The sequence below is a fragment of the Shinella granuli genome (genome assembly GCF_004341885.1).
Lineage (GTDB): Bacteria > Pseudomonadota > Alphaproteobacteria > Rhizobiales > Rhizobiaceae > Shinella > Shinella granuli.
Genome location: NZ_SLVX01000002.1, coordinates 222115 through 333546, shown reverse-complemented (window position 1 = coordinate 333546; position 111432 = coordinate 222115). Strand labels below are relative to the sequence as shown.

Annotated in this window: 113 protein-coding genes (1 of these 113 only partly in view); 57 read left to right on the top strand and 56 right to left on the bottom strand. The window is 66.2% G+C overall.

From position 1 onward, the window contains the following. A protein-coding gene (locus EV665_RS04800) for a molybdopterin-containing oxidoreductase family protein (RefSeq protein WP_162852973.1) crosses the window boundary here: on the bottom strand, positions 1–811 show its 5' end (the start). The gene continues 1370 nt to the left of window position 1, outside the view; only the first 811 of its 2181 coding nucleotides appear in the window; it begins with the start codon at positions 809–811; its stop codon lies beyond the left edge, outside the window. A gap of 45 nt (positions 812–856) precedes the next feature. Here EV665_RS04800 and EV665_RS04795 point away from each other — a divergent pair, with 45 nt between their 5' ends. The 3 genes from EV665_RS04795 (at position 857) to EV665_RS04785 (ending at position 3228) form a co-directional block, all read left to right on the top strand. Beyond that, entirely contained in the window at positions 857–1717 is an 861-nt protein-coding gene (locus EV665_RS04795) for a 23S rRNA (adenine(2030)-N(6))-methyltransferase RlmJ (RefSeq protein WP_133033270.1), read from the top strand. Positions 1718–1794: 77 nt separating this feature from the next. Beyond that, positions 1795–2523 (top strand): ribonuclease T2 family protein, encoded by a 729-nt coding sequence (locus EV665_RS04790; RefSeq protein WP_133033269.1) that lies wholly within the window; start codon positions 1795–1797, stop codon positions 2521–2523. A 111-nt stretch (positions 2524–2634) separates the two neighbouring features. Further along, positions 2635–3228 carry a glutathione S-transferase gene (locus tag EV665_RS04785; protein WP_245507648.1) on the top strand — a complete coding sequence of 198 codons (594 nt, stop codon included), beginning with the start codon at positions 2635–2637 and terminating at the stop codon, positions 3226–3228. A 225-nt stretch (positions 3229–3453) separates the two neighbouring features. Here EV665_RS04785 and EV665_RS04780 read toward each other — a convergent pair whose 3' ends face one another. Further along, positions 3454–4095, bottom strand: coding sequence for an outer membrane protein (locus EV665_RS04780; RefSeq protein ID WP_064329684.1), 642 nt, complete (start codon positions 4093–4095; stop codon positions 3454–3456). A gap of 358 nt (positions 4096–4453) precedes the next feature. Here EV665_RS04780 and EV665_RS04775 point away from each other — a divergent pair, with 358 nt between their 5' ends. From EV665_RS04775 to EV665_RS04750, 6 genes are all read left to right on the top strand, one after another. After that, entirely contained in the window at positions 4454–5218 is a 765-nt protein-coding gene (locus tag EV665_RS04775) for an SDR family oxidoreductase (protein WP_133033267.1), read from the top strand. Continuing rightward, positions 5215–7269 (top strand): excinuclease ABC subunit UvrC, encoded by a 2055-nt coding sequence (gene uvrC, locus EV665_RS04770; protein ID WP_064329682.1) that lies wholly within the window; start codon positions 5215–5217, stop codon positions 7267–7269. Before EV665_RS04775 ends, uvrC begins: the two co-directional genes overlap by 4 nt. Before the next feature lie 67 nt (positions 7270–7336). Continuing rightward, positions 7337–7804, top strand: coding sequence for a hypothetical protein (locus tag EV665_RS04765; RefSeq protein ID WP_133033266.1), 468 nt, complete (start codon positions 7337–7339; stop codon positions 7802–7804). Positions 7805–7959: 155 nt separating this feature from the next. Continuing rightward, positions 7960–8544, top strand: coding sequence for a CDP-diacylglycerol--glycerol-3-phosphate 3-phosphatidyltransferase (gene pgsA, locus EV665_RS04760; RefSeq protein ID WP_064329680.1), 585 nt, complete (start codon positions 7960–7962; stop codon positions 8542–8544). Between the two features lies 1 nt (position 8545). After that, positions 8546–8800, top strand: coding sequence for a molybdopterin converting factor subunit 1 (moaD, locus tag EV665_RS04755; RefSeq protein ID WP_064329679.1), 255 nt, complete (start codon positions 8546–8548; stop codon positions 8798–8800). 3 nt (positions 8801–8803) lie between these two features. Next, positions 8804–9268, top strand: coding sequence for a molybdenum cofactor biosynthesis protein MoaE (locus EV665_RS04750; protein ID WP_133033265.1), 465 nt, complete (start codon positions 8804–8806; stop codon positions 9266–9268). A 188-nt stretch (positions 9269–9456) separates the two neighbouring features. Here EV665_RS04750 and EV665_RS04745 read toward each other — a convergent pair whose 3' ends face one another. After that, entirely contained in the window at positions 9457–10353 is an 897-nt protein-coding gene (locus tag EV665_RS04745) for a branched-chain amino acid ABC transporter permease (RefSeq protein ID WP_133033264.1), read from the bottom strand. Between the two features lie 118 nt (positions 10354–10471). On the opposite strand from EV665_RS04745, the gene EV665_RS04740 reads away from it, so the two are divergent. Genes EV665_RS04740 through EV665_RS04730 form a run of 3 tightly spaced genes read left to right on the top strand, consistent with a single transcriptional unit; the run spans position 10472 to position 12997 of the window. Then, the gene (locus EV665_RS04740; protein WP_133033263.1) at positions 10472–11026 is read left to right on the top strand and encodes a CGNR zinc finger domain-containing protein; all 555 of its coding nucleotides are present in this window, start codon (positions 10472–10474) and stop codon (positions 11024–11026) included. Further along, positions 11023–11529 carry a hypothetical protein gene (locus EV665_RS04735; RefSeq protein ID WP_064329675.1) on the top strand — a complete coding sequence of 169 codons (507 nt, stop codon included), beginning with the start codon at positions 11023–11025 and terminating at the stop codon, positions 11527–11529. The genes EV665_RS04740 and EV665_RS04735 overlap by 4 nt, the downstream gene beginning before the upstream one ends. A 58-nt stretch (positions 11530–11587) precedes the next feature. Next, entirely contained in the window at positions 11588–12997 is a 1410-nt protein-coding gene (locus tag EV665_RS04730) for a hypothetical protein (protein ID WP_133033262.1), read from the top strand. Between the two features lie 71 nt (positions 12998–13068). Here EV665_RS04730 and ndk read toward each other — a convergent pair whose 3' ends face one another. Further along, complete coding sequence (ndk, locus tag EV665_RS04725; protein ID WP_064329673.1) at positions 13069–13491, bottom strand: nucleoside-diphosphate kinase; 423 nt, start codon at positions 13489–13491, stop codon at positions 13069–13071. Between the two features lie 105 nt (positions 13492–13596). Beyond that, positions 13597–14286, bottom strand: coding sequence for a glutathione S-transferase family protein (locus tag EV665_RS04720; protein WP_064329672.1), 690 nt, complete (start codon positions 14284–14286; stop codon positions 13597–13599). A gap of 134 nt (positions 14287–14420) precedes the next feature. Between EV665_RS04720 and EV665_RS04715 the strand changes: the two genes are divergently transcribed. The 5 genes from EV665_RS04715 to EV665_RS04695 all read left to right on the top strand — a co-directional run bounded on the left by EV665_RS04715 (position 14421) and on the right by EV665_RS04695 (position 19590). After that, positions 14421–14930 (top strand): DinB family protein, encoded by a 510-nt coding sequence (locus EV665_RS04715; protein WP_133033261.1) that lies wholly within the window; start codon positions 14421–14423, stop codon positions 14928–14930. Between the two features lie 198 nt (positions 14931–15128). Next, positions 15129–15413, top strand: coding sequence for a hypothetical protein (locus EV665_RS04710; RefSeq protein ID WP_064329670.1), 285 nt, complete (start codon positions 15129–15131; stop codon positions 15411–15413). Between the two features lie 192 nt (positions 15414–15605). Then, positions 15606–16685, top strand: coding sequence for a GGDEF domain-containing protein (locus EV665_RS04705; RefSeq protein ID WP_133033260.1), 1080 nt, complete (start codon positions 15606–15608; stop codon positions 16683–16685). Between the two features lie 103 nt (positions 16686–16788). Then, entirely contained in the window at positions 16789–18675 is a 1887-nt protein-coding gene (locus EV665_RS04700; protein ID WP_133033259.1) for an ABC-F family ATP-binding cassette domain-containing protein, read from the top strand. A gap of 87 nt (positions 18676–18762) precedes the next feature. Then, positions 18763–19590, top strand: coding sequence for a polysaccharide deacetylase family protein (locus tag EV665_RS04695; RefSeq protein ID WP_133033258.1), 828 nt, complete (start codon positions 18763–18765; stop codon positions 19588–19590). A 6-nt stretch (positions 19591–19596) separates the two neighbouring features. Here the strand turns inward: EV665_RS04695 and EV665_RS04690 are convergent, their stop codons facing one another. Beyond that, a complete protein-coding gene (locus EV665_RS04690; RefSeq protein WP_133033257.1) occupies positions 19597–20442 on the bottom strand; it encodes a GNAT family N-acetyltransferase in 846 nt (281 codons plus the stop codon). 249 nt (positions 20443–20691) lie between these two features. Between EV665_RS04690 and EV665_RS04685 the strand changes: the two genes are divergently transcribed. Beyond that, a complete protein-coding gene (locus tag EV665_RS04685) occupies positions 20692–21798 on the top strand; it encodes a TRAP transporter substrate-binding protein (protein ID WP_133033256.1) in 1107 nt (368 codons plus the stop codon). 116 nt (positions 21799–21914) lie between these two features. Here EV665_RS04685 and EV665_RS04680 read toward each other — a convergent pair whose 3' ends face one another. Further along, positions 21915–23690, bottom strand: coding sequence for a TRAP transporter large permease (locus tag EV665_RS04680; protein WP_064329664.1), 1776 nt, complete (start codon positions 23688–23690; stop codon positions 21915–21917). Continuing rightward, positions 23687–24262 (bottom strand): TRAP transporter small permease subunit, encoded by a 576-nt coding sequence (locus EV665_RS04675; RefSeq protein WP_133033255.1) that lies wholly within the window; start codon positions 24260–24262, stop codon positions 23687–23689. Before EV665_RS04675 ends, EV665_RS04680 begins: the two co-directional genes overlap by 4 nt. 247 nt (positions 24263–24509) lie before the next feature. On the opposite strand from EV665_RS04675, the gene EV665_RS04670 reads away from it, so the two are divergent. Then, a complete protein-coding gene (locus EV665_RS04670; protein ID WP_133033254.1) occupies positions 24510–25436 on the top strand; it encodes a Gfo/Idh/MocA family protein in 927 nt (308 codons plus the stop codon). A gap of 173 nt (positions 25437–25609) precedes the next feature. Here the strand turns inward: EV665_RS04670 and EV665_RS04665 are convergent, their stop codons facing one another. After that, on the bottom strand, positions 25610–26059 hold the full coding sequence (locus EV665_RS04665; RefSeq protein ID WP_064329661.1) for a DNA polymerase III subunit chi: 450 nt from the start codon (positions 26057–26059) through the stop codon (positions 25610–25612). A gap of 7 nt (positions 26060–26066) precedes the next feature. After that, positions 26067–27557: a leucyl aminopeptidase gene (locus EV665_RS04660; protein ID WP_133033253.1), complete on the bottom strand. Its 1491-nt coding sequence runs from the start codon at positions 27555–27557 to the stop codon at positions 26067–26069. A 268-nt stretch (positions 27558–27825) separates the two neighbouring features. On the opposite strand from EV665_RS04660, the gene lptF reads away from it, so the two are divergent. The 6 genes from lptF to rsmA all read left to right on the top strand — a co-directional run bounded on the left by lptF (position 27826) and on the right by rsmA (position 35450). After that, positions 27826–29010: an LPS export ABC transporter permease LptF gene (lptF, locus tag EV665_RS04655; RefSeq protein WP_064329659.1), complete on the top strand. Its 1185-nt coding sequence runs from the start codon at positions 27826–27828 to the stop codon at positions 29008–29010. Continuing rightward, positions 29007–30089 (top strand): LPS export ABC transporter permease LptG, encoded by a 1083-nt coding sequence (gene lptG, locus EV665_RS04650; protein ID WP_064329658.1) that lies wholly within the window; start codon positions 29007–29009, stop codon positions 30087–30089. The genes lptF and lptG overlap by 4 nt, the downstream gene beginning before the upstream one ends. Then, positions 30089–32425, top strand: a complete 2337-nt coding sequence (locus EV665_RS04645) for an LPS-assembly protein LptD (protein WP_064329657.1) — start codon at positions 30089–30091, stop codon at positions 32423–32425. Before lptG ends, EV665_RS04645 begins: the two co-directional genes overlap by 1 nt. 145 nt (positions 32426–32570) lie before the next feature. Continuing rightward, a complete protein-coding gene (locus EV665_RS04640) occupies positions 32571–33509 on the top strand; it encodes a SurA N-terminal domain-containing protein (RefSeq protein WP_133033252.1) in 939 nt (312 codons plus the stop codon). A 79-nt stretch (positions 33510–33588) separates the two neighbouring features. Beyond that, positions 33589–34623 (top strand): 4-hydroxythreonine-4-phosphate dehydrogenase PdxA, encoded by a 1035-nt coding sequence (gene pdxA, locus EV665_RS04635; RefSeq protein WP_133033251.1) that lies wholly within the window; start codon positions 33589–33591, stop codon positions 34621–34623. Beyond that, positions 34623–35450, top strand: a complete 828-nt coding sequence (gene rsmA / locus EV665_RS04630) for a 16S rRNA (adenine(1518)-N(6)/adenine(1519)-N(6))-dimethyltransferase RsmA (RefSeq protein ID WP_133033250.1) — start codon at positions 34623–34625, stop codon at positions 35448–35450. The genes pdxA and rsmA overlap by 1 nt, the downstream gene beginning before the upstream one ends. A gap of 182 nt (positions 35451–35632) precedes the next feature. Here the strand turns inward: rsmA and gmk are convergent, their stop codons facing one another. The 7 genes from gmk to fabD form a co-directional block, all read right to left on the bottom strand. Beyond that, positions 35633–36292 carry a guanylate kinase gene (gene gmk / locus EV665_RS04625; protein ID WP_064329653.1) on the bottom strand — a complete coding sequence of 220 codons (660 nt, stop codon included), beginning with the start codon at positions 36290–36292 and terminating at the stop codon, positions 35633–35635. Between the two features lie 3 nt (positions 36293–36295). After that, a complete protein-coding gene (locus EV665_RS04620; protein ID WP_133033249.1) occupies positions 36296–37183 on the bottom strand; it encodes a YicC/YloC family endoribonuclease in 888 nt (295 codons plus the stop codon). A 238-nt stretch (positions 37184–37421) separates the two neighbouring features. Beyond that, a complete protein-coding gene (mltG, locus tag EV665_RS04615) occupies positions 37422–38603 on the bottom strand; it encodes an endolytic transglycosylase MltG (RefSeq protein WP_064329651.1) in 1182 nt (393 codons plus the stop codon). Between the two features lie 233 nt (positions 38604–38836). Next, entirely contained in the window at positions 38837–40096 is a 1260-nt protein-coding gene (fabF, locus tag EV665_RS04610) for a beta-ketoacyl-ACP synthase II (protein WP_133033248.1), read from the bottom strand. Positions 40097–40204: 108 nt separating this feature from the next. Next, positions 40205–40441, bottom strand: coding sequence for an acyl carrier protein (locus EV665_RS04605; protein ID WP_003531676.1), 237 nt, complete (start codon positions 40439–40441; stop codon positions 40205–40207). A 295-nt stretch (positions 40442–40736) separates the two neighbouring features. Continuing rightward, positions 40737–41474, bottom strand: coding sequence for a 3-oxoacyl-[acyl-carrier-protein] reductase (gene fabG / locus EV665_RS04600; RefSeq protein WP_064329649.1), 738 nt, complete (start codon positions 41472–41474; stop codon positions 40737–40739). Between the two features lie 121 nt (positions 41475–41595). Continuing rightward, on the bottom strand, positions 41596–42537 hold the full coding sequence (gene fabD, locus EV665_RS04595) for an ACP S-malonyltransferase (RefSeq protein WP_133033247.1): 942 nt from the start codon (positions 42535–42537) through the stop codon (positions 41596–41598). Positions 42538–42732: 195 nt separating this feature from the next. Here fabD and EV665_RS04590 point away from each other — a divergent pair, with 195 nt between their 5' ends. Beyond that, the gene (locus EV665_RS04590; RefSeq protein ID WP_133033246.1) at positions 42733–43776 is read left to right on the top strand and encodes an aldo/keto reductase; all 1044 of its coding nucleotides are present in this window, start codon (positions 42733–42735) and stop codon (positions 43774–43776) included. A 252-nt stretch (positions 43777–44028) separates the two neighbouring features. On the opposite strand, the gene EV665_RS04585 is transcribed toward EV665_RS04590, so the two are convergent. Then, positions 44029–44382 (bottom strand): hypothetical protein, encoded by a 354-nt coding sequence (locus EV665_RS04585; protein WP_133033245.1) that lies wholly within the window; start codon positions 44380–44382, stop codon positions 44029–44031. A gap of 380 nt (positions 44383–44762) precedes the next feature. Between EV665_RS04585 and rpsF the strand changes: the two genes are divergently transcribed. The 6 genes from rpsF to EV665_RS04555 all read left to right on the top strand — a co-directional run bounded on the left by rpsF (position 44763) and on the right by EV665_RS04555 (position 50562). Then, entirely contained in the window at positions 44763–45215 is a 453-nt protein-coding gene (gene rpsF / locus EV665_RS04580; protein WP_023515802.1) for a 30S ribosomal protein S6, read from the top strand. A gap of 24 nt (positions 45216–45239) precedes the next feature. Then, positions 45240–45488 carry a 30S ribosomal protein S18 gene (gene rpsR, locus EV665_RS04575; protein ID WP_023515801.1) on the top strand — a complete coding sequence of 83 codons (249 nt, stop codon included), beginning with the start codon at positions 45240–45242 and terminating at the stop codon, positions 45486–45488. A 212-nt stretch (positions 45489–45700) separates the two neighbouring features. Continuing rightward, on the top strand, positions 45701–46675 hold the full coding sequence (locus EV665_RS04570) for a YybS family protein (protein WP_064329645.1): 975 nt from the start codon (positions 45701–45703) through the stop codon (positions 46673–46675). Positions 46676–46697: 22 nt separating this feature from the next. Next, positions 46698–47273: a 50S ribosomal protein L9 gene (gene rplI, locus EV665_RS04565; protein WP_064329644.1), complete on the top strand. Its 576-nt coding sequence runs from the start codon at positions 46698–46700 to the stop codon at positions 47271–47273. 315 nt (positions 47274–47588) lie between these two features. Further along, positions 47589–48875 carry a cyclopropane fatty acid synthase gene (locus tag EV665_RS04560; protein WP_064329643.1) on the top strand — a complete coding sequence of 429 codons (1287 nt, stop codon included), beginning with the start codon at positions 47589–47591 and terminating at the stop codon, positions 48873–48875. Between the two features lie 187 nt (positions 48876–49062). After that, entirely contained in the window at positions 49063–50562 is a 1500-nt protein-coding gene (locus EV665_RS04555) for a replicative DNA helicase (protein ID WP_064329642.1), read from the top strand. Between the two features lie 16 nt (positions 50563–50578). Here the strand turns inward: EV665_RS04555 and EV665_RS04550 are convergent, their stop codons facing one another. After that, the gene (locus tag EV665_RS04550; RefSeq protein WP_133033244.1) at positions 50579–51166 is read right to left on the bottom strand and encodes a hypothetical protein; all 588 of its coding nucleotides are present in this window, start codon (positions 51164–51166) and stop codon (positions 50579–50581) included. A gap of 116 nt (positions 51167–51282) precedes the next feature. Between EV665_RS04550 and alr the strand changes: the two genes are divergently transcribed. The 5 genes from alr (at position 51283) to EV665_RS04525 (ending at position 57103) form a co-directional block, all read left to right on the top strand. Then, positions 51283–52452: an alanine racemase gene (gene alr, locus EV665_RS04545; RefSeq protein WP_133033243.1), complete on the top strand. Its 1170-nt coding sequence runs from the start codon at positions 51283–51285 to the stop codon at positions 52450–52452. Between the two features lie 58 nt (positions 52453–52510). After that, on the top strand, positions 52511–53914 hold the full coding sequence (radA, locus tag EV665_RS04540; protein ID WP_133033242.1) for a DNA repair protein RadA: 1404 nt from the start codon (positions 52511–52513) through the stop codon (positions 53912–53914). Positions 53915–54057: 143 nt separating this feature from the next. Continuing rightward, on the top strand, positions 54058–54666 hold the full coding sequence (locus EV665_RS04535; RefSeq protein WP_133033241.1) for a CvpA family protein: 609 nt from the start codon (positions 54058–54060) through the stop codon (positions 54664–54666). A gap of 191 nt (positions 54667–54857) precedes the next feature. Beyond that, positions 54858–56351 carry an amidophosphoribosyltransferase gene (purF, locus tag EV665_RS04530; protein ID WP_133033240.1) on the top strand — a complete coding sequence of 498 codons (1494 nt, stop codon included), beginning with the start codon at positions 54858–54860 and terminating at the stop codon, positions 56349–56351. A gap of 11 nt (positions 56352–56362) precedes the next feature. Beyond that, entirely contained in the window at positions 56363–57103 is a 741-nt protein-coding gene (locus EV665_RS04525; protein WP_133033239.1) for an SDR family NAD(P)-dependent oxidoreductase, read from the top strand. 187 nt (positions 57104–57290) lie between these two features. Here the strand turns inward: EV665_RS04525 and EV665_RS04520 are convergent, their stop codons facing one another. The 5 genes from EV665_RS04520 to EV665_RS04500 all read right to left on the bottom strand — a co-directional run bounded on the left by EV665_RS04520 (position 57291) and on the right by EV665_RS04500 (position 62275). Then, a complete protein-coding gene (locus EV665_RS04520) occupies positions 57291–58328 on the bottom strand; it encodes an HlyD family secretion protein (RefSeq protein WP_133033238.1) in 1038 nt (345 codons plus the stop codon). A 5-nt stretch (positions 58329–58333) separates the two neighbouring features. Continuing rightward, complete coding sequence (locus tag EV665_RS04515) at positions 58334–59908, bottom strand: MFS transporter (protein WP_133033430.1); 1575 nt, start codon at positions 59906–59908, stop codon at positions 58334–58336. Positions 59909–60027: 119 nt separating this feature from the next. After that, positions 60028–60483, bottom strand: a complete 456-nt coding sequence (locus EV665_RS04510) for a MarR family winged helix-turn-helix transcriptional regulator (protein ID WP_064329632.1) — start codon at positions 60481–60483, stop codon at positions 60028–60030. 134 nt (positions 60484–60617) lie between these two features. Continuing rightward, positions 60618–61469: a CDP-diacylglycerol--serine O-phosphatidyltransferase gene (gene pssA / locus EV665_RS04505; protein ID WP_064329631.1), complete on the bottom strand. Its 852-nt coding sequence runs from the start codon at positions 61467–61469 to the stop codon at positions 60618–60620. A gap of 107 nt (positions 61470–61576) precedes the next feature. After that, on the bottom strand, positions 61577–62275 hold the full coding sequence (locus EV665_RS04500) for a phosphatidylserine decarboxylase (RefSeq protein WP_133033237.1): 699 nt from the start codon (positions 62273–62275) through the stop codon (positions 61577–61579). Positions 62276–62546: 271 nt separating this feature from the next. Here EV665_RS04500 and EV665_RS04495 point away from each other — a divergent pair, with 271 nt between their 5' ends. After that, on the top strand, positions 62547–63194 hold the full coding sequence (locus tag EV665_RS04495; protein ID WP_133033236.1) for a VOC family protein: 648 nt from the start codon (positions 62547–62549) through the stop codon (positions 63192–63194). Here EV665_RS04495 and EV665_RS04490 read toward each other — a convergent pair whose 3' ends face one another. Both EV665_RS04490 and EV665_RS04485 read right to left on the bottom strand, forming a co-directional pair. Further along, the gene (locus EV665_RS04490; RefSeq protein WP_064329628.1) at positions 63195–65090 is read right to left on the bottom strand and encodes an ABCB family ABC transporter ATP-binding protein/permease; all 1896 of its coding nucleotides are present in this window, start codon (positions 65088–65090) and stop codon (positions 63195–63197) included. A gap of 189 nt (positions 65091–65279) precedes the next feature. After that, positions 65280–67679, bottom strand: coding sequence for a LysM peptidoglycan-binding domain-containing protein (locus EV665_RS04485; RefSeq protein ID WP_245507643.1), 2400 nt, complete (start codon positions 67677–67679; stop codon positions 65280–65282). A 159-nt stretch (positions 67680–67838) separates the two neighbouring features. Between EV665_RS04485 and EV665_RS04480 the strand changes: the two genes are divergently transcribed. Then, a complete protein-coding gene (locus EV665_RS04480; protein ID WP_133033235.1) occupies positions 67839–68459 on the top strand; it encodes an LOG family protein in 621 nt (206 codons plus the stop codon). 37 nt (positions 68460–68496) lie between these two features. On the opposite strand, the gene EV665_RS04475 is transcribed toward EV665_RS04480, so the two are convergent. The 10 genes from EV665_RS04475 to cysS form a co-directional block, all read right to left on the bottom strand. After that, positions 68497–69030, bottom strand: a complete 534-nt coding sequence (locus EV665_RS04475) for a GNAT family N-acetyltransferase (protein ID WP_133033234.1) — start codon at positions 69028–69030, stop codon at positions 68497–68499. Positions 69031–69033: 3 nt separating this feature from the next. Next, entirely contained in the window at positions 69034–69978 is a 945-nt protein-coding gene (gene rarD, locus EV665_RS04470) for an EamA family transporter RarD (RefSeq protein ID WP_133033233.1), read from the bottom strand. A gap of 102 nt (positions 69979–70080) precedes the next feature. Then, on the bottom strand, positions 70081–71697 hold the full coding sequence (gene cimA / locus EV665_RS04465; RefSeq protein ID WP_133033232.1) for a citramalate synthase: 1617 nt from the start codon (positions 71695–71697) through the stop codon (positions 70081–70083). 107 nt (positions 71698–71804) lie between these two features. Beyond that, positions 71805–72764: a prolyl aminopeptidase gene (gene pip, locus EV665_RS04460; RefSeq protein ID WP_133033231.1), complete on the bottom strand. Its 960-nt coding sequence runs from the start codon at positions 72762–72764 to the stop codon at positions 71805–71807. Further along, positions 72761–73243 (bottom strand): GFA family protein, encoded by a 483-nt coding sequence (locus tag EV665_RS04455; protein ID WP_064329622.1) that lies wholly within the window; start codon positions 73241–73243, stop codon positions 72761–72763. Before EV665_RS04455 ends, pip begins: the two co-directional genes overlap by 4 nt. A 126-nt stretch (positions 73244–73369) precedes the next feature. Next, positions 73370–73867 carry a GFA family protein gene (locus EV665_RS04450; RefSeq protein ID WP_064329621.1) on the bottom strand — a complete coding sequence of 166 codons (498 nt, stop codon included), beginning with the start codon at positions 73865–73867 and terminating at the stop codon, positions 73370–73372. After that, complete coding sequence (locus EV665_RS04445) at positions 73864–74346, bottom strand: GFA family protein (protein WP_133033230.1); 483 nt, start codon at positions 74344–74346, stop codon at positions 73864–73866. Before EV665_RS04445 ends, EV665_RS04450 begins: the two co-directional genes overlap by 4 nt. Continuing rightward, complete coding sequence (locus EV665_RS04440; protein ID WP_133033229.1) at positions 74343–74759, bottom strand: type II toxin-antitoxin system VapC family toxin; 417 nt, start codon at positions 74757–74759, stop codon at positions 74343–74345. The genes EV665_RS04445 and EV665_RS04440 overlap by 4 nt, the downstream gene beginning before the upstream one ends. After that, entirely contained in the window at positions 74756–75028 is a 273-nt protein-coding gene (locus EV665_RS04435) for an antitoxin (protein ID WP_064329618.1), read from the bottom strand. Before EV665_RS04435 ends, EV665_RS04440 begins: the two co-directional genes overlap by 4 nt. A gap of 63 nt (positions 75029–75091) precedes the next feature. Next, positions 75092–76618 (bottom strand): cysteine--tRNA ligase, encoded by a 1527-nt coding sequence (gene cysS / locus EV665_RS04430; RefSeq protein ID WP_380686235.1) that lies wholly within the window; start codon positions 76616–76618, stop codon positions 75092–75094. Between the two features lie 303 nt (positions 76619–76921). On the opposite strand from cysS, the gene EV665_RS33060 reads away from it, so the two are divergent. Both EV665_RS33060 and EV665_RS04425 read left to right on the top strand, forming a co-directional pair. Further along, positions 76922–77047, top strand: a complete 126-nt coding sequence (locus tag EV665_RS33060) for a hypothetical protein (RefSeq protein WP_256388507.1) — start codon at positions 76922–76924, stop codon at positions 77045–77047. A gap of 176 nt (positions 77048–77223) precedes the next feature. Then, positions 77224–77403, top strand: a complete 180-nt coding sequence (locus tag EV665_RS04425; protein ID WP_064329616.1) for a hypothetical protein — start codon at positions 77224–77226, stop codon at positions 77401–77403. A 31-nt stretch (positions 77404–77434) separates the two neighbouring features. Here EV665_RS04425 and EV665_RS04420 read toward each other — a convergent pair whose 3' ends face one another. Then, positions 77435–78214 carry an SOS response-associated peptidase gene (locus tag EV665_RS04420; RefSeq protein ID WP_064329615.1) on the bottom strand — a complete coding sequence of 260 codons (780 nt, stop codon included), beginning with the start codon at positions 78212–78214 and terminating at the stop codon, positions 77435–77437. 60 nt (positions 78215–78274) lie between these two features. Here EV665_RS04420 and EV665_RS04415 point away from each other — a divergent pair, with 60 nt between their 5' ends. The 9 genes from EV665_RS04415 to EV665_RS04375 all read left to right on the top strand — a co-directional run bounded on the left by EV665_RS04415 (position 78275) and on the right by EV665_RS04375 (position 84318). Then, on the top strand, positions 78275–78709 hold the full coding sequence (locus EV665_RS04415) for an NUDIX hydrolase (protein ID WP_133033228.1): 435 nt from the start codon (positions 78275–78277) through the stop codon (positions 78707–78709). Further along, positions 78706–79125, top strand: coding sequence for a TIGR02301 family protein (locus EV665_RS04410; protein WP_133033227.1), 420 nt, complete (start codon positions 78706–78708; stop codon positions 79123–79125). The genes EV665_RS04415 and EV665_RS04410 overlap by 4 nt, the downstream gene beginning before the upstream one ends. Positions 79126–79217: 92 nt before the next feature. Next, positions 79218–79487 (top strand): hypothetical protein, encoded by a 270-nt coding sequence (locus tag EV665_RS04405; RefSeq protein ID WP_133033226.1) that lies wholly within the window; start codon positions 79218–79220, stop codon positions 79485–79487. A gap of 16 nt (positions 79488–79503) precedes the next feature. Beyond that, complete coding sequence (locus EV665_RS04400) at positions 79504–80286, top strand: hypothetical protein (protein ID WP_133033225.1); 783 nt, start codon at positions 79504–79506, stop codon at positions 80284–80286. A 164-nt stretch (positions 80287–80450) separates the two neighbouring features. Beyond that, a complete protein-coding gene (gene ygfZ, locus EV665_RS04395; protein WP_133033224.1) occupies positions 80451–81296 on the top strand; it encodes a CAF17-like 4Fe-4S cluster assembly/insertion protein YgfZ in 846 nt (281 codons plus the stop codon). Then, entirely contained in the window at positions 81293–81922 is a 630-nt protein-coding gene (locus EV665_RS04390) for a YfbR-like 5'-deoxynucleotidase (RefSeq protein WP_133033223.1), read from the top strand. The genes ygfZ and EV665_RS04390 overlap by 4 nt, the downstream gene beginning before the upstream one ends. A 4-nt stretch (positions 81923–81926) precedes the next feature. Beyond that, positions 81927–82460, top strand: a complete 534-nt coding sequence (locus tag EV665_RS04385) for a tyrosine phosphatase family protein (RefSeq protein WP_133033222.1) — start codon at positions 81927–81929, stop codon at positions 82458–82460. Further along, positions 82457–83431: an NUDIX hydrolase gene (locus EV665_RS04380; RefSeq protein ID WP_064329607.1), complete on the top strand. Its 975-nt coding sequence runs from the start codon at positions 82457–82459 to the stop codon at positions 83429–83431. The genes EV665_RS04385 and EV665_RS04380 overlap by 4 nt, the downstream gene beginning before the upstream one ends. A 56-nt stretch (positions 83432–83487) precedes the next feature. Further along, a complete protein-coding gene (locus EV665_RS04375; RefSeq protein ID WP_064329606.1) occupies positions 83488–84318 on the top strand; it encodes a mechanosensitive ion channel family protein in 831 nt (276 codons plus the stop codon). Between the two features lie 3 nt (positions 84319–84321). On the opposite strand, the gene EV665_RS04370 is transcribed toward EV665_RS04375, so the two are convergent. From EV665_RS04370 to EV665_RS04340, 7 genes are all read right to left on the bottom strand, one after another. Beyond that, positions 84322–84837: a superoxide dismutase family protein gene (locus EV665_RS04370; RefSeq protein ID WP_133033221.1), complete on the bottom strand. Its 516-nt coding sequence runs from the start codon at positions 84835–84837 to the stop codon at positions 84322–84324. A gap of 69 nt (positions 84838–84906) precedes the next feature. Next, on the bottom strand, positions 84907–85812 hold the full coding sequence (nadC, locus tag EV665_RS04365; protein WP_133033220.1) for a carboxylating nicotinate-nucleotide diphosphorylase: 906 nt from the start codon (positions 85810–85812) through the stop codon (positions 84907–84909). Beyond that, a complete protein-coding gene (locus EV665_RS04360; protein WP_064329603.1) occupies positions 85809–86180 on the bottom strand; it encodes a type II toxin-antitoxin system RelE/ParE family toxin in 372 nt (123 codons plus the stop codon). Before EV665_RS04360 ends, nadC begins: the two co-directional genes overlap by 4 nt. Continuing rightward, on the bottom strand, positions 86177–86434 hold the full coding sequence (locus EV665_RS04355) for a type II toxin-antitoxin system ParD family antitoxin (protein ID WP_206362200.1): 258 nt from the start codon (positions 86432–86434) through the stop codon (positions 86177–86179). Before EV665_RS04355 ends, EV665_RS04360 begins: the two co-directional genes overlap by 4 nt. A 60-nt stretch (positions 86435–86494) precedes the next feature. Next, positions 86495–88093 carry an L-aspartate oxidase gene (locus EV665_RS04350; protein ID WP_133033219.1) on the bottom strand — a complete coding sequence of 533 codons (1599 nt, stop codon included), beginning with the start codon at positions 88091–88093 and terminating at the stop codon, positions 86495–86497. Between the two features lie 220 nt (positions 88094–88313). Next, the gene (nadA, locus tag EV665_RS04345) at positions 88314–89393 is read right to left on the bottom strand and encodes a quinolinate synthase NadA (protein WP_133033218.1); all 1080 of its coding nucleotides are present in this window, start codon (positions 89391–89393) and stop codon (positions 88314–88316) included. Between the two features lie 170 nt (positions 89394–89563). After that, complete coding sequence (locus EV665_RS04340; protein WP_133033217.1) at positions 89564–90799, bottom strand: MFS transporter; 1236 nt, start codon at positions 90797–90799, stop codon at positions 89564–89566. A gap of 301 nt (positions 90800–91100) precedes the next feature. On the opposite strand from EV665_RS04340, the gene EV665_RS04335 reads away from it, so the two are divergent. Further along, on the top strand, positions 91101–92093 hold the full coding sequence (locus EV665_RS04335) for a magnesium transporter CorA family protein (protein WP_064329599.1): 993 nt from the start codon (positions 91101–91103) through the stop codon (positions 92091–92093). On the opposite strand, the gene EV665_RS04330 is transcribed toward EV665_RS04335, so the two are convergent. The 3 genes from EV665_RS04330 to EV665_RS04320 all read right to left on the bottom strand — a co-directional run bounded on the left by EV665_RS04330 (position 92090) and on the right by EV665_RS04320 (position 96554). Beyond that, positions 92090–92935, bottom strand: coding sequence for an MOSC domain-containing protein (locus tag EV665_RS04330; RefSeq protein ID WP_133033216.1), 846 nt, complete (start codon positions 92933–92935; stop codon positions 92090–92092). The two genes, EV665_RS04335 and EV665_RS04330, sit on opposite strands and share 4 nt — an antisense overlap. A 79-nt stretch (positions 92936–93014) precedes the next feature. After that, positions 93015–93668, bottom strand: coding sequence for an HD domain-containing protein (locus tag EV665_RS04325; RefSeq protein WP_133033215.1), 654 nt, complete (start codon positions 93666–93668; stop codon positions 93015–93017). 36 nt (positions 93669–93704) lie between these two features. Then, positions 93705–96554: a DUF2339 domain-containing protein gene (locus tag EV665_RS04320; RefSeq protein ID WP_133033214.1), complete on the bottom strand. Its 2850-nt coding sequence runs from the start codon at positions 96552–96554 to the stop codon at positions 93705–93707. A 162-nt stretch (positions 96555–96716) separates the two neighbouring features. Between EV665_RS04320 and EV665_RS04315 the strand changes: the two genes are divergently transcribed. After that, positions 96717–97238 carry an alkaline phosphatase PhoX gene (locus EV665_RS04315; RefSeq protein WP_133033213.1) on the top strand — a complete coding sequence of 174 codons (522 nt, stop codon included), beginning with the start codon at positions 96717–96719 and terminating at the stop codon, positions 97236–97238. A 10-nt stretch (positions 97239–97248) separates the two neighbouring features. Here the strand turns inward: EV665_RS04315 and EV665_RS04310 are convergent, their stop codons facing one another. Both EV665_RS04310 and recO read right to left on the bottom strand, forming a co-directional pair. Further along, positions 97249–97758, bottom strand: coding sequence for a PaaI family thioesterase (locus EV665_RS04310; RefSeq protein ID WP_133033212.1), 510 nt, complete (start codon positions 97756–97758; stop codon positions 97249–97251). Continuing rightward, positions 97755–98519, bottom strand: a complete 765-nt coding sequence (recO, locus tag EV665_RS04305) for a DNA repair protein RecO (RefSeq protein ID WP_133033211.1) — start codon at positions 98517–98519, stop codon at positions 97755–97757. Before recO ends, EV665_RS04310 begins: the two co-directional genes overlap by 4 nt. Before the next feature lie 205 nt (positions 98520–98724). Here recO and EV665_RS04300 point away from each other — a divergent pair, with 205 nt between their 5' ends. Then, positions 98725–99456, top strand: a complete 732-nt coding sequence (locus tag EV665_RS04300) for a L,D-transpeptidase (protein ID WP_162852972.1) — start codon at positions 98725–98727, stop codon at positions 99454–99456. A 46-nt stretch (positions 99457–99502) separates the two neighbouring features. Here EV665_RS04300 and EV665_RS04295 read toward each other — a convergent pair whose 3' ends face one another. Together EV665_RS04295 and EV665_RS04290 are read right to left on the bottom strand one after the other, a co-directional pair. Then, entirely contained in the window at positions 99503–99865 is a 363-nt protein-coding gene (locus tag EV665_RS04295) for a hypothetical protein (protein WP_064329591.1), read from the bottom strand. A 14-nt stretch (positions 99866–99879) separates the two neighbouring features. Beyond that, positions 99880–100368: an SRPBCC domain-containing protein gene (locus tag EV665_RS04290; protein WP_133033210.1), complete on the bottom strand. Its 489-nt coding sequence runs from the start codon at positions 100366–100368 to the stop codon at positions 99880–99882. Positions 100369–100440: 72 nt separating this feature from the next. On the opposite strand from EV665_RS04290, the gene EV665_RS04285 reads away from it, so the two are divergent. Further along, entirely contained in the window at positions 100441–100764 is a 324-nt protein-coding gene (locus tag EV665_RS04285) for an ArsR/SmtB family transcription factor (protein WP_133033209.1), read from the top strand. Positions 100765–100793: 29 nt separating this feature from the next. Here the strand turns inward: EV665_RS04285 and bla are convergent, their stop codons facing one another. Together bla and EV665_RS04275 are read right to left on the bottom strand one after the other, a co-directional pair. Continuing rightward, positions 100794–101687, bottom strand: coding sequence for a BKC/GPC family carbapenem-hydrolyzing class A beta-lactamase (bla, locus tag EV665_RS04280; RefSeq protein ID WP_133033208.1), 894 nt, complete (start codon positions 101685–101687; stop codon positions 100794–100796). Positions 101688–101831: 144 nt separating this feature from the next. Beyond that, positions 101832–104141 carry a Tex family protein gene (locus tag EV665_RS04275; protein ID WP_133033207.1) on the bottom strand — a complete coding sequence of 770 codons (2310 nt, stop codon included), beginning with the start codon at positions 104139–104141 and terminating at the stop codon, positions 101832–101834. Positions 104142–104369: 228 nt separating this feature from the next. On the opposite strand from EV665_RS04275, the gene EV665_RS04270 reads away from it, so the two are divergent. From EV665_RS04270 to EV665_RS04260, 3 genes are all read left to right on the top strand, one after another. Further along, complete coding sequence (locus EV665_RS04270; RefSeq protein WP_064329586.1) at positions 104370–105419, top strand: ABC transporter substrate-binding protein; 1050 nt, start codon at positions 104370–104372, stop codon at positions 105417–105419. Next, positions 105406–107769, top strand: coding sequence for a putative bifunctional diguanylate cyclase/phosphodiesterase (locus tag EV665_RS04265; RefSeq protein WP_133033206.1), 2364 nt, complete (start codon positions 105406–105408; stop codon positions 107767–107769). Before EV665_RS04270 ends, EV665_RS04265 begins: the two co-directional genes overlap by 14 nt. 69 nt (positions 107770–107838) lie before the next feature. Further along, positions 107839–108804, top strand: coding sequence for a glycerophosphodiester phosphodiesterase family protein (locus EV665_RS04260; RefSeq protein ID WP_133033205.1), 966 nt, complete (start codon positions 107839–107841; stop codon positions 108802–108804). 6 nt (positions 108805–108810) lie between these two features. On the opposite strand, the gene era is transcribed toward EV665_RS04260, so the two are convergent. Genes era through lepB form a run of 3 tightly spaced genes read right to left on the bottom strand, consistent with a single transcriptional unit; the run spans position 108811 to position 111250 of the window. Then, the gene (era, locus tag EV665_RS04255) at positions 108811–109755 is read right to left on the bottom strand and encodes a GTPase Era (RefSeq protein WP_162852971.1); all 945 of its coding nucleotides are present in this window, start codon (positions 109753–109755) and stop codon (positions 108811–108813) included. 8 nt (positions 109756–109763) lie between these two features. Then, entirely contained in the window at positions 109764–110483 is a 720-nt protein-coding gene (gene rnc, locus EV665_RS04250) for a ribonuclease III (RefSeq protein ID WP_133033203.1), read from the bottom strand. After that, a complete protein-coding gene (gene lepB, locus EV665_RS04245; RefSeq protein ID WP_162852970.1) occupies positions 110480–111250 on the bottom strand; it encodes a signal peptidase I in 771 nt (256 codons plus the stop codon). Before lepB ends, rnc begins: the two co-directional genes overlap by 4 nt. Between the last annotated feature and the right edge of the window lie 182 nt (positions 111251–111432).

Below are 111432 nucleotides of genomic sequence, written 5' to 3'. Positions count from 1 at the left end.
CGGCATAGCCGTCGCGGAACGCGACGTGCATGACGGCGCAGGCGAGCGCGGCATCCGTGCCGGGGCGCAGCTTCAGCGCGATGTCCGCCTGCTTCATCGTCGGGTTGTCGTAGATGTCGATGACGACGATCTTCGCGCCGCGCTCCTTGCGTGCCTTCACCGCATGGGTCATGACGTTGACCTGGGTGGAGACCGGATTGGTGCCCCAGATCACCACGCAATCGGATTTCGCCATCTCGCGCGGATCGGGGCCGCGCAGCGTGCCCGCGCCCATGGTGTAGCCGGTCCAGGCCGGATTGGTGCAGATCGAGCCGAAGAAGCCGGAATAGCGCTTGGCATGGCGCAGGCGATCGATGGAATCGCGCTGCACGAGGCCCATCGTGCCGGCGTAATAATAGGGCCAGACCGCCTCGCTGCCATGGGCCTGCTCGGCCTTGACGAAGCTTTCGGCAATGGCGTCGAGCGCGGCTTCCCAGGAGATGTCGGCCCATTCGCCGCCGCCCTTCCCGCCCCTGCGCACCAGCGGCTTCATCAGCCGATCGGGATGGTAGAGGCGGTCGGCATAGCGGGCGACCTTGGCGCAGATGACGCCGGCCGTGTAGCTGTTGTCGGCGCTGCCCTTGACGCGGCCGATGCGTCCGTCCGCGCTTATCTCGACATCGAGGGCGCAGGTGGAGGGACAGTCATGCGGACAGGCCGAATGGCCGATGCGCGGTTTTCCGAGATGGGGGGTCGCAACGTTCATGGCTTTTCTATATTGCAGAGCACGAAGTGCCAAAAGGCAAATCATTCTACCATTGCAACAATTCATCGTCGCATCAGCGCGGATGATCGTGGGCGTCGCACGGGGCCTGAAATGAACTACCGCCACATCTATCATGCCGGCAATTTCGCAGACGTGCTGAAACATGCCGTGCTCGCCCGCCTCGTCCTCTACATGCAGGGCAAGGACAAGGCCTTTCGCGTGCTCGACACCCATGCCGGCATCGGGCTCTACGACCTTTCGAGCGAGGAAGCGCAGAAGACGGGCGAATGGCGCGACGGCATCGGCCGGCTCCTCGACGGCGACCTGCCGGCCCCGGTGGCCGATATCCTCGCCCCCTACCTGAAGGCGGTTCAGGACCTCAATCCGCAAGGCGGGCTGACCTGGTATCCCGGCTCGCCGAAACTGGCGCGCCTGCTCTTCCGTCCGCAGGACCGGCTCTCCGCCATGGAACTGCACCCGGACGACTACGAGACGCTGCACCGGCTGTTCGACGGCGACTTCCAGAGCCGCATCACCAGGCTCGACGGCTGGCTGTCGCTCGGCGCGCACCTGCCGCCGAAGGAAAAACGCGGCATCGTGCTGGTCGATCCGCCCTTCGAGATCGAGGGCGAATACGAGCGGCTGGTGGAGGGGCTGGAAAAGGCCGTGCGGCGCTTTTCCGGCGGGGTCTATTGCCTGTGGTATCCGCTGAAGAAGAACGCCCCCGTCGCCGCCTTCCACAAGGCGCTGAAGGAGACGGGCATTCCCAAGATGCTCTGCGCGGAGCTTTCGGTGAAGAGCGACCGCGAGACGACGGGGCTGACGGGCTCCGGCCTCATCGTCGTCAATCCGCCCTATACGCTGAAGCAGGAGCTCGACGTGCTGCTGCCCTTCCTCAAGGAGCGGCTGGCGCAGGACCGCTTCGCCTCGGCCCGCGCCTTCTGGCTCGCGGGGGAAGCGAAGGCCTCTTGACCTTTGCCGTCCGGCGGCAACAATCGCCCGCCGAACCGGGAGACCTTCATGACGCCATTCCTCGCAGCCGCCGAACGATGAGCCGGCTGCCTTCCTTCACCTTCGCCCGCCCCCTCTGTCTGCTGCTCGCCGGGCTCGCGCTGCCTGCCGGCTGCAGCGAGGACAAGCCGGCCGAAAAGCCGAAGACGGAGGCGAGCCGCACGGCGCCGGAGACGCGCGGGGCGGTGCCGCTCGGCAAGGGGTTCGATTTCTACGTGTTGTCGCTCTCCTGGTCGCCGACCTGGTGCGCGGACAACGACGCCGGCGGGCGGACGCAGCAGTGCCGGCGCGGCGAAAACAACGGCTTCATCGTGCACGGGCTCTGGCCGCAGAACGAGCGCGGCTATCCGGAATTCTGCCCGACGCGCCAGCCGGACCGCGTGCCGGAGAATCTCGGCCGCACCGTGCTCGACATCATTCCCTCCATGGGGCTGGTCGGCCATCAATGGCGCAAGCACGGCTCCTGCTCGGGCCTCAGCCAGAAGGACTATTTTGCCGTGACGCGCGCGGCCTTCGAACGCATCGACATTCCCGCCGACCTCACGCCGCAGCGCGGCGGTGCCCGGCTTTCCCCCGATGCGGTGGAAGCGGCCTTCATCGCCGCCAATCCCGGCCTCGACCGCGGGGGCATCGCGGTCACCTGCGAGGGCGGCCGGCTGGAGGAGGTCCGCATCTGCATGACGACGGCGCTTTCCTTCCGCACCTGCCCTGCCGTCGACCGCGCCGGCTGCCGTGCCGGATCCATCGAACAACCGCCCATTCGCTAGGGCGTTTCCGCTTTCTTCGAATCGCGAAAGCGCTCTAACTCTCATTCAACGCAATTGCGGACGCTAAACCGCTTCGCCCTTTTGCCGGAATTGCCCCAGAACAGGATGCCGCTGATGAAGATCTTCTATTCAAGTGCCTCGCCCTATTCCACCAAGGTGCGCATGGCCGCGCATTTCGCCGGCCTCGACGCGCAGCCGGTGGCGACCGACACCAATGCCGACCCGGCGGAGCTGCTGGTCGCCAACCCGCTCGGCAAGATCCCGACGCTGGTGACCGACGAGGGCCTTGCCGTCTACGACAGCCGCGCGATCATGACCTATATCGACCGCCAGACGAAGGGCACGCTCTATCCGCGCAATGCGGCAAAGCGCACGGAGGTGGACGTGCTGGAGGCGACCGCCGACGGCATCTGCGACAGCCTGCTCGCCATCGTCTACGAACGCCGCTTCCGGCCGGAGGAGAAGATCCACCAGCCCTGGATCGACCGGCAGTGGCAGAAGGTCGAGCGCGCGCTCGACCATCTCGAAGCCAACATGCCCCGCCTCGGCAGGAAGCCGCATGCCGGCCACTTCGCCCTTGCCGCGATGCTGCGCTACATCGAACTGCGCTTTGCCGGCAAATGGCAGCGCGGCCGGCCCAGGCTGAAGCGCTTCCTCTCCCGCTTCGAGGCGGTTTTCCCGGATTACGCGCAGTTCAAGGATTGAGACGAGCAGGAAGGCCGGGCCTACCGCACCGCCTCGACTTTAAGGAGGTCCGCCTTTCCTCCCCACCGTCATGGTCGGGCCTGACCCGACCATCCACGCTCCGCGCACGCCGGTGGAGCCTCGGCTCAAGGCCGAGGATGACGTCGGGGGTGGTTGGGGTCTTTAAGACACAGAAAAGGCCGGGCTTTCCGCCCGGCCTTTCCCTCTTCTAAAAAGCCGTTCGGCTTAGAACTTCACGCCGAGACCGACGCGGACGCTGTGGTCTTCGAAGCCGGACTTCACCTTGTCGCCGCCGAGGTTGAAGCTCTTCTTCTGGTAGTCGCTGTAACGGTATTCGATACGCGCCGTGACGTTGTTGGTCACGAAGGCTTCGGCACCGGCACCGGCGGTCCAGCCGACCATGTTGCGGTCGTCCTTGCCGTTGGCGTTCTTCATCTCGACATTGGTGCCGGCAATACCGGCCGTGCCGTAGACGAGGACCGGGTTCAGGTCGATACCGACGCGGCCGCGGACCGAGCCGTTGACGCCCTGCTTGCCCTTGAGGCCGTTGCGCTCGGCGTCGACGCCCGAGTAGTTCAGGTCCGCTTCGCCGCCGTAGACGAGCTGGCCGTTCTGCATGTTGTAGCCGCCGTAGACGCCGCCGCCGAGGCCGTTCGCCTTGGCATCGCCCTGGCGGTTGAAGTCGCCGCGCTGCCAGCTTGCCGTACCACCGGCATAGGCACCGGCCCAGTTGCCGCTGGCAACCGGCTCGGAATATTCAGCGGCCGGAGCCTGCGGGATATCGTCGATGGCATCGGCAGCGTGAGCAGCCTGGAAAGCGACCATGGAGACGGTCGAAGCGATGAGGGTGGCGATGAGTGTACGCATGATATTCTCCTTTACTGAACGACGCCCTCTGTGGGAGGCGATCGGGCATCGTCATTTCCAATTCAGTCCCGCCCGGTTGAGCGGAAATTGAATAAAGATTGAGGAATTGAAAGAGCCAAAATGTGAAATGATTGTGGCAGCGACACGGCACAAATTTGATGTGACTTTTGCGCACCAGGCGATTTATTAACCATAAAATCAGTAAGTACAAAAATCGGTAAAATATACTTCAAATTACTTTGAAGTCGCTTTTGCAGTTAATTTTTCTGCAACCAATTGTCATGGGGGAGTTTAAGCCTGCGCCGGGATGTCTATATCTTGGGCCGGTTAATCAAATGAATAGGCAGGACGGAATTTCGTGAACAAGCCCCCCAGGACGGCCCTCGTGACGGGCGGCGCGAAACGCATCGGCAAGGCCATAGTCGAAGACCTCGTGGCGCACGGTTTCGCCGTCGCCATCCATGCCAACACATCCCTGGAAGACGCCGAGGCGATGGCCCGCGCCTTCAATGCCGGCGGCGGAAGGGCCGTCGCCGTGCAATGCGACCTTGCGGACGGGGCGGCCACAAGCCGGCTGATCGGCACGGCGGCGGACGCCCTCGGCCCCATCGGCCTCCTCGTCAACAACGCCTCGCTCTTCAAGCCCGACACGGTGGAGGCCTTCGACGATGCGCTGTGGGACCGGCATTTCGCCGTGCATGTGAAGGCGCCGTCGATCCTCGCGCGCGATTTCGTGCGCCAGCTTCCCGAGGGCGCACCGGGCTCGATCGTCAACATCATCGACCAGCGCGTCTGGAACCCGACACCGCGCTACTACTCCTACACGCTCTCCAAATCGGCGCTGTGGATGGCGACCCGCACCATGGCGCAGAGCTTTGCCCCGCGCGTGCGCGTCAATGCCATCGGCCCCGGCCCGTCGCTGCCGAACGAGCGGCAGGACGATGCCGCCTTCCAGGCGCAGGTGGAGGGCCTGATCCTGCGCCGCGGGCCTGGTCTCGACGAATTCGGCCGCACAGTTCGCTTTTTGTTCGACACGCCATCCATTACCGGGCAAATGATAGCGCTCGACGGCGGGCAGCATCTCGCCTGGGAAACACCCGATGTCGGGGGAATAGCCGAATGAATGGCCGGAAGGTGGAGGATGGCGGCATCCTCTATGACGAGAACGAGACGGACGACGAGGACGAGCTGCAGGAATCTCCCGCAGCGACCGCCGCCGTCGCGCCCGGCGTCGCCACTCCGGGAATCGACTGGAACGAGGGCGGCGACGTGCCGGAGGGCATCATCGGCGCCGAGCTGATCCAGCTCTTCGTCAAGCGCCTGCCGAACAGCCCCGGCGTCTACCGCATGTTCAACGCGGCGGGCGACGTGCTCTATGTCGGCAAGGCGCGCAGCCTGAAGAAGCGCGTGACGAACTATGCGCAGGGCCGCGGCCACTCCAACCGCATCACGCAGATGATCCGCCAGACGGCGAACATGGAGTTCGTCACCACGCGCACCGAGACCGAGGCGCTGCTGCTGGAGGCGAACCTCATCAAGCGCCTGCGCCCGCGCTTCAACGTGCTCCTGCGCGACGACAAGTCCTTCCCCTACATCCTCGTGACGGGCGACACGCGCGCGCCGGCGATCTTCAAGCATCGCGGCGCGCGCAGCCGCAAGGGCGACTATTTCGGCCCCTTCGCCTCGGCCGGCGCGGTGGGCCGCACAATCAATTCGCTGCAGCGCGCCTTCCTCCTGCGCACCTGCACCGACAGCGTCTTCGAGACGCGCACGCGGCCATGCCTGCTCTACCAGATCAAGCGCTGTTCCGGCCCCTGCACCCACGAGATCCGCGATGCGGACTATGCGGAGCTGGTGCAGGAGGCGAAGGATTTCCTCTCGGGAAAAAGCCAGAAGGTGAAGGCGCACATGGCCGCGGCCATGAACGACGCGGCGGAAAACCTCGATTTCGAGCGCGCCGCCGTCTATCGCGACCGGCTGGCGGCGCTCAGCCATGTCCAGAGCCACCAGGGCATCAACCCGGCGGGCGTGGAGGAGGCGGATGTCTTCGCCATCCACCACGAGGGCGGCATCTCCTGCATCCAGGTCTTCTTCTTCCGCACCGGGCAAAACTGGGGCAACCGCGCCTATTTCCCGAAGGCCGACCCGCAGCTTTCCGGCAGCGAGGTGCTGAATGCCTTCCTCGCCCAGTTCTACGACGACAAGCCCTGTCCCCGGCAGATCCTGCTTTCGGAGGCCGTGGAGGAAATGGACCTGCTCAGCCAGGCGCTTTCCGAGCGCTCGAACTACAAGGTCGCCATCTCCGTGCCGCAGCGCGGCGAGAAGAAGGACCTCGTCGACCATGTCGTCGCCAATGCCCGCGAGGCGCATGGCCGCAAGCTGGCGGAGACGGCCTCGCAATCGCGCCTGCTGGACGGTTTCGCCGCCACCTTCAAGCTGCCTTACGTGCCGCGCCGCATCGAGATCTACGACAACTCCCACATCATGGGCACCAATGCCGTCGGCGGCATGGTGGTGGCGGGGCCGGAAGGCTTCGTGAAGGGGCAGTACCGCAAGTTCAACATCAAATCGACCGACATCACGCCCGGCGACGACTTCGGCATGATGAAGGAAGTGATGACCCGGCGCTTCTCGCGCCTCATCAAGGAAGAGGGCCTGCCGGACCGCAGTGCTGCAGACCAGAGCGCGGACGCGGCGGACCTCCCCTTCCCCGCCTGGCCCGACGTCATCCTCATCGACGGCGGCCAGGGCCAGATGACGGCGGTGCGCGCCATCCTCGAAGAGCTCGGCATCACCGACCAGGTCATCGCCATCGGCGTCGCCAAGGGCGCCGACCGCGAGGCGGGACGCGAGCGCTTCTTCATGAAGGGCCTTGCGGATTTCTCCCTGCCGCCGCGCGATCCCGTGCTCTATTTCGTGCAGCGTCTGCGCGACGAGGCGCACCGCTTCGCCATCGGCTCGCACCGGGCGCGGCGCAAGAAGGAGATGGTGAAGAACCCGCTCGACGAGATCGCCGGTGTCGGCCCAACGCGCAAGCGCGCCCTGCTGCAGCATTTCGGCACCGCCAAGGCCGTCTCCCGCGCGGCGATGGCCGACCTGATGGCGGTCGCCGGCATTTCGGAAAGCGTCGCCCGCATCGTCTACAACCATTTCCACGACGACGCGGCGGGATAGCTGGCCCGGCCTGCCGGCGGGTGCTAGGGTGCCCATACGGCATTCCTTCACCTAGGAAAGAGGCGCCATGACCGTCTTCCGCAAGATCGTGCCCTTCGGCCTCTGCCTTGTCGCAACAGCCGCCGCTGCACAGACGCAGGTCGGCGATGCGCAGATGCTGGGCGTCAGCGGAACCTGCGCCGAGCTCGTTGTCGGCGACCTGCGGTTCAGCGAGGCCTGCTCGCAAAAGCTGCTCAACGTCACCTATCCGAACGGCCGCGTCGGCTTCTATTTCGTGCTCGACGACGGCCGGATCGTCACCTTCACCGGCATGGACGGCGACAATCCGACGCCGGATACGGACGTCATCAACCTCGACAAGGTGATCGTCAGCCGCAAGGACACGCCGGACCAGCCGGATGTCTTTCCGGCAACGGGCACCTGCGGTTTCGGCAATCCGGTGAAGGGGCCGGCCACGATTGCCTGCGAGGGCACTCTGTCGGACGGCAAGCGCTTTTCCGCCGCCTTCACGACGGACGGCAAGCCGCCGACATGAGCGCGCCGGCCCCGCAGAATCCGCGGCGTTTTCCGCGAATGGCTGCGACATTCGCCCACGCTCCGTAAATTCGCCAAGAATTGCCGGAAACAAAGGTTGACGGCGCTGTCACAAAGACCTCATCTAGCCGCAAACCTGTCGAGACTGAAGAATCCATGGCTTCCCGCGCATACAGCATCCCGAACCTCCTCACCTACGGCCGTATCGTGGCCGTTCCGCTGATCGTTCTCTGCTTCTTCGTCGAAGGGCGGCTGGAATCGTCGGACTTTGCGCGCTGGGCGGCCTTCTGGCTGTTCGTCGTCGCCTCGATCACCGACTATCTCGATGGTTACCTCGCCCGTATCTGGAACCAGACGTCGAATATCGGCCGCATGCTCGACCCGATCGCCGACAAGCTGCTGGTCGCCTCGGTGCTGCTCCTGATGGCCGCGGACGGCACCATCGCCGGCTGGACGATCTGGGCCGCGATCATCATCCTGTGCCGCGAGATCCTCGTCTCGGGCCTGCGCGAATATCTCGCCGACCTCAAGGTCAGCGTGCCCGTCACACGCATCGCCAAGTGGAAGACGGCGATCCAGATGCTCGCCATCGCCTTCCTGCTGGCCGGCCCCGCCGGCGACAAGATCCTGCCCTACACGACCGAGATCGGCATCACCCTGCTCTGGGCCGCCGCGCTCATCACCATGTATACCGGCTACGACTATTTCCGCGTCGGCCTGAAGCACATCGTGGACGAGTAAGATGACGAAGCTCGTCTATTTCGCCTGGGTGCGCGAACGGATCGGTAAGGGCGAGGAGGAAATCGACCTGCCCGCCTCCGTCAGGACCGGCGGCGACCTGCTCGCCTATCTGAAGACGCTCGGCGAGGACTATGCCCACGCGCTGGAGCATGAAAAGGTCATCCGCATCGCGATCAACCAGGAGCATGTCGAGCACGACGAGCCCATTCTCGGCGCCCGCGAGATCGCCCTCTTCCCGCCGATGACGGGAGGCTGAGCGATGACCGGCGCCCCGGTCATCGTGCGTGTCCAGACGGAGGATTTCGACGCCGCCGCGGAAGCCGCCCGCCTTGCCGCCGGGCGGCGCGATGCCGGTGCCGTCGTCACCTTCACCGGCCTGTGCCGTGACGAGGGCGGCAGGCTTTCCGCGCTGGAGCTCGAACATTATCCCGGCATGGCCGAGGCCGAGATCGGCCGCATCTGCCGCAAGGCCGTGGAGCGCTTCTCGCTTCTCGGCATTACCGCCATCCATCGTGTCGGCAAGATCGCGCCGGGCGAGAACATCGTGCTCGTCATCGCGCTCGCCCCGCACCGCCACGCCGCCTTCGACGGCGCCTCCTTCGTCATGGACTACCTGAAGACCTCCGCCCCCTTCTGGAAGAAGGAGCATTTCGCCGACGGCCGCGAGGGCGGCTGGGTGGATGCCAAGGAAAGCGACGACCGGGCGCGGGAGGCGTGGTCGTAGCGGAATTGCCGGCCATGGTCTGCCATGTCGCGTGGATCCTCGGGTCGAGCCCGAGGATGACGCCAGAAGGAAGGACATACAGACCAGCCACGTTGCCTTTTTCCGCACCGTTTGACGGTCGGGCAACCTCTTCTCCTCTCCGTCATCCTCGAGCTCGACCCGAGGATCCATGCGACACGGCACGCCATCTACGGCACCGGCCGCTCGCGCCGGAAAATCACCAGCAGCAGGACCAGCGCGGAAAAGATCACCAGGTCGCGCCATAAAAAATCGCCATAGGCGCTCCACAGCGTCTCCGCGAGACCCATGGCCGCGCCGCCGAGGGCGGAGAGCAGCGGCGTGCCGGCCCCGCCGATGGCGGCGATGAACAGCACCTTCACCCCGAAGACGAGGCCGCCGCCGAAATCCATGTTGCCGTAGTAGGAGACGGCGAGGATGCCGGTGAGGCTGGCGATCAGCGCCGCCAGCGCATAGGCCGAAAGGTAGACTCCCGCGGCGTCGACGCCGCAGAGCGCCGCCGCCTGCCGGTCCTCAGAGACCGCCCGCCAGCGCCGGCCCCAGGCGGAGCGGGCGAGGAAGAGATGGCCGGCAAGGACGATGGCGGCCATGGCGGCGGTGTTTGCCAGTTGCAGCACCGTCAGCGCGACGGGAAAGGCCGGATCGCCCCACAGCACGACCGGCGTGTTGAGGAAGGGCGGCAGCCAGAGGCTGCGCGTGTCCGCGGCGAGCCGCGCCGTCTCCATCAGCACCAGCACGACGCCGAGCGCGGCGACCACCACCGTATTGTCCGAGGAGAAGGCGAGCGGGCGCATGACATGGCGCCCGACGACGAGGCCGGCGCCGACGCCGTAGAGCAGCGCCACGACCGCGCCGAAGCCGAGCGCGGCGGGCAGCACCAGCCAGAGCCGGTCCCAGCCGTAACCGGAAAAAAGGATGAACATCTGCGCGGCGAAGGCGAAGAGCGCGCCATAGGCGACATCCGCCCGGCGCGTCACGGCAAAGGCGATCGAATAGCCGAAGGCGAGTGCCGCATAGAGCGCGGCGACGGGCGCGGCATTGGCGATCTGCTGGAGGAAATAGGCCATGGCGGTTCCGGGCTTTCCCGCATTGTCACACACGCCTCCCGGGAAGCCACTGCCTGCCCTCCTGGAACCGTGCCGAAATTATAACTGGCAAAAAGACTTTTACCAGTTAGAATATCGCATGACCTTTTCCTGGACCCCGCATCGTTTCTCCGGCGGCGCGCTCGCCCTCGATGTCGCCAATTCCGTGGTGCTGCGCGGCGATCCCGATCGGCGGATCGACCGTTTCGCCGATCCCGCCATCATGGATGCCTTCCCCGCCGGGGCGGACCGGCACGGGGCGGAGCATGCGCGTTTCGGCCCGCTCGAGGCGGTGAGCGAGGAGGGACGCGCGGGGCTGATCGCGCTGCGCGAGGCGATCGACCGGCATTTTCGCGCCGAGGTGCGGGGCCATGGCACGCCGGCGCTGCTTGCCGACCTCCTGGAGGCCATCGCCACCACGCTGCGCCGTTCGGGCAACCGGCCGCGGGCGCTCGATACCGCGACGGCGCGCTCCGCCCTCCTGCTGCTGGCACATCCGGAGCCGGAACGGCTGAAGATCTGCCCGAACTGCCACTGGCTCTTCCTCGACCGCAGCCGCAACCGCTCGCGCGCCTGGTGCGACATGGCCGTCTGCGGCAACCGGGCAAAGGCCAGCCGCCATTACCATCGCAACCGCGAGGAGAGAGGGCCATGAGAACATCCCGGCTGATCCTGCTGCCGCTCCTGCTGTCCCTTGCCGCCTGCCAGCGCGAGACGGGACCGGATCCGCTCAAGCTGACGGGCAAGATGTTCGTCTTCAACTACCGCCTCGCCTATGCCACCTATATGGTGACGCTCGACCGCACGGAGCCGGTGCCGGAAGGCTCCGTGGTGCGGGCCGAGTTCGAGAACCCGGCGGGCGGCGCGCCGCTAACGCTGGAGCGCAAGCTGTTCGCCAATCTCACCCGCGTCGCGCTGGAAAGCCCGGACATTTCCTGCGTGAGGAAGGGCGTGCCCTACAAGGTGGCCATCCGGGTCGTCGGGCCGGACGGCGCGGTGCTGCAGAGCCTGGAAACCCAGGTCACCTCCAATGTCGACCAGAGCATCCTGCCGGCAAAGGCCCTGGTCGTCGGCCCCGGCTACGACAAGAATCCGGAGGTGTTCAAGGACGGCAAGGCGCCCGAACGTTTCGAAACGGCGGCGTGCCCCGCCAGTTGACGAATATTCGCCATGGATCGCGCGTTCCATCCAAAGCTGCTCCCGGAGGATCGGACAGATGCGATTCCTGCCTGCCTTGGCTTTCGGCCTTTCCGTGCTCTCCCCTGCGGCCTACGCCGAGGAGGCAGCGACCTGTCCGGCAAAGCCCGTAATCCTTGCCTTCTCGGATACGGTGCTGGCGGACCGGGAGAAACTGCCGCGCTTGAAGGCGCGCGGTTTCGGGGCGGAAGCGGCCTATCTGAAGATGCGCTACGGCGGGCTTTCCATGGACGAGGCCGCAGCCCTCGCCCATGGACTGCGCGATGCCGGCGTGCGCGAGGCGATCGATCTTGCCGGCGCCATCGACGCGACGCGCGACGGGTTCGACACGCTGGGCGATGCCGATCCGGTTCAGTTGAACGGGCTGATTTCCACCGTGCGGGCAATCCTGCTGCATGGGGATGGCGAGAAATTGCTGGCCGCGATCGCCAGCCTGCCGCCGGAACGGCAAGTCTCGCTCAGCGGGCGGATCGTGCCCGCCATCGCGGACCGGCCCGATGAGGAGAAGGCCAAACTCGCCGCATCGGCGGGCCGCCACAAGCTGTTCTTCCTTCAGGCAGGGCTCGTTGCGAGCCAGCGCGACCCGAATGCCTGGCCGGTTTTCGTTGCCGGCTTTCCCGACACGACCAGGCTCGCGGACCTGACGCGGCTCTGGAGCTGGGCGCCGGCGCTCGTCGGCAACCCGGCCCTGCCGCGGCTTCCGGTGCCCGACGCCGCGGCCCAAGCGACGCAGAAAAGCCTGCACACCGTCTGGCTCGCGGCGGCGAAGGAGCCGGAACGCGATTTCCTGATGACCTATGTGAACCAGACCGGCGATATCGCCTCGACAGCAAAGGCGGCAGAGGCGGTTCTGGCCGAGATCACGGCCGGGCGGATCACGCCGGAGGGTCTTCTTGATCCGGCATGGCTGGTGGCCTACAGGGCTCTTCGTGCCGCAGGGCCCAATCCCGCCGTGGTCGACACGACGCTCGAAATCATGTCCATCAATACGCGCCGTGTCGTGCCCCCGACCAGCAATGTCTCGATACGGGACCTCATCGACCGGGCCGTGGCGATCGACGCGCTCGCTCCCTACCTCGCCGGCAAATCCGATGTCCTTCCGGACAGGCCGACGGACATCAGCCCGAAATTCCAGGCGGAATGGCCATTGTGGGTGGAGCTTTCCAGATCCCTGAAATCCGTGCCGCTGACGCCGCTCGCGAAGGACCCGCTCAAGGCGCCGGTCATTGCGGAACTGCTGTTTGCCGCGGGCGACCATGCGCGCCTTGCCGATTTCGTCCTTGCCGTCGAGCCGACCGAAACGAAGCTTGCCATCGCCACGGATTTCGCAATGCGCCTCGATCGCGGCTGCCAGAGCCATATGCATCACCCGGCCGAAGCGCTGCTGCTGGCCGGCCAGCCGATCTTCAAGTTCGATCCGGCCCAATGAAAAACCGGAGCCTTTCGGCCCCGGTTTCCAAATCCTGTCAAAGGCTTCCGGCCGGAGCCGGACAAACCGATTCAGCCGACGATTTCGGTGTCGGAGAACCAGTACTTGATTTCCTGGGCAGCGGTTTCCGGCGCGTCCGAGCCGTGAACCGAGTTTTCGCCGATCGACAGGGCATGCGTCTTGCGGATCGTGCCCTCGTCGGCGTTGGCCGGGTTGGTGGCGCCCATGACTTCGCGATTCTTCAGGATGGCGTTCTCGCCTTCCAGGACCTGGACGACCGTCGGGCCGGAGGTCATGCCTTCAACGAGCTCGCCGAAGAACGGACGCTCCTTGTGAACGGCGTAGAAGCCTTCGGCTTCGCGCTTGCTCATCCAGACGCGCTTGGAAGCAACGACGCGCAGGCCCGCGTCTTCGAGCATCTTGGTGATCGCGCCGGTCAGGTTGCGCTTCGTCGCGTCCGGCTTGATCATCGAAAAGGTGCGTTCAATCGCCATTTTCCCGTTTCCCTTGGTTTTCCGGTGAAAGTGGCCGGTTCCATAGCCGCCAACGCCCCGCAAAACAAGAGGGGCGCCGCGATTGGCGCCGTCAGCGGCAAAGTTTCACGCCGCCGTCACACGGTGGCCGACGCCGCCGTGCAGGTCGAGGCAGCGGGCGAACCAGCCGGCGACGGGATCGCCCTCCTCCAGCACCTTCGTGCCCGCCGTCGTGCGCAGCCACTGCAGCGCGCCGAAGACGATGTAGTCCGGGAAAAGCGGGCCTTCCCCGCCGATGAAGGGCTGGACCTTCAGCATGTTGCGCAGCGGCTGGAGCTTCTTGGCAAAGCCCTCGACCTCCGCCTTGCCGGCCGCCGCGATGTCCTCCAGCGAGGCGCCGAGGCGTTCCTCGCGGCTGCGGCGGAAATAGGCCTGGTCGGCGGGCTCCAGCAGATTGTGGATGTCGAGGATGGCGATGCGGGTGACGGCCATGTGCAGGGTCGATTGCGACCAGTTCTCGATGAAGCGGGCCATCGCCCTGCCACCCTCCCCGCCGAACAGCGACGGCCGGTCGGGATAGGCCTCGTCGAGATAGAGGGCGATGTCGAAACTGTCGCGCACCAGCCGGTCGCCGTCACGCAGGAGCGGCACCGTCGCCGTGCTGCCGCCCTCGATGGCCGGGATCTCGGTGAAGCCGACGGGGACCGTCTCGTAGGCGAGGCCCTTGTGGGCGAGCGACATCACCGTCTTCCAGACATGGGGCGAGAACTGGCGGGTCCGGTCGGCGCCGGAAAGCGCATAGAGCAATCGGGTCATCAAAGCCTCGTCGTTCGGTTTGCCGCCATTGGAGCGCAGGACGACGCCGTGCGCAAATCAGATAATTTCATGGGTGACATTCACGCGGCCGATGCGCGCTTCGGCTATAGTTCCGGCAGATCACGGAGACCACGATGCTCGACCATTACCGCATGTATGCCGCCTACAATGCCTGGGCCAACCGCGCGCTCTATGCCGAGGTCGGCAAGCTCGACGACGAGGCCTTTCGCCGCAATCTCGGCGCCTTCTTCGGCTCGCTGCACCGCACGCTGAACCATCTGCTGACGGCCGATCGCATCTGGATGAAGCGCTTCACCGGCACCGGCGATGCCCCGACGCGGCTCGATGCGATCCTCCACGAGGATTTTTCCGGCCTCTGGGCGGCACGGCAGGCGGAAGACGCGCGGCTCATCGCCTATATCGATTCGCTTACGGAAGAGGCGCTCGCCGCCGACTTTACCTACAGCCCGCTCACCAATCCGGCGGCCATCACCCACCCGCTCGGCCCCGCCCTCACCCACATGTTCAACCACCAGACCCACCACCGCGGCCAGTGCCACGGGATGCTGACGGCGGCTGGCGGGCCGAGCATCACGCTCGACCTCATCTCCTTCGTGCGCACGGAGGGAACGAAATTCCTATAAATTTTAGGGCGAGTGACCCTTCCAGTTCCTGCAATAGTGGTGATACAGTTGTGGTCTATGGGAGCGCTCGGCATCGATTAAGGGGGCTGCTCCGTCCTGTCACCCAAGTGACAGGCACGGGCGATCGGTAATGGGATAGTCGCTGCCATTGAGGCTGGTGCGGGACGGCACGGGCCTCTCCTGAAAGAGGGAAGAACAATGGCAAGAACGACCGAAGAGTGGGCAGCCCTGCTCGGCAGTACGCTTTGCAAGATGGCACGGGTCTACGGCACCGACGCCCCGAATGCCTATCTGCCGGAGGAGTGCTATCCGGTGATCGAGAAGACCCTTGACGTGGCGCTGCAGGAAGCGCGCGCGGAGGGATATGCGGCGGCGATGCGCGAACTCCAGCAAAATCGCGCGCCCCGCACCAAGGAGCCGGCCCGCTCGACCGTGATCGGGCAGGTGATGCGGGCGATCCCGCTCGCCCGCCGAACGGCATGAGGTTCTGAACCATACCCTCGTGCGGCGGCATCCGCGTGATGCCGCCGCACCGCGCCTGCCAGCCTTGCGCATCGTCAACTTTGACCTGAATCTTTCTTCAGAACACGCAAAATTAACCACGCAATCCGATAGTTACGCCGACCGATACCCTCCGGCGCTGGCACCCGCCAGAGCCCCATCCGACGGCGTTCCATGAATAGCAAAGACAGCACCACCCCGACCACGCAGCCCGCCGTTCCGCCGATCACGGCGCGCATCGCGCATGTGATGGCCAATCTCGGCATAACCGGCCTGCCGCGGAACTACGAACTGTTGTTCGAGGCGCTGAACGGCAATGCGGGCGTGGCGCGCGAGATCGCGGCGCTCGGCAAGGCGCCGGACCAGGCGGCGCTCGATTCGATCGCGCTGCGCCACGCCCTGCCAAGCCACAATGTGCTGGCGGCAGGCCAGGCGGCCGGCGAGGCCGTGCGGGTGCTCGCCGAAATCTCGGCGGCGGCGGAAACCAGCCGGCGCGACCGTGCCGTCGCCCTGCAGGAACTGGAGGAAATCGCCGCCCGCATGCGCAAGGACCCGGTGCTCGGCATTTCCGACTTTTCCAGCGACACGGTCCGGCTCCTGTCGATCCTGCGCGACATCCTCGGCGCCGATCGCTCGTCCGCCGCGCGCCTGGAGGACCTGCAGGCCCATCTCGACAGCCTGCGCTCGGGCCTTTCCGTCAGCCGCGAGGCGCTGACCCACGATCCGGTGACCGGCCTTGGCAACCACGCCGCCCTGCTCGGCCGGCTGAAGGCCTTCTTCCAGGCCGAGGCGGCGAGCGAGACCGCCGCCCTGCTGATGTTCCGCGTCGAACAGCTCAAGGAATTTGCCGAGACCCATCCCGCGGGCGCTGCGGAGAAGACGCTGAAGCGGCTTGCCGCCATCTTCCGCCGCTCGGTCAAGAAGGGCGATTTCGTCGCGCGCACCGGGCCTGATGTCTTCTGCCTGCTGCTGTCGGATGTCAGCCGCGAGATCGCCGTGACGATCGCCCGCCGCATTGCCGTGCGCGTTGCGGAAAAGCCCTTCCCCTTCATGGACCGCGAATTGCCGGCCGGTTTCCTGACGCTGACGGCCGGCGTCTCGATGAGCGACGCGGCCAAGGCGCCGGCGGCGTTCTACGACCAGGCGGAACAGGCGCTCACCTATGCAGGCGATGCCGGCATCGCGTTGCGCATCTATTCGGCGGAAGTCGCCGAACGGGCCGGCCGGGGCTATCGCGGCGGGGCGGCGGCCTGACGCCGCCTGCCCTCGGGCGGCGCTGCCTTATCTTTCTGTTTTGATGCCATTGCGGGCGCAAAACCGCTTCGCACTTTTGCGGAAATTGCTCTATAGACCCGGCATGATCACGATTTCCGGCCTCACTGCCCGCGTCGCCGGGCGTCTCCTCATCGATAACGCCTCCCTTTCGCTGCCGAGCGGGGTGAAGGTGGGTCTTGTCGGCCGCAACGGCACCGGCAAGTCCACGCTGTTCCGCGTCATCACCGGCCAGCTCGCCGCCGAAGCCGGCAGCATCTCGCTGCCCAAGAACGCGCGCATCGGCCAGGTGGCGCAGGAGGCCCCGGGCACGGACGACCCGCTGATCGAGATCGTGCTGGCCGCCGACAAGGAGCGCGCGAGCCTCCTGAAGGAAGCGGAGACGGCGACCGATCCGCACCGCATCGCCGAAATCCAAACCCGCCTCGGCGATATCGGCGCCCATTCGGCGGAAGCCCGCGCGGCGAGCATCCTTGCCGGCCTCGGCTTCGACCACGAGGCGCAGCAGCGCCCGGCAAAGAGCTTTTCCGGCGGCTGGCGCATGCGCGTGGCGCTGGCGGCCGTGCTGTTCTCCGAGCCGGACCTCCTGCTGCTTGACGAGCCGACCAACTATCTCGACCTCGAAGGCACGCTGTGGCTGGAGGATTACGTGCGGCGCTACCCGCACACGGTCATCATCATCAGCCACGACCGGGACCTGCTCAACACCGCCGTCAACGCCATCGTGCATCTCGACCAGCAGAAGCTGACCTTCTATCGCGGCTCCTACGACCAGTTCGAGCGCCAGAAGGCCGAGGCCGACGAATTGCAGATGAAGGCGAAAGCCAAGAACGAGGCCGCGCGAAAACACCTGCAGAGCTTCATCGACCGCTTCAAGGCCAAGGCCACCAAGGCCAAGCAGGCGCAGAGCCGCGTCAAGGCGCTGGAGCGCATGGGCACGGTCGCCGCCGTCGTCGAGACGCATGTCCAGCCGATCACCTTCCCGGAGCCGGAGAAACAGCCGGCCTCGCCGATCGTCGCGATCGAGGGCGGCGCGGTCGGTTACGAGCCGGGCAAGCCGATCCTCAGGCAGATCAACCTTCGCATCGACAATGACGACCGCATCGCCCTGCTCGGCTCGAACGGCAACGGCAAGTCGACCTTCGCCAAGTTCATCTCCGGCCGGCTGGAGGCCGAATCGGGCGTGGTGAAACGCGCGCCGGGCCTGAAGATCGGCTTCTTCGCCCAGCACCAGCTCGACGACCTCATTCCCGAGCAATCGCCGGTCGAGCATGTGCGCCGGCTGATGCCGGAGGCGCCGGAAGCGAAGGTCCGCGCCCGCGTGGCGCAGATGGGGCTTGCGACGGAGAAGATGTCGACAGCCGCCAAGGATCTCTCTGGCGGCGAGAAGGCGCGCCTCCTGATGGGCCTTGCGGCCTTCGACGCGCCGAACCTGCTCATCCTCGACGAGCCGACCAACCATCTCGACATCGACAGCCGCCGCGCGCTGATCGAAGCGCTGAACGACTACGAGGGCGCGGTCATCCTCATCTCGCACGACCGGCACCTCATCGAGGCGACCGTCGACCGGCTCTGGCTGGTCAACAACGGCACGGTGAAGACCTTCGACGGCGACATGGAGGAATATCGCAGCCTCATCGTCCAGTCCGGCAAGAAGGACGACAAGGAGAAATCCGCCTACAACGGCGGCGAGGCCAGCAAGGCGGACCTGCGCAAGGCGAATGCCGACCGGCGCGCCCAGCTCGCCCCGCTGAAGAAAAAGATCAATGAAATCGAATCCCTGACGGCGAAGCTGCAGAAGCAGATTCAGCTTCTTGACACGGAGCTTGCAGATCCCGCGCTCTACGAGAAGAGCCCGGCCAAGGCGGCGGAGAAGGCCAAGCTGCGCGCCCTGGCGGTCGACAAATTGAGCGATGCCGAGGAACAGTGGCTGGAGCTTTCGGCGGAGTACGAGGAGGCGATGGCCGGGTAACGTGCCGTTCTTCCGGCCGTCGCAACGCTTCATTAACCATGATTTGACAAAAGTTCTCGCAAGATCATTGCCTTGCGAGTGCGCCCGATGCGTTGCCGTCTGCTTCTTGCCGCGTTGGCGGCCCTCCCCCTTCTTGCCGGCTGCAACACGACCAAGCCGCGCCCCTCCGCGCAGACCGCCTTTGCCGCGGCGGAAACGACGAAGAAGCTCGACGCGGACGACCCCGTGCCGATGTCGCCCGCGCGCTGGGCCGGGCATGCGGGGCTTGCCGGACGGACCCTTGCTGTCGCCTCGCTCGCCGACCTGAAGCTGAAGCACAAGGAGGTCGTCCTGACCTTCGACGACGGCCCCGTGCCCGGCCGCACCGAGGCGATCCTCGACACGCTCGACAGCTACGGCGTGAAGGCGACCTTCCTGATGGTCGGCCAGATGGCGGACGCCTATCCGGCGATCGCCCGCAAGGTCGTCGCGCGCGGCCACACCGTCGGCAGCCATACCTATCGCCATGCCAACCTGCGCTACCTCGCCTTCAAGGCGGCGATGGCGGAAATCCGCAAGGGCGAGAAGGCCGTAGCGCGCGCCACCGCCCGCCAGCCGGATTTCTTCCGCTTCCCCTATCTGGCGGACACGTCGGCGCTGCGCAGCGCCGTCGCCCGGCGCGGCACCATCATCATGGACATGGACGTCGATTCGAAGGACTACTTCAAGGTAACGCCCGCCTCCGTCGCGAGCCGCACCATGCAGGGCCTGCGCAAACGCGGCCGCGGCATCATCCTGATGCACGACATCCACAAGCGCACCGCCACCGTGCTGCCCTCGCTGCTCGCGCAGTTGAAGGCGGAAGGCTATTCGGTGGTGACGCTGCGCCACACGGGCGACGCCGAGCCGCAACTGCTCGCCATGGCGGGCCAATAAGGCGGCTCAGCCAAGCTCGAAGGTCGTGATGCCGTAGATGTGGCCGAGCGGCAGGTCCGGCGCCGTGCCGCGGTACATGCGCGCCGTCTCGAAGACCGGCGAGAGACCGTGGCGCACGCACAGCGCCTTGGCCTCGGCGTTCGGCGCGGGAATGTCGAGAAAGATCTCCCCGCCGCCGACGGTGGCGACCAGCGCCCGGAAGATCAGCTCGGCGCCGACATCGGTGTCGGAGAACAGCGGTCCGATCTTGAAGCCCTCCCGGCAGGCGCGGATCGTGCCGTAGCCGGAAATGCCGGTGCCATGCAGAAGCGCCACGCTCTGGCGCGTCTCCTGCTCCTTCAGCCATTCGCGCAGGAATGCCTCGCGGCGTGCCGGATTGAAACGCGCATCATAGTCGACGATCAGCGGCATGTGGACCGGCGAGACCGCCGTGAGCCGCGAATCGGCCGGCATCGGGCACTGCTGCACCCGGCCGCCGTGACGGATATTGGCGTGGGCATAGGCAAAGCCGGAGCGGCGATAGTTCTCCTGCTGGGTGACGACGCCGTCGAGCCCGACGAGACGTCCTGCGGCCAGATCCATCGCCGCATTCCAGAGGCGCAGGCCGACGCCCTGCCCGCGCACCTGCGGATCCACGATGTAGAAGCCGAGGAAAGCGTAGTCCGCGCCGTAGCGCACGAGCGAGACCGCGCCCACAAGGCGCCTGTCCGCCTCCGCCACGAGATAGCCCTCGGGATCGGCCGCCCAGAACGGCGCGGCGTCGCCGAGGCCTGGATTCCACCCTTCCGCCGCCGCCCAGTCCAGGATGTCGACCAGCTCGTCGCAATAGGCCCTGCGAATCTCGATATCCATGCCTTGCCTTTCGCCCCCCGCCGTTTCGCCCCAATCTTTCAACCGCGCAAGGGGCTGTCAACCTTCCTGCAAACGCCGGAAAAGCTCAAAAAACAGGCAGATAGCAGAAAGCGTCCGACTAAGACGAAAGTTGTAGAAGGTGCTTTCACCTTCTTCCCCGCCTTGGCTTGAAAGCCCCTTGCCGACATGGTTAGGTTTCCGCCGATGACAAAGGGCGGAAAACCACCGCCCGCCATTGGGAGGAAAACTATGGATCGTCGTTCATTCATGAAGAAGGCCGGTGTTGCCGGCGTGGGCGGTGCGGCCGCCACCGTGCTCGCGGCCCCGGCCCTCGCGCAGAGCAATCCGAAGATCAACTGGCGCCTCGCCTCCTCGTTCCCCAAGTCGCTCGACACGATCTATGGCGGCGCCGAAGTGCTGTCGAAATACGTGTCCGAAGCGACGGACGGCAATTTCCAGATCCAGGTTTTCGCCGCAGGCGAACTCGTCCCGGGCCTTCAGGCCGCCGATGCCGCATCCGCCGGCACGGTCGAGGCCGCGCATACCGTTTCCTACTACTACTGGGGCAAGGACCCGGTCTGGGCCCTCGGCGCGGCCGTGCCCTTCGCGCTCAATGCCCGCGGCATGAACGCCTGGCAGTACCATGGCGGCGGCATCGACCTCTTCAACGAATTCCTCGCCACCCAGGGCCTCGTCGGCTTCCCGGGCGGCAATACCGGCGTGCAGATGGGCGGCTGGTTCCGCAAGGAGATCAAGACCGTCGCCGACATGCAGGGCCTGAAGATGCGCATCGGGGGCTTTGCCGGCAAGGTCGTCGAGAAGCTCGGCGTCGTGCCGCAGCAGATCGCCGGCGGCGATATCTATCCCTCGCTCGAAAAGGGCACGATCGACGCAGCCGAATGGGTCGGCCCCTATGACGACGAGAAGCTCGGCTTCTACAAGGTCGCGCCCTACTACTACTATCCCGGCTGGTGGGAAGGCGGCCCGACGGTGCACGCCATGTTCAACAAGGCAGCCTTCGACGGCCTGCCGAAGGCCTACCAGTCGCTGCTGCGCACGGCCTGCCAGGCGTCCGACGCCGACATGCTGCAGAAATACGACTACCTGAACCCATCGGCCATCAAGCGCCTCGTCGCCGCCGGCGCGAAGCTCAGCCCGTTCAGCCAGGAAATCCTCGCGGCCTGCTTCGACGCCTCCAACGAGGTCTATGCCGAGATGGAAGCCTCGAACCCGACCTTCAAGAAGATCTGGGACTCGATCAAGGCCTTCCGCGGCGAGTACTACCTCAACGCCCAGATCGCCGAATACAACTACGACACCTTCATGATGATCCAGCAGCGCAGCAACAAGCTGTAAGCCCTGCGGGAACGGTAAATGCGAGAAACCCCGGAGCAGCGATGCTCCGGGGTTTTTCTTTGGCTCGGGCTGTTCGATGCAAAGGGGCCGGCTTGCGCCGGCCCCATGGCAGGTCTTCAGTTGAAGGACGGCGGACTGGAAAGGTCCGTGGCGGGCTTCTGTTCGCCGCCCTGCTCGGCCGGCTTCTCGCCGCCGCCTTCCAGCGGGTTGCCGGCGGGAAGCTGCAGGCCGCCCGGAAGGCCGAGGCCGCCGCCATTGTCGGGCAGCGTCAGGCCGCTGCCGAAGCCCGGCACCTCGATCTTGATCGTCGCGGGATCGATGCCGGTGCCCTCGCCCTTGTAGTGCATGACCATGCTCGGGAAGAGGATGGTCAGGCCGACCATGAGGATCTGGATGCCGACGAAGGGCACGGCGCCCCAGTAGATCTGCCCCGTCGTCACCGGCTGCGTCACCTTGCCCGTCACCTTGTCGAGATAGGGCACCTTGGCGGCGACCGAGCGCAGATAGAACAATGCAAAGCCGAAGGGCGGGTGCATGAAGCTCGTCTGCATGTTGATGCCGAGCAGCACGCCGAACCAAATGAGGTCGATGCCGAGCTTGTCGGCGGCCGGCGCGAGCAGCGGCACGATGATGAAGGCGAGCTCGAAGAAATCGAGGAAGAACGCCAGGAAGAAGACCAGCACGTTCACCGCGATCAGGAAGCCCGTCTCGCCGCCCGGCAGCGAGACCAGCAGATGCTCCACCCACAGATGCCCGTTCACGCCGTAGAAGGTGAGCGAGAAGACGCGGGCGCCGATGAGGATGAACATCACGAAGGCCGAGAGGCGAGTGGTGGAGGTGAGCGCCGAACGGACCACCTCCATGCTGAGCCGGCCCTTGGCCGCCGCCATGACGAGCGCGCCGACCGCGCCCATGGCGCCGCCTTCCGTCGGCGTGGCGATGCCGAGGAAGATCGTGCCGAGCACGAGGAAGATCAGCGCCAGCGGCGGGATCAGCACGATGATGACCTGCTGGGCAAGCCGCGACATCATGTTGATGCCGAACGCCTTGTCCGCCACCGCAACGGCATAGATGAAGGCGACGCCGACGGTCGCGCCGAGGATGTCGGCATTCTCGCCATGGGTCGGATAGAGGTAGACATGCGCCGCATAGGCAATGCCGGCCGCGACGACGAGCGCAATGAAGAGCGAGGTGATGCCGGCTCCGAGCGAACGCGCCTCCAGCGGCAGCGCCGGCATGGAGTCGCGCTTCAGGAAGGTCATCAGCAGGATGTAGAGCATGTAGAGCCCGGTCAGCACCAGGCCGGGGATCAGCGCGCCGGCATACATGTCGCCGACCGAGCGGCCGAGCTGGTCGGCAAGCACGATGAGGACGAGCGAGGGCGGGATGATCTGCGCGAGCGTGCCGGAGGCCGCGATGACGCCCGAGGCGATCGACCGGTCATAGCCGTAGCGCAGCATGATCGGCAGCGAGATGAGGCCCATGGCGATGACCGACGCGGCGACGACGCCGGTGGTGGCGGCAAGCAGCGCGCCGACGAAGATCACCGCATAGGCAAGGCCGCCGCGGATCGGCCCGAAGAGCTGGCCGATCGTGTCGAGAAGGTCCTCGGCCATGCCGGATCGTTCGAGCACGATCCCCATGAAGGTGAAGAAGGGGATGGCGAGCAATGTGTCGTTCGACATCACCCCCCACAGCCGTTCCGGCATCGCGTTCAGCAGCGGCCAGGACAGGTTGATCGAATCGGAGAGCGGGGCGAGCTCCACGCCGACGATGAAGAAGAGCAGGCCGTTCGCCGCGAGCGCGAATGCCACCGGATAGCCCAGCAGCAGGAACACGATCAGCGACACGAACATGATCGGCGCAAGGTTTTCCGCGATGAATTCGATCATGCGCCCTTCTCCTCTGCGATGGCCGTATCGAGGGGAGCGTGCGTCGGCACGTAGGGCGTCGGATCCTCCATGTCGCCGCGCATGATGGCGATCTTCTTGATGATCTCGGAAACGCCCTGGAAGGCCAGAAGCACGAAGCCGGCCAGAAGGATGGCCTTGGCCGGCCAGACGATCAGGCCGCCGGCGCTGGAAGAGCCCTCGCCAGAGCGGAACGACATCGCGACATAGGGCACGAGGAAATAGACCATCAGCAGCACGAAGGGCATCAGGAACAGGATATGACCGAGCAGGTCGATCCAGTGCTGCACCCGGCGCGAGAACTTGCCATAGACCACGTCGATGCGGATATGCTCGTTCTGCGCCAGCGTATAGGCGGCGGCGAGCATGAAGGCTCCGCCGAACAGATACCATTGCGCCTCGAGCCAGGCGTTGGACGATGTGTTGAAGACCTTTCGGACGACGGCATTTCCGGCACTGACGAGCACGGCGATCAGGATCAGCCAGCCGACGGCCTTCCCGATATTTTCCGTGATCACGTCGATGAGCCGGCTGAAGGCCAGCAGCGCTTTCATGAGAACTCCTCCCCGCCTGGTGTGTTATTGCTTTGGTGCCAAGCACAGGCAGAGTGCCGATTTCAAGGCCCGTTTCAAGTCCGCGGCCCGGTTTTCCCGGCCTGAGAGCCGGCATTAGACGAAAGACGAATATGGCTTCGGCCGCATTGCACAAACGGTAGGCAGATATGCGTGCATGGGCGCCCTTGCCCCCGACGGCCGTTCTGCTACAACAGCGCCCAATCATCATACAAATGAGGGTGGAGCCATGTCCCCGATCAATCTCGCAATCGTCGGCGTCGGCAAGATCGCGCGTGACCAGCATCTTCCGGCCGTGGCGAAGAACGGCGACTACCAGCTTATCGCCGCTGCGAGCCGCCAGGGCATGGTCGACGGGATCGACAATTTCACCTCGATCGACGCGATGCTGGCCGCTGTCCCCGCCATCGAGGCCGTCTCGCTCTGCATGCCGCCGCAATACCGCTACGAGGCGGCGGAAAAGGCGCTTTCGGCGGGCAAGCATGTCTTCCTGGAAAAGCCGCCGGGCGCGACGCTGTCCGAGGTCGCCGACCTCGAATCGCTCGCCGCCGCCAGGGGCCTCACGCTCTTCGCCAGTTGGCATTCGCGCTATGCCCCGGCCGTCGAAGCGGCGAAGGCCTTCCTTGCCGGCACGACGATCCGCTCCATGCGGGTGATCTGGAAGGAGGACGTGCGCCACTGGCATCCGAACCAGGAGTGGATCTGGCAGGCGGGCGGCCTCGGCGTCTTCGATCCGGGCATCAACGCGCTCTCCATCGTCACCCACATCCTGCCGCGCCCGGTCTTCCTCACCGCGGCCACGCTGGAATTCCCCGAGAACCGCGACGCGCCGATTGCCGCCGCGTTGACCTTCACCGAAGCCAGGGGCCTCGACCTTGCCGCCGAATTCGACTGGCGGCAGACCGGCAAGCAGAGCTGGGATATCGTTGCGCAGACGGACGCCGGGGAGATGGTGCTGTCGGAGGGCGGCGCGAAGCTCTCCATCGACGGCAAGCTGGTGCACGCGGAGCCGGAGCAGGAATATCCGATGCTCTACAGGCGCTTCGCCGAACTGGTGAAGGCCGGGAAATCGGATGTCGACCTCGCGCCGCTGCGCCACGTCGCCGATGCCTTCATGCTGGGGCGGCGCAAGTTCGTCGAGGCGTTTTTCGATTGAGGCGCCGGGGGAAGCCCCTCATCCGGCCTGCCGGCCACCTTCTCCCCGCAAGCGGGGAGAAGGAAATGTGCCACACCGGTTTCCCCAACCAATGACGTTCGGCAGGGGCACGTCCCCGCTTGCGGGGAGAGGGTTAGGGTGAGGGGCAACTGGCGGAGGCCGAAACGTGGCCCTCACGCCTTCTTCATCCAGCGCCCGTCGCTGTTCTGCTGCCAGTAGGTGAGCTGGTGCCCCTCGCCTTTCAGGCGCTTCCAGTGTTCGCGCGCCGTCTCCACCTCCGCCTGGTCGTAGCCGTCGAACATGAAGATGACGCGCTCATAGGCGTCGAGCGGCGGCGGCGCGGCGCCGGCGACGAGGAAGCGCACCGTCGCGCCGTTCGCATTGTCGGCGGCGGTCGTCAGCAGCACCGGCTGTTCGGCCGGAAAGGCCTGCTCGTCGGTGCCGTGCGGCAGAAAGCTGTCCTCGCGGAAGGTCCACAGATGCGTGTCGAGCGCATCGCGCCGCTCCGCGTCGCCGGTCTGCACAACGACGCGCCAGCCGCGTTCGAGGCTCTTGTCGAGGAGCGGCGGCAGCGCGTCCTCGAGCTTCGATTCGGTCAGGTGGTAGAAGAGGACCTCGCTCACCCTCTCCTCACCCTTCGTAGTTCGCGCGCACCAGCTCATCCAGCAGGCGCACGCCGAAGCCGGAGCCCCAGGACTGGTTGATCTCGTCCGACGGCGAGCCCATGGCCGTGCCGGCGATGTCGAGATGCGCCCAGGGCGTGTCCTTGACGAAACGCTGCAGGAACTGCGCGGCGGTGATCGAGCCGGCATGGCGCCCGCCGGTGTTCTTCATGTCGGCGAACTTGCTGTCGATCATCTTGTCGTATTCGCGGCCGAGCGGCATGCGCCACAGGCGCTCGTTCGTCGAGAGGCCGGCGGCGGTGAGGCGCGCGGCGAGCGTGTCGTCGTTGGAGAAGAGGCCGGCATGATGGCTGCCGAGCGCGACCAGGATCGCGCCGGTCAGCGTCGCGAGGTTGACCATGAACTGCGGCTTGAACGTCTCGTTGCAGTACCAGAGCGCATCGCACAGCACGAGGCGGCCTTCGGCATCGGTGTTGATGACCTCGATCGTCTGGCCGGACATCGACTTGACGATGTCGCCGGGTCGCTGGGCGTTGCCGTCCGGCATGTTTTCCACAAGGCCGAGGATGCCGACGACATTGGCCTTCGCCTTGCGGGCGGCGAGCGTGTGCATGAGGCCGATGACGGCGGCGGCGCCCCCCATGTCGCCCTTCATGTCCTCCATGCCGGCGGCCGGCTTGATGGAGATGCCGCCCGTGTCGAAGACGACGCCCTTGCCGATGAAGGCGATCGGCCGGTCCTTCTCCTTGCCGCCCTTCCACTGCATGATCGCAAGGCGCGGCGGGCGCACGGAGCCCTGCGCGACGCCGAGCAGCGCGGCCATGCCGAGCTTCTTCATCTCGCGCTCGGTGAGGATGTCCACCTCGACGCCGAGCTTTTCCAGCGCCCTGGCCTTGTCGGCGAATTCCACAGGGCCGAGCACGTTGGCCGGCTCGTTGACGAGATTGCGGGCGAGAATCACGCCCTCGGCGACGGCATCGGACACCTCGTTCGCCTTTTTGGCGGCGCTGGCGACGGCGGTGACGATCGTCACCTTCACGGGCTTGCCGTTCTTCGCCTCGTCGTCCTCGCCCTTCTTCGTCTTGTAGGTGTCGAAGCTGTAGGCGCCGAGCTGCAGGCCGAGGGCGAAATCGGCGGCGTTCTTCGCCGTCACGGTGACGCCCGGTGCATCGAGATAGATCGTCGCCTTCTCCGCGCGGCCGATCTTGGCGACGGCGGCGCCGCCGGCCTTCAGCCAGTCATGGGCCACGAGTTTTTCCGCTTCGCCGAGGCCGAGCACGAGGATGCGGTCCACGGGCGCGCCATGCGGCGCCAGGACGTCGAGTGTCTTCAGGGCCTTGCCCGAAAATTTCGCGACGCCCGCCGCACGGGCGACGACACCTTCCGGATCGACCTCGCCGAGACCGGCGGCGGTCTCGCTCGCAATCTGCAGGAGGATCGCAAGGCCGCCCGAAGCGCGTGCCGTCTTTGCGAAACCGATGTCGAATCTGGAAGCCATGACTTACTCCGAATATAATGCCGGCAGGCCTGTCGTCCCGCCCGGGAGGCCGCCAATCTCATCAATTCCTTGTCGCTTTTGCGGCGCTTGGCAAGATGCGGCACCTTGTTTACAGATTGTCAGGCATGCTTGTTCGCCATAAATTTTCCTCGGCCGGAGAGACTCCCGCCTATGGCATCAGCCTGAAGAAAGCTTATATGCCCATGGCTGTTCCGATGGGTGCCCCTGCACGAGGCCGGAGCCGCTTGTCGGAAACGCGGACGAAACGATGAAACTGATCGAGCGCTATATCCTGCGGCGGGCGTCGCTCATGTTCGTCGCCACGCTCGTGCCCCTGCTCGGCATCGTCTGGGTCACGCAGGCGCTCGGCAGCATCAACCTCGTCACCGACAGCGGCCAGTCGATCTTCGCCTTCCTGAAGCTGGCATCGCTGGTCCTGCCCTCGGTCATCCCGATCATCCTGCCCTTCGCGCTGGTCATCGGCGTGTCGCAGACGCTGACCGTCATGAACTCTGATTCGGAGCTGACGGTGCTGAACTCGGCGGGCGCGTCGCGGGCGACGATCATCCGTCCGGTGATGATTCTTGCGGTGGCGATGAGCTTCGTCTCCTTCGCCGTCGACAATTTCGTCGAGCCCTATTCGCGCACCGCCGTGCGCAAGATGATCGCGACGGCCCATGCCGACATGCTGTCCGCCGTCGTGCAGGAGAACACCTTCCGCAAGATCACCGACGGCCTCTACGTGCAGGTGGCGGAACGGCGCAATGGCGGCGTGCTCGGCGGCCTCTTCGTCGCCGATACGCGCGACCCGCGCTTCGAGCTCGTCTACTATGCCCGCGAGGGCGCGGTGGACGAGAACAGCTCGGCGCTCGTCATGAAGGACGGCGAGGTGCACCGCAAGCTGCCCGACGGCAACGTCTCGATCATCAAGTTCGATTCCTATGCCTTCGACCTTGCCGACCTCACCCAGAGCGTCGGCAAATCCAACATCAGGGCCAAGGATCGCGACCTCATCTATCTCTTCGATCCGGATCCCACCGATCCGCAATACCAGAAGAATCCCGGCGCCTTCACCGCCGAGATCCATCGCCGTTTCACCGAATGGCTCTTCCCGGCGGTCTTCGGCCTCATCGCGCTCGTCGTCAGCGGCGATGCGCGCTCGCACCGCGAGGCGCGCGTGCATCCGATGATCACGGCGCTGCTGACCGCCCTCTTCGTGCGCTGGGCGAGCTTCTACGCATCGAACAATGCGGACGAATCCCCCTATTATATCCCGATCATGTATCTCATCCCCGTCATCACCGCGGCGCTGGCGATCCGTTATCTCGGACGCAACAAGAGCCTCGACATTCCCGTGACGCTGGGCGAGCGGCTGGCGGACCTGCGCGACCGGCTGCTGGCGCGTTTCACGCGGGCAGGCTCTCCCTCCACCGGCGGGGGCGGCACGCCATGATACCGACGCTCGGCTTCTATTTCTTCCGCCGCTACATCATCACCACCATCTGGTTCCTGCTCGGCATCTTCTCGCTGATCTTCATCATCGATTTCAGCGAGATGTCGAACCGTGTCGGCGTGCTGCCGGGCTATACGCTGACGAGCGGCCTGCTGGTGACGGCGCTGCGCATCCCGATGATTCTGATGCAGACCGTGCCCTTCGTGGCGCTCTTTGCCGGCATGGCGGCGCTGATCTCGCTCAACCGCCGCTACGAGCTCGTCGTCACGCGCGCCGCCGGCATTTCGGCCTGGCAGTTCCTGCGCCCCTTCATCATCGGCGCCTTCCTGTTCGGCATCGCGGCCGTGCTCGCCATCAACCCGATCGCCGCCTGGGGCGCCAAGAAGGCGGCGGAGCTGGAAGCGGGCTGGGGCGCCAGCAACGCCGCGCGCACCGAGACCGCCGTGCCATGGCTGCGCCAGATCCATGGCGACGACCAGGCGATCATCGGCGCCAAGGCGGTTCTCGACGGCGGCACGCGCCTTGTGAACGTTACCGTCATCCACTTCGATCCCGACGGCCGCATCGTTCTGCGGCAGGATGCCGATTCGGCGACCTTGGAAGATGGTTACTGGTTGCTTAAGAACGTGCACGAGACGCGCAACGGCGAATTGCCGGTCCGTCTCGACGAGGTACAGCTTCGTACCAACCTGAAACGGGAATTCGTTCAGGAGAGCCTCGAAAAGCCTGAATCCATTCCGTTTTTGAGCCTTGGACGCAAGATCGAGGCGGCAAAGTCCTTCGGATTCCCCACGGATGCGATGGAAACGCAGTTCCATTCCTTGCTGTCGCTGCCGCTGCTTCTGGTTGCCATGACGCTGATCGCAGCCTGTGTATCATTAAAATTTAGCCGGTTTAATCAATCGCGTGCGGTGATTCTGGGTGGAATCCTGTCGGGCTTCATGCTTTATGTCGTCACCGTGCTTGTGAAAGCATTCGGAAGCAGCGGTGTTGTACCTCCGTTCGTTGCGGCCTGGCTCCCCGTGGTCGTCGCAATGTCCTTGGGCGCGACGATTCTTCTCCATCAGGAGGATGGCTAGTGGCGGTAGGCGACCGCAAAACGAATCGGTGGTTGAGAGCCGCCCTGCTTGCAGGTGCGGCCGCGTGCGCCATCGTGTCCGCCTGCACGCTTCCCGCCCGGGCGCAGGCGCCCGACATCCAGTCGATGGAGCCGAAGATCCCCGACGATGCCAAGCTGCTGCTGGCGGCCAACGAGCTCGTCTATAACAACGACACGGAGAAGGTGATCGCCCGCGGCGCGGTGCAGATCAACTATGGCGGCTACAAGCTCGTCGCCCGCCAGGTCGAATACAACCAGAACACCGGCCGGCTGACGGCCTACGGCAATATCGAACTCATCGAGCCGACCGGCAACCGCGTCTATGCCGACGAGATGGACCTGTCGGACGATTTCGCCAACGGTTTCGTCAATGCGTTGCGCATCGAGACCACGGACCTCACCAAGCTGGCGGCGACCAGCGGCGAGCGCGTCAACGGCGAGGAGATGATCCTCAACCACGCCGTCTATACCGCCTGCACGCCCTGCGCCACCAACCCGACGCACCGCTCACTCTGGCAGATCAAGGCCGAGCGCGTCGTGCAGAACGGCCGCACCAAGACGATCCGCCTCGAACGCGCCCGCTTCGAGATGTTCGGCAAGCCGATCGCCTATATTCCCGTGCTGGAAGTGCCTGACCATACGGTCAAGCGGAAGAGCGGTTTCCTCTTCCCGCAGTTCAGCTACGAGCAGAAGCTCGGCCTCGGCATCACGACGCCCTACTACTTCGCCATCGCCCCGGACATGGACGCGACGCTCTCGCCGACCGTGCTGACCCGTCAGGGCTTCCTCGTCGAGGGTGAATTCCGCAAGCGCTTCCACAACGGCCAGATCACATTGCGTGCCGCCGGCATCGACCAGTGGAACCCGGGCGTCTTCACGCGCGGCACGAGCGACCGGCGCGACGACTTCCGCGGCATGGTCGCTTCCGAAGGCCGCTTCAGGATCAATCCCCGCTGGTCCTTCGGCTGGGATGTCATGGCGCAGACCGACAACAACTTCTCGCGCACCTACGACCTCGACGGCCTGGAAGACCGCATCCACGTCAACCAGATCTACCTGACCGGCCTTGGCGACCGGAACGTCTTCGACCTGCGTTCCTTCTATTTCGACGTGCAGGACGCCGACCCGCAGGACCGGCTGGAGCGCAAGCAGGCGATCGCCCAGACGCTCGACCACGAATATATCGTGCCGCAGCCGGTGCTTGGCGGCGAGCTGTCGATCACCACGAACATCACCAATGTCGAGCGGGACCTGCGCGACGCCTACAGCGTGCGCGGCAACGACCGGTTCCGCGGCCTTGCCGGCGGCACGACGCGGCTGACCAGCGAAGTCGAATGGCGGCGCCAGTTCGTCGTGCCGGGCGGCCTCGTGCTGACCCCGCTGCTGGCGGCGCGCGGCGACATCCACCGCCTCGACATGAGCGATCCCGGCCTCGGCTATGCCGGCAATTACGTCGACGACAACAGTGCGACCCGCACGATGCTGACCGCCGGCCTCGAGGCGCGCTATCCGATCCTCGCGACGACCGACTACAGCACGCATCTCTTCGAGCCGATCGCGCAGATCTACCTGCGTCCGGACGAGGACCATGCCGGCGGCCTGCCGAACGAGGACGCCCAGAGCTTCGTCTTCGACGCCACCAACCTTTTCGAACGCGACAAGTTCTCCGGCTTCGACCGGATCGAGGGCGGTTCGCGCGCCAATCTGGGCCTGCGCTATACCGGCACCTTCGACAACGGCCTTCGCCTGCGCTCGATCATCGGCCAGTCCTTCCATCTCGGCGGCGTGAACTCCTTCGCCACGCCCGACCTCGTCAATGCCGGCGCCAATTCGGGCCTTGAGACGGATTCCTCCGATTATGTCGGCATGGCCGGCATCGACCTGCCGAACGGCCTGTCGTTCGCCCACAGCGCCCGCCTCGACAAGGACGACTTCTCGATGCGCCGCGCCGACACCTCGGTGCGCTTCGATGGCGCCCGCTTCGAGACGGAAATCACCTATACGCGCATCGCGGCACAGCCGGCCTATGGCCTGGCGGAGGATTCCAGCGAAATCCAGAGCGCCGCGGCCTTCAAGTTCGAGGACTACTGGTCGGTGTTCGGGTCGCTGACCTACGACATCAAGCGCCAGAGCCTGTCGCGCAACGGCATCGGTTTCTCCTATGACGATCGCGACACGGTCTTCTCGATCGTCTACGAGCAGACGCGCGACAAATCCGGCACGACGGCGAACGACTGGTCTATCGGCGCGCGGCTGATGTTCCGCACGCTCGGCGACATCAATGTCGGCGACACGACGCTGACGGGCTTCGAGTAAGCGCTGCCGCGCTCTTGTCATCGTTTGGCCGCATGTATTATGCACATCCGGGAGAAACGCCCGCCGGTGAAGGCCGCCTGCATGGACGGCATTCCCGCACGAACGATACCGGTGCGCGCGAAACGGGTTTGGGAAAGGGACTGGCATGACGGGCAGACACTCTCTGGTTCGCTCCATGATGATGGGCGTGGCGCTTGTCGCCGCGGCGACGATCGCGGTTCCGGCCGGCACGGTCCAGGCGGCGAGCGGGATCGTCGCCGTCGTCAACAACACACCGGTCACGTCAGGCGAGATCGAGCGCCGCGCCGCCTTCCTTCGCCTGCAGCGCGCTGGCGGCAATCTGCGCGCCAAGGCCCGCGAGCAGATGATCGACGAAGTGCTGAAGCGCGGCGAGATCCTGCGCCTCAAGATGTCCGTCAGCAGCGCCGAGGTGGACGCCGCCTATGCCCGCTTTGCCGCCTCCAACAAGATGTCGGTCCAGCAGCTCGGCGAGATCCTCAGCCGCGCCGGCGTCGGCTCGGATCACTTCAAGCAGTATATCGCCATCCAGATGAGCTGGCCGCGCGTCGTCAACGCCCGCTACGGCGCCGCCAAGGACAGCAAGACGCTCGTCCAGCGCATGCAGGAGAACGGCGGCAAGAAGCCGGTCACCACCGAATATTTCCTCAAGCAGGTCATCTTCGTCGTGCCGGAGAAGCGCCGCAACGCCATTCTCGGCAAGCGCAAGCAGGAGGCGGAAGCCTCGCGCTCGAAGTTCCCCGGCTGCGAGCAGGCCAAGGTCTTCGCCGCCACCATGCGCGACGTCTCGATCCGCGACCTCGGCCGCGTGCTGGCGCCGGAAATGCCGGAGGACTGGAAGCCGCTCGTCGAGAAGGCGAACGGCATGACGACGGGCACGCGCGTCACCGAGCGCGGCGTCGAATATCTCGCCATCTGCAAGAAGCGCGAAGTCAACGACGACGTGGCGGCCGAGATGGTCTTCCGCGCCGAGGACCTCAGCAAGGCCAAGGGCAACGAGGGCGACGAGAACAGCCAGAAGTACATCGCCGAACTGCGCAAGAAGGCGACGATCACCGAACGCTGATGCCGGAGCCGCGGCCCGCGCCCGCCACGGGCGCCGCGGCCGGGACGTTCCTCCTCCAACCCGCTGACGGCAGGGCCCCATGACGACGACAAGTTTTCCTCCGCTGGCGCTCACCATGGGCGATCCGGCGGGGATCGGGCCGGATATCACGCTCGCCCTGTGGTCGGCCTGCAAGACGCTGTCCCTGCCGCCTTTCCTCTTCATCGGCGATGCCGCGGTGTTGCGCGCGCGCGCCGTCGCCCTCGGGCTCGATGTTCCCGTCGCGGCGGCGGAGCCTGAGACGGCGGCAGCCCTCTTCCCGGACGCCCTGCCGGTGCTTGCCTGCGATTGCGCCGTGCCGGCCGTGGCCGGTTCACCCGATTCCCGCAATGCCGCCGCCATCACCGGTGCGATCGAGGCCGCGGTCGCCCTGACGCTTGCCGGCCGCACCGCCGCCGTGGTGACGAACCCGATCGCCAAGGCCGTGCTCTACGATGCCGGCTTCGGCTTTCCCGGCCACACGGAATTCCTCGCCGACCTCGCCGCCAAGGCGACCGGCCGGCAGGCCCTGCCCGTCATGTTGCTGGCCGGGCCGAAGCTGCGCAGCGTTCCCGTCACCATCCACATTCCCCTGAAGGACGTGCCTGACGCGCTGACGGAAGAACTGATCGTGGAAACGGCCACCATCACCGAACGGGACCTGCGCCGGCGTTTCGGCATCGCCCGCCCGCGCCTTGCCCTTGCCGGGCTCAACCCGCATGCCGGCGAAGGCGGTGCGCTGGGCCTTGAGGACGACGCCATCGTGCGCCCGGCCGTGGAGCGGCTCAAGGCGGCCGACATCGACGCCGTCGGCCCGCTGCCGGCCGACACGATGTTCCACGACGCCGCCCGCGCCACCTATGACGTGGCGCTCTGCATGTATCACGACCAGGCGCTGATCCCGGCCAAGGCGCTCGGTTTCGACGATTCCGTCAATGCCACGCTGGGCCTGCCTTTCATCCGCACCTCGCCGGACCACGGCACGGCCTTTTCGCTTGCCGGCAAGGGCATCGCCAGGCCCGACAGCCTGCTTGCCGCCCTCCGCCTTGCCCACGACCTCGCCCGGCATGAACGGGCCGCGAAGGAGACCGCCTGATGGCCGCACTCGACGGGCTGCCGCCGCTCCGCGACGTCATCCAGCGCCACGGGCTGGACGCGAAGAAGGCGCTCGGCCAGAACTTCCTGCTCGACCTCAACCTCACCCAGAAGATCGCCCGCACCGCCGGCCCGATCGAGGACCATACGGTGATCGAGGTCGGCCCCGGCCCGGGCGGCCTGACGCGCGCGATCCTGGCGCTCGGCGCCAAGCGGGTGATCGCCATCGAGCGCGACGCGCGCTGCCTGCCGGCGCTGGCGGAGATTTCGGAGCATTATCCGGGCCGCCTGACGGTCATCGAAGGGGACGCGCTGAAGACGGATTTCGAGGCGCTGGCGCCGGGCGAGCCGGTGCGCATCATTGCCAACCTGCCCTACAATGTCGGCACGCAACTTCTCGTCAACTGGCTGCTGCCGAAGGCCTGGCCGCCCTTCTGGGACTCGCTGACGCTGATGTTCCAGCGCGAGGTGGGCCTGCGCATCGTGGCGGAAGAGAATGACGACCATTACGGCCGGCTCGGCGTGCTCTCAGGCTGGCGCACCCATGCCCGCATGGCCTTCGACGTGCCGCCCCAGGCCTTCACGCCGCCGCCGAAGGTCACCTCCTCCGTCGTGCATCTGGAGCCGGTGGCAAACCCCTTGCCCTGCGACGTCGCCGCGCTGGAGCGCGTCACCCACGCCGCCTTCGGCCAGCGCCGCAAGATGCTGCGCCAGAGCGTCAAGTCGCTCGGCGGCGAGGCCCTGCTGGCCCGCGCCGATATCGACCCGCAGCGGCGGGCGGAGACGTTGAGCGTGGAAGAATTCGTGCGGCTGGCGAACGCGCTGTAAGGTTTAGGGACCAGCCCCTCCTCCGGCCTGCCGGCCACCTTCTCCCCGCAAGCGGGGCGAAGGGATATGCCGCGCCGGTTTCCCCAACCAATACCGTTCGTTTGGCAAGTCCCCTCTCCCCGCTTGCGGGGAGAGGGTTAGGGTGAGGGGCAATCCCGCGTAAAGAGGATGCGGACGAACGCCTACAAAACCGGCTTCTCCGTCACCAGCTTGGTCACGAACTCGAACAGCCCGTGCCGCCGGTCGCGGCGCAGGCGTTCGGCCTTGACGATGCTCTGCACGGCATCGAAGGCGACGGAGAGGTCGTCGTTGAGGATGACATAGTCGTATTCCCGCCAGTGCTCGATTTCGGCGCGGGAATTGGCAAGGCGCGTCTGGATGACCTCCTCCGTATCCTCGGCCCGGCGGTGCAGGCGCGACTGCAGCTCGGTCATCGAGGGCGGCAGGATGAAGATCGAGACGACGTCGGCCGGCATCTTCTCCTGCAATTGCTGGGCGCCCTGCCAGTCGATGTCGAACAGCATGTCGCGGCCGGCGGACATCGCCTCCTCCACCGGCTCGCGCGGCGTGCCGTAGAAATTGCCGTGCACCTCGGCCCATTCGAGCAGCGCGTCGCTGTCGCGCAGCCGCTCGAATTCCTTGTGGTTGATGAAGTGGTAGTGGCGGCCGGCGATCTCGCTCGCCCGGCGCTGGCGCGTGGTGACGCTGACCGACAGGCTGAGGCCCGGATCGGCTTCCAGCAGGTTGCGCGCGATGGTCGACTTGCCGGCGCCCGACGGCGAGGAGATGACGAGCATGAGCCCGCGGCGTTCGATGTGGATATGCTTCGACGGCTCGGCCATGGCCTACTCCAGATTCTGGACCTGTTCCCTGAACTGGTCGATGACGACCTTCAGTTCGATACCCGCAGCCGTTACAGCAGCGGCGTTCGACTTGGAACAGATCGTATTCGATTCCCGGTTAAATTCCTGTGCGAGAAAATCGAGCTTGCGGCCGATCGGTCCGCCCTCGGCGATCAGCTCGCGCGCCGCCGCGACATGCGCCTTCAGCCGGTCGATCTCCTCGCGCAGGTCCGCCTTGGTGGCAATGAGCGCCACTTCCTGGTGCAGGCGGTCGCGGTCGAGCGCCGTCGTTCCCTGCAGGAGCGTGGCGACCTGCGCGGAAAGCCGCTCGGCGATGGCCGGGACGCTGCGCGAGGGATCGGCCTCGACGGTCGCCGTCAGCGTCTCGATGCGGGCGACCTGGCCGAGCAGCACCCCGGCGAGCGCCGCGCCCTCCTTGCGGCGCATCTCGGCAAGACATCGGATCGCCTCGGACAGCCCCGCGCGGATATCGGCATCGCGCGCCGCGCGCTCGGCCTCGCTCTCGTCCGTCTCGCGGAAGTCGACGACGCCGCGCACGGTGAGCAGCGTATCGAGCCTGAGCGGCGCCGGATCGATCATGCCGGCCAGCTGCTCGCGCAGCGCCAGCACCGCGGCAAGCGCGCCCTGGTTCACCACCGCCTCGACCTGCGCCTCGCTGACACTCACGGAAAGCCCGATCTGCAGGTTGCCACGCGCAAGGCTTTCGCCGGCAAGGCGCCGCACGTCGCCCTCCAGCGCCTCGAAGCCGGGCGGTAGGCGCAGCCTGATGTCGAGGCCCTTGCCGTTGACCGAGCGCAGCTCCCATGCCCAGCGCGTGCGCCCGCTGGTTCCCTCGACCCGTGCAAAGCCGGTCATCGATTGCAATGTCATGTCGTCCTCCAGTGGCGCCCGGCGACGGCAGGTCGAACCGGAAGGCGGGGCAGCCGAAACGCGCGGCAGGCGCGCAAAACCATCTCCCAAAGTGGAGCAGTTTCACGGGGTTGGAAACCGGGCAGCGTATGGAACGTCGCGCGATCCACATCAAAGGTGAGGATGAGCCGGAAGGCATGCCCCTGAAAACAAGATGGCCCCGGGGATACCGGGGCCGTCCTGCAAGAATGGAGGGTATTTATTGCGACCCCGCGGCTTCCGCCTCTTTCGCGGCCTCGGCCGCCTTTTCCGCTTCCAGCTTGCGCCAGCGGCGGACATTCTGGTTGTGCTCTTCCAGCGTCTCGGCGAAGACATGGCCGCCGGTGCCGTCGGCGACGAAATAGAGGTCCGGCGTGCGCGAAGGGTTGGCGACCGCTTCCAGGGCGGCCCGGCCCGGATTGGCGATCGGCGTCGGCGGCAGGCCCTTGATGATATAGGTGTTGAACGGCGTCTGCTTTTCGAGATCCGACTGGAAGATCGGGCGGTTGGCCGGTTTGCCGTCGCCGCCGAAGATGCCGTAGATGATCGTCGGGTCGGATTGCAGACGCATGCCCTTGTCCAGGCGGTTGAGGAAGACCGAGGCGACGCGCGGCCGCTCGTCGGCCCGGCCCGTCTCCTTCTCGACGATCGAGGCGAGCGTGACGAATTCCTCGCGCGTGGCGATCGGCAGGTTGTCGTCGCGGCGCTCCCAGATCTGGTCGATCAGCGCCTTCTGCGCGTCCTGCATCTGGTGAAGGATATCGGCGCGCTTGGTGCCGCGCGAGAACTTGTAGGTGTCGGGCATCAGCGAGCCTTCGACCGGCAGGTCCGCCGGCAGGTCGCCTTCGAGCACGGGATCGTCCTGCAGGCGCTTGAAGACCTGCTTGACCGTCAGCCCCTCCGGCACGGAGACGCTGTAGAGGATCGACTTGCCGGATTTCAGGAGTTCGACGATCTCGCGCATCGTCGCGCCGGCCTTGATCTCGTATTCGCCGGCCTTCAGCGTCTCGCCGTCGAGATAGATGCGCGAGAGCACGCGGAAGACGCGGCTGTCGGTGATGACGTTGTTGCGCTCGAGATTGGCCGCGATCTCGTTCGTGCCGGCGCCGGCGCGCACGATGAAGTTCGTGTTGGCCGTCAGCGGGCCCGGCTCCTCATAGCTCTTCACGCCGTAATAGAAGATGCCGATGCCGATGATCGTGGCGAAGACGACCACGGTCATGACGAAATTCAGGAAGATGACGATCTGGCTGCGCGCCTTGCGCGAGCGGCGACGGCTCGGCGGCTGCGGCACCTGCTCCGGCCGAAGGGCCTCGTTGGCGGATTTGGGGATGATGCGCGACTGGCCGGAGGCCTCGCCGCGGCCAAACTGCGTCTCGCCGGGTTCGTTCGTGTCGCTCACGGACTGTCCTCATGTTCGGGCATTGCTCGATGCTATCGATCAGAGCAATACGGCAAAAGCGGGATGAACCCGCTGCATATATCGATGCTCCGAGCCGCCCCCCTCATCCAGCCCTTCGGGCCACCTTCTCCCGGCGGGGGAGAAGGAAGGGAGGATGCGGCGTCTCGGTTCTCCCCTTCTCCCCCGCGGGGAGAAGGTGCCGGCAGGCGGGTGACGGGGCTTGCCGGCGGCGTTCAGGCGTAGCGCTTGAGAACCAGCGATGCGTTCGTCCCGCCGAAGCCGAACGAATTGGACAGCGCCACGTTGATCTCGCGCTTGCGGGCCTTGTGCGGCACCAGGTCGATCGCCGTCTCGACGTCGGGATTGTCGAGGTTCAGCGTCGGCGGAGCGATATTGTCACGGATCGCCAGCGCGGTGAAGATCGCCTCGACCGCACCGGCGGCCCCCAGGAGATGGCCGATCGCCGACTTGGTGGACGACATGGAGACGCGCGAGGCGGCATCGCCGACAAGGCGCTCCACCGCGCCGAGCTCGATCGTGTCGGCCATGGTGGAGGTGCCGTGCGCGTTGATGTAGTCGAGCTCGCTCGCCGGGATGCCGGCGCGCTTCAGCGCCATCTGCATGCAGCGATAGGCGCCGTCGCCGTCCTCGGACGGGGCGGTGATGTGATAGGCGTCGCCGGAAAGGCCGTAACCGACGACTTCCGCATAGATCTTCGCGCCGCGCGCCTTCGCGTGTTCCAGCTCTTCCAGGACGACGACGCCGGCGCCCTCGCCCATGACGAAGCCGTCGCGGTCCTTGTCATAGGGGCGCGAGGCGGCGGTCGGGTCGTCGTTGCGCTCCGTCGAGAGCGCCTTGCAGGCGGCAAAGCCGGCGAGCGCGATGCGGCAGATCGGCGATTCGGCGCCGCCCGCCACCATCACGTCGGCGTCGCCGAGCGCGATCAGCCGGCTGGCGTCGCCGATGGCGTGCGCGCCCGTCGAGCAGGCGGTGACGACGGAATGGTTCGGGCCGCGCAGCTTGTGCTTGATCGAGACCTGGCCGGAGGCGAGGTTGATCAGGCGGCCGGGAATGAAGAAGGGCGAGACGCGGCGCGGGCCCTTGTCGCGCAGCGTATAGCCGGCCTCGACGATGCCATCGAGGCCGCCGATGCCGGAGCCGATGAGCACGCCGGTCGCGATCTGGTCCTCGTCGGTCTTCGGGTGCCAGCCGGCATCGGCCAGCGCCATGTCGGCGGCCGCGACGGCGTAGACGATGAAGGGATCGACCTTGCGCTGCTCCTTCGGCTCCATCCACTGGTCGGCATTGTAGGTGCCGTCGGTGCCGTCGCCGAGCGGGATCGAGCAGGCAATCTTCGCGGGGAGGTCGTCGACCTCGAAGGTGGTCACCCTGGCGGCACCGCTACGGCCTTCGAGAAGCCGGCTCCAGGTAACTTCGGTGCCACAGCCAAGCGGGGATACCATGCCGGTACCCGTGATAACGACACGCCTCATCGTCCGTGATCCACCCTTATGTATTCTATATCTATTGCCCCAAGAGGAGGTGCGGTCCCGGGCGGGACCGGGACGGACCGCCCGAAAGGCGGCCCGCCGGAAGTCAGATCAGGCCTGGGCCTTCTCGATGAACTTGACGGCGTCGCCGACCGTCAGGATCGAGTCGGCGGCATCGTCCGGGATCTCGACGCCGAATTCTTCTTCGAACGCCATGACCAGTTCGACGGTGTCGAGCGAGTCCGCGCCAAGATCATCGATGAAGCTTGCGCCTTCGCTGACCTTTTCGGCGTCAACGCCCAGATGATCAATGACAATTTTCTTTACGCGTTCTGCGATATCGCTCATGTCGGATTCCTCGACCTTTGTTTTTGATCGGCGCCTGTCACGGCACCGGACACTCAACACGCCCGATGTGCCTCAAGAACACATCCGGCAATCCCTTCAACCGGGCCATTCAACTGGCAATGCGGCATCGGCGATACTGTTCCGTACCACCGGATCGCTCGGGCATTTACCGGTCGACTGCTGACAGTCATGGCCCGATTAACACGGTTTAAGTCTGCCGCAAAGTCCGAAAATGCCCGGCGCGCCAGCGGTCAACATGCTATTCATGCTGCAACGCCGGGCACTTGGCCCTGCATCAGATCATCGCCATGCCGCCGTTCACGTGCAGCGTCTGGCCCGTCATGTAGGACGCTTCCGACGAGGCGAGATAGGCGACGGCGGAGGCGACTTCCGCGCCGGTGCCCATGCGCTTCATCGGGATGGCGCCCATGATCGCTTCCTTCTGCTTGTCGTTCAGCTTGCCGGTCATGGCGCTTTCGATGAAACCGGGGGCGACGCAGTTGACCGTGACGTTGCGCGTCGCGATCTCCTGCGCCAGCGACTTGGTGAAGCCGATCATGCCGGCCTTGGAGGCGCAGTAGTTCGCCTGGCCGGGATTGCCGGTGACGCCGACGACGGAGGTGATGTTGATGATGCGGCCGTAACGGCGGCGCATCATCGGGTGGGTGAGCTCGCGCGTCAGGCGGAAGACGGCCGTGAGGTTCACTTCCAGAACCGCATCCCAGTCGTCGTCGCTCATGCGCACGAACAGGCCGTCCTTCGTGATGCCGGCATTGTTGACGAGGATGTCGACGCCGCCGAGCTCGGCCTCGGCCTTCTCGCCGAGCGCCTTGACTTCGGCGCGGTCGGAAAGGTTGGCTGGGAAGATGTGGACGCGTTCGCCGAGTTCATTGGCAAGCGTTTCCAGCTTCTCGACGCGCGTGCCATGCAGGCCGACGATGGCGCCCTGGGCATGGAGGATGCGGGCGATCTCTTCGCCGATGCCGCCGGAAGCGCCGGTAACGAGAGCCTTGCGGCCGGAAAGGTCAAACATGGATAGGCTCCTGTGTGTTGAGCGAATGGAAACAGGAATTAGGCAGTAGGAATTAGGCAATAGGGATGCTCATTCGAAGCCGATTCCAGACCCTATTGCCTATTGCCTATTGCCTAATTCCTCAGATCAGTGCCGACAACGCATTGTCGATATCCGCCGGGCCGTTGATGGCGATGCCGGTGACGGACTTGTCGATGCGGCGCGCGAGGCCGGTCAGCACCTTGCCGGAGCCGACTTCATAAAGCGTGTTGACGTTGTTCGCCGCGAACCATTCGACCGTCTCGCGCCAGCGCACCTGGCCGGTGACCTGCTCGACGAGCAGGCGCACGATCTCGTCGGGGTCGCTCACCGGCGCGGCGCGCACATTGGCGACGACCGGCACGACCGGCGCCTTCGCCGAAACGCCCGCCAGCGCCTCGCGCATGGCTTCGGCGGCCGGGCCCATCAGGGCGGAATGGAAGGGCGCGGAGACGGTGAGCATCAGCGCGCGCTTTGCGCCCTTTTCCGTCGCGAGCCGCGCGGCGACCTCGACGGCCGGCTTGGAGCCGGAGATGACGAGCTGGCCGCCGCCATTGTCATTGGCGATCTGGCAGCTGCCGCCGGTGGAGGCTTCCCTGCAGACGGCTTCGACATCCGCCTGTTCCAGGCCGATGATGGCGGCCATGGCGCCCTCGCCCACCGGCACGGCCGACTGCATGGCATTGCCGCGGATGCGCAGCAGCCGCGCGGTATCGGCCAGCGTGAAGGTGCCGGCGGCACAGAGCGCCGAATATTCGCCGAGCGAATGGCCGGCGACATAGGAGACCTGGTCCTTCAGCGACAGGCCGCGCGCCTCGAGCACGCGCATGACGGCGATCGACACGGCCATCAGCGCCGGCTGGGCGTTCGCCGTCAGCGTCAGCGTTTCTTCCGGCCCCTCGAACATGATGGCGGAAAGCTTCTGGCCGAGGGCCTCGTCGACCTCCGCGAAAACGGCGCGCGCCTCGGGGAAGGTTTCGGCGAGATCCTTGCCCATGCCGACGGCCTGGCTGCCCTGGCCGGGGAAGGTGAATGCTACGCTCATAGGGGTGTCTCCCGTCTCATGTTTTCTTTTCCATTCACATTCCGGCCCGGCGAGTCAAGGCGTGCGGCGGGCTTCAGGCACCCCGAAGCCGGCATTTCCAAGGCCTTCGCACAGGGAAAAGGCGCTTTGCATCTTGCGCTTCGCAAAGAGAGCCGCCTACAGTCGCGCCGTTCCCACAACAGGATTTCTCCTCCCATGAAATACAATCCGCTTGGCCGGACCGGCATCAGTGTGTCGGAAATCTGCCTCGGCACGATGACCTGGGGCTCGCAGAACAGCGAGAAGGACGCGCACGACCAGCTCGACTATGCGTTCGCCCAGGGCGTGAACTTTATCGATACGGCCGAACTCTACCCGACGACCCCGCTTTCCGCCGAAACCTACGGCGATACCGAACGCTTCATCGGGGCCTGGATGCAGGCGCGCGGCAACCGCGACAAGGTCGTCCTCGCCACCAAGGTCGCCGGGCCCGGCCGCCCCTATATCCGCGACGGCGCGCCGATGAGCCGCGCGGGCATCCTCGCAGCAATCGACGGCAGCCTCCAGCGCCTGAAGACCGACCATGTCGACCTCTATCAGCTACACTGGCCGAACCGCGGGCATTACCATTTCCGCAACGCCTGGAGCTACGACCCGTCGAAGCAGGACCGCGAAAGGGTCGCCGCCGAGCTTCTGGAGATACTCGAAACCATCGGCGACCTCGTGAAGGCCGGCAAGGTGCGGGCGCTCGGCCTGTCGAACGACACGGCCTGGGGCACGATGCGGATGCTGACGCTCGCCGAGGACAAGGGCCTGCCCCGCGTCGCCTCGATCCAGAACGAATACAACCTGCTCTACCGGGCCTACGACCTCGACCTTGCCGAAGTCTCGCACCACGAGGATATCGGCCTGCTCGCCTATTCGCCGCTCGCCGCAGGGCTCCTGACCGGCAAATATCTCGACGGCGCCCGGCCGGAGGGCTCGCGCCTGACGAAGAACGGCGACCTTGGCGGCCGCTACCAGCCGCTGCAGGAGCCGGCCGTGCGCGCCTATGTGGAGCTGGCGAAGGAGCACGGGCTCGACCCCGCCCAGATGGCCCTCGCCTTCTGCCTGACACGGCCCTTCATGGCCTCCGTCATCATCGGCGCGACGTCGATGGAGCAATTGAAGACGGATATCGGCGCGGCGGACGTCACGCTCCCGCCCGACGTGCTGAACGGCATCCGCCGCATCCACCGGCTCTATCCCGCGCCGATGTGAAGCGAATGCTTATGGCGTAAAGTATTGGGATGCCGCGTGGATCCTCGCCTCAAGGACGAGGATGACGAAAGAAGCGAGGCAAGAGGATCGCAGGAAAGGGTGCCGCATGCCGCACCGTTCAATGCATCGGAAGCCTCTGCCTTCCCTCCGTCATCCTCGGCCTTGAGCCGAGGATCCACGCGGCAGGCTCAACCGAGAATCGAGAAACCCGCCGTTTCCGGCGGGTTTTTCTTTTGCCTCATGCGGGTGACGTTACGGGTTTGTGGTGGTTGCACCACCCTCGACACCGCCGTCCGGCTGGCTTTCCAGCGGCTGCGTGCCGGTGGCACCGCCCGCCTGGCCATCCGTGGCCGTGCCGTCGGCCGGCGCCGTGTCGGTGGTGCCGATGGCCGACGTGTTGGCGTTCGGGTCGACGCCGTCACCCGGCGTGCCGCTGCCGACGAAATAGAAGATGCCCACGGCGACGAGCACGGCAAGGATGACGGCCACGGCCCAGCCGCCCGTGCCCCTCCCGCTGCTCTGGTTCACGACGGTCGGTCCGCGATCATCCACCGGGCGCGTGATGCGATCTTCCGGGGGACGATTGACAAGGTTCGGGTCTTGCATGTCGGTCACTCCATCTGGTTGGGTATCTGGTTGGATCGCAATGAACAACGCGGCGTCTTCCTTTTGGTTCCAGCCTGTTGCAAAACGAGGCAGCGCGTTCCGGTCTCGGGTCTTGTATTTTGCTCCGGGTCTTGCTTTCGGCCGGAAAACCCGTATAAGGCGCGCTGTTCAACACACCCGGTCAATCGGCTGGTGGCTGAACGGAGGGCCGGCGGTCCTAAGAAACCGCCGTTGGAGCCAAGGGCTCCGGCCTCCCGTGTCTCCGCTCTCGACCGTCTGGATTAAACGCTTTTCTTGCTTCGGGCTTCTTGAAGCCCCTGAGAACTGTCGTTGAGGCTTGGCGCCGGTTTCGGGTGTAAACGCAAGAAAGGCAAAGCCACATGGCTCTTTACGAACATGTCTTCCTGGCCCGCCAGGACGTGTCCGCCCAGCAGGTCGACGCTCTCGTCGAACAGTACAAGGGTGTGATCGAATCGCTCGGCGGCAAGGTCGGCCGGGTTGAGAACTGGGGCCTCAAGTCCCTCACCTACCGCATCAAGAAGAACCGCAAGGCGCATTACGCGCTGATGGACATCGACGCTCCGGCCGCCGCCATCCACGAGATGGAACGCCAGATGCGCATCAACGAAGACGTTCTTCGTTACATGACCATCGCCGTGGAAGCCCACGAGGAAGGCCCGTCGGCCATGATGCAGAAGCGCGACCGCGACGACCGTCCGCGTCGTGACGGCGACGACCGCGGCCCGCGCCGCGATTTCGGCGACCGTCCGCGCCGCGACTTCGGCGACCGCCCGCCGCGTGGCGACCGTCCGGCCCGCGAAGACCGCGCGTAATCGAAGCAGAAGGAGTTTATTACAATGGCTGATGTTTCTTCCGCTCCGGCACGCCGTCCGTTCCACCGCCGCCGCAAGACCTGCCCCTTCTCGGGCGCAAACGCTCCGAAGATCGACTACAAGGACGTCCGTCTCCTGTCGCGCTACATTTCCGAGCGCGGCAAGATCGTTCCGTCCCGCATCACGGCCGTTTCCCAGAAGAAGCAGCGCGAGCTCGCCAAGGCGATCAAGCGCGCCCGCTTCCTCGGCCTGCTGCCCTACGTCGTAGCGTAAGGACGTGACTCTGCGGCCTGACTCGACGTCGGGCCGGGACACCTGACTCCGGGGAAGACGGCCCTGCCGCCTTCCCCCTTTCCCTTCCGCGTTGGGCGCGGATCGGAGCCGCCGACCTTGAGAAAGGTCAAAATCCCATGTTGGGGAGACGGTCCTGAACAGGTTTGTCAGGAAACTCCTCTAACTGTCTGACCAGACAGGACAGCGAAGCCGTGAAGACCCTGACGCCGACATCGATTGCGACCGGCCTGATTGCCGGTGTGACCGCCGCTCTGCTTTCGCTGAGCGCGAATGCGCAGTCGACGCTGGCGATCGTGCTTTACGCCGCGTCCGCCCTTCCCATTCTCATTGCCGGCCTCGGCTGGGGCAATGCCAGCGCGCTGATCGCCGTCGTCGCCGGCGGCGCGACCGCCTCCATGCTGGTCTCCTCGCATTTCGCGCTTCTGATCGTCATCATCACGCTGATCCCGGCCGGCTGGCTTTCCAACCTTGCGAATCTGGCGCGCCCCGCTTCCGAACTCGGCGGCCCGGAAGACGCGCTCGCCTGGTATCCGCTGTCCAACATCCTTGCGCACCTTGCCGTCATGGTGACGCTCGGCATGATCGCCGTCGGCGCGATCGTCGGTTACGACAGCGCCATGGCGAGCCAGCTCGTCGACATCGTCATCCAGACGCTGAAGGCGCAGGAGCCGCTCTACAATCCCGACGCCGCCGCCGTCGCGCAGTTGAAAGCCATCTTCGCCCTCGCGCTGCCGCTGGTGCAGGGCGCGCTGTGGGTGTTCCTGCTGTTTGCGGCCTACTACGTCGCGACCTTCATCGTGCGCCTGTCCGGCCGCGGCCTTCGCCCCCGCGAGGACATGCCCTCGACGCTGCGCATGCACCGCAACGCGATCTTCTTCTTCCTCGCCGGCCTCGTCCTCGCCTTCATGGGCGGCGTGCCGGCGATCATCGGCGCGCTCGTCTGCGGCACCTTCGGGGCCGGTTTCGTGCTTGCCGGCTTCGCGAGCCTGCATTTCAGGACGCGCGGCAAGCCGTGGCGGCTTTTTGCCCTGTGGTTCGCATATCTCTCGGTATTGCTCTTCACGATACCGGTCTTCGCCATCCTCGTCCTGGGCCTGATGGACACGCGGCGCACCATCGCGCTGACGCCCGCCGGCCCGGCGAAAAACAAGAACCAGAATCCCTGAACGTCACGAAAGGAACTCTCACATGGACGTCATTCTCCTCGAACGCATCGCCAAGCTCGGCCAGATGGGCGAAACCGTAAAGGTTCGCGACGGCTTCGCCCGTAACTACCTGCTGCCGCTCGGCAAGGCGCTGCGCGCCAACGAAGCCAACAAGAAGCGCTTCGAATCCGAGCGTGCGACGCTCGAAGCCCGCAACCTCGAGCGCAAGTCGGAAGCCCAGACGGTCGCCGAGAAGCTCGACGGCAAGTCCTTCGTCATCGTCCGCTCCGCCGGCGAAACCGGCCAGCTCTACGGCTCGGTCGCTGCCCGCGACGTCATCGAGACGCTGGCTGCCGAAGGCTTCAACGTCGGCCGCAACCAGGTCGAGCTCAACACCCCGATCAAGGCGATCGGCCTGCACAAGGTCGTCCTGCACCTGCACGCCGAAGTCGAGATCGCCATCGAAGTCAACGTTGCCCGCTCCGCCGACGAAGCCGAGCGCCAGGCCAAGGGCGAAAGCCTGACCTCGGCCGACGCCATCTACGGCGTTGACGAAGACGCCCTGACCGCGGCCGACTTCTTCGACCCGGAAGCCGACGGCGAAGGCGACGAAGCCTGATAACGACAATGAGCCGGCTTTGCCGGCTCATTTGTTTTGGGGCTGCGGGTGAGGCGTGGATCCGCAAGCAAGCCCGCGGTGAAAGCGGGGAGGAGATGCTGCCCCTCTTTCCTCATCCTCGGGCTTGACCCCGAGGATCCACGCGGCGCCTTCGCGCCCTGGCCAGGCGATGGCCAAAAAGCACGGCTTGAAATCCGATTTTTCGCATCAATATTTATACGTCGTTAGACTGGATTGGCGGTCGGGCCGCTTCCCAGGCCGGTTTCCGACCAGACCCGTTCCGCCAGATTTTTTAAGCGCGACGGAGTTTAGCGAATGAAATTCATTGTACAGGCTCTCGTTTCCCGCCTCGTCGAGACCGGAAATCTGACGATCACCTATCCGGACGGCACCAGCCAGAGCTTCGGCGACGGCACCGGAAATCCCGTCCACATGCGTCTCAACACGAAAAAAGCACTCTGGGGCCTCGCCCTCGACCCCGCCTACTATCTCGGGCACCACTATGGCACGGGCGATATCGACATCGTGGAAGGCGATATCTACGGCCTGCTGAAGACCGTCTTCACCGGCAATCCCGATTTCAAATATTACGACAGCCGCTGGAACCATTTCCTGGAGCGGGTGCGCTACCTCTTCCGCTGGGTGCGGGAGAAGAACAGCATCGTGCGCTCGCGCAGGAACGTCCAGCACCACTACGACCTCACGGGCGCGCTCTACGATCTCTTCCTCGATGAGGACCGGCAATATTCCTGCGCCTATTTCGAGCGGCCGGACCAGACGCTGGACGAGGCGCAGCTTGCCAAAAAGCGCCACATCGCGGCCAAGCTCAACATCAACCGCCCGGGCCAGAGCGTGCTCGACATTGGCAGCGGCTGGGGCGGCATGGCGCTCTATCTCGCCCGCCAGCTCGGCGCCAAGGTGACGGGCGTGACGCTCTCCGACGAGCAGCACGCCCTTTCGCAAAAACGGGCGCGCGAGGCCGGATTGACGGGCGAGGTGAACTTCCTGCTGCAGGATTACCGCAACACGGAAGGTCCGTTCGACCGTATCGTCTCCGTCGGCATGTTCGAACATGTCGGCCGGCCGAACTATCTGACCTATTTCCGCAAGAGCGCGTCGCTGCTCAAGCGCGACGGCGTGATGCTGCTGCACACGATCGGCCGCACGGACCGCCCCTCGGCCAACAATCCGTTCATCGAGAAGTACATCTTCCCCGGCGGCTACATCCCTGCCCTCTCGGAGGTCATGCAGGCGGTGGAGAAGAGCGGCCTTGCCGTGACGGACGTGGAGATCCTGCGCCTGCACTATGCCGAGACGCTGCGCCACTGGCGGGAGCGCTTCATGGCCCGGCGCGAGGAGGCGAAGGCCCTTTACGACGAAAAGTTCTGCCGGATCTGGGAGTTCTACCTCGCCGCCTCCGAGAGCGCCTTCCGCTGGCAGAACCTCGTCGTCTTCCAGCTCCAGCTCGTCCACGATCAGGAGGCCGTGCCGCTGACGCGCGAATATATCGGGCGCGGCGAGGATTGCCTCAAGGCGCACGAGGGCAATCCGAAGGGCGAGCGCCGCGGCGCGCGGCAATTCCCGCAGGAAGCCTCGCTCTGAGATTCGGGAGCGAAGTCAACCGAAAGACAGCAGGCCCGGCGCAATCCGGGCTTGCTGTGTTCCTGCCGCCTGTGGAAAAGTCTAAGACCGGGCTTAATGGACGGGGCGAGTCGGAACCGCTTGACCCCCGGCGGCAAAGCAACCAAACCAGCGGCCTTCGCAAACAGGGATGGGGAGATTCGGGACGATGAACGACGCCGTGCGCAAGCTCAACCAGGCCGGCCGCGACAATGCGGAGCTGCATCATCGCGAGGCACCGAACAACATCGAGGCCGAACAGGCGCTGCTCGGCGCGATCCTCGTCAACAACGATGCCTACTACCGCGTCTCGGACTTCCTGAAGCCCATGCACTTCAACGAGCCGCTGCACCGCAAGATCTACGAGCTTGCCGGCGACACGATCCGCATGGGCAAGATCGCGACGACGATCACGCTGAAGACGCACCTGCCGGCCGACGGCAAGGTGGGGGACCTCACGATCCCGCAATATCTCGCGCGCCTTGCCGCCGAAGCGGTAACGATCATCAACGCGGAGGACTACGGCCGGGCGATCTACGACCTGGCGCTCCGCCGCTCGCTGATCAATATCGGCGAGGACATGGTCAACATCGCCTATGACGCGCCGCTCGACATGCCGCCGCAGACCCAGATCGAGGATGCCGAACGGCGCCTGTTCGAGCTGGCCGAGACGGGCCGCTACGACGGCGGCTTCCAGTCTTTCAACGATGCCGTCGCACTGGCGATCGACATGGCGGGCGCCGCCTTCGAGCGCGACGGCTCGCTGTCGGGCATCTCCACCGGCATCCATTCGCTCGACGCCCGCATGGGCGGCCTGCAGCGCTCCGACCTGATCGTGCTCGCCGGCCGTCCCGGCATGGGCAAGACCTCGCTCGCGACCAACATCGCCTACAACATCGCCGCCGCCTATGAGCCGGAAGTCCAGGCGGACGGCTCGTTCAAGGCGAAGAACGGCGGCGTCGTCGGCTTCTACTCGCTCGAAATGTCCTCCGAACAGCTCGCCACCCGTATCATCTCCGAGCAGACGGAAGTCTCCTCGTCGAAGATCCGCCGCGGCGACATTTCCGAGGCCGATTTCGAAAAGCTCGTCGCCTGCAGCCAAATGATGCAGAAGGTCCCGCTCTATATCGACCAGACCGGCGGCATCTCCATCGCCCAGCTCTCCGCCCGCGCGCGGCGCTTGAAGCGCCAACGCGGCCTCGATTGCCTCGTGGTGGACTATATCCAGCTCATGACCGGCTCGGGCAAGTCGAGCGACAACCGCGTGCAGGAGATCACCCAGATCACGACGGGCCTCAAGGCGCTCGGCAAGGAACTGAACGTGCCGATCATCGCGCTCTCCCAGCTTTCCCGTCAGGTGGAAAGCCGCGAGGACAAGCGCCCGCAACTGTCAGACCTTCGCGAATCGGGCTCGATCGAGCAGGACGCCGACGTCGTGCTCTTCGTGTTCCGCGAGGAATATTACGTGAAGAACCTCGAACCGCGCGACGAATTCGACCCGAAATACGAAGAATGGAAGATGCAGTTCGAGAAGGTGAAGGGCACGGCGGACGTGATCATCGCCAAGCAGCGTCACGGGCCCACGGGCACGGTGAAGCTCGCCTTCCAGTCGGAATATACCCGCTTCACCGACCTCGCCGACCCGTCCTTCAGCCAGTACGACCACTGAGGCCGCCCTTGCGGCCTCACTTCTTGCCGAAGGCCGGCGCCTTGCAGATGTCGGCCACGATGGCGAGGACGCGGCGGCCGCGCGCCCTCTGCTCCTCGTCCATCATCGGCAGGTCCAGCCTGTCCGAACAGGTATCCTCCGAGGCGCTGCTTTGACCCGAGAGCGACATGTGGCTCGAACAATAGAGCCCCTCGCCCGTCAGCACGATCTGCTCCACGTCAGGTGAGGCGAGCGAAACGGGCCTTGTCTCCGCGATCATGTCGTCGATGGAGGCATAGGCGGTGACCGTCGTCACGCGGCCGAGATCGACGAGGCCGAGCGTCAGCGTCGCCCATTTTCCCGGGAACTGCAGGGCCGAGGTGGTGCGGGCGCGGCAGGGCGCGCCGGAGACTTCCAGCCGTGTCACCAGCCGCGGCGCATCGGGATTGTCGACGATGGAATAGTAGATGTCCGCGCCCGCCTCGCGCACCGGCGCCGCGCCGTCCTGGGCAAGGCCGAGCAGCACCGCATGCGCCTCGCGCATGGCCGCGTCCGTCGGCACGCTTTCCGCGGCCGGGGCCTTGCCCGCAAGGACGAGGGCCATCGCCCCCACGGCCGTTCTCATCCCTGCCCGCATCGTCTCTCCCTTTCGCGGCGGCACCATAGAGGCCGCTCCTCCCGGCGGCAATGCAGCGGACGGCCGTATTGCCGCCATGGTCCACAGGCTGTATCTCAGGAGCCATGAGCACGCACCACACGCACGCCCGTTCCACCCTGCCCGTCGCCGGCGAGGACCATGCCCGCCTGACGATCGACCTTTCGGCCCTTGCCGACAACTGGCGCGCCATGGCGCGGCGCTCGGGCGCCGCCCGCACCGCCGCGGTGCTCAAGGCGGACGCCTACGGCATCGGGCTGGAGCCGGCGGCAAGGACCTTTCACCTGGCGGGCGCGCGCGATTTCTTCGTCGCGACGCCCGCGGAAGGCGCGGCGTTGCGCGCAACGCTGCCGGATGTCCGGATCTACGTGCTGTCGGGCATGTGGGCCGGCTCCGAGCGGCTGTTCTTCGAATTCGACCTCGTGCCCGTCATCGCCTCGGAGGAGCAGCTCGCCGTCTTCATGGCCGCCGTTTCCGACGGGCGCGACCACCCCTGCGTGCTGCATGTCGACACCGGCATGAGCCGGCTCGGCCTGCGCGTCGAGGATGCACTGGCGCTTGCCGGCGACGTGGCGCGGCCGGCGAGCTTTTCGCCGATCATGCTGCTCAGCCACCTCGCCTGCGCGGATGACCCGAGCCACCCGCTGAACCGCCAGCAACTCCAGCGTTTCCGCACCGCCGTCGACGCCTTCGACGGCATCGATGCGACGCTCGCCAATTCGGCCGGCATCTTCCTCGGCGAGGACTATCACTTCACCCTCACCCGCCCCGGCATTTCGCTCTATGGCGGGGCGGCCGTCAATGACGTGCCGAACCCGATGAAACCCGTCGTCACCGCCGAGGCGCGCATCCTGCAGGTGCGCGAGGCGAAGGCCGGCGAAAGCGTCAGCTACGGCGCCACCACCGTCTTCTCCCGCGGCACGCGCATCGCCGTCGCCGCGGTCGGCTATGCGGACGGCTACATGCGCGCCCTCTCCGGCTCCGGCGTGCCGCTGCGCAAGACGAACATCCCGGGCGCCAGCGGCGTGCTGCACGGCCGCACCGTGCCGCTGATCGGCCGCGTCACCATGGACCTCACGCATTTCGACGTGACGGACCTGCCGGAGGGCAGCGTCCGGGCCGGCGACTTCATCGAGCTCTTCGGCCGCAGCATGCCCATCGAGGACGTGGCCCGCGCCGGCGGCACGATCGACTACGAACTCCTGACCAGCCTCGGCAGCCGCTACGAACGGCGCTACGAGGCGGTGAAAAAATAGGACACGTTCCTGTTTTGTGCTAAGGGCTTGCGGAGCGATTCCCGGAAAGCGAGACCCGATGGCGAAAGCCCGCACCCAATTCGTCTGCCAGAACTGCGGCACCGCGCATTCCCGCTGGGTCGGGAAATGCGAGGGCTGCGGCGAATGGAACACCGTCGTCGAGGAAGACCCGATGGGCGGCATCGGCTCCGGGCCCGGCAAGGTGCCGAAGAAGGGCCGGCCGGTCGCGCTGACCGCCCTGTCGGGCGAGATCGAGGAAGCCCCGCGCATCCACACCGGCATCGGCGAACTCGACCGTGCGACCGGCGGCGGCTTCGTGCGCGGCTCGGCGGTGCTGATCGGCGGCGATCCCGGCATCGGCAAGTCCACCCTCCTGATGCAGGCCGCCGCCGCCCTCTCCCGCCGCGGCCACCGCATCATCTATGTCTCGGGCGAAGAGGCGGTGGCGCAGGTGCGCCTGCGCGCCCAGCGCCTGCAGGCGGCCGAGACCGACGTGCTGCTCGCCGCCGAGACCAATGTCGAGGATATCTTGGCCACCGTCGGGGAAGGCAAGCGGCCGGACCTCGTCATCATCGATTCGATCCAGACGCTCTGGAGCGACACCGCCGAGGCCGCGCCCGGCACCGTGACGCAGGTGCGCACCGGCGTGCAGGCGATGATCCGCTTCGCCAAGCAGACGGGCGCCGCCATGGTGCTCGTTGGCCATGTCACCAAGGAAGGCCAGATCGCCGGCCCGCGCGTCGTCGAGCACATGGTCGATGCCGTGCTCTATTTCGAGGGCGACCGCGGCCACCACTACCGCATCCTGCGCACGGTCAAGAACCGCTTTGGCCCCACGGACGAGATCGGCGTCTTCGAAATGTCCGACAAGGGTTTGCGCGAGGTCTCCAACCCCTCCGAACTCTTCCTCGGCGAGCGCAATGCGAAATCGCCGGGCGCGGCGGTCTTCGCCGGCATGGAGGGCACGCGGCCGGTGCTGGTCGAGGTGCAGGCGCTCGTCGCCCCCACCTCGCTCGGAACGCCGCGCCGGGCGGTCGTCGGCTGGGATTCGGCGCGGCTCTCGATGATCCTCGCGGTGCTGGAGGCCCATTGCGGCGTCCGCCTCGGGCAACACGACGTTTACCTCAACGTGGCGGGCGGTTATCGCATCACGGAACCGGCGGCGGACCTTGCGGTCGCCTCCGCGCTGGTTTCCTCGCTTGCCGGTCTTGCCCTTCCGGCCGATTGCGTCTATTTCGGCGAAGTCAGCCTGTCGGGCGCCATTCGCCCGGTGGCGCACACCGCCCAGCGCCTCAAGGAGGCGGAAAAGCTGGGTTTTTCGCAGGCCGTCCTGCCCGCCGGTTCCGCCGATCTGCCCAAGGGCAATGGCGGCCGCTGGAGCGAGATCGACAGCCTGCCGGATCTGGTGGCGCGCATTGCCGGTTCGAAGAGCGCCCTGAAGCGGGAAGACGAGGACGTTTGACGCCCTCCGGCAGACGGCAATGGCCTGTGGGAAACATCGGCTGCCGGCGTGCCGAACTGAGACGGCGAAGACGCCTTCCGCTAAGGTGCCCCGCTTGAACGGTGCGGGGCCCGGCGACATTTCGGGTTTGGAGTAGGACGAACATGCCCATCACAATTCTCGACGGTATCGTCATCGGCGTCGCGCTGTTCTCCGCCGTATTGGCGATGGTGCGCGGTTTTTCGCGCGAAGTGCTCTCCGTCGCAAGCTGGGTGGGTGCCGCGGCAGCCGCCTATTTCCTCTATCCGGTCCTCCTGCCCTATGCGAAGGACTATACGACGAGCGACACGGTCGCCATGGTCGGCTCCGCCGCCGCCGTCTTCCTCGTCGCGCTCATCGTGATCTCCTTCATCACCATGCGCATTGCCGATTTCATCATCGACAGCCGCATCGGCGCGCTCGACCGCACGCTCGGCTTCCTGTTCGGCGCGGCCCGCGGCATCCTGCTCGTCGTCGTCGCCATGCTGTTCTTCAACTGGCTGGTCGCCCCGCAGCAGCAGCCGTCCTGGGTCACCACGGCAAAGACCAAGCCGCTGCTCGACAATCTCGGCTCGCGCCTCGTGGCGCTCCTGCCGGAGGATGCCGACGCGACGATCCTCGACCGCCTACGCGGCAAGCCGGCCGAAGGCGAAGGCGGCACGGAGGACCCGGACGGCGCCGCCGGCGGCACGAACCAGGCGCCCGCCGAAGATACGCCCGCCACGAACGGATAATCGACAGGGGGAGCCGACACTCGCGAGAAATGGCGAAGGCAGGCTCCCCGATTTTTTGGTAGGATAGAACATCAGCCACTGACGCTTCCGGGCCTCGGTGGCAAATGCTTTCGGCAATACCCATATGGGCCTTGCCGAACGACCCAGAACCCCGTGCAACCTCTTACGGTCCCGAGCAAAGGCTTGCAGCAATGAGCGACTTCCAGTTCCCCGGCCGCCACGACGACGATCTCGACGGCGATACGCTTCACGAAGAATGCGGCGTCTTCGGCATTCTCGGCCATCCGGAAGCCGCAACACTGACGGCGCTCGGCCTGCACGCGCTGCAGCATCGCGGCCAGGAAGCCGCCGGCATCGTCTCCTTCGACGGCAAGCAGTTCCATACGGAAAAGCATATGGGCCTCGTCGGCGACCACTATACGAACCCGGTGACGCTCGCAAAGCTGCCCGGCAACATGGCGATCGGCCACACCCGCTATTCCACCACCGGGGAAGTGGCGCTGCGCAACGTGCAGCCGCTCTTTGCGGAACTGGAGGTCGGCGGCATCGCCGTCGCCCATAACGGCAACTTCACCAACGGCCTGACGCTGCGCCGGCAGATCATCGCCGGCGGCGCGATCTGTCAGTCGACCTCGGACACGGAGGTCGTGCTCCACCTCATCGCCCGCTCGCGCTACACCTCCACGACGGACCGCTTCATCGACGCGATCCGCCAGATGGAAGGCGGCTATTCGATGCTCGGCATCACCCGCACCAAGCTGATCGCCGCGCGCGACCCCACCGGCATCCGCCCGCTCGTCATGGGCGAGCTCGACGGCAAGCCGATCTTCGCCTCGGAAACCTGCGCGCTCGACATCATCGGCGCGAAATATATCCGCGACGTCGAGAACGGCGAGATCATCGTCTGCGAGATCCAGCCGGACGGCTCCATCACCATCGAGGCCAGGAAATCGGGCAATCCGCAGCCGGAGCGCCTCTGCCTCTTCGAATATGTCTATTTCGCCCGCCCCGATTCCGTCGTCGGCGGCCGCTCGGTCTATGTCGCGCGCAAGAACATGGGCATGAACCTTGCCAAGGAGCACCCGGTCGAGGGCGACGTCGTCGTGCCGGTGCCGGACGGCGGCACGCCCGCCGCGCTCGGCTATGCCCAGCAGAGCGGCATACCGTTCGAATACGGCATCATCCGCAACCACTATGTCGGCCGCACCTTCATCGAGCCGACGCAGCAGATCCGCGCCTTCGGCGTCAAGCTGAAGCACTCCGCCAACCGCGCGATGATCGACGGAAAGCGCGTCATCCTCGTCGACGATTCGATCGTGCGCGGCACGACGTCGCTGAAGATCGTTCAGATGATCCGCGATGCGGGCGCGAAGGAAGTGCATGTCCGCGTCGCCAGCCCGATGATCTTCTATCCCGACTTCTATGGCATCGACACGCCCGACCGGGACAAGCTGCTCGCCAACCAGTACAACGACGTCAAGGCGATGGCGCAGTATATCGGGGCGGATTCGCTGGAATTCCTCTCCATCGACGGGCTCTACCGCGCCGTCGGCGGCGAGGACCGTAACCCGGCCCGTCCGCAGTTCACCGACCACTACTTCACCGGCGACTATCCGACGCGCCTCCTTGACAAGGAAGGCGAGACGATGGGACGGAAGGTCTCGGTTCTGGCAAGCAACGGATAATTGAAGACATCATGAGCATCGACCTGAAAGGCCGCCTCGCGCTGGTCACCGGCGCGTCGCGCGGCATCGGCTATTTCACCGCCCTCGAACTCGCGAAGGCCGGTGCGCATGTCATCGCCTGCGCCCGCACGGTCGGCGGCCTGGAAGAACTGGACGATGCGATCAAGGCCGCCGGCGGCTCGGCGACGCTGGTACCCTTCGACCTCACCGACATGCCGGCGATCGACAAGCTCGGCGGCTCGATCTTCGAGCGCTGGGGCAAGCTCGACATCCTCGTCGCCAATGCCGGCGTGCTCGGCACGATCTCGCCGATCGGCCATGTCGAGGCGAAGGTGTTCGAGAAGGTGATGGCGATCAACGTCACGTCCACCTGGCGGCTCATCCGCTCGGTCGAGCCGCTGCTCTTGAAGTCGGATGCCGGCCGCGCCGTCATCCTCTCGTCCAGCGCCGCGCACAAGTGCAAGCCCTTCTGGGGCCCCTACTCGGCCTCCAAGGCGGCCGTCGAGGCGCTCGCGCGCACCTGGGCCGGCGAGACGCAGCGCACGGCGCTCCGCATCACCGCGCTCGATCCCGGCGCCACCCGCACCGCCATGCGCGCCCAGGCGATTCCCGGCGAGGACCCCTCGACCCTGCAGCATCCCTCGGAGGTGGCGAAGGTCATCCTGTCGCTGGTCGCGCCGGATTATGCCGAGACGGGGAAGTTGTTCGACATGCGGCAGGGGCGTCTGCTGGACTATCGTTTGCCGGCGTGATCCCAGGGAGTTGCCCCTCATCCGGCCTGTCGGCCACCTTCTCCCCGCAAGCGGGGAGAAGGGATATGCCGCACCGTTTCCTCAGACAATGACTGTTTGCGGGGCACGTCCCCTCTCCCCGTTTACGGGGAGAGGGTTAGGGTGAGGGGCGGTCGCCGCAGAGCCCGGCGGTACGCGCTGAAATTTCCTACTCCCCCACCACCGTCTTCACCACCACCGAAAGCCCCGGCGCAAGGTGCTTCGCGAGTTCCTGCCCCTCGTCGATGGCGATGCGCACGGGCACGCGCTGGGCGACCTTCGTGAAATTGCCGGTGGCGTTGTCCGGCTTGATCACGCTGAACTCCGAGCCCGTGGCGGGCGAGAAGCGCTCGACACGGCCGGTCAGCGTGGCGTGCTTCAGCGCATCGACGCTGACCTCGACCTTCTGGCCGGGCTTGATATAGGCGAGCTGCGTTTCCTTGAAATTGGCGATGACCCAGGTGTCGTGCGGCACGACGGCCATGAGCTGGGTGCCGGCGGCGACATACTGGCCGAGCTTGACGCCCACCTCGCCCACCGCGCCGTCGCGCGGGGCGGTGATGACAGTGTTGGAAAGGTCGATCCTGGCAAGCTCCACCGAGGCCTCCGCCCCCGCCACCGCGGCACGCAGGGAATCGCGGCCGACGATGATCGTCTGCAGATCCTGCCGGGAGACTTCGAGATTCGCCTTCGCCTGTGCGATGGCGGCCTCGGCCTGGTCGAGCGTGGTGCGGCTCTGCTCGCGGTCGCTCTGGGTGGCGATGCCCTTGTTCGACAGTTCATCGATGCGGTTCCAGTTCTCCTCCGCCCGGCGCTTGGCATAGGTCGCGCTGTCGAGCGCCGCCTCGCTGGCACCGATGCGGGCCCTGGCAGCGTTCTCCTGCTGCTCGGAATTGGCGAGCGCCGCCTTCTGGCTGGCGAGCGTGGCATTGGCCTGCTCGACCTTCTGGCGGAAGATGCGGTCGTCGAGACGGGCGAGCACGGCGCCGGCCTTGACCGTCTCATAGTCCTTCACGGACACCTCGGTGACATAGCCGGCGAGCTGCGGGCTGATCAGCGTCACGTAGCCGCGCACATAGGCGTTGTCCGTCGTCTGGACCTCGCTGGCAAAGGGCGGGAGCTGCCAGGCGTAGAGCACCGCGCCGATGCCGGCCACGCCGAGGACGAGGGCGAGCGCCGTGGCGGTATTGCGGATGTAAGTCTTCATTTCGGTCAACCTTCAACGGCCGCCGGCCCGCCGCTGCGGGCGCCGGCCTCTCTGATACGGATGTAAAGCATGTGGATGGCGAGCGCCGTCGCGGCGCCGACGGCGAGCAGCGCGATGACGAGGAAGGCATCGTTGTGGGCGAGCACATTGGCCTCCCGTGTCACCTGCTGGCCGAGCAGCGCGACGCCCTCCGCCTTCAGCACGGCCGGATCGGTGATCGTGTGGCCATAGGCGGCGGAAAGCTGCGCCACGCGGCCTGAGACCAGCGGATCGGCCAGCGTCATCGCCTCGGCGAGGATGTTCGAGTGGAATTTCTCGCGCAGCGTGATGAAGGAGCCGAACAGCGCCGAGCCGGCAAGGCCGCCGAGGCTCTGCGTCACCAGGAAGACGACGATGAAGCTGAGGATGTATTGCGGCCCCTTGCGCAGCGCCAGCGTGAAGCCGGAGGCGATGGCGGGCGGCAGGAACAGGCTGCCGCCGGCGGCGATCATCGCCTGGCTCAGATACATCTGCTCCGGCCGCGTCAAATTCGTCGCCCGGCTGTCGAGAAAGGCACCGACACCGATCAGCAGCAGCGCCGCCATGTGGATGCCGGGCTCCCGGCCGGGCTTCAGGATGGCCGCACAGAGGAGGCCGCCCGCAGCGGTGGCGAGCGCCACCATGCCGTAGAGCCCGGTGAGCTGGTCGTTCTGCAGGCCGGTGATCTGGAAGAAATTGCCGGCGACGGCGGTCTGCTCGGCCAGCATCAGCCGGAACAGCACCAGCACGGCGGCGAAGTGCAGCACCTCGCGACTGAACAGCCAGCGCAGGTCGATCAGCGGCCTCTCCCGGTTGAGCTCGATGACGGCGGCGATGGTGAGCGCGCCGATCATGACGACGAGCAGTTCGCCGATCCAGCGGGCCTCCAGCCACCAATATTGCCGGCCGAGCACGAGCACGACGGCGCCCGCGCCGAAACCGACGGCGATGAACAGGTAGCTGACAATGTCCAGCTTCTCGATGACCTTCACCCGCGGCGGCGGCGTGAGCGGCAGGAGATAGATCGCCGCGAAGGACAGCATGGCGAGCGCCAGCTCGAAATGCAGCAGCGCCCGCACGCCGCCGAGATCGATGAGCGACGGGGAAATGAGCCGGGTGAGCGGGGCGGCGAGACCGATATTGGTCAGCGCGAGCGAGATGCCGATCGTCAGCTTGCGCGCCGGGCTGAAGGCCTCCAGCATGTAGAGGAAGCCGAGCGAGGAGAGCGGCGCGGCCGCGATGCCGGCGAAGAAGCGCAGCACGAGGGCGGAGTGCAGGTCCGTGATGAAGATATGCGCCACCGACACGAGGAGGAAGACGGCAATGCCGAGCTCGGCGAAGGGGCGCAGGCCATACTGGTTGCGGATCTTGATGAGCGCCAGCGAGAGCGAGGCGTTCGGGGCCATGTAGGCGGCCATCAGCCAGGTCGCCTCGGCGGTGGTGGCACCGAACGGGCCCTGGAGCTGCGGGATGTTGGCGGCGACGAGGTTCATGCCGAAGCCCTGCGTCATGGCAAGCAGGGTGGAGGCGGCCATATAGGCGGCGGCGCGCGGCGGCGCCATGGGCGGTGGCGGAGCGGCGGCAGGCGTCTCGCCGACCGGTTTCTCGCCGGCCGGTTCCTCCGCCGCGGACTGCGGCAGTTCGCCCTCTCCTTCGCGCCCGCCCGGGGCGGGACCGGTGCTCATGCCTCGACGCTCTCCCGACAGCTCTTCGCGATATTGTCGGACATCGCGGCGAAGACCTTGACCGTGGTCGACATGTCATGGGCCGAGATGCTCTTCAGCACATCGGCGCGCAGCGAGCGGGCAAGGTCCAGCACCTCTTCGGCGACCTTGGCGCCGCGCGGGGTCATGACGATCTGCTTGGCCCGGCGATCGCCTTCCACCGACTGGCGCTCGATGAAGCCCTGCTTCTCCATGCCGTCGAGCAGGCGCACGAGCGTCGGCGTCTCGATGTCGAGCTCGTCGGCCAGCTCGCGCTGGTTGAGATTGACGCCGCGGCCGAGGATCAGAAGCGCGCGGGCGCGCGGCAGCGTCAGCCCCCGCTCCTTCACGCGGGCATCGAACAGGGCGCGCATCTTGCGCTGCACGCGGGAAAGGTCGTCGAGGATACGCTCGTGCGGATCGGATGTGCTCATCTCGGTAGCCCAAATACAATTAGCTTGCTATCTATTTGATAGCTACCTAATCGACTTGCGACAAAAAATCAAGCCCCGCCCACGGTGTGCGGGCAGGGCTTCTCCAGGGTTCACGCGGATGTGATGGGCGAGGATTATTGCCCGTCGGGCTCGTCGGGGAACTCGCTGGCGCCGTGCGTCACCGGCGCGGTCCAGCCGCCATATTTGCGCTGCCAGGAACGGGCGCCGAACGGCAGGGTCGCCAGATAGGCGACGACCGTCACCACCATGGTCTCCCAGGTGAAGCTCATCAGGGTCGCGACATAGAGCACGACGAGCAGGATGCCCGGCAGCACGAGATCACGGCGGATGCGGCTGCCTTCCGACTTGCCGGACCAGACCGGCAGGCGGCTGACCAGCAGGAAGCCGATCAGCACCGTGTAGCCGGAGGCGAGGTAGGCGAAGAGCGGGCTCGGCGCAAGGCCGAGGAAGCCGAGATAGACCGGCAGCAGCACCAGCATGCCGCCCGCGGGGGCCGGCACGCCGACGAAATATTCCGTCTGCCACTTGGCCTTGGTCTCGCGCTCGGCCATGACGTTGAAGCGCGCGAGGCGCAGGCCTGCGGCGATGGTGTAGATCAACGCCGCGATCCAGCCGAAGGAGCGCGCCTGGTCGAGGATGAAGACATAGAGCACGAGCGCCGGGGCAACGCCGAAATTGATGATGTCGGCGAGCGAATCCATCTGGCCGCCGAATTTCGAGGTGGCCTTCAAGAGGCGCGCGACGCGCCCGTCGATGCCATCGAGGAAGGCCGCGAGCAGCACCATGCCGACGGCAAGCTCATAGCGGTTCTCGAAGGCGAGCCTGATGCCCGTGAGGCCCGCGCAGATGGCAAGCACCGTGATGACGTTCGGAATGATGACGCGCAGCGGGATCTCCCGCAGGCGCGGGCCCCGCGCCTCGTCGTTCGGTCCATTCGGCTCATAGGGCGGAAAGGGTGTGTCCATCGCTTTTCGCTTCGCTGTTTTCAGGCAGTAGGCAGTAGGCAGTAGGCAGTAGAAGATAGTTTTTCGAACCCTATTGGCTACTGCCTACTGCCTATCTCCTCGTTTCCTCATCCCCTGCGGCTGACGACCGGCCCCTTGGCCGAGCCGAATTCCGCCAGCACCGTCTCGCCGGCGATCGCCGTCTGGCCGACGCTGACGCGCGGCTGCACGCCCGCGGGCAGGAAGACGTCGAGGCGCGAGCCGAAGCGGATGAGGCCGAAACGCTCGCCGGCCTCCAGGCTGTCGTTCATGCTGGTCCAGCACAGGATGCGGCGGGCGACGAGGCCGGCGATCTGCACGACGCCGATCGGCCCGTGCGCGCTCTCGATGACGAGGCCGTTGCGCTCGTTCTCCTGGCTCGCCTTGTCGAGGTCGGCATTCAGGAACTTGCCGGCGCGATAGGCGACACGCGCGACGCGGCCGCGCATCGGCGCGCGGTTCACATGGCAGTTGAAGACGTTCATGAAGACCGAGATGCGCAGCATCGGCTGGTCGCCGAGCTCCAGTTCGGCCGGCGGCGTCACCATGGCGACGGCCGAGACGCGGCCATCGGCCGGGCTGATCACAAGATCGTCATCCTGCGGCGTCATGCGCTCGGGATCGCGGAAGAAATAGGCGCACCAGGCAGTGAGCACGAAGCCGATCCACATCAGCGGTTCCCAGGCTGCGCCGAGCAGCAGCGAGGCGACGAAGAAGCCGGCCACGAACTTCCAGCCCTCCCGATGGATCGGCACCAGGGTGCTGCGTATCGTATCGACCAAACTCATCTTCCGACATCTCCTGATGATTTCACGCCATCGACCTAGCGTGAAATGGCGATGGGGGCAATGCGGCGTGGCGATTAGCCCCCAGCGGGGCTCTTCGGGGCTCAACCCGGCGGGCGCGGAAAAGGTTCCGCGGCAGCCCCGATGCCTGGTCCCCTGCCCTACGGTTGACAAGCGCCGGCCGGTGCGGGCACACTTTCCCCGTTGCTGTAGGGCGCATCGGCGGGAGCTGAAGGGGCAATGCCCACCTACGACCGAAACCGTAGCCGCGCCCATGCCGAACCTCGAAAACCTCCGCAAGCAGGCCAAGCAATATCTGCGCTGGCATCGCGAGCGACACCATCCGGTGGCGGCGATCATCCGCGCTGCCCTGCCCCGCTTCCGGCATCTAAACGACGGGGAGGTGCTGGATGCCCCGTTCTCGCTTGCCGATGCGCAGGCGCTCGTCGCCCGCCAGAACGGGTTTCCGGATTGGCCGGCGCTCAGGACAGGAGCCCCCACCATGCACAGCACGACTGAAAACATGCCGCAAGGCCCGATCCTCAGCGGAGCGGAGCCGGTGCTCTACGTGACCGATTTCGCCGCCTCCCTCGCCTTCTTCACGGAAAAACTCGGCTTTTCCGTCGATTTCGCCTATGGCGATCCGCCGTTCTACGGGGTCGTGGCGCGCGACCGGGCGCGGCTCTGCCTGCGGCTGGTGCGCGAGCCCGTCTTCCTCGGCGATATCCGCCGACGGGAGGACCTGCTGTCGGCCTCGATCACGCTCGACAGCGCGGCGGCGATCAAGACACTTTTCCTTACCTATCAGGCCGCCGGCGTCACGTTCCACAGCACGCTGATGACGCAGCCCTGGGGCGCGCGCACCTTCATCCTGCTCGATCCCGACGGCAACCTGATCCTCTTTGCCGCGCCCGGGGAGTGATCACTCGGCCGCCGGCGCGCCGCGCAGGATGACGCCGAGCTCATCGCTCTCGCGCACCTGCTTCAGGCGCTCCTCGGCCTGCACGGCCTCGCGCTGGCGGTTCCACATGGAGGCGTAGAGGCCGCCGTCGCGCTGCATCAGCTCGCCGTGCGTGCCGCGCTCGGCGATGCCGCCGTCCTTCAGCACGATGATCTCGTCCGCCGAAATGACGGTGGAGAGGCGGTGCGCGATGACGAGCGTGGTGCGGTTCTTCGACACGACGTCGAGCGCGGCCTGGATCTCCTGCTCCGTGCGGGTGTCGAGCGCCGAGGTCGCCTCGTCGAGGATGAGGATCGGCGGGCTCTTCAGGATGGTGCGGGCGATGGCGACCCGCTGCTTCTCGCCACCGGAAAGTTTCAGCCCGCGCTCGCCGACCATCGCCTTGAAGCCTTCCGGCAGGTGGCGAATGAAGGGGCCGATCTGCGCCGCCTCGGCAGCGGCGGCCACGTCCGCATCGCTCGCATCCGGCCGGCCGTAGCGGATGTTGTAGGCGATCGTGTCGTTGAACAGCACGGTATCCTGCGGCACCATGCCGATCACCGCGCGCAGGCTCTTCTGCGTGACGTCGCGCACATCCTGCCCGTCGATGGTGATCGCGCCCTGCTGCACGTCGTAGAAGCGGTAGAGCAGCCGCGAGAGCGTCGATTTTCCTGCGCCGGACGGGCCGACGACGGCGACGGTCTTGCCGGCGGGCACGTCGAAGGAGACGCCCTTGAGGATCGGCCGGGCCGGATCATAGGCGAAGTGCACGTCCTTGAAGGAGATCGCGCCGTCGGCGACGACGAGGTCGGCGGCGCCGGGCTTGTCCTGCACCTCCTGCTCCACCTCGAGCAGGTCGAACATCTGCTCGATATCCGTCAGGCCCTGGCGGATTTCGCGGTAGACGAAGCCGATGAAGTTGAGCGGGATGGCGAGCTGGATCAGCATGGCGTTGATGAAGACGAAATCGCCGACCGTCTGTTCGCCGCGCTGCACGGCGAGCGCCGACATCGCCATCATGACGGCCATGCCGACGCCGAAGATCAGCGCCTGGCCGAAGTTGAGCCAGCCGAGCGAGGTCCAGACCTGCGTCGCCGCCTTCTCGTAGCGCGCCATGGACTGGTCGAAGCGGCGGGCCTCCATCTCCTCGTTGCCGAAATACTTGACCGTCTCGAAGTTCAGCAGCGAATCGATCGCCTTGGTGTTGGCCTCGGTGTCGCTGTCGTTCATCGAGCGGCGGATGGAGATGCGCCAGTCGCTCGCCCGGACGGTGAACCAGATATAGAGCCAGACGGTGGCGGCGGTGACGAGGAGATATTGCAGCCCGTAGCCCCACCAGAAGACGGCGGCGGTGAGCAGGAACTCGATGAAGGTCGGCACGCTGTTGAGGATCGTGAAGCGCACGATCGTCTCGATGCCCTTGGTGCCGCGCTCGATGACGCGCGAAAGCCCTCCGGTGCGCCGCTCCAAATGGAAGCGCAGCGACAGGCGGTGCAGGTGCACGAAGGTGCGGTAGGCGAGCTGGCGCACGGCATATTGCCCGACGCTGGCAAAGAGCGCGTCGCGCAACTGGTTGAGGCCGGCCTGCAGGATGCGCGCGCCGTTATAGGCAAGCACCAGCATGACCGCGCCGAGCAGGACGGTCGGCAGCAGCGAGACGGCGTCCGCCTTGCCGTTCAGCGCATCCGTCGCCCATTTGAAGAAATAGGGCACCAGCAGCAGCACGATCTTGGAAAGAAGCAGGAAGACCGAGGCCCAGACGACGCGCATCTTCAGGTCCGGCCGGTCGGAGGGCCACATATAGGGCCAGAGGTTCACCAGCGTGTGGAAGGGATTGCTGCTGTCGGCCGAAACCGTCTTCTTCGTCGTCGCTGCCACGCTGGCCTCCGCCGGATCGCCGTCACGCCCCGGTCTTCGTCTCTTGCCGGACTTGCCGAATGAAAATGCGGCGCCCGGTGGGGCGCCGCATCAGGGAGATAGGTCCTTGCCGGCCGCTTCGCAACAGCCGGCCGGAAATTGTCCTTGCGCAAGTCCGGCCAAACGCTTCGCTGCCGGACTTGCCGAGGATCAATTGCCGCGAACGCGCTTGCGGTGCAGCTCCTCCGCCTCCGCGTCGCTTTCCATGGTCCTGTCCGGCACGCCGAAGACCTGGCCGGGGATGATGCGGTCCGGATCGGTGATCTGGTCCTCGTTGGCGAGGTAGATCGTCGTGTAGCGCACGCCCTTGCCGTAGATGCGGCGGGAGATCTGCCAGAGCGTATCGCCGCGGCGGATGATGACCGAGGTCTTGCTCTGCTGCAGCGGCGCCTGCTCGACCGTTTCCGGCTCTTCGGCCACCGCCTGGCCGCTGCCCGCCGCAGCGGCTTCGCCCGAGGCGGCGGTGCCGCTCTCGCTGCCGGTCGCAGCCGGCGTGCCTTCGGCGCCCGTCGTACCGCTGTCGGCGGTCGCGGCTTCGGTCGTCGAGGCGGCCCCGGTTGCCGAGGCGGCGCCTTCGCTCGCAGCGGCGACGGCATTGGCCGCGGCGGTCAGCGAGGGCATGCCTTCGAGCGCCACCAGCGCCTGCTGGTAGGCCTCCTTGCCCGCGCCGGCCGGAACCGCGGCAAGGCGGTCGAGCGCGGTCGAGGCCCAGCCCTTCAGCTTCTCGATCGCCGCCGCCACCTCCGCGGCCGCCCCGGCCGGCGGCGTGAAGCCGGTGATGGCCTTGAGGGCGCCTTCGAGCGCGGTGCGGGCGGTCTGGATCTCCGCCGTCGTCGCGTTGCGTCCATCGGAGAACAGCGCCACGAACTGCTGCTGGAGCGCGCTCGCCTGGCCGGCCAGGGCCTCGATGGAACTGTCCGCCGCAGCCGATGCCGCGCCGGCCACGGCTTCCGCCTTCTCGATGGCCGGGGCCAGCGCGTCGGCGACGGCCGTCTCGATCGAGCCGAGGGCACCACCGACAGCGGCCACGTCCTGCGGCAGGGCCTGAAGGCGGGCCAGCGCCGCAGCGGCGGCGGCCGAAGCCTTGGCGGCCATGTCGCGGGCCGCGTCCCCCTCTTCCGGGCCGGGCTTGAATTCCGACAGCGACTTCAACGCGATCTCGGTCGCGGACCGCGCCGCGGCCAGTTCCTCGGCGGTCGGCGTGCGGCCGTTGGCATAAAGTCCCTTGAGCAGCGCCAACGCCTTGTCGGCCTCGGTGCGCAGCTTGTCGAAGGTGCCGCCGCCGATGAGGCCGAGCGCCGGGCCGGTGTCACCCGCGGCATTCTCCTGCGCCACCACGGCGACCTGCTCGCCTTCCGGCCGGTCGAAGGGAACGGAGGCGCGGAATTCGACCTTGCTGCCATCGGGGCTCATCACGTCGGCGCGGACGGTGTGACGACCGACCGAAAGATCGATCGTGCCGTCGGCCACATAGCGGCCCTCGCCGTCCGCCTTCGCCTCGCCGACCAGCTTGTCGTCGGCATAGATCCGCACCAGCGCGCCCGGCTTGGCGGTGCCGGCGATGAACATGCGCTCGCCTTCCAGCTCGACGGCCGAAACGCGGGCCTGGGGCTTGGCCGCCGTTTCCGTCGCCGCGCTGCCGGCCGCATCGTTCGCGCTCTCCGTCGCGGTGGCAAGCGCCGTTTCGGTCTCGCCGGCGGCTGCGGCGGTCTCTCCGGCCGCCTCCGCCGTTTCGGTCACGGCCGGCGTCTCGTCCACCGCCGCGCTCGCAGCGCCCGTGTCCGTCGCTTCCGCGGTTTCGCCGGCCGGCTGGTCGAGCGCCTTTTCCGCCGTGGCGGCAGCCTCATCGACCGCCTTTTCCGCAGCTTCCGGCACCGTGATCAGGCGGCTCGCCTCGCCGGGCCTGGAGACCATGGCCAGCAGTTCGCCGCCGGCATCCTCCGGCACGGAGACGGTCGCCACCTCTTCCGAGGTCTTCGAGGCGCCCTTGTCGTCCTTCGTGCTCAAGGTGAGCTGGTAGTCGCCGGCAGCAAGCGGCTGGTCGAAGACGGCCGCAAAATCGCCGGACGGGCCGATATCGGCCGTCGCGACGACGGTCTCGCCGTTCTTGATCTCCAGCTTCGTGTTCGGTTGGCCACGGCCGGCGATCACCGTGGACCCGTCGGGCTCGACGCGCAGGAGATCGAAGGCGGGCGTGACCCAGCCGGCGGCCGGATCGGCCGGTGTCGTTTCCACCTTGGCGACCTCCTGGGTCGCCGTTGCGGCCTCGCCCGCCGTTCCGTCGGCCGGCTCGTCGCTTCCGGCGGCAGCCTGCGTGCCGGTGGCCGCCGCGTCCGTCGCCGCCTCGCCGGTTTCCGCCGTCGGGCGGGCCTGCTTGCCGTCGGCCGTCGTGGTCTCGCCACCGCCTTGCGTCGTCGTATCGGTAAGGGTCGCGACCGGGGTTTCCGCCGGTTTGTCCTTGTTCATGTTGGGCAGCACGAAGAAGACCATGAGCAGCGTTGCCGCCGCCAGCACGATCAAGGCCACCAGACCGGTCTTGTTCTTCATCATCAACTCTCTCTCTGTCCCGGTTTCCCGGGGGTCCCCTCCTGAAATTGCTATCGATTCCCAATGTTTTGCACAAGGTTCCCGAGACGTTCCGGGGCCGCAGCCCCGTGCTTTTTCGTCATTATCCTTGACGGGCTGCCGGCCGGGTGGCTGAATCCCGTCATGAGCGAACAAACCCTGCCGATTCGATCCGTCTGCGTCTACTGCGGCTCCCAGCCCGGCCGCGAAACCACCTATGTCGCCGCCGGACGGCGCCTCGGCCAGGCGATGGCCGAAAACCATCTCCGCCTCGTCTATGGCGGCGGCACGAAGGGCATCATGGGGGCGGTGGCCAGCGGCGTGCTCTCGCATGGCGGCCGCGTCACCGGCATCATACCGCAATTCCTCGTGGATATGGAGGCCACCCGCCATTCGCTCGGCCAGCTCAGCGAGCTGATCATCACGCCCGACATGCACGAGCGCAAACACAAGATGTTCGAACGCGCCGACGCCTTCGTGGCGCTGCCGGGCGGCATCGGCACGCTGGAAGAGATCGTCGAGGTGATGACCTGGGCGCAGCTCGGCCGTCACCGCAAGCCGATGATCTTCGCCAATATCGGCGGATTCTGGGACCCGATGCTCAAACTCATCCGCCACATGGCGGACGAAGGCTTCATCCACACGGCCCATCTCGTCCAGCCGATGGTGATCGACGAACCGGAAGAGATCGTCGCCGCGCTCGTCGACCACTGGGCGGGCCAGGTGGACCGCGAGGGCGAAGCCGACATCATCGCCCGGCTCTGATCTTATCGAACGCTGCCGAAGCCCGTCTTGCGGACGGTCATTCGCCGCGCCGCCGCGGACGTTCGACCTCGTACCACACTTCGCCGTGCTCGCTGCCCGGGATCGGATCGGGAAAGTCGCCGGAGACCGTTCGCACGTGTCGCATGCCGATCTTTTCCATGACGCGGCGCGAGGCGTGGTTCACCGCCATCGTCGTCGCCACGATCTTTTCATAGCCGGCATTTTCGAAGCCCCAGCCGAGGAGGGCCGCAGCGCCTTCCGCAGCCAGCCCCTGGCCCCATTCCGCCCGGCGCAGGCGATAGCCGAGTTCGGCCAGCGTCTCGCTTTCGGGCCATAGGCAGAACCACCCGACAAAGGCACCGCCCGCCGTCCGGCGCGCCGTCCAGACATGGGGCTCCGTGCCTGTGGGCATGAGGAACGCCGCATTCGGGCCGGTCGTCTCCCGATCGACGGCGTATCCCCCGTTCAGAAAGCGCATGACCTGCGGATCACGCTCCAGGCCGATGAAATCCGCGCGGTCGCCCGGGCGGCAAGGACGGAGCGTCAGACGCATCGTCTGCAAGGTGGCCAACGTCTATTCCGCCGGCTTGAGCTCCCCCGCCGAGAGGCGCCTTGCCCGCGCCGTGCGCAGCATGGAACCGGAATAGAGGATGAGCGCGGCCCAGATGAAGGCGAAGGCGATGAGCTTCGTCGTGCCGAAGGGCTCATTGAAGGCGAAGACGGCGATGAAGAAGATCATCGTCGGCGCGACGTATTGCATGATGCCGATGGTGGAAAGCCGCAGCAGTTTCGCGCCGTTGGCATAGATCATCAGCGGGATGGCGGTGACGACGCCGCAGGCGAGCAGCCAGAGCACATCCGCAAGGCCGGTATCGCCGAAATGGCCCTGCCCCGAGGATTCGAGCCAGAGGATGTAGCCGAGCGCCGGTACGCTCAGCAGCAGCACCTCCAGGAAGAAGCCCTGGTTCGGGCCGACCGGCAGCGTCTTGCGGAAGAAGGCGTAGAATCCCCAGGAGATGCAGAGGCCGATGGACACCCACGGCAGGCCGCCGGCGTCGAAGGCGAGGATCGTCACCGCCAGGGCGGCAAGCCCGATCGCCAGCATCTGCGCCCGATCGAGCCTCTCCTTCAGGAGGACCGCGCCGAGGAAGATCGAGAAGAGCGGGTTGATGTAATAGCCGAGCGCCGTCTCGATCGCCCGGCCGGCGCCGATGGCCCAGACATAGATGCCCCAGTTGATGGTGATGAGCGTCGCCGTCAGCGTCGCCATGGCAAGCATGCGCGGCGAGCGCAGCGCCACCTTGATATCGCCCGTGCGGCCGAGCCAGATCAGCACCAGGCCGGCAAGCGGCACCGACCAGACGATGCGGTGCGCCACCACCTCGGCGGCGGGGATATGGGCGACGGCCTTCATGAAGAAGGGCAGGAAACCCCAGAGCACATAGGCCGTCAAGGCGAAGGCGAAACCGCGCGGCGAATCGCCGGTCTGGGGGCCGCTGGAGGAATTTGCGTCGGCCATGGTGAGGTATCCCGTCAATTTATGGATTTTTTGACGGGATACTCCAACGGCCGTGAATGCACCAATTCATTCCGGTGATAGCGAGGATGAGCGGCGCTGAACCTACTCGGCCGCCACACGCCCCGCCTCGCCGCGGTTCTTCATGAGCTTGTAGATGATGGAATCCATCAGCGCCTGGAAGGAGGCGTCGATGATGTTGTCGGAAACGCCGACCGTCCACCAACGTGCACCCGTCGCATCGGTCGATTCGATCAGGACGCGGGTGATGGCCTCGGTGCCGCCGTTGAGGATGCGCACCTTGTAGTCCGCCAGTTCCAGGTCGGCGATCTCGGCCTGGAACTTGCCGAGGTCCTTGCGCAGCGCAAGGTCGAGCGCGTTGACCGGGCCGTGTCCTTCCGCGACCGACATCATCGTCTCGCCGTCGACGACGACGCGCACGACGGCTTCCGACACGGTCTTGAGCTGGCCGTTGGCATCGTAGCGGCGCTCGACCATTACGCGGAAGCTTTCGACGTGGAAGAAATCCGGCACCGTGCCGAGCGTGCGGTAGGCGAGCAGCGCGAAGCTCGCATCCGCGCCCTCATAGGCATAGCCCGTCGCCTCACGCTCCTTGACGATCTGGATGAGGCGGTCGAGCTTCGGATCGTCCTTGCCGACGGTGATGCCGCGCAGCTTCAGCGCGTTGATGAAATTCGCCTTGCCGCCCTGGTCGGACACCATGACCTTGCGCAGGTTGCCGACGCTTTCCGGCGTCACATGCTCGTAGGTGCGCGGATCCTTCAGGAGCGCCGAGGCGTGGATGCCGGCCTTGGTGGCGAAGGCGGACGCCCCGACATAGGGCGCCTGATGGTCCGGCGAACGGTTCAGCAGCTCGTCGAAAGTATGCGCCAGCTTGGTGAGGCCGGTGAGGTCCTCCGTGTCGATGCCGATCGAAAAGCGCTCCGCATAGGCTTCCTTCAGCGCCAGCGTCGGGATGAGCGTCACCAGGTTGGCATTGCCGCAGCGCTCGCCGATGCCGTTCAGCGTGCCCTGGATCTGGCGCACACCGGCCTCGACGGCGGCCAGCGAATTGGCGACGGCCTGCCCCGTGTCGTTATGGGCGTGGATGCCGAGGTTGTCGCCCGGCACGCCGGCGGCGATCACCGCCCCGACGATCGCCTGCACCTCGGAGGGCTGCGTGCCGCCATTGGTGTCGCACAGCACCACCCAGCGCGCGCCGGAGGCATGGGCCGTGGTGGCACAGGCCAGCGCATAGTCCGGATTGGCCTTGTAGCCGTCGAAGAAATGCTCGCAGTCGACCATGGCTTCGCGGCCGGAGGCGACGACGGCCTTCACCGATTCGGCGATGCTCTCCAGGTTCTCCTCGTTGGAACAGCCGAGCGCGACGCGCACATGATAGTCCCAGCTCTTGGCGACAAGACAGATCGCGTCGCTCTTCGAATCGAGGAGCGCGGCAAGGCCCGGATCGTTGGAGGCGGAAATGCCGGCGCGCTTCGTCATGCCGAAGGCGACGAATTTCGCGCGGCCGGTGCGCTTCTTCGCGAAGAAAGCCGTATCCGTCGGATTGGCGCCGGGATAACCGCCCTCGACATAGTCCAGGCCGAACGCATCCAGCATGCCGGCAATGGCGATCTTGTCCTCGACGGAAAAGTCGATGCCGGGCGTCTGCTGGCCGTCCCGAAGCGTGGTGTCGAAAAGGTAGATACGGTCTTTTTTCATCTGTTCCCTCCCTGGGAACCCATTGAGCATTTCAGATCCGCCCCCCATCCGGTTGCCGCCACCCTCTCCCCGCAAGCGGGGAGAGGATCAGGGTGAGGGGCAGCCTCTCAGATCTTCCCCGCGAACTTGTCCGTCGCGTAGATCAGCCGGTCGAGGATGCCGGGCTCCGAATAGGCGTGGCCCGCTCCCTCGATGAGGTAGAATTCCGCCTCCGGCCAGGCCTTGTGCAGCGCCCAGGCCTGCTTTGCCGGGCACGGCATGTCGTAGCGCCCGTGCACGATGAGGCCGGGAATGCCCTGCAGCCTGTGCGCATCACGCAGGAGCTGCCCCTCCTCCAGCCAGCCGGCATTGACGAAGAAGTGGTTCTCGATGCGGGCGAAGGCATGGGCGAACTCGTCCTCGCCGAAGCGGTCGCTGGTCGCGGGCTCCGGCAGCAGCGTGATGGTCTCGCCTTCCCACAGGCTCCAGGCCCTGGCGGCGGCGATGCGCGTCGCCTTGTCGTCGCTCGTCAGGCGGCGATGATAGGCATGCATCATCTCGTGCCGCTCTTCCGGCGGGATGGGCGCGTTGAAACGCTCCCACTTGTCCGGGAACATTTCCGAGACGCCGAACTGGTAGTACCAGTCGAGCTCGGCCTTGGTGAGGGTATAGATGCCGCGCACCACGAGTTCGGACACCCGCTCCGGGTACTTTTCCGCATAGGCGAGCGCCAGCGTCGAGCCCCAGGAGCCGCCGAAGACCAGCCACTTTTCCGCCCCGGCCATGACGCGCAGCCGCTCGATATCGGAAACGAGATGCCAGGTCGTGTTGGCCTCCAGCGCCGCATGCGGCGTGGACTGGCCGCAGCCGCGCTGGTCGAACAGCGTCACGTCGTAGAGCTTGGGATCGAACAGGCGGCGGTGGCTCGGCGAGATCGTGCCGCCCGGGCCGCCATGCAGGAAGACGGCCGGCTTGGCGCCGGGCGTGCCGACGCGCTCCCAATAGATGCTGTGCCCGTCGCCGACATCGAGATGGCCGGAGGCATAGGGTTCGATTTCGGGATAGAGGCTACGCAGGGTCTCGCTCATAATTTCATTCCGTGGGCAGGCCAGTTTTCGGTTTCATGATCAGGGTGCTGGAAGGAGATGATCTTCTCCTGCTGGCTGTAATAGTCCGGGTCCTGGTGAACGGGCGCGGAAAAGATCGTCTCGACCCAGGCAAGCCGCGCGTCGAAATTCACCTGGATCTGCGGGACGAGGTCGTCACGCTTGTCGAAGGCGCCGATGGCGATCTCCAGCCCGCCGGGGTGCCTGTAGGTGAGCGGCGTGCCGCATTGCTTGCAGAAGCCGCGGGCGATGTTGATCGAGGACTGGAAATAGGCCGGCTCGTCGCGCGGCCATTCCACCTCGCCCTTGACGGTGACGAGCGGGCCGAAGAAGCCGCCGAACTGCTTCTGGCACATGCGGCAATGGCAGATCGACGGGCGGCCGAGCCCGCCCTTGATGCGGAAACGCACGGCGCCGCACTGGCAGCCCCCGGTTCTTGTCTCTTCCTGTTCGACGCTCATGACGGCTCCTTCAACGATAAGAGGAATAGACGACGACGGCGACCACCACGGCGGTGATGAGGACCAGCTTGCCGGCGATGAGATAGAGCCATTTGCGGGGAAAGCCGAGTTCCGGCCGGGGCGCGGTCATGGAATGTCCTCCGGCGGCCAATGGTCCGTGTCATAGTCCGGGTGCTGGCGGTTGGAGGCGCGAACCACGATATGGCGCGCCTCGCCGAACTCCCCTTCGTCGCTTTCGCTCTCGGGCAGCTTCGCCAGTTGCGCGAACCAGACGAGCCGCGATTCGACGCCCGCCTGGGCAATCGGGCGCACATCGTCCGGATCGTCGAGCGAACCGAGCGTCACGTTTATATGGTCGGCGGCGAGCGCATCGTAGAACAGCGGCGTGCCGCAATCGCGACAGAAGCCGCGGCGCACGATTTCCGAGGACTGGAACCAGCCGGCTTCGCCGCGCGTCATGGAGAAGCGGTCGCGCGGCGCATTGGCGAGCGGCAGGAAATAGTTGCCGGCCGCCTTCTGGCACATGCGGCAATGGCACAGATGCGGATCGCCGAGCGTGCCTTCCACCCGGTAGCGCACCGCGCCGCACTGGCAGCCGCCGGTATAGATGCGCGAAATGCTCATGGCTCGCGCTCCGGCGGCCATGCGTCCGTGTCATGGTCCGGGTGCTGGTAGGAGACGAGGTCGGCGAGGAAGGACGCCGCGTCCTGGTCCGCCATCGTCTCCTCGCCCGGCAGGTCGGAGATCGCGTCCACATAAGGCAGCTTCGCTTCGATGCCCCACTGGATGCGCGGGGCGATCCCGGCCGGATCGTCGAAGGCGGCGATGGTCAGCGCCACGCCGTCCGGCGCCTCATAGGTCAGCGGCGTGCCGCAATCGCCGCAGAAGCCGCGATAGCCGTGGTTCGACGAGCGGAACCGCTTCGGCTCCCCCCGCGTCCAGGTGAGCCTCGCCTGCCGCACGGAAACCAGCGGCAGATAGAAATTGCCGCTTGCCTTCTGGCACATGCGGCAATGGCAGACCGACGCATCGCCAAGCGCCCCCTCGACATGAAAGCGCACGGCCCCGCACTGGCAGCCGCCGGTGTAGAAGGGTGTGGTCATGGACCTGCCTCCAGCCAGTTCTCGACCTTTAGGCCCTCGACACGCGAGAATTCACGGACATTGGCGGTGACGAGCGTGAGTTCCAGCGAGAGAGCATGGGCGGCGATGAAAAGGTCGGTATAGCCGATCGGCTGGCCCCTTCTCTCCAGTGCATCGCGCGTTTGCGCATAAGCGAAGGAAACGGGCGTATCATAGGGGAGGATCGCAATCTCCCCCAGGACGGCCTCGACACGACGGGCGAGCGAAACCGCTCCCCTTTTCCGCAGACCGTAACGCAGCTCCGAAACCACGATGGCGCTCGTGCACAATGCGTCCGTCGGCGCGGCCTTCACCCGATCAGCGAGCGTCCCATCAGGATTGCGGACCATCTCCGAGATGGCATTCGTATCCAGCATGTAGCGAAAGGCCGTCACAGCTCGACATCCTCCGGCGGCGGCTGCGTCTCGTCGAGTTCCGGAAAATCCCCTTCCCAGGTTTCGAAGGTCGCCAACAACGCGGCGAGCCCCATTTTCTTCGGCTTTGGCTCGATGATGAGACGGTCACCTTCCTTGTGCATGACCGCCTCGTTTCCCGGCAGTTCGAATTCCACGGGAATCCGGACGGCCTGGTTGCGGCCGTTACGGAAGAGCTTCACCTCCCGCCCCTGCACCACATCAGGCGCTTCCTTAGGTCTTGCATTCATCGTGACCTCCATCATTCAAAGGCATAGGCCTAAGCATATGCCTCTACCAAAGCAGACACAACCTCACCGCCTCACCTCCCACGTCGTCACGCGCTCGCCCGTCCCGGGGTCCTTGCCGTCCTTCAACTGGATGCCCTTTTCGGCGAGGTCGTCGCGGATCTTGTCGGCTTCGGCGAAGTTCTTTGCCTTAAGGAGTTCGAGCCGCATCTGGATTATCGCCTCGACTCCTTGTTTCAGATCATCGGCAAGTTCATCTCGGACAACTTTCAAACCGAGAAACTCAAGACACGCCAAAGCCGCTCCGACGCCAGAGCGCCGGTCGTTCGCGCTTTCAAAACCTGAGAAACCGTCACCAAAGCCAAATGAACCTTTTTGGTGTTCTTTGGGTGCTGAACTGTCCGCCCAGCGACCGAAGTTCATCAATTCATGGATGCGAGCAATTGCGTCAGGTGTTGAGAGGTCATCAGCCAACAAAGCAAGAAACTTGGCGTCGGGTTCGGTGGGCTCAGCCGACTCCTCTCGCGCAATCCGTTCCCAGCGGTTCAAAGCTGCAAGGGCCTCCTCCAGCCGCTTGACGCTGAAGTCGATCGGCTCGCGGTAGTGCGTCATCAGCATGGCGAGGCGCAGCACCTCGCCCGGCCACGTGCGGCCGCCGAACTTCTCCTCGTGCAAGAGTTCCGAGATCGTGAAGAAATTGCCCTCGGACTTCGACATCTTGCGGCCCTCGACCTGCAGGAAGCCGTTGTGCATCCAGACATTCGACATGACCGGCGTGCCGTGCGCGCAGCGCGACTGGGCGATCTCGTTCTCGTGGTGCGGGAAGATGAGGTCGAGGCCGCCGCCATGGATGTCGAAGGTCTCGCCGAGATAGGCGGCGGACATGGCGGAGCACTCGATATGCCAGCCCGGGCGACCGCGGCCCCAGGGGCTTTCCCAGCCGGGCTCTTCCGGCGAGGAGAGCTTCCAGAGCACGAAATCGCCGGGATTCTTCTTGTGCGCGTCGACGGCGACGCGGGCGCCCGCCTGCTGTTCGTCGAGGTTGCGCTTGGAGAGCTGGCCGTAATCGGCCATCGACTGCGTGTCGAACAGCACCTCGCCGCCCGCCTGGTAGGCGTGGCCGCGCTCGATGAGGCGCTCGATCAGCGTGATCATGTCCACCTTGCCGTCGCCGCGCGGCTGGACGAACTCGGTGGCGCGCGGCTCGTGCGTCGGCTGCATGGCGCCGAGCGCGGCGATATCCGCGTGGAACTGGTTCGCCGTCTTCTCCGTCACCCGGCGGATCGCCTCGTTGAGCGAGAGCGCGCCGCCCTCGATCTCCTTTCCGAAATCGCGCAGCGCCCGGGCGTTGATCTTGTCGTCGACGTCGGTGATATTGCGGGCATAGGTGACGTGGTCCTCGCCGTAGACATGGCGCAGGAGGCGGAACAGCACGTCGAAGACGATGACCGGCCGCGCATTGCCGATATGGGCGAAGTCGTAGACCGTCGGACCGCAGACATACATACGCACATTGTCGGGATCGATGGGAGCGAAGGGCTCCTTCGAGCGCGTGAGCGTGTTGTACAGCGTCAGGACCGGCTTTTCGGCCATGGAAATCTCCCCAAAAGGCGTAGACCCGGCTGGCCGGGTCGTTGTCATCCAGAGATTTTGAGGGACGAAAACGGCCGGGCCAGCGCGTGCGCTAGCGAATAATGCTCCGGCGAATGCAGAGTACCGTTTTCATGGCCTGCTTTATCGCGCCCTGCGCGCGTCCGGTCAAGCGGGCGCGGCGCCCTCCCGGACGAAAATCTCGCCGGGGCATCCTGTTCCCGCGGTGACACCCCCGCCCCTGCCGGCATGGGAAAAGAAGGACGAGGCCGGCGGAACCCGCCGGCAAACCGAAGGGACAGGACCATGAAGACCCGGAAGACAGACACGCGCCCCGAGACCGACCTTGCCACCCGCTACAATCCGATCGGCATCCGCGCCGTCGTCGCGGCAGCCCTGATGAGCAAGGTGCGGCGGGCTCCCAGGAAATGAATGTTTGCGACGGTCACAATAATTGATCGCGAAAGCCTGTATTTTCAGTCGCTTGCCGCAGAGCGATCAAAGTTTGAGCAGAATTTGGCCGAATGGGTCGCGTAAATGCATAGCGCATTGGGGGTGGCAACCGGGGGATTCATACGGGGCTGCCTGACACTTCAGGAGTAAAGACAATGTCGACCGTAAGAAAGCAGCCGCCGAACCATGCGGCAAACGAAACCCTGCAGGCGCGCTACAAGCCGCTCGGCCTGCCCGCCGTCGTGGCCGCCACGCGCTGCAAGCCCGAGGCGAAGACCGCGGACAAGCGCCCCAAGCGCGACATCCCGGCCGTGCTCCAGCCGCTCTACGACTGAGCCGCTTCAAGACCGTCTTGCAGGCAGAATATCAGAACAGCGAAAGCTGGTCGGGTGATGATGGGGGCGCGTCTGCGCCCTTTTTCGTTTCCGCCGGCGCTTCCTCGGCCCGCTCCTCCACCGGCTCCAGGATATCCGGCCCCATATTGGCGACCTTGCCCACCTTGTCGGAGATCGGGATCGCCTCGAAGAAGCCGTCGTCGATCGGCTTCATCAGGTCGGTCACGTCGCGCGGCTCCTGCGTCTTGCAGTCGAGCCAGCGTGAAAAATCCTCCGGGCGGATGACGACGGGCATGCGGTCGTGGATGCGGGCGATGTCGTTGTTCGCCGCCGTGGTCAGGATCGCGCCGGTATCGACCTCGGAACCATCGGCCGAGGACCACGTCTCCATCAGCCCGGCAAAGGCGAGGATCTCGCCCTTCTTCGGCCGGATCCAGTAGGCCTGTGCCTTGGCGCCCTTGCCCTCCGGCCGGCGCCATTCGAAGAAGCCGGACGCCGGCACGAGGATGCGGCGGTGGCGCATGGCGGCGCGGAAGGAGGCCTTGCCGATCGCCGTCTCGGCACGCGCATTGATGAGCAGCGGGAAGTCGCGCGGGTCCTTCACCCAACCGGGCATGAAGCCCCAGCGCACCAGCATGGCCTTGCGCTCCGGCAGGTTGCTTCCGGGCTGTTGCCGTTCGCCCGCGACGATGACCAGGATCGGTTGCGTCGGGGCGATGTTGTAGCGCTCGGGCAGGTCGTCCAGGTCGGCGAGGTCGAAATAGTCGCGCGCAAGATCCCGCTTGGCCAGCAATGCAAATCGTCCACACATGGCATCGTCATCGCACTTTGCCTATAAGGGGTCAATCGAGCGCAACCGAACCGGACCGCGATGAAGACATCCAAGACGCCCCAGCCCGCCTCCTCCGCCATCATCGAGCGTGACGGACGCTATCTCCTGGTCCTGCGCAGCAACCCGCCCTCTGCCGACATGTACGCCTTTCCGGGCGGACGCGGCGAAGAGGGCGAGACGCCGGCCGAGACGGCGCTGCGCGAACTCTTCGAGGAAACCGGCATCCGCGCCGAAAAACCCAAGCTTTTCGCGACCTACGACCTGCCCGGCCGCGAGGACGGCCCCGGCAGCCCGTCGTTCCGCCTCTCGGTCTTCAAGGTGAAGGCAGATGCCACGGCCACCGCCGTCGCCTCGGACGATGCCGCGGCGGTCGGCTGGTATACGGCCGAGGAGATCGAGACGCTGCCGGCGCCGGACAGCGTGCGCGAATGCATCCGGCGCCTCGAAGCGGAACGGACGGGACAGGACGCATGACGGTGATTCGGCTCGCTCTCCTCCTCGGCCTGGCGCTCGCCGCGCCCGCCTTCGCCCAGAAGAAGGGCGATGCCAAGGAAACGCCGCCCGCGGCCGCCGTCGAGGAAAAGCCGGCGCCCTATGACGAACGGCTGGAACGGCTCTCGGAAATCCTCGGCGCCGTGCACTACCTGCGCAATCTGTGCATGGACAAGCCCGAGGACGGCTGGCGGGCCTCCATGCAGCGCCTCATCGAGCTGGAAGCCGCCAACGAGCCGAAAAGGCAGGAAAAACTGACGGCCGCATTCAACCGTGGATATCGTTCCTTCGCGGCCATCTATACCGCTTGCACCGACTCGGCCGTTGTCGCAGAAGAGAGATACCGTAACGAAGGTGCAACACTTGCCACAGAAATTACCGCGCGCTTCGGAAATTAGCGGTTAATTAACCTCTTTTTACAGGACCCAGTGCCGTTTTGGGAAAAGGCTGCTAAGGTCGTTAACAGTCAAGTAAGAACTGAATGCCTCGCATGGACCGATCAATGGAACCTACTCTCAACGATATCGACGAGATGATCGTGCACGAGAAGATGCAGGCCGCTCTGGAATACCAGAACGAGGCCTGGGCCGACGGCATGGCTGATGGCATCGAACCGGAAATCATCGCCGATGCCGCCATCGCGCTTGCCATGCGCGAGACGATCCGCATCCATGGCGAACATGGCGCGGAGGCGATGCTCGAATCGCTGCGCGAGCGCATGCTGGCCGGAGAATTCTCCCCCGAGCGCATCCTGCAATAGGCTGGAAAGACAGGTCATGCAGACGTCGCCTGACGGCAAAACGCTGTTTCGCAGCAGCCTCATCGTATTGTCGGTGCTTTTCGCGACGACGGCGCTGGTGGCGCCCGTCCGCCCTGCCTTTGCCCTCAGCGAGCTGAAGGACGAACAGGGCCAGGTGCAGCAGCCCCCGGCCGAGGACGGCGAGACGCCGTCCGTCGAGGAGGAGCAGGAAGAGACCGGCCCTCTCGAACTGCCGATGCCCGACCCGCTGATTCGCCGCGATCAGGCCGTGACCGAGCCCTCCGACGGCGCGCCCGCCACGGGCGACAAGGCCGCCGACGAACCGGAGGTTCCGGTCGAGTTCTTCTCCGACATCGCCAAGGCACCGGAGCCCGTGCGCCGCATGCGCGAGCTCATCGTGGAGGCCGCCGCCTCCGGCGATATCGAGCGCCTGCGCCCCCTTCTCGGCAAGGGCATGACGGAAACGCAGGTCTCGATCGTCGAGACCGACGAAGGTCCCATCGAGACCCTCAAGGGCCAGTCGGGCGACGACGAAGGCATCGAGGTGCTGGCGATCCTGCTCGACGTGCTGGCGACCGGTTTCGTGCATGTCGGCAAGGGGACGGCGGAGGAGCTCTATGTCTGGCCCTATTTCGCCGAAAAGCCGCTCGCAACGCTGACGCCGCCGGAAAAGGTGGAGCTGCTGCGCATCGTGACGGCCGGCGACTTCGCCGACATGAAGGAATTCGGCAGCTACAATTTCTACCGCGTCGGCATCACGCCGGACGGCCAGTGGAAGTTCTTCGTCACCGGCGACTGAGCCCTACAAGGCCTCGCTCCAGGCGCTGGCCCATCCGGAAGCAGAGGGCAAGACGGCGCGACCTTGCGAAAGGCGCCCGGTCGTTCTACCTCTGTTTCAACGGGTGCGATCATGCACCGCCCGCTGCCGCATGGTGCCGGCGGGCGCAAAACCTGGATCGAATCATGCCTTCCGTCACGCTTTCCGGCCGCGCCTTCCTCCGCATTTCCGGTGCCGATGCCGAAACCTTCCTGCAATCGCTCATCACCACCAACCTGCCCGACCTCTCGGCCGGCGAGATCCGCCCCGGCGCCCTCTTGACGCCGCAGGGCAAGATCCTGTTCGACTTCCTGATAAGCCGCGACGGCGACGGCGCCTTCCTGATCGAGACGGCGGACGAGCAGCGCGATGCGCTGCTGAAGCGGCTGACCATGTACAAGCTGCGCGCCGCGGTCGACCTCGCCGCCGTCGAGGGGAACGAGGTGACGATAAGCTGGGACGCGCCCGAGGCGGACGCCCCGCAGGACGGCCGGTTCGCGAAGGCAGGCCTTGCCGTCTCCCGCCGCCCGGGCTCGGGCGGCAGCGACGACCCGGCGCTTTACAAAACCCTGCGCATCGGCGCAGGCCTCGTCGAGGCCGGCCGCGACTATGCGCTCGGCGATGCCTTCCCGCACGATGTGCTGCTCGACCTCACCGGCGGCCTTTCCTTCCGCCAGGGCTGCTATATCGGCCAGGAGGTCGTCTCCCGCATGCAGCACCGCGGCACAGCGCGCCGCCGTCCCGTCATCGTCAGCGGCGAGACCGCCCTTCCCGCCACGGGCACCGAGCTTCTGGCCGGCGGCAAGCCGATCGGCACGCTCGGCAGCGTGTCCAGCACGCGCGGCCTTGCCATCGTGCGCATCGACCGCGCGGCCTACGCCATCCATGGCGGCACGCCGATCACCGCAGACGGCATGCCCGTCACCGTCGCCCTGCCGCAATGGACGGGCCTCGCCTTCCCGCAGGAAACCGCCGAGGTGCCGGCGCAATGAGCGGAGCCGCCCGCGCCAAGACGGAGCCCCGGGCCTGGCAGCGCATGCTGTCCGGCCGCCGCCTCGACCTGCTCAATCCCTCGCCGCTCGACGTCGAGCTGTCCGACATCGCGCACGGGCTGGCCCGCGTCGCGCGCTGGAACGGCCAGACCAACGGCGACCATGCCTTTTCGGTCGCGCAGCATTCGCTGGTCGTCGAGGCGATCTTCCGCCAGCAGAACCGCTGCAATGCCGACGACTGCCTGATGGCGCTGCTGCATGACGCGCCGGAATACGTGATCGGCGACATGATCTCGCCCTTCAAGGCGGTGGTCGGCGGCGGCTACAAGACGGTGGAGAAGCGGCTGGAGGCGGCCGTGCACCTGCGCTTCGGCCTGCCGCCCGCCACCCCCGCGAGCCTGAAGGCGAAGATCAAGAAGGCCGACCAGGTCGCCGCCTTCTTCGAGGCGACGGAGCTTGCCGGCTTCTCCCATGCCGAGGCGGTCAAGTTCTTCGGCGCGCCGCGCGGCATCACGCTGGAGATGATCGAGATCGCGCCGCTGCCCGCCACCCTCGCGCAGCAGCGCTTCGCCGATCGCTTCGAAGCGCTGGAGCGGGAGCGCGGCCCGCTCGCCGCGGCGGTGTGACGCGATGGGTACGATCGTCGTCGCGCCGCTCGGAAAGATCGCGGAACTGGCCGTGCGCCACCGCTGCCGCGACATGCTGAGCCTTGTCGCGCCGAAGCAGAATTTCCACCGCCCGGCCATCATCGCCGCCGACCGCCACCTGATCGTCGGCGTCAACGACATCGCCTTTGCCGGCACCGGCGACCTGGTCGCGCCCGGCGAGGAGCATGTGGCCGCGATCGTCGGCTTTGCGCGCGGCTGGGACCAGCAGGCGCCGCTGCTCGTCCATTGCATGATGGGCGTTTCCCGCTCCCCCGCCGCCGCGCTGATCGCCGCGCTCGCCGTGGAACCGGACCAGGACGAGCACGACCTCGCAATGCGCCTTCGCCGCGCCTCCGTGCAGGCGACGCCGAATGCCCGGCTGGTCGAGATCGGCGACCATGTGCTGTCGCGCGGCGGGCGGCTCGTCGCCGCCGTCCGGGCCATCGGCCGCGGAGCCGATTATGTCGGCGACAGCCCCTTCGTCTTTTCCGCCGCGCCGCAGACGCTGCAGCCATGACGGAGAGCCGCGCCCGCCCGCCGGTCGAGATCGGCCTCAACGCGGCGGTCGTCGCGATTTCCGGCCGCAGCCCCTGCATCCTCGCCATCGGCGGGGGCGCGGGCGGCCGCGATGCCCTGCCCTTCGGCCCCTTCGACCCGCGCCAGCACCGCACCTTCGAGACGAGCCTGCGCGCCAGCGTCGAGGCGCAGACGGCGCTGAAGCTCGGCTATATCGAGCAGCTCTACACCTTCGGCGACCGCGGCCGCCAGAAGCTGCCGGACGAGGCCGGCACGCACATGGTCTCCGTCGGCTATATCGCCCTCACCCGCACCGATGCGGAGGCGAACGAGCGGCTGGCGGAAGCCGGCGCTGCCTGGCGCGACTGGTACACCTACCTTCCCTGGGAGGATTGGCGGCAGGGACGGCCGGCGCTGATCGACCAGCTCATCCTGCCCGCCCTGAAGGCCTTTGCGGCCGACAACACGCGCGAGGAACGGGCAAGCGCCCTGCCTTCGATGCGCACGCGCCTGCGCCTCGCCTTCGGCCTGGACGATTTCCCCTGGGACGAGGAGCGCGTGCTGGAACGCTACGAGCTTCTCTACGAGGCCGGCCTTGCCGAGGAGGCGGTGACGGACGGGCGCACCGGATCGTGCCACCCCGCGCCCGGCATCGCCATGCGCCACGACCACCGCCGGATCCTTGCGACCGCGATGGCGCGGCTGCGCGGCAAGATCAAGTACCGCCCGGTGATCTTCGAGCTGATGGCGCCGGAATTCACGCTCACGGAGCTGCAGGCGACGGTGGAGGCGATCTCCGGACGGCACCTGCACAAGCAGAACTTCCGCCGGCTGGTCGAGGGCGCCGAACTGGTCGAGGCGACGGGCGGCTCCACCGCCGCCACCGGCGGGCGCCCCGCCGCGCTCTTCCGCTTCCGCCGCCGCATTCTGGAGGAGCGACCGGCCCCGGGGCTCAAGGTCGGCATGCGCTAGCCGGAACTTATCCTGCATCCTGCCATTTCCCCTTCGATATCAACGGGGAAAGGTTCATGGAACAACAGGCAACCGACATCATCGTCGCAACGCGGGCGGCGCTGGCGCAGGCAAGCGCGCTTGCCGTGCAATATTCCTTCTCCATCCTCGGCGCGATGGTGCTGCTCGTGCTCGGCTGGTTTCTCTCCCGCATCCTGCACCGCTGGGCGCTCACCGGGCTTTCGCATGTGCGCGGCATCGATGCGACGCTCGCGCATTTCTTCGCGAACATCCTGCGCTATGCGGTGCTCGTGCTCGTCTTCGTGACGGTGCTCGGCCAGTTCGGCGTGCAGACGGCCTCGATCATCGCCGCTCTCGGTGCCGCAGGCCTCGCGATCGGCCTCGCCCTCCAGGGCACGCTGCAGAACATCGCCGCGGGCATCATGCTTCTGGTGCTGCGCCCCTTCCGGGTGGGCGAATATATCGAGACGAAGGACGTTTCCGGCACGATCACCGAAGTCGGGCTCTTCGCCACCGAACTCAGGACAAGCGACGGCCTCTATCGCCTGGCGCCGAATTCGACGCTCTGGAACACGCCCGTCACCAATTACAGCCGCGAACGCACCCGCAAGCACGATCTCCAGGTGAAAGTGCCGAACGACCGCGACATCGATGACGAGATCGACCGGCTGCTGTCGATCGCAAAGCAAGATCCCATGATCGAATCCGTGCCGCCGCCGCAGGTCTTCGTCGACAGCCTGGAGGAAAGCGCGGCCATCCTGACGCTGCGCTACTGGGTGTCGACGCCGCAATGGTTCAAGACGACGCGGGAAATGAACCGCCGCGTGCGCATCGCCTTCGGGCAGAAGCCCGGCGGGCCGGAGCCGGATGCGGCCCCGGCCGAGTAGGCCCTATTCGATCACGGCGCAGGCGAGACGGTCGCCCGCGCCGCCTGCCGGATCGGTGCGGTAGTCGTCCGAGCCGGCGTGCACGACGAGCGCGCGGCCGCGGATGCCGCGCTCGGCATCGTCGAGGCGCACCATCGTCGAATAGACCTGCGCCCGCAGCACGCCATCCTCGGCGACATACTGGTTCGGCAGGTCGCCGGCATGGGGACCGTCCGCCGAGACGAAGCCGTGGCTCTTTTCATCCGGATTGAAATGGCCGCCCGCCGATTCGTGGCCGCCCGCATGTTCGCAGGTTCCGTTCTCGTGGATGTGCAGCGCCACCCATTTGCGCGGCTCGAGGCCGGAAACCTCCACCTCGAACAGCACGCCGTCGCGGCCGGCGGTCACCTGCGCGCGGCCGGTCTCCTTGCCGTCACGATCGACGAAATTCGCCCGCGCCGTATCCGTCGCCTGCTGGGCGGCGGCGGGCAGGCTCATGAGCGGGGCGGCCAGTACCGCGCCTGCAACGATCTTCCACATGATGCATCCTTCCGATTGCCATTGTCCATGGAACCGGAACGCATCGTCCGCCGGGGTGTTCCGGACGGGTCAGCTCACGACGACGTCGAGGCCGATGTCGAGCGTCGGCGCGGCCATGGTGATCTTGGAGGTCGAGATGTAGTCGACCCCGGTTTCGGCGATGGCGCGGACGGTCTTGATGTTCACGTTGCCGGAGGCTTCCAGCTTCACGCGGCGCGGATCGGCGGCATAGGTCGCCTCGCTCAGCCCCGCGCAGTCGCGATTGATCTCGACGGCGCGGCGCAGGAGCTCCGGCCCCATATTGTCGAGCAGGATGACGTCCGGCTGCGCCTCCAGCGCCTCCTCCAGTTCCTCCAGCGTCGTCACCTCGACCTCCACCTTGACGAGATGGCCGGCGAAGGCGCGCGCGGCATGGATGGCGCCGGCGACCCCGCCGGAGACGGCGATGTGGTTGTCCTTGATGAGGATCGCGTCGTCGAGGCCATAACGGTGCGACGAGCCGCCGCCCATGCGCACCGCATATTTTTCGAGCGCGCGCAGGCCCGGAATGGTCTTTCGCGTGCAGCAGACCGTGGCCGGCGTATGGGCGATCTCGGCGGCGAAACGCGCCGTGTAGCTCGCCACGCCGCTAAGGTGCATGAGGAAGTTGAGCGCCACCCGCTCGGCCGAAAGCACGGCGCGGGCGGGGCCGGAAACCCGCGCGATCACCGTGCCGGGCGCAAGCCGGTCGCCGTCCTCCACGAAGGCCTCGAAGCGGATTTCGGGATCCATCAACCGGAACGCCGCGCGGGCGAGATCGAGGCCGGCGACGACGCCGTCCTCGCGCGCATTCAGTTCCGCCCGCGCCGAACGCTCCGGCGCGATGGTCGCCTGGCTGGTGATGTCGCCGGCGCGCCCAAGGTCTTCCGACAGCGCCGCGCGCACCTGGTCCTCCACCATCAGGGGCGAGAGAACGGGGAGATAGGGGGTGGTCATGGCGGAGAATCCTTTTCAGGGCTGTTGGCGTCGACGAGCCGCTTCAGCGGCTCCATGCGTTCATGCAGGACGCGGAGAATGACGATATCCTGTGCCTCATCCGGGCCCGCGACAAGATGATAATAAAGGACATGCGCAGCGGCGTGGCGCCGGGCTGCGGCGCGGGAAAGATGCATGGAGCGCACGCCGGGGCGAAGCTCGTCGCGGGCACGCGACGCCGGCCGGAGCGGGTTTTCAGCCAGGAGGCCCATGGCATGCTCGATCAACGCGGCATAGTGCATGGCCTGGGCAACGCCGAAGGCCGTCACCGTGTAGCGCGCGATCTCCGCAAGGTCCCGCCCGGCCTCAACCGTCAGCCGAACGGTCATTTCTCGCCGATGGCAGCGGTGAATATGTCCGTGACGGAGCGGCCGGAAAACTCGCCCCGCTCCGACTGAGCCAGCCCGGCATCGACCGCCTTGCGCAGGAGCGCGAGCTTGGCCGCCTCGCTTTCCTGCTCCTGGCGCATCAGGCGCAACGCATCGCGCACGACCTCGCTTGCCGAGACATAGGAGCCGCTTGCGACGGCTTCCTCGATGAAATCGGTGAATTCCGGGGTCAGGCTGACATTCAGCGTCGGCATCGTGCGATCCTTTCGCCCGATTCTAGCGTGGGAAGAGCGATTGTCAATTTTTGCCAAGCCTCAAGCCGCCGCCGTTTCCGAAAGGTCCGCAACCACCTTCTCGGCATCGGCGAGGGTGAGGAAGGTGCGGTGCTTCCAGTCCGCCTTCTGCTCGGTGAAATCGGAACGGAAGTGGCCGCCGCGGCTTTCCTCGCGCAGATAGGCGCCCGTCGCGATGAGCTTTGCGGTGGTGACGATGTTGTGGAAGCGCATGCGGCTGTTTTCGCGCTCCAGCGCGGCGATCTCGCGGATCGCCGTCGCAAGGCCCTCGCGGCTTCGGATGACGCCGACATGGTCGCTCATGACGCGGCGCAGGCGCTTCAGCGCCGGGCTGTCCTCGATGGTGACGAGGTCGTCGCTCTCGCCGGCATTCTTGCCCCAGTCGTTGATCTTCGGCTCCGGCAGCATGCCCTTGATGTTTTCCGCGATGCGCGCGGCGAAGACCACGGCTTCGAGCAGCGAGTTCGAGGCAAGGCGGTTTGCGCCGTGTACACCGGTGGAAGTGACCTCGCCGGCCGCCCACAGGCCGTCGATCGAGGTGCGCCCCTCCGCATCCGTCAGCACGCCGCCCATGTGGTAGTGCACGGCGGGCACGACGGGGATCGGCTGGGTGACGGGATCGATGCCGGCGGCGATGCAGGAGGCGTAGACCGTCGGGAACATGTCCGGGAAATGGGCGCCGACAGCCTTGGTGCAATCGAGGAAGGCGCCGCGACCGGCCTGCACCTCGGCAAAGACGCCGCGCGAGACGACGTCGCGCGGGGCGAGCTCGCCGTCCTCGTGGATATCCAGCATGAAGCGGTGGCCGGCGGAATTGATGAGGTGCGCGCCATCGCCGCGCAGCGCCTCGGTGGCGAGCGGCGCCGGGTCGCGGCCGATGTTGATGGCCGTCGGGTGGAACTGCACGAATTCCGGATCGGCGATGATGGCGCCTGCGCGCGCGGCCATGCCGACGCCCTGGCCGCAGGCCTCCCACGGATTTGTGGTGACGGCATAGAGATGGCCGACGCCGCCCGAGCAGAGCACCACGGCGCGGGCCGGGAAATGCACGCGGTTCTTCGACTGGCCGGCATCCGGCCGTGCGACGACGCCGGAGATGAAGCGGCCCTCGCGCACCAGCTCCTCGACGACATAACCTTCGAGAACCCGGATCGACGGCGTCTTCCGCACGGCGGATATCAGCGCCTCCATGATGGCCTTGCCGGCCATGTCGCCCTTGACGCGCACGATGCGGCGCTCCGAATGGGCGGCCTCGCGGGAGAGCAGCAGCTTGCCTTCGAGGTCGCGGTCGAAAGGCACGCCATATTCGAGGAGGTCATGGATGCGCGCCGGGCCTTCGGAGACCATGAAGCGCGCCATCTTCTCGTCGACGATGCCGGCACCGGCTTCGAGCGTGTCGGCAACGTGCTTTTCGAACGTGTCGCCGGGGCTCATCGCCGCCGCGATGCCGCCCTGCGCCCAGGCGGAGGACGCCCCCTGGCCGATCGGCGCGGCGGCGAGGATGGTGACGGGACGCGGCGCGAGTTTCAGCGCGCAGAAGAGGCCAGCCAGGCCGCCGCCGACGATGACGATATCGTCGATGCCGTTCCAGGATTGCGGGCGGAAACTATCAATGGGCATGTCATACTCCTCCGACGCTTCGGTCCGCCAGTATGCCCCTCACCTGCCTGCCGGCATCCTCTCCCCGCAAGCGGGGCGAGGAGCGCTGGGCTCGCCGCTTTCCGCCTTCTCCCCGCTTGCGGGGAGAAGGTCCCGGCAGGGGATGAGGGGCAGCGGCAACGGATCGGCGTAATGGCTCTTCGGCGCTGCCTTTCTCGAAATTTCGCGCTGACGCGCTACTCTACTGCTTCAGGTTCACCATCCGCTCGACGGCAAGGCGGGCGCGATCGGCGATCGCCGGGTCGACCACGACCTCTTCCGTCATGTGCACCAGGCTGTCGAGGATCTTCGGCAGCGTGATGCGCTTCATGTGCGGACAGAGATTGCACGGCTTGACGAAATCGACGCCCGGCAGCTCGGCCTGGATGTTGGAGGCCATGGAGCATTCGGTGACGAGCAGCACGCGCGAGGGACGGTGGTCCTTCACATAGTTGATCATGCCCGAGGTGGAGCCGGCGAAATCGCAGACGGCGATGACGTCGGGATGGCATTCGGGGTGGCCGATGATCTCGATGCCGGGATGGGCCTCCTTGTAGGAGAGCAGCTCGGCTGCCGTGAAGCGCTCGTGCACCTCGCAGTGGCCCTTCCAGGTGAGGATCTTCTTGTTCGTCTGCTTGGCGACATTCATCGCCAGGTACTCATCCGGGATGCAGAGCACCGTATCGCTCTCCAGGCTCTCGACGACGGCGAGCACGTTGGAGGAGGTGCAGCAGATGTCCGTCTCCGCCTTCACGTCGGCCGAGGTGTTGACATAGGTGACGACCGGCACGCCGGGATAACGCTGCTTGAGCAGGCGCACGTCCTCGCCGGTGATCGAATCCGACAGCGAGCAGCCGGCCTTGGCGTCGGGAATGAGCACCGTCTTTTCCGGGTTCAGCAGCTTGGAGGTCTCGGCCATGAAATGCACGCCGCACTGGATGATGATCTCGGCATCCACCTTGGTGGCGTCGCGGGCGAGCTGCAGCGAATCGCCGACGATGTCGGCGACGCAGTGGAAGATTTCCGGCGTCTGGTAATTGTGCGCGAGGATGACCGCGCCGCGCTCCTTCTTCAGCCGGTTGATGGCGGCGACATAGGGCGCATAGACCGGCCATTCGAAGGCGGGGATGAACTGCTTCACCTTCTCGTAGAGGTGCTCGGTCTCGCGGGCGATCTCGGGCGTGAAGGCGAGGTCCGGTTTCTCGACGACGCCGAAGCGCTCCGCGGCGGTGAGCGGACGAGCGGCTTCGGCCATCCCCGCATGCTGGGCCAGAACGGTCATGGAACCCTCCCTTTCTTCCGCCGCCCTCCGGCGGAAAGGCTATTTTGCTCAATCTGAGCATAATAGCTCCAAAACAAAACCGGCATTGCCGGTGGTTCAGATTTAGAAACTTTTGTGACGGTTTGCAAGAAGCCCCGTCCGAATTCCTTCGGGCGGGGCAAGGTTCCGGATCAGGCGGCGGCCGGGCGTGCGACGCCCCTCTCCTCGATCGGCCAGTGCACGATCGCCGCGAAGATGCCGAGCGCCGCGCCGAGCCACCAGACCGGATCGTAGGTGCCGAAATGGTCGTAGAGATAGCCGCCCATCCACACGCCGAGGAACGAGCCGACCTGGTGCGAGAAGAAGACGATGCCGCCGAGCAGGCCGAGATGCTTCGTGCCGAACATGATGGCGACGAGGCCGTTGGTCGGCGGCACGGTGGAAAGCCAGAGCAGGCCCATGACGATGGCGAAGACGATGACCGAGGCCGGCGACTTCGGCAGGAGGATGAAGGCCGCCACCGCGACCGAGCGGGCAAGGTAGATATAGGCGAGGAAATAGGGCTTCGAATAACGCTGGCCGATGAAGCCGGCGGCGAGCGAGCCGATGATGTTGAAGAAGCCGATCAGCGCCAGCGCGATGACGGCATAGCGCGCATCGATGCCGATATCGCCGAGATAGGCCGGGAAATGCGCGGTGATGAAGGCGACCTGGTAGCCGCAGACGAAGAAGCCGGCGACCAGCAGCACGTAGCTGCGATGGCCGAGCGCCTCGCGCAGCGCCTCGCCGATGGTCTGCTTGTATTCGCTCGCCGCGGTGATGCCGGAAGAGGAGTTGCCGCGCAGTGGAATACCGAGCAGCGGCACGATGAGCATCAGCACGCCGAGATAGACGAGGCTGTCCGACCAGCCATAGGCACTGATGAGGCCCTGCGACAGCGGCGCGAAGAGGAACATGCCCGCCGAGCCCGCCGCCGTGCAGATGCCGAAGGCCATGGAGCGCTGGTCCGGCGTCACATTGCGCGCGAAGGCCGAGAGCAGGATGCCGAAGGAGCCGGCCCCGACGCCGAGGCCGACCAGCACGCCGCCGCCGACATGCAGCCAGAGCGGCGAGGTGCCGAGCGACATCAGGAACAGGCCGAGCGCATAGACGAGGCCCGAGACGAGCAGCACGCGCCAGGTGCCGAACTTGTCGGCGATGGCGCCGAAGAACGGCTGGCTGACGCCCCAGGCAAGGTTCTGCAGCGCCATGGCGAGGCCGAAGGTGGTGCGGTCCCAGCCGGTATCCTGCAGCATGGGCAACTGGAAGAAGCCCATCGCCGAGCGCGGGCCGAAGGTGAGCACCGCGATCAGCGAGCCGGCGAGAATGATGAGCCACGGCATGGGCCGGCTGGCGGCAGGTGCCGCAACGACGGATGGGGTGGACATGGTGCGTCTCCGGAAATCAGGCCCGGACCCTACGCCGCGCCATGCATGAACAAAAGCGAATTTAATTGACCGGACGATCAGCCGGATTGATGAAAGCCCGCCACGCCGCGCCCCACCGGATGTGCTTGACGCCACGGCATTTTGAGCGCATGCCCCCGTCAGGCGTCACATAGCGCCAACCGAACCCGGATAAGATCATGGACCCCGACAGTCGACTATCGAGAGCAATCGAGCGACCGATCCGGTAGGAGCCCCGAAAAGGCTTTGCTCCGGACGGCGAGAATGCCTCAAGGAGTGAAGCATGCTGCAAATCTATGCCCGCAGGGCGGACCGCTTCTGCCTGCGTGAAATTTCCAACCCGGCCATCGAGCAGGCGATCGCCCCTGCCCTCTGGTACGACCTCCTGAGCCCGACGCCCGAAGAGGTGACGGACGTGGAGGCGGCGCTCCACATTTCCATCCCGACGCGGGAGGAGATGGAGGATATCGAGCTTTCCGCCCGCCTCTACCAAGAGGACGGCGCGGAATTCATGACGATGACGGCGCTCACCAATCTCGACGGCGACGAACCGACGAAGATGCCGGTGACCTTCATCCTCACCGGCCCGACGCTGGTGACGGTGCGCCATGCCGACGCAAAGCCCTTCACCACCTTCTGCAACCGGGCGCTGCGCGGCAACGGCCACAGCTACGAGACCGGCGAGGACGTGATGCTCGGCGTCATCGAGGCGGTCATCGACCGCATGGCGGACGTGCTGGAACGGCTCGGCAACGAGATCGACGGCATTTCGCGCGAGGTCTTCCGCAGCAAGACGGGTTCCTCCACCAAGAAGACGCGCGACCTGGAGGCGCTGATCGAGCAGCTCGGCCGCAAGGGCGATTTCCTCAGCGGCGTGCGCGAAAGCCTCGTCAGCATCTCGCGCCTCGTCGCCTATCATGCGGCGGTGGAGAACCCGACCCGCCGGCCCTCCAAGGAAATCCGCCAGCTCGTCAAGCTGGTGCAGCGCGATGCCGCCTCGCTCGGCGACCACGCCGCCTTCCTGTCGGGCAAGATCAACTTCCTGCTCGACGCGACGCTCGGCCTCATCAACCTGGAGCAGAACCAGATCATCAAGATCTTCACCGTCGCCTCGGTCGTCTTCCTGCCGCCGACACTGGTCGCCTCGGCCTATGGCATGAACTTCGAGCTGATGCCGGAGCTGCAATGGCACTTCGGCTACCCCTACGCGATCGGCCTGATGATCATCTCGGCGCTGATGCCGTTCCTCTACTTCAAGCGACGCGGGTGGGTTTAAGCCCGCACCTTCATCGGCCAGCGCTCGCTGCGCGTCCGCGTCACGCGCACCGTATCGCCGAGGCGGACCTCGCCCTCGCCGCGCGGCACGGCGTTCCAGCCGAAGAGCACGCCGGGCACGCGGCGGTCGGCGGACATGCGCTTTTCGGCAAGGCCCTGGATCGGGTTGCCGCCGATGCGCTCGCCGGTCATCTGGTCCTGCGTGGTCATGATGCAGCGGGCGCAGGGTTTGACGAAATCGAAGGCGATGCCGTTGATCTCGATCGATTCCCACAGGTCCTCCGCCCAGGGCTCGTCGCAGGAGACGAGGATGTTGGTGCGGAAGCGGTCCATGCCGACGGGCTCCTGGCCCTTGGCGAGAAGGGTGCGGTTGAGGTCGGCGAGCGAGCCGGTGGTCGTGACGAGGATGGGGAAACCGTCGGCGAAGGCGACCGGCGCCGGGCTGCCGGCCCAGTCCTCGCCCTCCAGCCGCTCGGCCCGCGCATCCATGTGCACGAGCCTGACCGGGCGCGCGAGCCAGTCCGACAGGACGTCGTTGACGGCCTCGTCGGCGACGGCGGCATTGACCGGGCTGTCCCAGACGGTCACGTCGAGACGATCCTCGGGATCGAAGCTGGCAAGGAGCTGGCGGCCCTCCATTTCGAGATGCAGGCTTTCGCCGACCGCCGTCGCCTCGACGCGGGCCAGCGCCTGCAGCTCGCGCTGGGTGATGAAGCGGCCGTCCGGCTCGACGACCATGAAGCGCCGGTCGCCGGCAAGGCCGTCGAGGCGCACGCCGGCGCTTTCGACGGGGATGGCCCGGCCGCTCTTCAGCGGGTGAATGTTGAGACCCTCGACCTTCATGCGGGCGACCTTTCCTGAAACGTTGATTCAACGGCCTGCCGGACAGATTCAATACGGCGGCACAAAAGCATGTTTTTCTTCAGATTTCATCCAGCAGCATGGCGCGGATCGCCCGCAGGCGCTCCGTCCGCTCCCCCGCCATGCGCGCGCCCGCCGCCGTCTGGAACCCTTCCGCCAGCCTGAACAGCTTGACCTCGAAATGATCGATGGCGAAGGCCTTGTCGTCGAGCGGGCGGTTTTCGCCGAGCGGATCCAGGGGATCATAGAGGCCGCTGCCCATGCGGCCGGCAATGTAGAAGCAGCGCGCGGCGCCGATCATGCCGATCGCATCGAGCCGGTCCGCATCCTGCAGGATTTTTGCCTCCAGCGTCTGCGGGGCAAGATTGGCGGAGAAGCTGTGCGTGAGGATGGCATGGGCGACGGCGGCCACGTCCTCCTTGCTCCAGCCTTCGGCGGCAAGCAGGCCGGCCGCCTTCTCGGCAGCAAGGCGCGAGGCCTCGGCGCGCAGCGGCGAATTCTTCTCCACCGCCACGCAATCGTGCAGCAGCACGGCGGCCGCCAGCCGCCGCGGGTCGCCGCCCTCCTCCGCCTGGATGCGGCGCGCGCTCTTCCAGACGCGGATGAGGTGCGCGGCGTCGTGCGAGCCGTCATCGGCGGAAAAGGCCTGCGGCAGCAGGCGCTCGGCAAGGGGCCCGAGGGGCGAAAAGGCAGCAGCGAGGCAGGCGAAGGTCATGGGCGATCCGCAAGTGGTTGCCCATGACCTAGCCTGTCACGCCTCGGCGTTCAATTCCGCCTTTTCGCCGGTCCCGGACTTTCCCGAGAGGATCTGCTGGTAGAACAGGCCGATGCCGATCAGCACCGCGCCCAGCCCGATGAAGGAAAGCGCCCGGAGGATGCCTTCGAGATTGGCCATGTCGATCAGGAAGACCTTGATGACCGCGATCAGCACGAGGCCGGCGGAGGCAAGGCGGATGCTCTTGGAATCGAACTTCGAGCCGACCGCCAGCAGCAGCACGCCGAGCAGCAGCCAGACGACCGAATAGGTATAGGTCTCCGGCTGGAGGAACCCCTTCCAGTCGGCGATGCCCTCGCCATGCCAGTAGCGGCGCACGCTGAGCGTGACCCAGGCGAAGGCGAGCGCCACGCCGGTCAGCGCCAGCATGATCACATAGGGCATCGGCCGCCGGCCGCGCGCATGGAAGGCAAGGCCGCCATAGGCGATGCCGGGCAGGAGGTAACCGACGAAGAGCAGATCCAGGACCGGCCACTTGCCGAGCAGTTCGCCGGTGAAATAGGGGTTGAGGCCGACGAAATGGGCGCTGAGGATCGACAGGATCGAGAGCCCGCCGACCACCATGGAGCCGTAGCGGAAGACCGGGCTCGGCGATTTCAGGTCGAGCGACATCAGGATCGCCGAAGCGCCGATGACCAGCAGCGTGTAGATCGACTGTTCGCCGAGCGTCGGCACGGAACTGTCGAGCACGCCGCCGTTCATGCCGTGCCGCACGAGGATCGCCGCCGTCAGCAGAAGGAAGAGGCTGGCCAGCGCCTGCAGGAGATTGCGGATTTGCGTTCCCGGCCAGCGGCGAAGCTCGAAGGCCGAGAGCGCGAGCAGAGCGGCCGGAATGCCGTAGCCGGCGAGCAACTGGTTGAAGACCGGCGTCTTGGAAAGGTTTGCCGCGCCGACGATGGTCGGCTCCCAGCCGATGCGGCCGGCGACAATCGCGGCCGCCCCGGCCATCAGCCAGGGCAGGACCGGCCAGCGGCGAAGGCGCGTCGAAAAGACGGCGGCGGCGCCGAGGACCGCAATGCCGATCGTCGTGGCAAGGCCGTCCGTCATGGCATGCAGCGCCAGCACGAGGAAGGCGAAGCCGCCGGCGACGAGCGCCCATTGCGGAAGGAAGACACCCTCCTCCTCTCCCCGCCCGCGGGAAAAGGCGTCCGCAGCAGCGAGGAAGACAAGGCCGAGCACCACCGCAAGCAGGCCATGCTTCAGATCGAAGGAGAGATTGCCGAAATTGAGGAAGCTCATGGCGAGGATGGCGAAGGGCACCGCCGGGGCGATGAGGCTCCAGAGCGCTGCAAAGGCGGAAGACCCTGCCAGGCGCAGGCGCACCGCCGCAAGGCCGACCGCAGCATAGGCGACGGCGAGGGCCAGCAGCAGGTTGACCGGCACGAGGCCGAGCACCGGTACCGGCAATGTCGACGCGCCCTCCAGCGTCGGCGGGGCGAGCGTGGAGAAATCCTCGAACAGCAAGCCGCCCGGCGAGACCACCATCGCACCGACGCCGACCACCGCCGCGATGGCGGAAAAGAGCGCCGGATAGACCGCCCAGCCGCGCAGCGCGCCGAGCACGGCGAGCGCCATCACGACCGCGGCGAAACCGTAATCCGCCCGGGACAGCGCCGGAACGGCATTGGCCAGAACCAATGCCGGGAAGACCAGGGCAAGGGCGCCGGTCAGCGATACCGCGACGGCCGGCGGGGCGAACAGGCGGTCCAGCGGATCGGCGGAGGCAGCGCCCGTCGCGGGCGGCATGTCGTCCGCCGTGACATTTCCCGGCCAGAGGAGGCCATGACCGACGGCGAGAACGAGCATGGCGAGAAGCACCGGCAGGACCTCGACCGCGCTCGCCTGCGAGAGATAGAGCACCGCCCAGAGCGCCATGCCGGCATTGGCGAGTGCCGGCACGACCTGCCAGCGGCGGATGCGCGCGGCAGTGAAGGTGGCAAGCCAGGCGACCGAGAGGAAGCCGAAAAGGCCCCAGGCGCTCGGTTCCTCGGTCGCGACCAGCGCGGGCGTGGCCATGGAGGCGAGCAGGCCAAGGCCGGCAAGCGCCTGCCCGTGCAGGAGCGACAGGCCGATCGTCGCGAAGGAAACGGCGGCAAGCAGCACGAAGGCGGTCAGCGGGCCGAAATAGCCGTAGAACTCATAGGAGACATAGGTGACGGCGAAGAGCGTGATGGCGCCGGCCGCCGTCAGCACGCCGGGAATCATGGCGTTCTGGAAGGCATTGGCGATGACCGGCAGGGTGCGGCGGCGCACGAACTCGCCCACCGCCATCAGAACGAGACCGAAGACGGCGGCAAGCGACAGCCGCACCGCCGGGCTGAGCAGCCCCGCCTCGATGGAATACTTGACCATGAAGATGCCGCCGAGCGCCAGCGCGATGCCGCCCACCCAGACGGCCCAGCGCGCGCCGATGCGGCTTTCGAAGCTCTCCTTCGGCTTTGCCGCAGCCGCGGGAACGGCGGAAGCCGTCGCGGCAGCCTCCTCCGCAGTCTCGCTCGCAACGGCTTCGGCCGGAACGGCGGGCGTACTGCCGCCGAAGATCGCGCGGCCCTTCGCGGCCTCGTCGGTGCCAGCCGTCTGCGCGGCGGCCCAGGGGCTCGCGAAATCGGCCGGCGCCTCCTCCTCCTCGGCGTCCTCCTCGCGGATGGCCTCGGCCGTGTCGGCGGTCGCCGCCTCCACCGGCGCGGCCAGGCCCCCGGCCTTCAGCATTTCGACCTCGCGCTTCAGCCGCATCACCTCTTCGCCGAGTTTCTGCGCACTGTTTCGCGATGCATTGAGGGTATAGAGCGCCAGGCCGAGAGCGACCAGAGAGAGGATTTCGAGCATTGCGACTCCAACACGGGCATTGTCCGGGCGCGAAGACTACCCGGTTTTTTCCAAAGACTAAACGGGGTTACGTTTGAGGCCGGCGTTCTCTTCAGCTTGTCGCACGGTTTTCATACAAGGCGGGCACAATAGCCTCTTCCCGATACCAGTCCGGAGCCCGCCATGTCCCAGATCCTTCGCAACGCCGACGTCCCGCAAGGGGACCGGCGGCCCGAGGACGGCTTCGGCCATGCCTATGCCCTCGCCTGCCGCATCGACGGGCATGGCCGCGTGGTCACCTATTGCGGCGATGGCGGGCACCTCTACAAACTGGTCGCAAACCACGCCGGGCAGCCGGAACGCCTCGATGACGGCACCCTCCATGTCGCGCATTTTTCGGCCGATGGCGAGGAGGACTGGATGCCCGTCGCGTTCGGCGCCGCGCCGCTGGTGATGGAAAACGGCACGCTGACATGGATGCCGGTCGCCGGCCGGCCGATGGGCACCCGGACCGGAGCGCGCCGTCCCACCCGCCTGGACGGCATCCGGGACGTGGCGGCGGACGCGAAGGCCGGCACGGTCCGCCTCCGGCTGGCCGGCGAGGGCGACCGGTTCAGCCATGTCGTCGAGATCGTCGAAGCCGGCGGCGACTTCGCCGCGACGCGCGCGCATTGGGAAGTGCTTTCCACCCGAACCGGCCGATGACAGGCCCGAATCAGCGCATCAGGTTTTCGATCGGGAAGATCGCGCAGGTTTCCGTGCCGTGGGCCAGCAGCTTGCCGCTTCCATCGCGCAGCCAGGCTTCGGATGTGGCGATGGTGCGGCCGCGATGCACGATCCTGCCCTCGCAGAACACCTCGCCCATGCCGGGCAGGACGGGGCGCACGAGGTTCAGCTTGAACTCGATCGTCGTATAGGCCTCGCCCGGCCTGACGACGGAGAAGACGGCGCAGCCGAGCGCCGAATCCATCACCGTCGCCGTCCAGCCGCCATGCACCGTGCCGAGCGGATTGAGATGATCGGCCGACGGCAGGCCGGCAAAGACGACGCGGCCGTCCTCCACCTCCGTCAGGCTGAAGGCGAGCGTCTTGGCCATCGGCGGAGCGGGCAGATCCCCGGCCAGCATCGCCTGCAACACCTTCAGCCCGCCGTCGCGTCTCACCACGTCAAGCGGCAGCGTGCCGACGCCGGCGACCGTCAGCCCCGGATAGATTTCGACCGTCATGCATGCGCCTCTTCGGGTTGATCGTGTCGCGGCGCGCCGAGCGCCTTCAGCGCCGCCTGGATGAAGCCGTCGCGGGCGCTGGCGAGTTCCAGCCCGCGCGGCTCGCAGACATGGCGGTTGAGGAAGAAGGCCGTCAGCCGGAAGCCGTCGGCAAGGGCGGCGGCATCGGCAGCGTGCCGGCTCTCGTCGCCGAGGAAGGCCGGCAGCGCCAGCATCTTGTCCGCCCAGGGCGCGCCGGCCGCGCGCGAGACGACGCGGCCCGATTTCGGCGAGACGTAGCAGAGATCCTCACGCGTGCCGGTGGCGGCGCATTCGAAGAGGTCGAGGCCGAAGCCGAGGTCGTTGAGCACGGCAAGCTCGAAGCGCACGAAGAGCTCGCCGGCATCGGCCGGCTCGTGCAGGTGGTCGAGGATGACGGAAAGGGCCTCGTAGAGATGGGGATGCGGGTCGCGCTCCGGCAGGAAGCGCAGCAGCGCCGCCATGGCCTGCACGCCGTAGACGGCGGTCGCCGTCTCCATCAGCCGCCCGGCGCGCAGCTCCAGCGGCTCGATGCGGAACTCGCCGAGATGTTCGTCGAGCCGCGCGCGCCAGGTGACGTCGACCGAGTTGCCGGGCTGGAGCACCGGCTGCATGGTCCGCGAGCGCCCGCCGCGCACCATGCCGAGATGCCGGCCACGGCTGCGCGTCATCACCTCGGCGATGACAGAGCTTTCGCCGTGGCGCCGCACGCCGAGAACGATGGCTTCCTCACTCCATTGCATGGTCAAAGCCTTACGCCCTCACCGGCGCCGGGGCAAGCGGGCCGCAGCATGCGGCGGAACGACGCGTGGCCGCAGGGACACACCCAAGCCATTGCCACAGTTTCGCTTTTTTCTCGCCGCGCCGGTGCCCGCTTTGCCGACAAAGAACCCCGCGCAAGGCTTTCAAGCCAGATTCCGGAATTGAAGAACGACAGGTGCCCCCTTCATGTGTGTGTCCCGCGCCCGCGCTTTCGCGGCTCTCCGCCCCCTCGCCCTCCTTGCCCTTGCGGCGACGCTTGCAAGCTGCGCCACCACCGCCAAGCCGGTGAAGAAGGGACCGGACCCGATGCATGTCGCCATGTACGGGCCGCATCCCGAAGAGCGCTTCCCGCTGCCGGCGATGGATATCAGCAAGGTGGATCCGAAATATTTCCGCCAGCAGGTCGCCTACCAGACGGCGGAGCCGGCCGGCACCATCGTCATCGACACGCAGAACCGCTTCCTCTACCTCGTGCAGGGCGACGGCATGGCGATGCGCTACGGCATCGGCGTCGGCAAGGCGGGGCTGGAGTTCGAGGGCGGCGCGCGCATCGGCCGCAAGGCGGAATGGCCGCGCTGGACGCCCACCCAGAACATGATCGCGCGCGAGCCGGAGCGGAACCTGAAATGGGCCGGCGGCATGGAGCCGGGGCTGACCAACCCGCTCGGGCCGCGCGCGCTCTACCTGCACAAGGACGGCAAGGACACGCTCTTCCGCATCCACGGCACGTCCGAGCCGTGGTCGATCGGCAAGGCGGTGTCGAGCGGCTGCATCCGCCTGTTCAACCAGGACATCATCGACCTCTACGGCCGCGTGCCGACCGGCAGCCGCGTCGTCGTGCTGCAGCACCAGGCGCCGGCCGACCAGCCTGTGCCGATGGCCGCCGCCGACGGCCTGACGCCGCCCGCCGCCATCTGAGGCATTTTCCGGGGGCGGCCTTGCGCCCGTCCCCGGACCGTCTTCGTCACCAGGCGTCGGGCTCGCGCACCATGTGCACGATATTGGCCGGGTTCATCACCCAGCCGCCGCGAAAGCCCGCGCCCAGATCCTCGATGGGATCGCAGCGCACGACGCCGTTCCGCTCCAGATGGCCGAGGGCGACCTTGTGGTCGGGTGTGAAGAGCTCCAGCCACACCTCCGCCTGGCTGTAGCCCGGCGCCTCGTCGATCCACAGCCGGTTCGGGCCGAGCAGGAAGCCCCTTGCCGGGGCCTTGTCGTCGAAGGGCTCCAGCCCGACGACGTCGCGGTAGAAGGCGAGCGTCGCCTCGTACTGGTGCGAGGGGACCTTCATGGCGATGTTGATGCCGCCCTTGATTTCAGCCGTCATGGCAACCTCCCGTCTCATGTGAAATCCTGCTGCTCGGAGGCGACGACGCCCTTGAGCTCGCTCGGGTAGTAGCCCTCGCGCAGGTTGATGCCGTATTCGACATAGGCCTTCATGCAGGCCAGCATCTGCGACCAGCCCTCGCAGTTCATGTAGGACGATTTCTGGCCGCGGGCGTTGTCGCGCCAGCCGGTCTCGGCGATGGTCACCATCGTGCCGCCGTCCTCCAGCGGTTTGAAGCGCATCTCGACACGCGTCTTGTAGGGCGCCTCCCCCTCATCCACCATCGCATCCCAGCGAAAGACGATCAGCGCGTTCTCCTCCACCCTGTCGACGATGACCGGGGCCATGCCCCACCAGGTGACCGTCGTGCCCTCGACCAGCGGGGCGCTCGACCCGCCGATGGTCGTGAAGTAGCCGCTGAGCTTTTCCGGATTGACCACCGCGTCGAAGACCTCGGCGACCGGCTTGCCGATGCGCCCATTCACACGAAATTCCAGCGTCATGCCGTCCTCCTCCCGGGGCGTACTGCCCCTCTCGATCTTGCCTGCCGCCAAAATATGTTATAAAAATATAACATGTCAAGCGAATCGAAAGAGGACGCCGTTTTCAAGGCGCTGGCCAATGGCAAACGGCGGCAGATGCTGGATGCGATCAAGGATGCGCCCCTGACGACGGGCGCACTGTGCGAGCGTTTCGCGGAGATGGACCGCTGCACGGTCATGCAGCACCTGAAGGTGCTGGAAGAGGCGGACCTGATCGTCGCCCGCCGTGAGGGGCGCGAACGCTGGAACCACCTCAATGCCCTGCCGATCCAGGCGATCCACGACCGCTGGATCAGCCAGTATGCCGGCCACGCGATGAGCGTTCTTTCGGCGCTCAAGGGCGAGCTGGAGGGCTGAAGCGCCGCCGCAAGGACGGCGCCCCCGTCTCAGACCTCGGCGGCGATGCGCCCGATCTCGGCGATGACGGCATTGCGCGCGTCGCCGGAAATGCCGGGGATTTCGCAGAAGGCGGCGACGATGACGGCGCCGCGGTCCGGCGACCAGGCGACGGCGACATCGTTGGCATTGCCGGCCTTGTCGCCGTTCGTGCCGGTCTTGTCGCCGGTCATCCAGCCGGCCGGGAAACCGGCGCGCAGCCGCGTGTCGCCCGTCTTGTTCATCACCAGCCAGGCGGCAAGCTGCGCCTTCGAGCGGGCCGACAGCACCTCCGCGAAGAGCAGCCTGCGCAGCGTTTCCACCATGGCGGTCGGCGTCGTCGTGTCGCGCTCGTCGTCTGGCGCCTCATGGTAATTGAGCGTCGGCTCCGTGCGGTCGAGCCGCGTCACCGTGTCGCCGAAACCGCGCAGGAACGCCGTGACGGCCTTCGGCCCGCCCGATGCGGCGAGCAGCAGGTTGGCGGCGGCATTGTCGCTGAGCGTGATCGTCGCCTCGCAGAGTTCGGCAATCGAGATACCCTCCCCGCCGACACGTTTCTCCACCACCGGCGACCAGTCCACGAGGTCCGCTTCCTTCACGACGATGCGCCGGTCCAGCGTCTCCTCGCCCCGGTCCACCCGGGCGAGGATGTGGCCCGCCAGCAACGCCTTGAAGGTGCTGCACATCAGGAAGCGTTCCTCCGTGTTGTGACCGAGGCGCGCGCCTGTCGCGAGATTAAGTATGGCAACGCCGATGCGCCCGCCGTGACGCGCCTCCAGCGCGGCAAGCCGCTGCGCGCGGTCCCCGCCGGCGGCAAGGCCGGTGCCGGCCGTCAGCGCCGAAACCGCGGGAATGGCAAGAAGAGCGCCGGCCATGGCCTGCCGGCGCGAAATCGTGATCGTCATGTCTGCTTTCCTGTCTGTCGGATGCTGGCCGCGCCTTGCGGCCCGGCCCGTTTGAGCCCGCCCACGCCGCAACAATGGACGGCGGGGCGGTTCAGGACAAACGACGATTTCTGCCGACAGCCATTAGGAAAACTGGGGCTTGCCTTATTTTCGCTTCATCGCCTCGGCCAGCGCCGCGCCGAAGGCGCCCTGCGCGGGTGCCTGCTGCTTGGGTGCCGCCTGGCTGAATTTCGGCTTCATCTGGGCGTTCCGGTCGCCCCGCGGGGCATTGTCGCGGGCGGCCGGCGCGCCGCCGTCCTTGCGCATGGTGAGGCCGATGCGCTTGCGCGGCACGTCCACCTCGGTGACGCGCACCTTCACCACGTCGCCGGCCTTCACCACCTCGTGCGGATCCTTGACGAAGCGGTCGGCGAGCTGGGAGACGTGCACGAGCCCGTCCTGGTGCACGCCGATATCGACGAAGGCGCCGAAGGCGGCGACGTTCGTCACCGTGCCCTCCAGCAGCATGCCGACCTTGAGGTCCTTGATGTCGTCGACGCCGTCGGCAAAGGTCGCGGTCCGGAATTCTGGACGCGGGTCGCGGCCGGGCTTTTCCAGTTCGGCGAGGATGTCCTTCACCGTCGGCAGGCCGAAACGCTCGTCGACGAACACCTTCGGATCGAGCGTCTTCAGCGCCGCACTGTCGCCCATCAGCGTGCGCACGTCCCGCCCGCAGGCCGCGACGATCTTCTTGGCGACGCCATAGGCTTCCGGGTGCACCGAGGAGGCATCGAGCGGCTCCTTGCCGTTCGGGATGCGCAGGAAGCCGGCGCACTGCTCGAAGGTGCGCGCGCCGAGGCGCGGGACCTTCATCAGTTCCTTGCGGCTTTCGAACGGGCCGTTGGCATCGCGATGCGCGACGATCGCCTCGGCCGAGGATTTTCCAAGGCCGGAGACGCGCGCGAGCAGCGGCGCGGAGGCGGTGTTGAGATCGACGCCGACGGCGTTCACCGCGTCTTCCACCACCGCATCCAGCGAACGGGAGAGTTTTCCCTGGTCGACGTCGTGCTGGTACTGGCCGACGCCGATCGACTTCGGCTCGATCTTCACCAGTTCGGCAAGCGGATCCTGCAGGCGGCGGGCGATGGAGACGGCGCCGCGCAGCGAGACGTCGAGGTTGGGAAATTCGGCGGCCGCCGTTTCCGAGGCGGAATAGACCGAGGCGCCGGCCTCCGAGACGATGACCTTGGTGGGCTTGGGCGCAGGCAGTTGCGCGAGCATGTCGGCAACCAGCCGTTCCGTCTCGCGGCTGCCGGTGCCGTTGCCGATCGAGATCAGCTCGACCTTGTGCTTGCGGATGAGGCTGGCAAGTTCCGCCTGCGTGCCGCGCACGTCGTTCTTCGGCGGGAAGGGATAGACGGTCGTCGTCTCGACCACCTTGCCGGTATTGTCGACGACGGCGACTTTCACGCCGGTGCGGATGCCGGGATCGAGGCCCATCGTGGCGCGCGTGCCGGCGGGGGCGGCGAGCAGCAGGTCCTTGAGATTGCGGGCAAAGACGCGGATCGCTTCCTCCTCGGAGCGTTCACGCATCTCGCGCATCAGGTCGAGCGAGAGCGACATGGAGAGTTTCACCCGCCAGGTCCAGCCGATCACCTCGGCCAGCCACCTGTCGCCGGGCTTCGTGCCGATGGCATAGAAGGAGGCGATGATGCGCTCCACCGGCTTGACGGCCTCGGTGCTGTCCTGGTCGACGACGATGTCGACCGACAGGAATTCCTCGTTCCAGCCGCGCAGCATGGCGAGCGCCCGGTGGCCGGGCACCGTCGCCCAGCGTTCGGTATGGTCGAAATAGTCGGAAAACTTCGCGCCGGCCTCCTTTTTACCCTCGACGACCCGCGAGCGCAGGAAGGCATTGTCCTTCATGTAGTCGCGCAGGCGCTTGAGGAGATCGGCATTTTCCGTGAACTGCTCGGCGACGATGTCGCGTGCGCCCTCCAGCGCCGCCTTGACATCCGGCACCTCGGCCGAGAGGAACGTTTCGGCCAGCTCCGCCGGCACCGGCGCACGGTCGGCGAGAATCTGTTCGGCGAGCGGGCCGAGGCCGCGCTCGCGGGCGATCTCCGCCTTGGTACGGCGCTTGGGCTTGTAGGGCAGGTAGATGTCCTCAAGCTCCGCCTTGGTCGTGACGGCGGCGATCTTCGCCGAAAGCTCGTCCGTCAGCTTGCCCTGCCCCGCGATCGATTCGAGGATCGAGGCGCGGCGCGCCTCCAGCTCCCGCAGATAGGTCAGTCGCTCGGACAGCGTGCGCAACTGCGTGTCGTCGAGGCCGCCGGTCACTTCCTTGCGGTAGCGCGCGATGAAGGGCACCGTCGCGCCCTCGTCGATGAGCGCCACGGCGGCGGAAACCTGCGCGGAGGTCGCCTTGATCTCGGCGGCGATCAGGTTCGCGATCTTGAGCGGTGTCGGGGCCATGTCGAATTCCTCTGGTTGGCGCGGTCGGCGACCATAGTGCGCGGCCGGCGGGAGGCCAACTGCAGGCCCGTGAGCCCGCGACCACGTCCACAATATATATCACCGCCATAAAGGTCGGCAGGACTGTGCCACGGTTGAACGCCCGTTAATACAGGCTTAGAGGTTGTAACGCTTCATAAAGTCTTGCCGTCTATCCTCACCGCACGTAACGGCAACGGGGCCTTCGGTATGCGCGGCGCTTTTCTTGCAGCAGTCTCACTGGCGGCCCTCCCCGCGGAAGGCCCCGCGCGCGCGGCAACCCTCAACCTGTTGATCTGGGAAGCCTATATCGACGAACAGATCCTTGCCGACTGGACCGCCGAAACGGGTATCGAGGTGCGCCAGACCTTCTATGACAGCGGCGACGTGCGCGACGAGATCCTCGCCGACCCGAACAGCAATGTCGACGTCGTCGTGACCAACGAGAACGGCGCCCGGCTCTACGGCAAGCGCGGCGTCATCGCCGCGCTGGACCAGAACAACGTGCCGTCCCTGAAGGACTATGCGGAGGGCTGGGCGAGCCGCTGCGGCGGCTACGGCGTGCCCTATCTTTGGGGCACGATGGGCATCCTCTACCGCTCCGACAAGATCACGACGCCGCCGACCTCCTGGGCGGACTTGATGAAGCCGGCCGAAAGCCTGCACGGCCATATCGCCATGTACGACGATCACGCCGAGGCCTTCGTCGCCCCGCTCGTCCTGCTCGGCAAGTCGGTGAACGCCAACGACAACGAGACGCTGAAGGCGGCCTACGAACTGATGAAGGCGCAGGCGCCCTATGTGCTCACCTACGACTATGTGGTCACCTCGGTGCAGAGCCCCGACAAGGGCCCGAACATCCACATGGCGCTCGGCTATAGCGGCGACCAGTACACGCTGAACGACAAGGTCGCCTCGCCCGGCCTCTGGCGCTACGTGGTGCCGAAGGAGGGCACGCTCTCCTGGCTCGACTGCATCTCCGTCAGCGAGCGCTCGCACAACAAGGCGCTGGCGCTGCAACTGGTCGACTATATCAGCAATGCCGAGAACGGCGCCCGCAACGCCATCAAGCTCAACATGCCGACCGCCAGCTCCGCCGCCCTCGCCCTGCTGCCGGAAGACATGCGTTCCAATCCCGAAATCTATGCCGCACCGGAAATCCTGGCCAAGAGCCAGTTCCAGGAGGAACTGACCGTGCAATCGGTCCAGGCCCGCCGCCGCATCATCAGCAGTCTGGCCCAGATCAGTGACGCTCGGTAAACGCGCCCTTTCCCTCATCTTCCCGGTCGTGCTTGCTGGCTACGTGCTCGCCGCCTCGCTGATCTACTACGTGCAGAGTTCCTCCATCCTGGCGCTGGAACGCGCGCGCCTCTGGCAGCAGATGGGCCTGCTCACCGCCGTCTTCCAGAACGAGGTGACGCAGAACCGCAGCTTCATCTATTCGCTCGTCGAGGGCGGCGCGGTGCGCCTCTTCGTCAACGAGCCGGATGCGGCCTATCGCAACACCGCGCTCGGCGTGCGTCTGCAGCAAAGCATCACCTCGCTCTCCGACGACCGCAAGCGCTTCATCTCCGTGGCGATCATCCGCCCGCCGCTGACGGTCGACTACTATTTCGAGGACAGCGACGATCCGTTCGCCGAGATCACGCCGCAGCAGATCCGGCATGCAAGGCATGTGATCGAGAGCCCGCGGCTCTCCTCCTGGACCTATCTCAACGCCGCCGGCATCGAACCGCTGATCGTGCATTCGGAGTTCATCGATCCGCTGACCTTCAACCGACCGGTCGCCAGCGCCAAGAGCGGCGCAATCCTCGTGCAGACCGCGGTGCGGCCGAAACTCTTCCTCGACATGAAGCGGGCGCTGGAGAAGGAATACGGCACGGCGATCGAAATCGGCCAGCACCAGCTTCTGGCACAGGGCGGTCTTTCCGCGACCGCGACGCTGAGCCCGTCTCTCTTCGCCCGGCTGACGCCGGATCCGGCCTTCATCGAGAACCGGCTGTGGACGCTGAAGTCGCTGCTCGCGCTCGGCGCCATCGCGCTCAGCCTGTGCACGATCATCCTGGTGCTCGGCCTGGTACGCCGCTACATCACCAATCCGATCGCCCGGCTCGACCGCCAGCTCACCGACGTGATGACCGGCAACCGCAGCGCCCTGCCGGAGATGAACGAGATCGGCGAGATCGGCCGCCTCTCGGCCAACGTCAAGCGGCTGCACGACCAGTCCATGCAGTCCTTCGATCTCGTGCAGAACGCCTCCTGGACGGATACGCTGACGGGCATTTCCAATCGCGAATATTTCAACATCCGCTCCACGCAGATCCTAGAGGAAGCGGAGGCCGAGGATATCGGCTGCACCCTGCTCTTCATCGACGTCGACAACTTCAAGTTCGTCAACGACAAGCACGGCCACAAGATCGGCGACGAGCTGTTGAAGACACTGGCCGACCGCATCTCCGCCATCGTCGCCCGCGTCGTTTCCGAACGCGGCCTGCCGGACGGACTTTTCGCCCGGCTTTCCGGCGACGAATTCGCCATCATGCTGCGCTGCCAGCCAGGCAGCGGCACGATCACGGAAATCTCCGAGAACATCCTCGCCCTCTTCGCCGAGGGGTTCGAGGTGCTGGACAAGGCCTATCCGGTCACCGCCAGCATCGGCATCGCCGTCTATCCGGAAGATGCCCGCACGCTGGCCGAACTCGTCGCCAATGCCGATGCGGCCATGTACCAGGCGAAATCCCAGGGCAAGAACGGCTCGGCCCGCTATTCCCGCTCGCTGCACGAGAAGCGCAACCGCCAGCGCCGCATCGAGGAGGAGCTGCGCGTCCTCGATCCCGACCGCGAATTCCACCTCGTCTACATGCCGATCGTCGACGGCCACGGCAAGGTGACGGGCTGCGAGGCGCTCTTGCGCTGGACCTCGCCCGTTCTCGGCCGCGTGACGCCCGACGAATTCATCCCGATCGCCGAGACGACCGGCCTCTTCAGCAAGATCGACTGGTGGGTGATCGACCGGGCGATGGCGGAATACGGGCAGATCAGGAAACTCTTCGGCCCCGAGACGATCCTCTGCATCAACATTTCTTCCGCCGAGCTCTACACGAAGTCGATCAGCGACCATTTCTGCGACAGCGCCGACCGGCACGGCATCGATGCCCGCATGATCGAGATCGAGCTGACCGAGACCTTCGCCGTCAAGCTCGGCGAGCAGTCGCGCCGCAACATCGAGATCCTGCGTGCCCGCGGCTTCCGCATCTCCATCGACGATTTCGGCGCGGGCTACACCTCGGTGCAGCAGATCATCGAATATCCCGCCGAGACCATCAAGCTCGACCGCGAGCTCGTCGAAAGCCTCACCCGCTCCGCCGCCCTTCCGACGCTGCGCGCGCTCGTCGCGCTCTGCCATGCGCAGGACATGTCGGTGATCGCGGAAGGCGTCGACACGACGGAGAAGATGGCGCTGCTCGCCGCCGCAGGCTGCGACCTCTACCAGGGTTATCTCATCAGCCGTCCCCTCTCCCTCGAGGAGATCGGCATCTGGGCGATGCAGCGGCTTGTCGAGAAGGCCCGCGAGGCCGCCCAGAGCCCCGATCGCCGCGCCCGCGCCTGATACTTTCCGCCGCTTGCCGTCTCTCCTGCGAGCCCCTATCCCTGTTCCCGGGACCGCAGGAGGAGTTTTATGCGAAACGCGCCGATCTTCATTCTGGGCTTCGCCCTGCTCATCTGGTCCTTCAACAGTTCGCTGATCGCCAGCGCGCCGGAAGGCGCAACGAAGCTGATGGCCCATCGCGGCGCGCACCAGACCTTCAGCCATGAGGGGATCGACGACGACACCTGCACGGCAAGCCTCATCGACCCGCCCAGGCACGATTTCCTGGAAAACACCGTCGCCGGCATGCAGGCGGCCTTTGCCGCGGGCGCCGAGGTCGTCGAGATCGACGTTCACCTGACGCCCGACAAAAAATTCGCCGTCTTCCACGACTGGACGCTCGACTGCCGGACGGACGGCCAGGGCGTGACCGAGGAGACGGACAGCGCCACGCTGAAGACGCTCGACATCGGCTACGGCTATACGCCCGACGGCGGCAAGACATACCCGTTCCGCGGCAAGGGCGTCGGGCAGATGCCGATGCTGGAAGACATGTTCGCCGCCGATCCGGCCGGCAAGCTGCTGATCAACTTCAAGAGCCGGCGGGCGGAGGAAGGCGAGGCGCTGGCCGCGCTGCTGGCGGCCAATCCGGCCTGGAAGGACAAGGTCTTCGGCATCTATGGCGGGGCGGAGCCGACGGACGCGGCGCTCGCCGCGGTGCCAGGCCTCAAGGGCTACACGAAGACCTCGGTGAAGGCCTGCCTGCTGCGCTATTTCGGCACGGGCTGGATCGGCTATGTGCCGGAGGCCTGCCGCAACACGCTGGTGCCGGTGCCGAGCAACTACGCCTTCCTGTTCTGGGGCTGGCCGAACCGCTTCCTGACGCGCATGAAGGACGCCGGCAGCGAGGTGGTCCTCATCGGCCCCTATGCCGGCGGCAGCACGGTCGGCATCGACACGGCCGGGCAGGTGGAGGACCTGCCGGAAGACTTCCCCGGCTATGTCTGGACGAACCGCATCCTGGAGATCGGCCCCGCCGTCAAGGCACGGCCGTAAGCCCCGTCACGAGGTCGGGAAGTCGAGGCCCATCTCGCGGAAGCGGGCGGGGTCGTCGCCCCAGTTCTCACGCACCTTCACGAAGAGGAAGAGGTGCACGGGCTGTTCGAGAATCTCCGACAGCTCCTTGCGCGAGGCCATGGAGATGGCCTTGATCGCCTCGCCGTTCTTGCCGAGCGCAATCTTCTTCTGGCTGTCGCGCTCGACATAGATCACCTGCTCGATGCGCACCGAGCCGTCCTTGCGCTCCTCCCACTTCTCCGTCTCGACATGCGAGGAATAGGGAAGCTCCTGGTGCAGGCGCAGGAAAAGCTTCTCGCGGGTGATTTCCGCCGCGAGCTGGCGCATCGGCAGGTCGGAGATCTGGTCTTCCGGATAGTACCAGGGGCCCTCGGGAAGCGTCGCGGCAAGATAGTTCATCACATCCTCGCAGCCCGAGCCGTTCAGCGCCGAGATCATGAAGGTGCGCTCGAATTTCACGACTTCATTCGCCGCGGCGGTGAGCTTCAGCAGGTCTTCCGGATTGACGCGGTCGACCTTGTTGAGGACGAGGATCTTCGGCTGGTGGGCCTCTTTCAGCCCCTCCAGGATCGCCTCGGCGTCGCCCTTGAGGCCCCGCTCGCTGTCGATCAGGAACATGATGACGTCGGCGTCCTTCGCCCCGCCCCAGGCGGTCGTGACCATGGCGCGGTCGAGCCGGCGGCGCGGCTTGAAGATGCCGGGCGTGTCCATGAAGACGATCTGGGCATTGTTGTGGATCGCGATGCCGCGCACGATGGCGCGCGTCGTCTGCACCTTGTGGCTGACGATCGACACCTTGGCGCCGACGAGACGGTTGACCAGCGTCGACTTGCCGGCATTGGTCGCGCCGATGAGCGCGACGAAGCCCGAATGGGTCGGGCCCTCGCCGCTCGTGCTGCCTTCGGCGGGGTTGTTCTGTTCTTCGCTCATGATATCCGTCAATCCGTGGCTTGGCTTTTCGGCCAGACGCCTTCGCGTTCCAAAATCTTTGTCGCGGCCACCTGTTCGGCGGCCCGTTTCGAGCGGTCGATGCCGGTTTCCGGCGCGACGCCCCGGATCTCCACCGTCACGGTGAAGCGGGGATCGTGGTCCGGCCCCGAGCGCTCGTCCACCCGGTAGTTCGGCGTCACGCCGAACCTGGCATGCGCCCATTCCTGCAATTCGGTCTTGGCATCGCGCCGCGCGCCTTCCGCGCGGGCGGCCCTGCCCTCCCAGTTGCGCAGGATGAAACCCCGCGCCGCCTCCAGCCCGCCGTCGAGATAGATCGCGGCGATCAGCGACTCTACCACATCGGCCCGCACATTCAGCATGGCTTTTCCGGTGAGCTTCTTCACGTCCGCGCCGGTGCGGATGAAGCGGTGCAGGCCGAGGTCATCGGAGACCGCCGCACAGCTTTCCGCGCTGACGAGCTGGTTCAGGCGGACCGAAAGCTCGCCCTCCTTCGCCTCGCGAAAGGTGCGGAACAGCATTTCGGCGACGCACAGGCCGAGCACGCGATCGCCGAGGAATTCCAGCCGCTCGTAATTGCTGCCCTTGCCGGGCCGGGCGCTGGCATGGGTGATCGCCCGGTCGAGACGGTCCTTGTCGGTGAAGACGTAGCCGATCAGCTCTTCGAGAGCCTTGCGGTTGACGTCGTTCAGCGGAATGGCGCCCTTCATTCAACGACCTTGAACAGGCGGTCCCAGCGCAGGTTCGTCGGCCATTTCCAGACCTCGCTGAAGGACGTGTCGTTGCCGAGCGAGAAGAAGATCAGGCTGGCGCGGCCGATCAGGTTTTCAGCCGGAACGAAGCCGACGTCGAAGCGGCTGTCGGCCGAGTTGTCGCGGTTGTCGCCCATCATGAAATAGTGGCCTTCCGGCACGATGAACTCGCGCGTGTTGTCGCCGACGGTGCCGGGACGCGTGTCCAGCGTGTCGTAGGCAACGCCATTGTCCATGGTCTCGCGGAAGACCGGCACGTCCTCGCCGGTGTCGTACTGGTCGTCGGCGCGGAAGAAGCCGTTGTGCTCGCGCTTGACCGGCACGCCGTTCACGAAAAGCTCGCTGTCGCGCACCTGGATGCGGTCGCCCGGCAGGCCGACGAGGCGCTTGATGTAGTCGATGTCGGGGTTCGGCGGAAAGCGGAAGACGACGATGTCGCCGCGCGTCGGCTCGCTCGCGAAGATGCGGCCGGAGAACAGGTTCGGCGAGAACGGCAGCGAATATTTCGAATAGCCGTAGGAGAACTTGTTGACGAAGAGATAATCGCCGACGAGCAGGGTCGGCATCATCGATCCGGAAGGAATGGTGAAGGGCTGGAAAAGCACGGTGCGGATCACGACGGCGAGCAGCAGCGCCTGGATGATTACCTTGACATTTTCCCACAGGCCGCCTTCGGCCTTCTCAGTCTTCTCTGCCACGCCGGATCTGTCCTTATCTGCAAACATGGGGCCCTCTATAGAGGAAAGGTTGCCTGTTGGAAATCGTGTCGGCCAAAAAGTCGCCCGTGCCGGTTGTCCGAGCTCCCGCTGCCGGCAAAACCCGTCAAGCCCTCCTCCGTCATGGTCGGGCGTGACCCGACCATCCACAGCCGCGGGTGCCGCGTGGATCCTCGGGGCGTGCCCGAGGA

Coding starts and splice junctions, on each gene's coding strand:
- pgsA (WP_064329680.1), top strand. CDS start 7,960: ATGGCTTCCCGCGCATACAGCATCCCGAACCTCCTCACCTACGGCCGT.
- EV665_RS04520 (WP_133033238.1), bottom strand. CDS start 58,328: ATGAAGACTTACATCCGCAATACCGCCACGGCGCTCGCCCTCGTCCTC.
- rpsF (WP_023515802.1), top strand. CDS start 44,763: ATGGCTCTTTACGAACATGTCTTCCTGGCCCGCCAGGACGTGTCCGCC.
- moaD (WP_064329679.1), top strand. CDS start 8,546: ATGACGAAGCTCGTCTATTTCGCCTGGGTGCGCGAACGGATCGGTAAG.
- era (WP_162852971.1), bottom strand. CDS start 109,755: ATGAGCGAAGAACAGAACAACCCCGCCGAAGGCAGCACGAGCGGCGAG.
- EV665_RS04555 (WP_064329642.1), top strand. CDS start 49,063: ATGAACGACGCCGTGCGCAAGCTCAACCAGGCCGGCCGCGACAATGCG.
- EV665_RS04765 (WP_133033266.1), top strand. CDS start 7,337: ATGACCGTCTTCCGCAAGATCGTGCCCTTCGGCCTCTGCCTTGTCGCA.
- lptF (WP_064329659.1), top strand. CDS start 27,826: ATGAAACTGATCGAGCGCTATATCCTGCGGCGGGCGTCGCTCATGTTC.
- rsmA (WP_133033250.1), top strand. CDS start 34,623: ATGGCCGCACTCGACGGGCTGCCGCCGCTCCGCGACGTCATCCAGCGC.
- EV665_RS04550 (WP_133033244.1), bottom strand. CDS start 51,166: ATGAGAACGGCCGTGGGGGCGATGGCCCTCGTCCTTGCGGGCAAGGCC.
- EV665_RS04400 (WP_133033225.1), top strand. CDS start 79,504: ATGCAGACGTCGCCTGACGGCAAAACGCTGTTTCGCAGCAGCCTCATC.
- EV665_RS04500 (WP_133033237.1), bottom strand. CDS start 62,275: ATGAGTTTGGTCGATACGATACGCAGCACCCTGGTGCCGATCCATCGG.
- EV665_RS04510 (WP_064329632.1), bottom strand. CDS start 60,483: ATGAGCACATCCGATCCGCACGAGCGTATCCTCGACGACCTTTCCCGC.
- EV665_RS04720 (WP_064329672.1), bottom strand. CDS start 14,286: ATGACCCGATTGCTCTATGCGCTTTCCGGCGCCGACCGGACCCGCCAG.
- EV665_RS04435 (WP_064329618.1), bottom strand. CDS start 75,028: ATGAATGCAAGACCTAAGGAAGCGCCTGATGTGGTGCAGGGGCGGGAG.
- EV665_RS04740 (WP_133033263.1), top strand. CDS start 10,472: ATGACCTTTTCCTGGACCCCGCATCGTTTCTCCGGCGGCGCGCTCGCC.
- EV665_RS04675 (WP_133033255.1), bottom strand. CDS start 24,262: ATGAAAGCGCTGCTGGCCTTCAGCCGGCTCATCGACGTGATCACGGAA.
- EV665_RS04350 (WP_133033219.1), bottom strand. CDS start 88,093: ATGCCCATTGATAGTTTCCGCCCGCAATCCTGGAACGGCATCGACGAT.
- EV665_RS04605 (WP_003531676.1), bottom strand. CDS start 40,441: ATGAGCGATATCGCAGAACGCGTAAAGAAAATTGTCATTGATCATCTG.
- pssA (WP_064329631.1), bottom strand. CDS start 61,469: ATGGACACACCCTTTCCGCCCTATGAGCCGAATGGACCGAACGACGAG.
- cysS (WP_380686235.1), bottom strand. CDS start 76,618: ATGGCCGAAAAGCCGGTCCTGACGCTGTACAACACGCTCACGCGCTCG.
- EV665_RS04455 (WP_064329622.1), bottom strand. CDS start 73,243: ATGAGCGTCGAACAGGAAGAGACAAGAACCGGGGGCTGCCAGTGCGGC.
- rarD (WP_133033233.1), bottom strand. CDS start 69,978: ATGGCCGACGCAAATTCCTCCAGCGGCCCCCAGACCGGCGATTCGCCG.
- recO (WP_133033211.1), bottom strand. CDS start 98,519: ATGCAATGGAGTGAGGAAGCCATCGTTCTCGGCGTGCGGCGCCACGGC.
- EV665_RS04270 (WP_064329586.1), top strand. CDS start 104,370: ATGCGCGGCGCTTTTCTTGCAGCAGTCTCACTGGCGGCCCTCCCCGCG.
- bla (WP_133033208.1), bottom strand. CDS start 101,687: ATGACGATCACGATTTCGCGCCGGCAGGCCATGGCCGGCGCTCTTCTT.
- EV665_RS04285 (WP_133033209.1), top strand. CDS start 100,441: ATGTCAAGCGAATCGAAAGAGGACGCCGTTTTCAAGGCGCTGGCCAAT.
- rnc (WP_133033203.1), bottom strand. CDS start 110,483: ATGAAGGGCGCCATTCCGCTGAACGACGTCAACCGCAAGGCTCTCGAA.
- EV665_RS04260 (WP_133033205.1), top strand. CDS start 107,839: ATGCGAAACGCGCCGATCTTCATTCTGGGCTTCGCCCTGCTCATCTGG.
- EV665_RS04715 (WP_133033261.1), top strand. CDS start 14,421: ATGCTCGACCATTACCGCATGTATGCCGCCTACAATGCCTGGGCCAAC.
- EV665_RS04385 (WP_133033222.1), top strand. CDS start 81,927: ATGGGTACGATCGTCGTCGCGCCGCTCGGAAAGATCGCGGAACTGGCC.
- EV665_RS04480 (WP_133033235.1), top strand. CDS start 67,839: ATGAGCGAACAAACCCTGCCGATTCGATCCGTCTGCGTCTACTGCGGC.
- EV665_RS04525 (WP_133033239.1), top strand. CDS start 56,363: ATGAGCATCGACCTGAAAGGCCGCCTCGCGCTGGTCACCGGCGCGTCG.
- EV665_RS04705 (WP_133033260.1), top strand. CDS start 15,606: ATGAATAGCAAAGACAGCACCACCCCGACCACGCAGCCCGCCGTTCCG.
- EV665_RS04410 (WP_133033227.1), top strand. CDS start 78,706: ATGACGGTGATTCGGCTCGCTCTCCTCCTCGGCCTGGCGCTCGCCGCG.
- EV665_RS04750 (WP_133033265.1), top strand. CDS start 8,804: ATGACCGGCGCCCCGGTCATCGTGCGTGTCCAGACGGAGGATTTCGAC.
- nadC (WP_133033220.1), bottom strand. CDS start 85,812: ATGACCACCCCCTATCTCCCCGTTCTCTCGCCCCTGATGGTGGAGGAC.
- EV665_RS04370 (WP_133033221.1), bottom strand. CDS start 84,837: ATGTGGAAGATCGTTGCAGGCGCGGTACTGGCCGCCCCGCTCATGAGC.
- EV665_RS04390 (WP_133033223.1), top strand. CDS start 81,293: ATGAGCGGAGCCGCCCGCGCCAAGACGGAGCCCCGGGCCTGGCAGCGC.
- EV665_RS04360 (WP_064329603.1), bottom strand. CDS start 86,180: ATGACCGTTCGGCTGACGGTTGAGGCCGGGCGGGACCTTGCGGAGATC.
- EV665_RS04535 (WP_133033241.1), top strand. CDS start 54,058: ATGCCCATCACAATTCTCGACGGTATCGTCATCGGCGTCGCGCTGTTC.
- EV665_RS04340 (WP_133033217.1), bottom strand. CDS start 90,799: ATGTCCACCCCATCCGTCGTTGCGGCACCTGCCGCCAGCCGGCCCATG.
- cimA (WP_133033232.1), bottom strand. CDS start 71,697: ATGAAAAAAGACCGTATCTACCTTTTCGACACCACGCTTCGGGACGGC.
- EV665_RS04485 (WP_245507643.1), bottom strand. CDS start 67,679: ATGATGAAGAACAAGACCGGTCTGGTGGCCTTGATCGTGCTGGCGGCG.
- EV665_RS04585 (WP_133033245.1), bottom strand. CDS start 44,382: ATGCAAGACCCGAACCTTGTCAATCGTCCCCCGGAAGATCGCATCACG.
- EV665_RS04685 (WP_133033256.1), top strand. CDS start 20,692: ATGGATCGTCGTTCATTCATGAAGAAGGCCGGTGTTGCCGGCGTGGGC.
- nadA (WP_133033218.1), bottom strand. CDS start 89,393: ATGACCGTTCTGGCCCAGCATGCGGGGATGGCCGAAGCCGCTCGTCCG.
- radA (WP_133033242.1), top strand. CDS start 52,511: ATGGCGAAAGCCCGCACCCAATTCGTCTGCCAGAACTGCGGCACCGCG.
- EV665_RS04420 (WP_064329615.1), bottom strand. CDS start 78,214: ATGTGTGGACGATTTGCATTGCTGGCCAAGCGGGATCTTGCGCGCGAC.
- EV665_RS04700 (WP_133033259.1), top strand. CDS start 16,789: ATGATCACGATTTCCGGCCTCACTGCCCGCGTCGCCGGGCGTCTCCTC.
- EV665_RS04710 (WP_064329670.1), top strand. CDS start 15,129: ATGGCAAGAACGACCGAAGAGTGGGCAGCCCTGCTCGGCAGTACGCTT.
- EV665_RS04660 (WP_133033253.1), bottom strand. CDS start 27,557: ATGGCTTCCAGATTCGACATCGGTTTCGCAAAGACGGCACGCGCTTCG.
- EV665_RS04590 (WP_133033246.1), top strand. CDS start 42,733: ATGAAATACAATCCGCTTGGCCGGACCGGCATCAGTGTGTCGGAAATC.
- EV665_RS04640 (WP_133033252.1), top strand. CDS start 32,571: ATGACGGGCAGACACTCTCTGGTTCGCTCCATGATGATGGGCGTGGCG.
- EV665_RS04495 (WP_133033236.1), top strand. CDS start 62,547: ATGCCGAACCTCGAAAACCTCCGCAAGCAGGCCAAGCAATATCTGCGC.
- EV665_RS04380 (WP_064329607.1), top strand. CDS start 82,457: ATGACGGAGAGCCGCGCCCGCCCGCCGGTCGAGATCGGCCTCAACGCG.
- EV665_RS04325 (WP_133033215.1), bottom strand. CDS start 93,668: ATGACCTTCGCCTGCCTCGCTGCTGCCTTTTCGCCCCTCGGGCCCCTT.
- EV665_RS04405 (WP_133033226.1), top strand. CDS start 79,218: ATGGACCGATCAATGGAACCTACTCTCAACGATATCGACGAGATGATC.
- EV665_RS04735 (WP_064329675.1), top strand. CDS start 11,023: ATGAGAACATCCCGGCTGATCCTGCTGCCGCTCCTGCTGTCCCTTGCC.
- rpsR (WP_023515801.1), top strand. CDS start 45,240: ATGGCTGATGTTTCTTCCGCTCCGGCACGCCGTCCGTTCCACCGCCGC.
- pip (WP_133033231.1), bottom strand. CDS start 72,764: ATGAGCGAGACCCTGCGTAGCCTCTATCCCGAAATCGAACCCTATGCC.
- EV665_RS04330 (WP_133033216.1), bottom strand. CDS start 92,935: ATGAAGGTCGAGGGTCTCAACATTCACCCGCTGAAGAGCGGCCGGGCC.
- EV665_RS04310 (WP_133033212.1), bottom strand. CDS start 97,758: ATGACGGTCGAAATCTATCCGGGGCTGACGGTCGCCGGCGTCGGCACG.
- gmk (WP_064329653.1), bottom strand. CDS start 36,292: ATGGCCGAGCCGTCGAAGCATATCCACATCGAACGCCGCGGGCTCATG.
- lepB (WP_162852970.1), bottom strand. CDS start 111,250: ATGTTTGCAGATAAGGACAGATCCGGCGTGGCAGAGAAGACTGAGAAG.
- EV665_RS04795 (WP_133033270.1), top strand. CDS start 857: ATGAACTACCGCCACATCTATCATGCCGGCAATTTCGCAGACGTGCTG.
- EV665_RS04690 (WP_133033257.1), bottom strand. CDS start 20,442: ATGGATATCGAGATTCGCAGGGCCTATTGCGACGAGCTGGTCGACATC.
- EV665_RS04375 (WP_064329606.1), top strand. CDS start 83,488: ATGGAACAACAGGCAACCGACATCATCGTCGCAACGCGGGCGGCGCTG.
- EV665_RS04295 (WP_064329591.1), bottom strand. CDS start 99,865: ATGACGGCTGAAATCAAGGGCGGCATCAACATCGCCATGAAGGTCCCC.
- EV665_RS04415 (WP_133033228.1), top strand. CDS start 78,275: ATGAAGACATCCAAGACGCCCCAGCCCGCCTCCTCCGCCATCATCGAG.
- pdxA (WP_133033251.1), top strand. CDS start 33,589: ATGACGACGACAAGTTTTCCTCCGCTGGCGCTCACCATGGGCGATCCG.
- EV665_RS04670 (WP_133033254.1), top strand. CDS start 24,510: ATGTCCCCGATCAATCTCGCAATCGTCGGCGTCGGCAAGATCGCGCGT.
- EV665_RS04290 (WP_133033210.1), bottom strand. CDS start 100,368: ATGACGCTGGAATTTCGTGTGAATGGGCGCATCGGCAAGCCGGTCGCC.
- alr (WP_133033243.1), top strand. CDS start 51,283: ATGAGCACGCACCACACGCACGCCCGTTCCACCCTGCCCGTCGCCGGC.
- EV665_RS04790 (WP_133033269.1), top strand. CDS start 1,795: ATGAGCCGGCTGCCTTCCTTCACCTTCGCCCGCCCCCTCTGTCTGCTG.
- EV665_RS04425 (WP_064329616.1), top strand. CDS start 77,224: ATGTCGACCGTAAGAAAGCAGCCGCCGAACCATGCGGCAAACGAAACC.
- EV665_RS04275 (WP_133033207.1), bottom strand. CDS start 104,141: ATGGCCCCGACACCGCTCAAGATCGCGAACCTGATCGCCGCCGAGATC.
- EV665_RS04560 (WP_064329643.1), top strand. CDS start 47,589: ATGAAATTCATTGTACAGGCTCTCGTTTCCCGCCTCGTCGAGACCGGA.
- uvrC (WP_064329682.1), top strand. CDS start 5,215: ATGAATGGCCGGAAGGTGGAGGATGGCGGCATCCTCTATGACGAGAAC.
- EV665_RS04730 (WP_133033262.1), top strand. CDS start 11,588: ATGCGATTCCTGCCTGCCTTGGCTTTCGGCCTTTCCGTGCTCTCCCCT.
- fabF (WP_133033248.1), bottom strand. CDS start 40,096: ATGAGGCGTGTCGTTATCACGGGTACCGGCATGGTATCCCCGCTTGGC.
- EV665_RS04745 (WP_133033264.1), bottom strand. CDS start 10,353: ATGGCCTATTTCCTCCAGCAGATCGCCAATGCCGCGCCCGTCGCCGCG.
- lptG (WP_064329658.1), top strand. CDS start 29,007: ATGATACCGACGCTCGGCTTCTATTTCTTCCGCCGCTACATCATCACC.
- EV665_RS04515 (WP_133033430.1), bottom strand. CDS start 59,908: ATGGCGCCGCCGCGCGCCGCCGCCTATATGGCCGCCTCCACCCTGCTT.
- purF (WP_133033240.1), top strand. CDS start 54,858: ATGAGCGACTTCCAGTTCCCCGGCCGCCACGACGACGATCTCGACGGC.
- EV665_RS04355 (WP_206362200.1), bottom strand. CDS start 86,434: ATGCCGACGCTGAATGTCAGCCTGACCCCGGAATTCACCGATTTCATC.
- fabD (WP_133033247.1), bottom strand. CDS start 42,537: ATGAGCGTAGCATTCACCTTCCCCGGCCAGGGCAGCCAGGCCGTCGGC.
- EV665_RS04450 (WP_064329621.1), bottom strand. CDS start 73,867: ATGAGCATTTCGCGCATCTATACCGGCGGCTGCCAGTGCGGCGCGGTG.
- fabG (WP_064329649.1), bottom strand. CDS start 41,474: ATGTTTGACCTTTCCGGCCGCAAGGCTCTCGTTACCGGCGCTTCCGGC.
- ndk (WP_064329673.1), bottom strand. CDS start 13,491: ATGGCGATTGAACGCACCTTTTCGATGATCAAGCCGGACGCGACGAAG.
- EV665_RS04300 (WP_162852972.1), top strand. CDS start 98,725: ATGTGTGTGTCCCGCGCCCGCGCTTTCGCGGCTCTCCGCCCCCTCGCC.
- EV665_RS04695 (WP_133033258.1), top strand. CDS start 18,763: ATGCGTTGCCGTCTGCTTCTTGCCGCGTTGGCGGCCCTCCCCCTTCTT.
- EV665_RS04320 (WP_133033214.1), bottom strand. CDS start 96,554: ATGCTCGAAATCCTCTCTCTGGTCGCTCTCGGCCTGGCGCTCTATACC.
- EV665_RS04680 (WP_064329664.1), bottom strand. CDS start 23,690: ATGATCGAATTCATCGCGGAAAACCTTGCGCCGATCATGTTCGTGTCG.
- EV665_RS04780 (WP_064329684.1), bottom strand. CDS start 4,095: ATGCGTACACTCATCGCCACCCTCATCGCTTCGACCGTCTCCATGGTC.
- rplI (WP_064329644.1), top strand. CDS start 46,698: ATGGACGTCATTCTCCTCGAACGCATCGCCAAGCTCGGCCAGATGGGC.
- EV665_RS04620 (WP_133033249.1), bottom strand. CDS start 37,183: ATGACATTGCAATCGATGACCGGCTTTGCACGGGTCGAGGGAACCAGC.
- EV665_RS33060 (WP_256388507.1), top strand. CDS start 76,922: ATGAAGACCCGGAAGACAGACACGCGCCCCGAGACCGACCTTGCCACC.
- EV665_RS04335 (WP_064329599.1), top strand. CDS start 91,101: ATGCTGCAAATCTATGCCCGCAGGGCGGACCGCTTCTGCCTGCGTGAA.
- EV665_RS04445 (WP_133033230.1), bottom strand. CDS start 74,346: ATGACCACACCCTTCTACACCGGCGGCTGCCAGTGCGGGGCCGTGCGC.
- ygfZ (WP_133033224.1), top strand. CDS start 80,451: ATGCCTTCCGTCACGCTTTCCGGCCGCGCCTTCCTCCGCATTTCCGGT.
- EV665_RS04315 (WP_133033213.1), top strand. CDS start 96,717: ATGTCCCAGATCCTTCGCAACGCCGACGTCCCGCAAGGGGACCGGCGG.